Raw genomic sequence first — 113,328 nt, 5'->3', positions numbered from 1 at the left:
TGCTACTCTTTTCTACCCCACACAGACATAAACACTTGGGTGGTCGTCGGCCGCGACTTTTGTTTATACGCCCCGGGGGCCCGGGCCACACAGCCGGGGGCCCGGTTGGGGCCGGGGCCCCGCTTCTGCACAGGAGGCTACGAGCGGGGCGCTCCGAGTGAGCCGCCCGCGGCCAGCCTCATCAGATCGGAGCTCAGGTCGATCCCGAGCTCGTCGCCGCCCGCCGAGCCGAACTCGTGCTGGTAGTGGTCCCACGAGGAGTCCGTGATCTTGGCCTCCACCTCGCTCTCCATGAGCACGACCAGCTCGCGCGCGGCCCGGTCGATGCGCTTGCCGAGCGACTTGTCCTGCCAGTCCTCCGTCGAGGCGAACACCGATGTCGGGGTGGTCATCGTGCGCAGGAAGGCGAACATCGAGCGCATCTGCTCGTCGACCACGAGCGCGTGCCGGGCGGTGCCCGCCGTCGCGCCGAGCACGACCGGCTTGGCGATCAGGAGGTCGTTGTCGATCACCTGGAAGAACGAGCTGAACAGTCCGCTCGGGCCGGCCTTGTAGACGGGCGCCGTCGCGATGATGCCGTCCGCCGCCTTCAGCGCCTCGATCGCCTTCGTGAACTTCGGCCCGAGGTGACCGGAGGCGAGCGCGCCGGAGAGCTCCGGCAGCAGCTCGCGCAGGTCGAGGTGCATCGTCTCGACCGTGCGGCCGTCGCGCTGGGCGGCCGCCTCCACCCGCAGTGCCAGCCGGTCGGCCAGCATTTTGGTGGACGACGGGTCGCTGACGCCGGCGTTCACCACCACCACGCGGAACGGCCGCTGTTCGGTGTTCGTCATCGTGTCCTTCTCTCGATCTCGATCTCAGGCCGGTCGCTCAGAGCGACGGGAACGTGGCCTGGAACTTCTCCTCGGTGTCCTGGTAGGGGGACGCGCCGGTCACGTTGTCCCCGCGGTTCGCGTTGGGACGCGGCTGCCGGGCCTCCCCGTCGCCGTACTTGGCGGCGACGAGCGAGGCGTGCGTCGGGGCGTCGGGCGTCTGCGGGTCCTTGCGGGCCTCGGTCTCCTTGCGGAGCACGGGGACGACCTCCTCGCCGAGCAGGTCGAGCTGCTTGAGCACGGTGCTCAGCGGCAGGCCCGCGTGGTCCATCAAGAACAGCTGGCGCTGGTAGTCGCCGGCCCACTCGCGGAAGGTCAGCGTCTTGTCGATGACCTCCTGCGGGCTGCCCACGGTGAGCGGGGTCGCCTCGGTGAACTCCTCCATCGTCGGGCCGTTGCCGTACACCGGCGCCTCGTTGAAGTAGGGGCGGAACTCGTTCTTGGCGTCCTGCGAGTTCTTGGCGATGTAGGCCTGGCCGCCGAGGCCGACGATCGCCTCCTTCGCGGTGCCGTGGCCGTAGTGCTCGAAGCGCTCGCGGTAGAAGGCGATCAGTCGCTGGTAGTGCTCCTTGGGCCAGAAGATGTTGTTCGCGAAGAACCCGTCGCCGTAGAAGGCGGCCTGCTCGGCGATCTCCGGGGTGCGGATGCTGCCGTGCCACACGAAGGGCGGCACGTCGTCCAGAGGGCGCGGCGTCGACGTGAAGCCCTGCAGCGGGGTGCGGAAGCGCCCTTCCCAGTCCACGACGTCCTCACGCCAGAGGCGGTTCAGGAGGTTGTAGTTCTCGAGCGCGAGCGGCAGGCTCTGGCGGATGTCCTTGCCGAACCACGGGTACACCGGGCCGGTGTTGCCGCGGCCGAGCATCAGGTCCATCCGGCCCTTGGAGAGGTGCTGGAGCATCGCGTACTCCTCGGCGATGCGCACGGGGTCGTTCGTGGTGATCAGGGTCGTGGACGTGGTGACCGTGAGGGTCTTCGTGAGGGCTGCGATGTGCGAGAGCAGCGTCGTCGGCGAGGAGGAGAAGAACGGCGGGTTGTGGTGCTCGCCGATGGCGAAGACGTCGAGCCCGACCTCCTCCGCGTGCTTCGCGATCGTGACGATGCCGTCGATGCGCTCGGCCTCGCTGGGCGTGTGGCCCGAGACCGGGTCGCGGGTGATGTCGCTGACGGAGAAGATTCCGTACTGCATGGCTGGCTCCTTGTGGTTTTCGTCTCGCCGTTTCTATGCAAACGCATATAACGCAGAGTGCGTCGGAGTATTCCCGGGCTCCAGTCTGGCCTCCGGAAGGGAGATCCGGCCAGCGATCGCAAAGGTCCGGACAGAGTGCTGCGCCGGGTCCGATTCCCGCCAGCCGGCGTCGGTGGCAGCCACTAGCCTCGCAGAGTGAAGGTCGCACTGCAGTTCGTCGCCATGGGGCTCATCTGGGGAGCCAGCTTCCTGTTCATGAAGATCGCCCTCGACGGGGTGTCCTTCGGCCAGGTCGCGTGGGCGCGTCTCGTGTTCGGTGCCGTCACGCTCGGCGTCATCGTCCTGATCATGCGCAGCAGGCTGCCGCGCGAGCCGATCGTGTGGCTGCACTTCACCGTCGTCGCGATCTCCTACTGCGTGGTGCCGTTCCTGCTGTTCGCGTGGGCGGAGCAGTACGTGTCGTCGAGTCTGGCCAGCATCTACAACGCGGTCACCCCGATCACCACGGCGATCCTGGTGACGGTCGCCTTCCGCGTCGAGAAGCTCAACCGCGACCAGGTGCTCGGCGTGCTGATCGGCGTCGTCGGCGTGATCGTCGTCGTCGGCCCGTGGAGCATCGCCGCCCTGAGCGGCAGCGTCTGGGGCCAGCTCGCCTGCCTCGGCGCCGTGACCTGCTACGGCTTCAGCTTCGGCTACATCCGCAAGTTCATCAGCCACCGCGCCATCCCGGCGACCACCACGGCCTTCCTCAACATCGGGATCGCCGCCGTCATCATGATCGTGCTGACCCCGGTCGTCGCCCTGGGTCCGATCACCTTCAGCTGGCCGGTGCTGCTCAGCCTGCTCGCGCTCGGGATGCTCGGGACGGGCGTGGTCTACATCTGGAACATGAACGTGCTGCGCGCGTGGGGGCCGACGGCCACCTCCGGGGTCACCTACGTGACGCCGGTCGTCGGTGTCGCGCTGGGCATCCTGGTGCTCGGTGAGCACCTCAGCTGGAACGAGCCCGTGGGCGCGCTCATCGTGATCGTGGGCATCCTGCTCACCCAGCAGCGTGTGCGCGTCCTGACCCGCAGACCCGTCATCGCATCGAGTTGACGCGAAACGCCGTGCCCGGCGATGCGGACACGGCGTTTCGTGACGGATGGTTAGCGGTCAGCCGACGACCGGGCCGAAGCGCTCCGGGAGGGTGGAGCGGTGCGTCGCGCGCAGCTCCTCCAGGCCGACGGTGAACTGGTCCTGCACCTCGAGCACCGGCTGCGCGCCGAGCTCGGCGTCGGTGACGCCGATGCGCAGGAGGGGGACGCCGCGGCCCTCGCAGAGCCCGCGGAACTTCACGTCGTCCTCGCGCGGCACCGAGACGATGACGCGGGCGGTGGACTCGCTGAACAGGGCGGTCGCCGCGTCCACGCCGTCGCGCTCGACGATCTCGCCCAGCCAGACGCGCGCACCGACGCCGAAGCGCATCACGCTCTCGGCGAGGGCCTGAGCGAGGCCGCCGTCGGCGAGGTCGTGCGCGGAGGAGACCAGTCCCTCCACCGACGCCGCGTGCAGGGTCTCCGCGAGCGTGCGCTCGGCGGCCAGGTCGACCGCGGGCGGCCGACCGCCGAGGTGACCGTGGATGGTGCCGGCCCAGGCGGAGCCGTCGAGCTCCTCGCGGGTGACGCCGAGCAGGTAGATGTTCTCGCCCTCGTCCTGCCAGCCGGCGGGGATGCGGCGCGCGACGTCGTCGATCACGCCGAGCACGCCGACGACCGGGGTCGGGAAGATGGGCACGTCGCCGGTCTGGTTGTAGAAGGAGACGTTGCCGCCGGTGACCGGGATCTCGAGCTCGAGGCAGGCGTCCGACAGGCCCTCGACGGCCTGCGAGAACTGCCACATGACCTCGGGGTTCTCCGGGCTGCCGAAGTTGAGGCAGTCGGTGACCGCGGCGGGCACCGCGCCAGACGCGGCGACGTTGCGGTAGGCCTCGGCGAGGGCGAGCTTCGCGCCCTCCCTCGGGTCGAGCTGGCAGTAGCGGCCGTTCGCGTCGGTCGCGATCGCGAAGCCGAGCCCGCTCTCCTCGTCGACGCGGACCATGCCGGCGTCGTCGGGGAAGGCGAGGGCCGTGTTGCCGCCGACGAAGTAGTCGTACTGGTCGGTGATCCAGCCCTTGTCGGCCAGGTTCGCGGAGCCGAGGAGCGCCAGCACCTGCTCGCGCAGCGCGTCGCCGTCCTGCGGGCGGGCGAGACGCGAGGCCGAGTCGGCCTGCAGGGCGTCGATCCAGGTCGGGTAGGCGACCGGGCGCTCGTACACCGGGCCGTCGACCGCGACCGTTCGCGGGTCGACGTTGACGATCTCCTCGCCCTTCCAGTCGATGACGAGGCGGCCGGTCTCGGTGACCTCGCCCAGCACGCTGGTCTCGACGTCCCACTTGGCGGTGACGGCGAGGAAGGCGTCGAGCAGCTCGGGCTTGACGACCGCCATCATGCGCTCCTGGCTCTCCGACATGAGGATCTCCTCGGCGGTGAGCGACGGGTCGCGCAGCAGCACCTTGTCGAGCTCGACGTACATGCCGCCGTCGCCGTTGGAGGCGAGCTCGCTGGTTGCGCACGAGATCCCGGCAGCGCCCAGGTCCTGGATGCCCTCGACGAGCTTGTCGCGGAACAGCTCCAGGCAGCACTCGATGAGCACCTTCTCGGCGAACGGGTCGCCGACCTGAACGGCAGGACGCTTGGTCGGGCCGCCCGCGGAGAACGTGTCGGAGGCGAGGATGCTCGCGCCCCCGATGCCGTCGCCGCCGGTGCGGGCGCCGAACAGCACGACCTTGTTGCCGGCGCCGGAGGCGTTGGCGAGGTGGAGGTCCTCGTGACGCAGCACGCCGACCGACAGGGCGTTGACCAGCGGGTTGCCCTGGTAGATCGGGTCGAAGTAGGTCTCGCCGCCGATGTTCGGCAGGCCGAGGCAGTTGCCGTAGAACGAGATGCCCGAGACGACGCCGTGGACGACGCGGGCGGTGTCGGGGTCGTCGATGGCGCCGAAGCGCAGCTGGTCCATCACGGCGACCGGGCGCGCGCCCATCGAGATGATGTCGCGCACGATGCCGCCGACGCCGGTCGCGGCGCCCTGGAACGGCTCGATGTAGGAGGGGTGGTTGTGCGACTCCACCTTGAAGGTGACCGCCCAGCCCTCGCCGACGTCGACGACGCCCGCGTTCTCGCCCATGCCGACCATGAGGTTCTTCTTCATGGCGGGGGAGACCTTCTGGCCGAACTGGCGCAGGTAGATCTTCGACGACTTGTAGGAGCAGTGCTCCGACCACATCACCGAGTACATCGCCAGCTCGCCGCTGGTGGGGCGGCGGCCGAGGATCTCGCGGATCTGCGCGTACTCGTCCTCCTTGAGTCCGAGCGCCGCGAACGGCTGCTCCTTCTCGGGAGTCTCGATCGCGTTCGCGACGGTGTCGACGACGTGCTGGGCGGTGGTGTCGGTCACGCGGGCACTCCAGGCTGCAGGCGGAAGCGGGGGATGCAGGCCAGTCTACCGGGGGTTACGCGGGGCAGTACTCCGACGGGATCGTCTGGGAGGGACCGACCAGGATGCGGTCGACCACGCCGTGCAGCACCTCGAAGGTGATCCAGGTGGCACCGGCACCGCTGAGCCCGTAGAAACGTGGGTGCGTTCCGTCGATGTTCGAGTAGGTGCCCGTGACGGCCAGGTCGTCATAGGCCGCGGTCAGCTCCTCCAGGGTCGACCCGACTCCGATGCCTTCGGCCGTGTGCGGACGCGTGGACGCGCTGGCGCCGACGCGTCCGCCGCTCACGATGATCGTCACGAGGTCGTCGTCGGAGGCCGCCCTGCCGAACAAGACTAGCGAGGACGTCCCAGCGCGGTCGCCGAAGTTGCGTTGGCCGGGGGCACACAGCGGATCGGTGGCATCGTCGAAGGTGGGAAGGGCGGCTGCCGCGTCCGTCAGCGACATCCCGAGCTTCGCCGGCCCCACCCCGTCGAAACCGATGGTCCAGGTCGACGGGTCGGCCGCGTCGATCGTCGGGGTCGGTGTGTGCGTCGAAGTGGCGGTCGGCGGTGCCGTCGGTGTGGGTGTCTCGGCAGGCGTGGGGATCGGCGTCGGCGTCGGGCTCGCCACCGGCGCTGTTTCGAGCAGCCCGGTTCCGAGGGCATACGCCACGCCTCCGCCCGAGATGCCGACGGCGAGGAGTACCAGCGTCACCACGAACGCGGTGCGTTTGCGACCTAGAACGCGGCCATGGGTCGCCGCGTTCTGCACGATCAGCTCGCGGATGGCGGCCTTGCGGCGCGGGTCGAAGGTGGGCTCGGTCATCGCTCTCCTCCGTTCTTCCGGTCGTCGATATCGGTGACGCCGTCCTCGCCGAGCAGCTCGGCGAGGCGCGCCTTGGCGCGGGACAATCGGGATTTCACGGTGCCAGCGGCGACGCCGAGAGCCTCGGCGGCATCCGTCGTGCTCAGCTCCTCGAACACGCAGAGCGTGATGATGTCCTGGTCGCGCTTCGGGAGGCGGGCGAGCGCGGCACGCACGGCGGTGCGGCGCGCGTCCGTGTCGAGCCGGTCATCCACCGCCCCGGAGTGGTCGGGGGTGTTCTCGGGTGGTGGGAGGGTGCCGAGCGCCACCCGGTAGCGCCGTGACGAGCGCAGATGGTTGCGGTGCACATTGTTCGCGGTCACGAGGAGCCAGCCGATGACCGACCCGTTGACGACGCGCATCGCGTCACGGCGCCGCCAGGCCTCCATGAAGACGACGGCGGTGACGTCTTCGGCGTCGTGCACCGACGACGTCAGCCGCAGGGCCTGCCGGAACACGCGGTCGTGGTGCAGATCGAAGAGCGCGCCGAACGCGTCGGCGTCTCCGTCATGGATGCGATCGAGCACAGCGGGCTCGTCGAGCAGGAATCCCCTCACATCTCTATAGTGTCCGAACCCCCGAGGGTGGTTCCCGAACGGACGCCTGCCGCATTACCCTGGCGCTCGAGGAGGCCCGCTATGCATGTGCCACGGCCGTCGCAGGAGACGCAGGAGCTGTTCCGCTCCGTGGTTCCCGACGCGCCTGGGGTCGTCGTCAAGCCGATGTTCGCGAACGTCGCGGCGTTCGTGAACGGCCACATGTTCGCCGGGACGTTCGGTGACGTGCTCGGGGTGCGGCTGCCGGACGAGGCGGCGCGCGACGAACTCCTCGCCATCGAGGGCGCGGGACCGTACGGGCCGGCCGACCGGCCGCTGGGGGGCTACGTCGCGTTCCCGGACGCGTGGCGGGACGATCCCGATCGGCTGCACGAGTGGATCGGGCGCGCGCTCGAACTCGTCGCGGCCATGCCGCCGAAGCCGCCGAAACCCCGGAACCGCACGGACTAGCGGGCGCCACGCGCCCGCGCGACGCCCTCCGTCAGGTGTCGAGCTCCACGACCTCCGCGGTCGGGGCGTTCTTCTGCACCGACGCGATGCCGTTCTGCGCGCCGGACTTGCTGGCGTAGCCCTCCGAGGTCGCGATGACCTCGCCGTTGGCGGCCTTCAGCCGGAAGCGGTACTCGCCCGCCTTGTCCTTGTAGAGCTCGAACTTGCCTGCCATGGTGCCCTCCGTCGTCGATGATCGGTGCGAACACGCGACACGCTAGCGGGTGCGGGCGGGCACGGGGAGTCCCGGCTCAGGAGAGCTTCGGCGGTCCGATCGCCAGCAGGGCCGCCATGATCACGACGGCGAGGATGGCCAGCGAGGTCGCGAGGACGGCGACGTGGGTCAGCATCCAGCGGAACAGCCTCCCGAACCAGGTGTGGTCGCGCGGGTCCTCCGTCGGCGCCGTGCGCCAGCCGCCGTCGAGCCGTCCGGTCCGGTCGGCCCAGAGGTCGAACGGGATGGTCGTGTAGGGGACGACGGCCGTCGCGACCGCGAGCACGATGAGCGGGATCCGCCAGCGCTGGTTGACCCCCACGAGTGCGGCGGCGATCGCATAGGTGATGAACACGAAGCCGTGGATCGGCCCGGCCACGACCACCGGCCAGTCGCCCACCCCGACCACGTACTTCAGCAGCATCCCGACGATGAGGAGCGTCCAGGTGACGGCTTCGGCGACGGCGAGGATCCGGTAGAGCAGGCGGGGAGTCATGCCTCCAGCCTGACGGATCCCCGCCGTCGGCGAATCACCCGAAAGTACGAACGCGCGCTTCCAGCTGGTCGACGTCCCGCGCGGCGCCCTTGTCGGCCGAGAGCGCCATCGCGGCGTACGCGCGCAGCGCCGCTGACACCGGGCGGTCGCGATCGAGCGGACGGTAGCCGCGCCCGGCCTCCAGCGCCTCGCGGCGGGCGTCGAGCACGGCGTCCGGCACGTCCAGGCGCAGCGCGCGGGTGCGCACGTCGATGCTGATCGTGTCGCCGTCCTCGACGAGCGCGATCAGGCCGCCGGCCGCCGCCTCGGGCGAGACGTGCCCGATGGAGAGGCCGGAGGTGCCGCCCGAGAAGCGTCCGTCGGTGATGAGCGCGCACTTGGCGCCGAGACCACGGCCCTTCAGGAAGGAGGTGGGGTACAGCATCTCCTGCATCCCGGGGCCTCCGCGCGGGCCCTCGTAGCGGATCACGACGACGTCGCCCTCGTTGACCCGCTTGCCGAGGATCGCCTCGACCGCGGCCTCCTGCGAGTCCACCACGACGGCGGGCCCGGAGAAGGTGAGGATGCTCTCGTCGACGCCCGCGGTCTTCACCACGGCGCCGTCGGGGGCGAGGTTGCCGCGGAGGATGGCGAGGCCGCCGTCCTTCGAGTACGCGTGGGCGACATCCCGGATCACGCCGGTCGTCGCGTCGAGGTCGAGCTCGTGCCAGCGTTCGGACTGCGAGAAGGCGGACGACGAGCGCACGCCGCCGGGGGCCGCGTGGAACAGCTCGATCGCCTCGGGCGTCGCCGAGCCGCCGCGGATGTCCCAGTCGGCCAGCCAGGTCTCGAGCGTCGCGGCGTGCACGCTGTGGACGCCGCGGTCGAGCAGGCCGGCGCGGTCGAGCTCGCCCAGCAGGGCGGGGACGCCGCCCGCGCGGTGCACGTCCTCCACGAGCGCGGCGCCGTTGGGGGCGACCTTCGACAGGCACGGCACGCGGCGCGACAGGGCGTCGATGTCGGTCAGGTCGTAGTCGATGCCGCCTTCGCGGGCGGCCGCGAGCAGGTGGAGGATCGTGTTGGTCGACCCGCCCATCGCGATGTCGAGCGCCATGGCGTTGCCGAAGGCGGCGCTGGTCGCGATCGAACGGGGGAGGACCGACTCGTCGTCCTGGTCGTAGTAGCGGTGCGCGAGCTCGACGGCGGTCGCGCCGGCCTTCTCGTAGAGCGCGCGGCGCGCGGTGTGGGTCGCGAGGGTCGAGCCGTTGCCCGGCAGGGCGAGGCCGAGCGCCTCGGTCAGGAAGTTCATCGAGTTGGCGGTGAACATCCCGGAGCACGAACCGCAGGTCGGGCAGGCGTTCTCCTCGATGCGGAACAGGTCGGTGTCGCTCACGCTGTCGTTCGCGGAGTCGGCGATCGCCGAGATGAGGTCGAGCTTGCGCACGGTGCCGTCGACGAGCGTGGTGCGGCCGCCCTCCATCGGGCCGCCGGAGACGAACACGACCGGAATGTTGAGGCGCAGGGCCGCGAGCAGCATGCCCGGCGTGATCTTGTCGCAGTTCGAGACGCAGACGATCGCGTCGGCGCAGTGCGCGTTGACCATGTACTCGACCGAGTCGGCGATCAGCTCGCGCGACGGCAGCGAGTACAGCATCCCGCCGTGGCCCATCGCGATGCCGTCGTCGACGGCGATCGTGTTGAACTCGCGGGCGATGCCGCCGGCGTCGTGGATGGCCTGCGAGACGATGCGGCCGACCGGCTGCAGGTGCGTGTGGCCGGGGACGAACTCGGTGAAGCTGTTCGCGACCGCGATGATCGGCTTGCCGAAGTCTTCGCGGGCGACGCCGGCGGCGCGCAGCAGTGCGCGGGCGCCGGCCATGTTGCGACCGTGCGTGACGGTCCGTGAACGGAGTGGAGGCATGCTCCCATCCTTCGGCCGCCGGCTCAGCAACGGAAGTCAGCGTTGATACTAGTAGTGAGAGCACTAGTATCGACGTCGTGCCAGACATCGAGGACCGCCGCCGGGAGCTCGGGCGGTTCCTGCGCTCCCGGCGCGAGCAGGCCCCGCGGGCCGACTACGGCCTCCCGCCAGTCGGGCGCACGCGCGACGTGGGCTTGCGCCGCGAGGAGGTCGCCTACCTCTCCGGCGTCAGCGTCACCTGGTACACGTGGCTGGAGCAGGGGCGCCCCATCAACCCGTCGCGGTCCGTGCTCGACGCAGTCGCACGCACGCTGCGCCTCCCGCTGCCGGAGCAGGAGTTCGTCCTCTCCCTGGCCGGCTTCGGTCTGGCGCCGACGGTCGCCGCCCGGGCGGTGGAGGATGCACCTCCCCACCTGCAGCGGCTGCTCGACGCGATCGACCCCAACCCGGCGTTCGCGCTCGCGCCGGACTGGGGGATCGCGGGATGGAATGAGGCGTACACGCGGCTCTACCCGCGCGTCGGGGACGTGCCTCCCGAAGACCGCAACCTGCTCTGGCTTGTCTACACCGACGACGCCGTGCGCGAACTGCTGACCGATTGGGACGTGACGAGCGCGCGCTTCCTCGCCGAGTTCCGGGCCGAGACGGGTGCGCGGGCAGGCGACCCGGGCGTGCGGACGCTCGTGGAGCGGTTGCGCGCGGCGAGCCCGGAGTTCCGCGCGGCCTGGGAGCACTACGACATCAGCGGGTTCGCCTCCCGGGAACGGCTCTTCCGCCTCCCGGGCGGCGTCACCGCGCGCTTCGAGCACCACCAGCTGACGCCGACCGACCACCCCGAGCTCCGGCTGGTCGTGTATACGCCGCTCGCGTAATCACCCCCGAGCGCGCGCGTCGAGAGGGCGAAAGGTCCGCCGCCTCGGTGCGAGACGGCGGAGTGTTCGCCGCCTCGCGCGCCTGCTAGGCCTCCACGAGCGCCGAGCGGATGACGGACGTGAAGAAGGTGAGGCCGTCGACGCCGGAACGCATCGCGTCGCGGGTGTCGGGTCCGAAGCCGGGCTCCACCGCGTGCTCGGGGTGCGGCATGAGGCCGACCACGTTGCCGCGCTCGTTGCGGACGCCGGCGATGTCGTTGAGCGACCCGTTGGGGTTGACGCCCTGGTAGCGGAACGTCACCAGGCCCTCGCCCTCGAGGCGCTTCAGCTCCTCGGCCGAGGCGATGAAGCCGCCCTCGCCGTTCTTGAGCGGGATGACGATCTCCTGGCCCTGCTCGAAGCCGCTCGTCCACGGGGTGTCCGTGCTCTCGACGGTCAGCGACTGGTCGCGCCGGATGAAGTTGCCGTGGTCGTTGCGGATCAGGCCGCCGGAGACGAGGTGCGCCTCGGCGAGCATCTGGAAGCCGTTGCAGATTCCGAGGACGGGCATGCCCTTGGCGGCCGCGTCCACGACCTCGGTCATGATCGGCGAGAGGCTGGCGATGGCGCCGCAGCGCAGGTAGTCGCCATAGCTGAAGCCACCGGGGAGGACGAGCGCGTCGACGCCCTGGAGGTCGTGCTCGCCGTGCCAGAGGGCGACCGGCTCCGCCTCGGCGAGACGCACGGCGCGCAGTGCGTCGCGGTCGTCGAGCGATCCGGGGAAGGTGATGACGCCGATGCGCATCAGGCGTCGGCCTCGTCCGGGTAGTGGATGCCCACGACGTCCTCGATCACGGAGTTCGAGAGGATCTCGTCGGCGATCTCACGGACCGCTGCGCGCGTGGCGTCGTCGATCGGGCCGTCGACGGTCAGCTCGAAGCGCTTGCCCACGCGCACGCCGCTGAACTGTCCCTTGCCGATGCGCGAGAGGGCGCCGGCCACGGCCTTGCCCTGAGGGTCGAGCAGTTCCGCCTTGGGCATGACTTCCACAACGATCGTCGACAAAGGTGCGCTCCTGCTCGCTCGCGGTCGGGGGGTTCGCCTGCGATTCTACCGTGCGGCGGCGGCCACGCGATCCGGCCCCGCGACGCGGGAGGCGTGGGCGACGGCCCGCTGCTCGAGCGCGCTCCGCAGGCGAGCGAACAGGGCGGCGGAGGCATCCCCCGGCCAATCGGCGGGCAGGGCGGCGGGCGGAAGCCCCGGGTCGCGGTACGGGACGATGCGCCACTCGTCGAGCGCGCGCACCCACAGGGCGAAGGCCTCCTCGTCGCCGATCGAGGGCCCGGTGGCGGCCGATCCGAACCGGTCCAGGAACGCCTCGTGCACGCGGCGGATCGCGGGGAGGTCGTACCAGGCGGCGAGTCCGCCCGCGAGATCGCTCCGGAGCGAGGCGTCGGTGAACAGCACGGCGTCGAACTCGTCGACGACCTCCGCGAGCTCCGCCTCCAGCGCCGCCGGGCCGATCCAGAGTCCGTCCGCGACCGTGCCGCAGCCGATGGCCGCGAGCCGACGGCGCACCTGATGACGCAGTGACCGCTGGCGCTCCGGGAAGGAGTACGACACGAGGCACCACGCCGTCGCGGGGCGGCGCTCGCCGAAGATGCGGGCGTCGCCGCGCTCCAGCATCGGCACGGCGGCCGGGTCGAGGGCGTAGCCGGGCGCACCGCCATCGCCGGGCGCACGCCGAAGCACACCGCGGGCCACGAGCCGCGCGATGCTCGATCGAGCCGTCGCGGGAGGGACGCCGAGGGAGCCGAGCAGTCGCACCATGCCGGCGGCGGACATCCATCCGCCGAGCGGGCGCAGCATGCTGCCCACCAGGGTGCGCAGCAGAGCGGTCGCACTCCCGGACGTCGCCTCGAGATCCTCGCGGAGGGCCGGCTCAGTCATGCGTGAGCTCGCCGAGCGCGTCGCGCACGGCCGCCATCCCGTGGAACGTCTCCTCGAAGCTCGTGCTCAACGGCGACAGGCCGATGCGCAGGCCACCGGGATCGCGGTAGTCCGGGATGACATCCCGCTCCCAGAGTGCCGCCGTCACCTGGCGCATGGCCGGGTGGCTCAGCGTGATGTGGCCGCCACGACGGTCCGGATCGCGGGGGCTCGCCAGCGTGGCACCGAGCGGCAGGAGCCATTCGTCGGCCAGCGCGACGGCGAACTCCGTGAGGGCGACGGACTTGGTGCGCACGGCACCGATGCCGACCTCGTCGATCATCGCGATCGTGTCCTGCATGGCCAGCATCCCGACGACCGGCGGGGTGCCGCTGATGAATCGGCGGATGCCGCGGGCCGGACGGTACTCGGGGCCCATCGCGAAGACGTCCTCGGTGCCCATCCAGCCCTGGATCGGCTGCGTCAGATCGTCCTGCAGCCCCGCGGCGACGTAGCCGAACGCCGGGGAACCCGGGCCGCCGTTGAGGTACTTGTATGTGCAGCCGGCGGCGAGGTCGACACCCCACGCGTCCAGTTCGACCGGGACGGATCCGGCGGAATGGCACAGGTCCCAGAGCACGAGCGCGCCGGCTGCGTGCGCGATGCGGGTGATCGACGGCACGTCGGCGAGGAAGCCGGAGCGGTAGGCGACGTGGCTGAGCACCACGAGCGCGGTCTGCGGGCCGACTGCGGCGGCGACCTGCTCCGGCGTGACGCCGGCCTCCGTGTCCGCCTCGATCCAGACCAGGTCGAGACCGCGCTCGCGGGCGATGCCGTCGAGCAGGTAGCGGTCGGTGGGGAAGTTGTCGGTGTCGAGGACGATCTGGGTGCGGCCCGGGCGGGCATCGACAGCGGCGCGGGCCAGCTTGTAGAGGACGACCGTGGTCGAGTCTCCGACGAACGTCTGGCCGGCCGCAGCACCGAGGGCGGCCGCGCCGAGGGCGTCGCCGATCACGAACGGCAGCTCCATCCACTCCTCGTCCCAGCCGCGGATGAGGCGGCCGCCCCACCCCTCGACCAGGAAGCGCTGGACGCGCTCGATGCTCGCGAGCGTCGGGCGGCCGAGCGAGTTGCCGTCGAAGTAGGCGGTCACGCCTGTGCCGTCGGGAACGCCGACGAATCGCGGGCGGTACGTGGCCAGCTGGTCGACGCCGTCGAGAGCGCGCGCGACGGCGAGCGGGTCGGGCGAGAGGAGGTCGGACGTGGCGGAGTCGTCGGTCATGGGAGCGGTCCTTCGGTGCTCGGCGTGGGCGTGGGCGTGGGCATGGTCGGAGAGGAGCGCGCGCGGAGGTCGGCGACCCGGAGCCCGCGGGCGGTGGCGAGCCAGGCGGGGAGGTCAGCGTAGTCGGGGGGAGGAACGGAGGGCGTCCAGGCGATGCGCGGTCCGATGGGCGCCTCGGCGGCGAGGTCGTCGTCCTCGGGGCCGCCGGCGATCGCGCGCAGCACTGCTGTCGCATCGAGGTCGGCGGAGAGCAGCCCCGCGAGTTCGCGGGCGTTCACACCGAGGGGGAGCGGGCCGTTGCCGAGGTCGGTGCCGTAGAGCACGCGTCCGCCGGCGGCGTGGAACCGGCGCAGGTTGTCGACGGCGGTGTCGTGGTCTGGCGTCGGAGCGCCCCAACCGTGGATGTCGAGGGTGGAGATCCAGCCCATCCCGCGCTGCGCGGCCTCGAGGACGACGTGATCGGGGACGCGCTCGCTGAACGGGGCATGCGCGAGCTGTGCGACTCCCGCCCGCACGGCGCGCTCGACCTGCCCGGCACCCTGGGCGTGGACGACGACGGGGAGCCCTGCGTGCACCGCCTCATCCACGATCGCGCGGAGCGTGGCGTCATCCACCGTTTCCCCGGCGTCGCTGTTGAGCGCGACCTTGATGCGGGAGGCTCCTGCCATGACCTGCTCACGCACCGCCTGCCGCCCGTCGCGCGGGCCTCCGATCTCGCGGGCTGCGGCCGGCGGGGCCCAGCGGGAGCGGACGGGGTAGCCGCCGGGCGCGGTGAGCAGGGCGCCGGCGATCGCGGTGCGCGGGCGTCGTGGGTGCTCGGCGAGCCACATGCGTGCGATCGCCGGGTCCCAGCCGAGGTCGACGGCGTGCGTGATGCCGCCCGCGAAGAGGGCGACCGGGTCGACGAGGCCGAGGTGCACGTGGTGGTCGGTGAGCCGGGGGAAGAGGGTGCCGCCGAGATGGAGGGGCTCCGGCTCGGCGTGCTGCTCCGGCTCGGTGCGCTGCTCCCGATCGGCGTCGGCCGGCGTCAGCCGGTCGCCGTCGACGCGATAGGCCGGCGTCGGGCGGACGCCGTCGCCGGTCCAGACCGCGTCGAACGAGACCCGGGTCACCGGGGTGTGCCGATCTCGGTCCGCACCGCATACAGCTCGGGGAAGAAGGTCAGCTCGAGCGCCTTCTGCAGGAAGCCGACACCGGAGGAGCCGCCCGTGCCGATCTTCATGCCGATCGTGCGCTGGACGGTCTTGAGGTGCCGGAACCGCCAGAGCTGGAAGTTGTCCTCGAGGTCGACGAACTCCTCGCAGGCCTCGTACTCGGACCAGTGGGCGTCCGCGTCCTCGTAGATGTCGCGGAAGACGGGTACGAGCTCCGGGGTGAACACGTGCGCCTGGGTGACGTCGCGCTCCAGCACCGATCGCGGCACCGCGTGGCCGGCACGTGCGAGGTAGCGCAGGAACTCGTCGTAGACGCTCGGCGCGTCCAGCAGCTCCTGGAGGAGGGACTGCGCGGCCGGGTCGCTCGCGAACACGCTGAGCATGCGGCGGTTCTTGTTGCCCAGCACGAACTCGACGGCACGGTATTGGTACGACTGGAAGCCGGACGAGTTGCCGAGGAACCCGCGGAACTGGGCGTATTCGGTCGGGGTGAGCGTGGCCAGCACGGACCATTGCTCGGTGAGCGTCTTCTGGATGTGCTTGACCCGGGCGATCCGCTTGAGCGCCGGCGCGAGTTCGTCCGCACGCAAGAGGTCACGCGCCGATTCGAGCTCATGCAAGACCAGCTTCAGCCAGAGCTCGGTGGTCTGATGCTGAACGATGAACAGCAGCTCGTCGTGGTGCTCCGGCCGGCTGACGGGATGCTGGGCGCCCAGGAGGGTGTCGAGGTCCAGATAGGAGCCGTACGACATCCGCTCGCGGAAGTCGGTGACGATGTCGGGCTCGAAATCGCGGGTGTTCCCGTCCACACTCATGCTGCGATTCTGCGCCGTTCGTCACGGAACTGCAACAGGCGATTCTCCGGAAGACGCGTCATGAAGCAGAGAACTCCGCGTCTCTTCGGTGCGGCCACCCGAATCGACCGCTTTCTCCGCTTCAACCCGAATGAGCGTTCGATGACCCCTCGCGACCCGCAGCACCGGCGGCTCCCCCTGCTCCGGCGCGCCGTGCGACCGGTCGAGGTCGACGGGCTCTCCGACGACGAGCTCGTCGAGCGCTCCCGGTCGGGGGACGAGTCGGCGTACGCGGAACTGTGGCGCAGGCACGCGCGGGCGGGACTCGCGGTCGCACGGTCGGCGAGCTCGAGCATCGACCCGGACGATCTGGTCGCCGAGGCGTTCACCAAGATCTTCCAGGCGGTCCTCGACGGCAAAGGGCCGCGCATCGGCTTCCGTCCGTATCTCTTCACCACGATCCGGAACCTCGCCACCTCGTGGGGGCGGGATCGCAGGGAGAACCCGCTCGAGGATGCCGAATCGATCCCGGACGCCGAGACCACCGAGTCGACCACTCTCCGAGCACTCGACCGGACGCTGACGGCGCAGGCGTTCCGCGCGCTTCCCGACCGGTGGCAGGAGGTGCTCTGGTACTGCGACGTGGAGCAGCTCAGCCCCGCCGCCGTCGCGCCCCTGCTCGGCCTGACGGCCAACGGCGTCTCGGCGCTCGCGTACCGCGCGCGGGAGGGGCTCCGGCAGTCGTGGATCCAGGTCCACCTGCAGTCCATCGACGAGGGCTCCGAGTGCCGCTGGGTCACGGACCGGATGGGGGCGTATGCGCGCGGCAGACTCGCGGCGCGCGAGACGGCCCGGTTCGAGAAGCATCTCTTCACCTGCGCGCGCTGCACCGTCGTCCTCGGCGAGGCTCGCGAGGTCGGATCGCGGCTCGCCCTGATCGTGCTGCCACTGACCGTGGGCACCGGAGCGGCGGCGGCGTACGCGGCGTGGATCCAGGCCGGGCACAACGCGATCGTGGCGGTGGCGGGAGCAGGGGTGGCAGGAGCGGCCGGAGCGGGAGCGGGAGCGGGTGCCGGGATGCCGTCGTCCGTGTCGAGCGTCGTGGCCTCCGCAGGTTCGTCCGGCAGCGCTGCAGCAGGCGGCGCGGCGGCCGGTGGCATCGCAGTGGCCGCGTGGACCACCGGCGGCGCTCTGCTGGCGGCCGCGGCCGTGGCCGGGACCTTCGTGCTCGGACCGCAGCTGTTCCCGGCAGGCGGGCCGGCCCCGGTGGCCGCTCCTCCGGCGGCGATGGCGCCGCCGTCGGGTGTGCCGCAGCCGCCCGCGGCAGACGTGCCGGCGCCGCCCGCGGAGTCGCCCGCGCCGAGGGAGCCGTCGGTTCCTCCCGAGAAGGCCGCGCCTCCTGTCGATGCGCCTGCACCGGCGAGTCCGGCACCGACCGAACCGAACTCCCCCGCCACTCCGACGACCGCCGCCACCCCGAGCCCGACCGACCCCGCGACCCCCACGGATCCGCAGCCACCGGCCGCGCCCGTCGTCACATCGCCATGGGAGGCATCCCGTGCCACCAGGGCGACCTCGGTGGAGCTGGCCGGCGCCGGTGAGCCGGGGGCCGTCGTGCGGGTCGTCGCGAACGCGGACGGTCGGCGCTCGGCGACGAATGCGGCCGGCAGCCTCGCGACGGCGGCGACGTCCCCCCTCGCGACCGCGACCGTCGACGCGGCGGGTGGGTGGACACTCACCGCCGACCTCTCCGCCCTGACCGACGGTGCCTGGGTGCTCGACATCGTGCAGACGACATCCGCGGGAGCGTCCTCCCCCACGACGCTCGGCCTGATCGTGGACCGGACGGCCCTCCCTCCGGCGATCACCGGCCTCGACAGCGGTAGCGACACCGGTGCCGGCGAGCTCGCCGGGCGCATGGCGCCGATCGTGTCCGGCACGGCGGAGCCCGGCGCGACGGTGGTGGTCTCCGACGGCGACCGCTCGCTCGCGACGGTCACGGCCGACGGCTCGGGCGACTGGACGACCGGCGAGCTGATCCTCGCCTCCGCGTCCTACACGCTCACGGCGGTCCAGACGGACGCCGCCGGGAACGTCTCGACCGCCTCCACCGCCGTGTCCGGCACCGCGGTCGCACCCGGCGTCCTCGCCGTCGGCGCACCCCTCTCGGCGCTCCTCGTGGTCCACGGCGATCCCGGCGCCACCGTCGAGGTGTGGCTCGATGGGGCGTCGACCGGTGCCCGGTTCGCGCTCGACGACAACGGGTACGGGGTCACCGCGCTGGTGGTCGCACCCGGCGAGCACCGGCTGGGAGCCGTCGTCGTCGTCGGCAACCGGCACGGCGTGCTCGCCGACGCGTTCGTACGCGTCCGGGGTTCGTGACCACGCAGGGTCTGTGACCACGCAGGGTTCGTGACCACCCGGGGTTCGTGACCACCCGGCCCTCCTGACCCTCCGCCCGTCCGTCGTTCACCTCCCGGTTACCCGGCCGTCGCGCCACCGTCGTCCCCGCCGCCTAGTGTCTGCGCTACAGGAGGGGCGCAATGGGCAGGCACTACGATCTGGCGATCGTCGGCAGCGGCATCGTCGGCCTCGGTCACGCGGTGGCGGCGCTGCGCCGTGGGCTGACCGTCGCCGTCGTCGACCGCGCCTCCGGGCCGTACGGGGCGTCCGTGCGCAACTTCGGTCACCTCTGCGTGACCGGGCAGGACGGCGAGGCCCGGGCGTACGCCGAGCTCGCCCGGGAACTGTGGCTCACCCTCGCCCCGGAGGCGGGGTTCTGGCTGCGGGAGTCCGGCAGCGTCGTGGTCGCCCAGGCGTCCGACGAGCTCGCCGTGCTCGAGGAGTTCCGCGAGCAGCGGGGCGGCCGCCAGGTGCGCATGCTCACGCCGGCCGAGGTGCGCGAGCGCATGCCCGTGGCCGACGGCGTCGCCGTGGGCGGTGCGTTCCTGCCCGCCGATCTCCAAGTGGATCCGCGGGAGGCGGCGCCGGCGATCGTCCGCTGGCTGGAGGCGCACGGCGTCGACTTCTACTGGCAGACCGCCGTCGGAGGGGTGCAGACCGGCACGGTGCACACCTCCCGCGGACGGCTCGCCGCCGACGCGGTCGTCGTCGCCGTCAACCACGATGTCGAGCAGCTGTTCCCCGGCGTCGCCGAGGCGCACGGGATGGTGCGCTGCACGCTCGACATGCTCCTCGTGGAGGCGGACCTCGACCAGCCGCTCGCCTCGCCGCTGCTCACCGGGTGGTCGCTCGTGCGCTACCCGGGCTTCGCCCGCACTCCCAGCGCGGGTGCGGTCCGCGAGCGTCTCGCGGCGGAGCATCCCGCGCTCTCCGCTCTCGACGTCAATCAGATGTTCACGCAGCGCCCGGACGGATCGCTACTGGTCGGCGACACCCACCGCCTGGGCACCGACGTGCTCCCCTTCCAGCCGGAGGAGGCCTTCGAGCTGCTGCTCGACGGCGCCCGCGCCCTCTTCGGCACCGATCGGATCCGCGTGCGCGAGCGCTGGCAGGGCGTGTACGCCTCCGCCCCCGACGAGTTCCTCGTGGCCGCTCCCCAGCCCGACGTCCGGGTCGTCTCGGTGACGACCGGCATCGGGATGACGACCGGGCTCGGCCTCGCCGACCGCGTCGTCGACGAACTGTTCGCGTCCGCCCCCGGCGTGCTGGCGACCGCCGGCGCTCGCGCCCACTGACGTCTCCACGATCCACGAGAAAGGCACCACCGTGACCCCTGACGGCCGCATCACCAGCGAGTTCGACGACACCGCCATCATCGAGCCCGAGGAGGACGACGAGCTCGCCGACCTCGAGCTCGTCGTGCTCGACCTGGCCGGCACCACCGTCATCGACGACGGTCTCGTGGAGCGCGCCTTCGCGCGTGCCGCCGACGCGGCGGGCCTCACCGCCACCGAGGAGGACCGCGCGGGTGTCGTCGACTACGTCCGTCGGACCATGGGCCAGTCGAAGGCGTCGGTCTTCCGCGGACTCACGGGCGACGACGACCAGGCGCAGCACGCCAACGCAGTCTTCGAGTCCGCGTACGCCGAGCTGGTCGCGTCCGACGGCGTCCGTGCCGTCCCGGGGACCGAGGACCTCATCCGGCTGCTCCGCGACGCCGGTGTCGCCGTGGCGCTCACCACCGGATTCTCCCGGGCGACCCTCGACCTCGTGATCGACGCCCTCGGCTGGGCCGACCTCGCCGACGTGACGCTGAGCGCGGAGGAGGCCGGGCGCGGGCGCCCCTATCCCGACCTTCCGCTCACGGCTCTGCTGCGCACGGGCACCACCGCGGTCGACGGCGTGGTCGTCGTCGGCGACACGGCGAGCGACATCGCATCCGGCATCGCCGCCGGCGCCGGTCTCGTGGTGGGCGTGCTGACCGGAGCGCACGACGAGCGCACCCTCCTCGACGCCGGGGCGGATGCCGTGGTCGACAGCGTCGCCGACCTGGCGGAGCTCCTCGGATTCCACGACGAGGACGACGACTTCGCCGACGACGAGGACGGCGACGACGACTTCGACGAGTTCGATGACGAGGACTCCCTCGACGACGATGTCGACTCCGAGGACGACAGCGCGCTCGCCTCCGTCGAGGGGCCGGGCGGCCGGTGACGATCAAAGCAGTCACCCCGCGCGTCGTCGCCCCGCCGGCGAGCCTGGGGATGGGGGTCAGCGTCTATCCGTCCGCGACGGCGATGGTGTGGCCGGGGGAGGGGCACCGGCACGAGGCCGTCGCCGTCCCCGGTGTGCGGCTGGCTCCGGGTGACGTGCTGGTGGAGATCGAGCTCGCGACCGTCTGCGGCTCCGACGTGCACACGGTGCTCGGCCATCGCTCCGCGCCGACCCCGCTCGTGCTGGGGCACGAGCAGGTGGGCCGCGTGGTCGCGCTGGGGCGGGGCGGGGCGAAGACGACCGATGGGCACCGGGTGGCGCTCGGGGAACGCGTCGTGTGGTCGGTCGCCGTGCCGTGCGGGCGCTGCGCGCGCTGCCGCCGCGGCCTCCCGCAGAAGTGCCTGACCCTGCAGAAGTACGGTCACGAGCGGATGCGCCGCGGCTGGGAGCTCTCGGGCGGCTTCGCGACGCACACGCACATCCTCGACGGCACCCCGATCGTCGCGGTACCGGACGACCTCGCCGCCGCCGTCCTCGCCCCGGCGTCCTGCTCGACGGCCACGGTCGCCGCCGCCCTCGAAGCGGCCTCCGAGATCGTGCCGCTGGACGGAGCCCTCGTGCTCATCGCCGGCGCCGGGATGCTCGGCCTGACCGCCGCCGCGATGGCCGCCGAGGCGGGAGCCCGGGTCGTCGTGAGCGACCCGGTCGCCGAGCGCCGCGACAAGGCGCTCCTGTTCGGGGCGGCCGCCGTCGTCGACCCGCGCGCCGCCGCAGACGCTCCGACCGGTCTCGCCACGGCGCTCGCCAAGGCAGGCGGCCGCGCGGCGGCCCCGACGATCGCGCTGGAGCTGTCCGGCACCGCCGCCGCCGTGCGCTCGCTGCTCGCCACCGTCGATGTCGGCGGAGTGCTGGTCCTGGTGGGGTCCGTCTTCCCGGGCCCCGATCTCGCGGTCTCGCCGGAGCAGCTCGTGCGCCGCCTGCTCACGATCCGCGGCGTGCACAACTACGCCCCGCGCCACCTGGACCAGGCGGTCCGGTTCCTCGCCGACGGCGGGAGGAAGTACCCGTTCGCCGAGCAGGTGGGAGTCGTGTTCCCGCTGGCCGAGGTGGATGCGGCGCTCGTTCCGACCGGCCATCCGCGGGTGGGGGTGCGGCCGTAGTGGCCGACGGGCTTTCCTGAGCGTTCTCACATGTTCGGTTCTTTAGGATCGAGCTCCCGAACCCCGTGAGGAACCCCGTGATCGAGACCGTCGACCCGACCACCCGTCCCCGCACCACCGACTCCGAGGCCCAGCCGCCCGCGCCGCCTGGTCCGCCCGCGCCCTCGAACCAGCATCGGAGGCCCGGGCCGGCGAGCCGCGCCATCGGATCGCTGATCTTCTTCAGCCGCTGGCTGCAGGCCCCGCTGTACCTGGGGCTGATCGTCGCCCAGGCGATCTACGTCTGGGTCTTCATCGTCGAGCTGTGGCACCTCGGCGAGAAGGTGGTCATCGAGGGGAAGATCAATGAGGCCGAGGTCATGCTGGCCGTCCTGGGCCTCATCGACGTCGTGATGATCGCGAACCTGCTCATCATGGTGATCATCGGCGGCTACGAGACCTTCGTGTCGCGTGTGAACACCGACGGGCACCCCGACCAGCCCGAGTGGTTGTCGCACGTCAACGCCAACGTGCTCAAGGTCAAGCTGGCGATGGCGATCATCGGCATCTCGTCCATCCATCTGCTGAAGACCTTCATCGAGGTCGGCGACCTGGGAGCTCCCGGCGCGAAGAACCTGACCGGTGCGGTCTACACGCCCCAGGGCGTGCTCTGGCAGGTCGTCATCCACTGCGTCTTCATCCTCTCCGCCGTCGCGCTCGCCGCGATCGACCGGATGTCGAAGAAGTCCGACGCCGGCCACTGACGCCGTCGGTGCCGGGTGGCATCGTGGAGGCATGAGCGCCGACCTCTTCGCCACCTTCTTCCGCCTCCTGGCGGAGGTGCCCGTGCCGCCGGACGCCGAGGCGCTCTACGGCGACGATCCGGAGGGCCGGCGACGGGAGCGCAACCTGCGTCGCTACCTGGCGATGCCGCACGCCCCGGTGCTGCTGCTCGGCGAAGCGCCGGGCTGGCGCGGGATGACCGTCACCGGCGTGCCCTTCACCTCGGTGCGCGAGGTGGAGGCCGCGGTCGCGCCCGACATCTCCGCGCTCGAGCTGCCCGCCGACCCGCGGGCGCCGTGGGAGGCCTCCAGCCGTGACGTGTGGGCGGCGTTCCGCTCGTGGACGGGTCCTCTGCCGCTCTCGTGGCCCGTCTATCCGCACCATCCGTTCGTGCCCGGCGACCCGCGCACGAATCGCACGCCCCGGCCCGCCGAGGTGCGCGCCGGTGCTCCCGTCGCGCTCGAGCTGATCCGCGCCCTCGGCATCGAGACCGTCGTCGCGGTGGGGCGCAAGGCGCAGGGCGCGCTCGCCGTCGCGGGAGTCGACGCCCCGGCGATCCGGCACCCCGCGCAGGGCGGCGCGCGCCTGTTCACCGAGCAGCTGCTCGAGCTGAATGCGGCGCTGCACGGCTGATCGCTTGTTCTGCTAAGTTTCTCGACGTGCTTCACATCGTGATGTTCATCTGACGGTCCTGCGTCCCACCTGCGCAGGTCTCGGTCCGTCGAGGGTCCTCTGAGCGACCCCGCGGACGTCCGCATCCACCGTCAGAATCCTTCGGAGCATCCCCGTGTTCGCATCGTTACGCATCCCCGGCGCCGCGCGCGCCTTCATCCCCGCCCTGATCGGCCGCTCGGCCCTCGCAATGGCGGGACTCGCCGTCCTGCTGGCCGTCCAATCCCGGACAGGCTCGTTCGCCCTCGCCGGCCTCGCCTCAGCGGCGTTCGGCGTCGCCAACGTCATCGCGGCACCGTGGCGCGCCCGCGCGGTCGATCGCTGGGGCCAGGCGCGGGCCCTCGGGCTCCTCGCCCTCGTGCAGGCCGCCGGCTTCCTCGCCCTCGGCATCGTCGCCACCGTTCCAGCTGAAGGCCCGGGATGGTTCCTCGCCCTCGCCGCCGCGGTGGGTCTCTCCGCTCCGCCCCTCGGCGCCGCCATGCGCGTCGTCTGGAGCTCGCTCACCGAGCCCGGCGCGCAGCGCGAGAAGGCGTTCAGCCTCGACGCTGTCGCCGAGGAGCTCCTCTTCGTCGGCGGCCCGGTCGCGATCACGGCGATCATCGTCGCGTCGTCGCCGGGCGTCGGCCTCGCCGTCGTCGGGGTGGTCGGGCTGGCCGGCACGGTCGGGCTGATCACGAGCGCGGCTTCGAGAGCGCAGGGTGCCCGAGGGGCGATCGCGCGGGAGCACAGGGCCCGTCCACTCGCGGTTCCCGGCTTCACGAGGGTGCTCGTCGTGCTGGTCGGGGTCGGGGCCGTGCTCGGTGTCGTCGAGATCGCTGCGCCTGCACTCGCCGCCGAGCAGGACGCCGTTCCGGTGGCGGGCTGGCTGCTCGCCGCCTTCGCGAGCGGGAGTGCGATCGGTGGGCTGCTCTACGGGCACATCCGCTGGTCGGTCCCGCTCGGCGCCCGGCTCCTGGTGCTCTGCCTCGGGATGGGCGCGACGGCGGTCGCCGTCTCGCTCCTCGGGTCGGTCGTCGGCTCTCTGGCGGTTTTCGCCGTCGGACTCGTCGCCCTCGGGGCCTTCCTGGCGCCGTCGCTGATCACCGGCTATCTGGTTGCCGATTCCGTGGTCCCGGTCGACGGTCGGACGGAGGCCTCGGCCTGGATCAACACGGCTGTCAACCTCGGCGCGTCGGTCGCCTCGGCCGTCGCCGGCGCTGCGATCGACGAGGCAGGGGCGGGTATCGCGCTCCTGGTCGTCGGTCTGGTCGCGGCGGCGGGCGCCGTCGTGGTGCCGAGGAGACGCCTGCGGGCCGCCGTCGAATCTTGACATCCCGATTGTTCCGCGCGTACTATTCCACACGGAATAATCACCACGGAACAATCGATCCCGGAAACATCCACATGACACCCACCCCCTCCCTCACCCCGCTCGCGGTGGCGGCGCTCGCGCTGCTCGCCGAGGGGCCGACGCATCCGTACGAGATGTACCAGACCCTCGTGCTGCGCTCGGAGGACCGGCTGGTCAAGGTGCGCCCCGGGTCGCTGTACCACACGGTGGACCGCCTGGCCCGGCAGGGCTACGTGCGGGCGACCGGCACCGAGCGCGAGGGCAACCGGCCCGAGCGCACCACCTACGAGATCACCGTCACGGGCACGGAGGCCCTCCGCGAGCGGATCGCCGACATCATCGGCACACCGATCAACGAGTACCCCGAGTTCCCCGTCGGACTGGGGGAGTCGAACAACCTCCCGGCCGAGACGGTCGTCGCGCTGCTGCGGCAGCGCATCTCGCTCATCCAGGACGACATCTCGGCCCTGGACGAGGCGATCCGCAAGGTCACGGCCAAAGGCCTGCCCGCCCGGTACTGGATGGATGTGCGCTACCTGCGCGCGATGGCGCAGGCCGACGCGGCCACCCTCCAGGCCCTCATCGACGACCTCGTCTCAGGAGAGATCTCCTGGGACGAGGTGAAGCAGCACTGACAAGAGAAAGACTCCCATGGAAAAAGAACTGAAGCCGTGGCCCGCTCTGTGGGCACTGGTGATCGGGTTCTTCATGATCCTCATCGACACGACCATCGTGTCGGTCGCCAACCCGGCGATCATGAAGGGCCTCGACCTCGGCACCGACTACAACTCGGTCATCTGGGTCACCAGCGCCTACCTCCTCGCCTACGCCGTCCCGCTCCTCATCACCGGCCGCCTCGGCGACCGGTTCGGCCCGAAGAACCTCTACCTCGTCGGCCTCGTGATCTTCACCCTCGCCTCGGCCTGGTGCGGCTTCTCGGGCGTCATGCCCGGTGGCGGCATCGGGATGCTCATCACGGCCCGTGTCGTGCAGGGTCTCGGCGCCGCGCTGATGACGCCGCAGACGATGGCCGTCATCACCCGCATCTTCCCGCCCGACCGCCGCGGTGCGGCGATGGGGCTGTGGGGCGCCGTCGCCGGTGTCGCCACCCTGATCGGCCCGCTCCTCGGCGGCGTGCTCGTCGACGGCCTCGGCTGGGAGTGGATCTTCTTCATCAACGTCCCGGTCGGCGTCGTCGCGTTCGTCCTCGCGGCGCGGCTCGTCCCCAAGCTGCCGACGCACAGCCACAGCTTCGACATCCTCGGCGTGGTCCTCAGCGCCGTCGGCATGTTCCTGCTGGTCTTCGGCATCCAGGAGGGCGGCACCTACGACTGGGGCACCATCACCGGCCCGATCACCGTCTGGGGCCTGATCATCTCGGGCATCGTCGTCCTGATCGCCTTCGTGGTCTGGCAGGCCTTCAACAAGAAGGAGCCGCTGCTGCCGCTGAAGCTGTTCCGCGACCGCAACTTCTCGCTGTCGAACGCCGCCATCACCACGGTCGGCTTCGCCGTCACCTGCATGGCGCTGCCGCTCGTGTTCTACTACCAGACCGTGCGCGGGCTCACCCCGACCGAGTCCGCTCTGATGCTCGCCCCGATGGCGATCTTCTCGGGCGTGCTGGCTCCGTTCGTCGGCAAGCTGATCGACCGGATCAACCCGCGCTACTTCGCCACGATCGGCCTGCTGCTGTTCGCGACGTCGCTGTTCTGGTACTCGCGCCTGCTCACGCCCGACGTGTCGATCTGGTGGCTGCTGGCGCCGAGCGCGCTGCTCGGCATCGCGATGTCCGGTGTGTGGGGCCCGATCTCCACCACCGCGACCCGCAACCTCCCGATGAACCAGGCGGGCGCCGGCTCCGGCGTGTTCAACACGACCCGCCAGGTCGGCGCCGTGCTGGGCAGCGCCTCCATCGCCGCCCTCATCTCGAGCCGTCTCGCCGTGGACCTGCCGAAGGCTCCCGGTGGCGCGACGCCGAGCGAGGCCGCGGCGGGCACCGAGCTCCCGACCTTCCTGCACGCCGGCTTCACGCAGGCGATGTCGGAGGCGCTGCTGCTGCCCGCGGCCGTCGCCCTCCTCGGCGCGCTGATCGTGGTGTGGTGGGAGAAGCCGAAGCCGCCGGCGTGGGGTCCCCGGGCCGACGCCGCTGCGGCGGGCGCCACCGCTGCCGGAGCCTCCGCTGCCGGAGCCGTGACGCACGGTTCCCACGCCGCGCCGGTCCCCGTCGATGCGGTGGTGCACGGCTCGCACGCCGCTGACGCCCCTCCGCTCACGGACCTGTCCGAGGGCGAGGAGCCGCCGCACGGCATCCACGCCGCGCCCGTCGCCGACTGACGCCCGACGCCGAACAGCACGAAGCCCTCCCGCAGAACCGCGGGAGGGCTTCGTCGTGCTCCGGAGAGGCGGCGGGCCTCAGTCGCCGGTCAGACGCTCCAGCAGTTCGCGGTAGCGCGCCGTGGTGCGCTCGACGATGGCGGCGGGCAGCTCGGGAGGCGTCCCCGTCTTGTCCCAGTTCGCGGCGAGCCAGTCGCGGACGATCTGCTTGTCGAAGCTCGCCATCCGCGCCTCGGGCGTCGCGGCCGTCGCGTAGACGTCGGCGTCCCAGTAGCGACTGGAGTCGCTGGTGAGCACCTCGTCGGCGAGGGTGATCTCGCCCGTCGCACGATCGGCGCCGAACTCGAACTTGGTGTCGGCGATGATCACGCCCCGCTTCTCGGCGATGGCCGCCGCCCGCGAGTAGACCTCGAGCGACAGGCGGCGCAGCTTCTCGGCGATGTCCGCGCCGACGAGCTCGACGGTGCGCTCGAAGCTGATGTTCTCGTCGTGTTCGCCGAGCGGCGCCTTCCACGCGGGCGTGTAGAGCGGCTCGGGCAGGCGGTCGCCGTTGCTCAGGCCGTCGGGCAGTGGAATTCCGCAGACGCTCCGGCTCTCCTGATACTCAGCCCAGCCGCTGCCGGTGAGGTAGCCGCGCACGACGCACTCGATCGGGAACATGTCGAGCGGCTTCACCAGCATCGCGCGGCCGGAGACCGCGGCGGGGATGCGCTCCACGACCCGGTCGTCCGCGCCCTCGTGGCGCAGCTCGTGATCGGGCACCAGGTGGTTGGGGACGTCGTGCAGCCGGTCGAACCACCACAGGCTCAGCGCCGTGAGCAGCTCGCCCTTGCCCGGGATGCCAGGGGAGAGCACGTGGTCGAAGGCGCTCACGCGGTCGCTGGCGACCACGAGCACGGCGTCGGCGTCGTCGAGACCTGTCGCGCCCTCCGGCACGTAGAGGTCTCGGACCTTGCCCGAATAGCTGTGGACCCATCCCGCCAGTTCGCTCACCCGTCCATCGTAGAGGCTGGCGTCAGGCCGACTTGCCTCCGTCGATGGCGAGCACGACGCCGGTCACGTACGACGCAGCGGGGGAGGCGAGCCAGCCGACCGCGGCCGCGACCTCCTCGGCGCGACCCATCCGTCCGAGCGGCGTCATGCTCCCGACGCGGTCGCGCGTCTCGGCGCTCTGCGCGAGGATCGGGCCCGACTCGATCGGACCGGGGGCGACGGCGTTGACGCGGATTCCGGTGCGCGCCTCGTCGATCGCGGCGGTGCGCGTCAGGCCGACGACCGCGTGTTTGGCGGCGACGTACGCCGACATCCCGGGCGCCGCCGCCGTGCCCGCGCTCGAGGCGACGTTCACGATCGTGCGGGGGCCGTCGACGGAGCGCAGGGCGCGGATCTCGGCCCGCATGGCGACGGCGACGCTGCGGAAGGTGACGGCGACGACCGCGTCGAACTCGTCGGCATCCAGGTCGGCGAGCGGGGCCGGCCGGTGCCCGCGGCCGATGTTGTTCACGCACACGGCCAGTGGATGCCCGGCGGCCGACCACTCGGCGGCCGACCGCTCGATCGCCGCGGTGAGGGCGTCGTCGTCGGTCGCGTCGGCGACGATCGGGTCGGCGCTGTCGAGCCCCGCAGCGCGCAGGTCGGCGACGAGCGCCGTCAGGGCCGCCGCGTCGCGCGCGAGTGGAAGGATGGTGTGGCCGTCCGTTCCCAGCCTCAGGCAGATCTCCCGGCCGATCCGGCCGTTCGCGCCGACCACCAGTGCCGCGGTCATGCCCGCGCCCGATCGCGGTCGCCGCGACGGAGGCGGTCGTGTTCGCGCACCTCGCGCCGGTCCGTCGGGATCAGGAATCCGGCGGCGATGAGCCACACGATGCCGCCGAAGCGCCCGATCGGAAGCAGGAACTGGAGCGGTTCGATCGCCAGGGAGAGGAAGCTCAGCTCAGCCAGCGCCGCGATCACGAGGCCCGCCCAGGCCAGCCAGCGCGGGACGAGGCCGAGGATGAGTGCGGGGACCGCCATCCCGGCGACGAGCAGTCCGAGCCCGGTGGCGTATCCGACGCCGCCGGTCACGAAAGCGGCGAACGAGAACGAGAGCGCGAGTCGCGGGTCGGCCGAGAGCTCGGGGCGCGAGAGCAGGAAGGTCGAGAACGCCGAGACCATGAGCAGGATGGATGCCGTCAGGCCGCCGGCGAAGGCGATGGACGGGCCGGGGACGCGGACGCCGAGGCGCTGCAGGCGGGCGAACGCGGTGGCGGCGAGGATGCCCAGCGGCACGGCGGAGCCGAACTGGAGGAGTGCCACGACCCGCAGGGCGACGGCATCGTGCTGCGCGTGCTCGGCGACCGCCGCGGCGCCGGCATAGGGCGAGACGAACGCGTGCGGCCCCATCGTGGCGAAGCCGACGATGAGGGCGAGGGCGACGAGGGCGCCGTGCACGACGGCGAGGCCGCCGAGGGGAGGGCCGCCCGTGCGGGTGGAAGGCAAATCGTTCATAAAAGTAATCGTTACATAGTGTAATCGTTACGCGCAACAGGTATTCTGATCGCGTGACCATGCCCTCCGACGCCGTGCCCCCGCGCACCGCCTTCCTGCTGGCGCAGGTGGGCGCCTCCGCCGCCGACCGGTTCCAGGCGCGGGTCGCAGCGCTCGGGCTGACCGCGCGTGAAGCCGGAGCGATCCGCATCATCGGCCAGCGGCCCGGGATCAGCCAGCGGGAGGTCGCGCACGCGCTCGGCGCCCCGCCGAGCCGCATCGTCGCCCTGCTCGACGAGCTCTCGTCGAGCGGCCTGGTCGATCGCGAGCGCAACGAGGCCGACCGCCGCAACAACGCGCTTTCGCTCACCGACGAGGGGCGAACCATGCTCAGCCGGCTGCGCGCCGTCGCCGAAGCGCACCAGGCCGAGGTGCTGGATGTGCTCGAACCGGACGAGCGCGTCGCACTGGCCGCGCTCCTCCAGAAGCTGTCGGCGGGCACCGGTCTGACCCGCGACGGCCATCCCGGCTACCGCGGCTGACGGCCGGTCTCAGCCCAGGAGCTTCGCTTTCGCGGCCGCGAACTCCTCGTCGGAGAGCAGGCCCTGGGTGTGCATGGTCGCGAGCTGCTGCAGCTGCGCCATCAGGTCGTCGGCGGGCGATGCCGGTGCAGTCACCGCCTGCTGCGGCTGCTGCTGGGCGACCGCCTGCTGCGCCGCAGCCTGCATCTGCGCCTGCTGCTGCTGCGCCTCGTACTGCTGCTGCTCGTACTGGTCCTGCGCCCGCTGCTGCTGGCGGCGGTTCATGCCGCCGGAGACGGCGGTGGCCGTCCCGGCGACCACGGCGGTGCGTGCAGCGAGCCCGAGCAGTCCGGGTCGTCCGACCCGTCCGATGAACGGCATGGTGGCCTCCTAGCCTTCCGCGCCCGCGGGCGCCTCGTCGTCGAACTCGCCCGCGACGATCGCGTTGACCACCGGCGCGGGGATGCGCTCGGTGTGCACGACACTGCCGCCCGCAGCGAAGAAGCGGCTGGCGAGCTCCTTGGCCCAGCGGTGCTCGATCACCAGAACGGCTCCGGCGCGACCGGGTTCGATCAGATCGGCGATCTCCGTCACGTCGTCGTCGCCGGCGAGACCGCTCGCCTCGAGCTGCACGTCGGCCATGCCGATCTGGTCGCCGACCTCCTCCAGCTCGATGAGCTCCACGCTCCCGTCGACGCCCCGCCGCACGATCAGCAGGTCGAGGAGCCGCACGGTCCCGCTGGCGACCAGGTCGAGGATGGCCTCCACGACGGCCGGCGAGGGCAGGTCGGTGTCGAACTGCGCGACGATGAACTCCGCGGGTCCGTACTCGAATTCGGCCACCGTGGTCCTCCTCCTGCGGCGGACGCCGCTCCTGGTGGCGACGCTACTCGGGCGAGGGGCGGCGGGGCAATGACCAACGTGGCCGAGGAGGCGCCGGCGCCGGGGCGCCGCCCGATGCGCACGTTCACATCCCTAGACTGGGTGCGGTCGAGGCGGCGCGGGCGCCCGCGCCCGGTGCGAAGGAGGACCACGTGGACGAGTGGAACTGGGCAGGCAACCACCGCTACGCCGCGAGCCGGATCGCGACGCCGGGGAGCGTGGACGAGCTGCGCGACCTGATCGCGGGCGCCCGCTCGGTCCGCGCGCTCGGTAGCCGCCACTCGTTCAACGACCTCGCCGACACCGACGACCTCCTCATCAGCACGTCCGCTCTGCCGGGCGGCGTCCGCATCGATGCGGACACCCGCACCGCGACCGTCGGCGGAGGGGTGCGCTACGGCGACCTCGCCCGTGAGCTGGAGGCCGCCGGCTGGGCGCTGCACAACCTCGCGTCGCTCCCCCACATCTCGGTGGCGGGTGCGATCGCGACCTCCACGCACGGCTCCGGCGACCGCAACGGGACGCTCGCCACGGCCGTGGCCGGCCTCCGCATCCTGCGCGCCGACGGCGAGGAGGTCGAGCTGCGCCGCGGCGACGACGGCTTCGACGGCGCGGTCGTCTCCCTCGGCGCCCTCGGGGTCGTGACCGAGGTCGCACTGGACATCCGCCCGACCTTCACCGTGCGCCAGCGCCTCTTCGGCGGTGTGCCGTGGGACGCGGTGACCAGCCGCTTCGACGAGGTCACCTCGGCCGCATACAGCGTCTCCCTCTTCACCACCTGGGACGAGGAGGCGGTGAGCCTGGCCTGGATCAAGGAGCTCGCGGACGTCCCCTCCGCTGTCGGCGACGACTTCTTCGGCGCGCCCGCGCTCACCGAGGCACGACACATGATCGCGACGATGGATGTCCGCAACACGACCGAGCAGCTCGGCGTCCCCGGCCCGTGGAGCGAGCGCCTCGCGCACTTCCGATTCGAGTTCACGCCCTCCAACGGCGCGGAGATCCAGTCCGAGTACCTCGTCCCGCGTGCGAATGCGGTCGCGGCGATCGAGGCGGTCCGCGCGCTCGGGCCGCTCATCGCGCCCCTGCTGCAGATCAGCGAGATCCGCACGGCGGCGGCCGACGACCTGTGGTTGTCGAGCGCCTACGGCACCGATGTCGTCGGGCTCCACTTCACCTGGTTGCGCGATCAGGCCGGCGTGGAGGCGGTGCTGCCCGCGCTCGAGGACGCCCTGCTCCCGCTCGGCGCCCGCCCGCACTGGGGCAAGCTCTACGTCGACCCCGCCGGCGTGGTCCCGTCGCTGTATCCGCGCCTCGGCGACTTCCGCGCCCTCGCGGACCGCTTCGACCCCGCCGGCCGCTTCCGCAACCCGTTCCTCACGCGCCTCCTGGGCTGAGCGCCGGGAGCGGCATCTCGGTAGGCTCGGCGGCAGGATCAGGCGAGGGGGACCATGGGGCTGCAGCGGGCATTCGGAACGGACGCTCGGCACGTGCCGAGCAGCAGCCGCAGGGGGATCGTGTCATGACCGCGTACCGCTTCGTGACGGGCGCGGTACGTCTCGTGGTCGCCGTCGCGATCGTGGCGGCCACGGTCGTGACGCTCTCGTCGTCGATCTCGTCGTGGGCCGATGCGGGATACCGCGACCTCGCGACCCTCTACGTCAACTTCTTCAGCTACTTCACGATCGAGTCGAATCTCGCGGCGGCCGTGGTGCTGGCCGTCGGGGCCGTGCTCGTCGTGACACGGCGGACCGCCGACCCGGCCTCCTACACCGTGATCCGTGCCGCCGTCGTGGTCTACATGGGCGTGACCGGCATCGTCTACAACCTGCTGCTGCGCGGGCTGGCCGTCACCGGCGGCGGGGACACCCCCAGCTGGACGAACGAGGTCATGCACGTCATCGCCCCCGCCTACCTGCTGCTCGACTGGGTGTTCGCTCCGGGGCGCACGCCGGTCCGGTGGCGTCACGTGGGCACCATCCTCGCGTTCCCGCTGCTGTGGGTCGCGTACACGCTGATCCGCGGGCCGCTCGTGTTCGACCAGATCAAGAACATGGCGACGTGGTACCCCTACCCGTTCCTCAACCCGGCGCGCTCGGAGCACGGCTACGCCTCGGTCGCGATCTGGGTCGTGATCATCGCTGCGGTCTTCGCGGCCCTGGCGGTCGTAGTCGTCGCGGTGTCGCATTGGCGCTCACGCTCACGCTCCCGCCCCCGTCCGCGCCCCGAAGAGGTGGCCGCTCCACACGGCGAGAAATACGCCGAAAACCCGCGAGACGGCGGATAGTCCGCCGCATCGGCGCTCAGGAGACGCGGGCCGCGATGTCGGTGCGGTGCTGCGAGCCCTCGAGGTGGATGCGGCCGACGGCCTCGTAGGCGCGCTCGCGGGCCTCGGCGAAGGTCGTGCCGCGGGCGACGACCGAGAGCACGCGGCCGCCCGTCGCCAGAAGCACGCCGGACTCGTCGAGCGCGGTCGCCGCGTGCGCGACGGTGACCTCGGGCACCTGGGCCGCAGCCTCCAGCCCGGTGATCGGGCGGCCGGTGAGCGGCGCCTCCGGATAGCCTTCGCTCGCGACGACGACGGTGACCGCGGTGTCGAGCGCGAACTCCGGGCGCGGCATCCCCGCCAGTGCACCGGTCGCCGCCGCGAAGAGCAGCGACGACAGAGGGGTGACGAGTCGCGGGAGCACGACCTGGGTCTCCGGGTCGCCGAAGCGGGCGTTGAACTCGATGACGCGGATGCCGCGCTCGGTCACGATCAGACCGCAGTAGAGGAGGCCGATGAACGGCGTCTGCTCGATGGCGAGCTGCCGCACGGTGGGCAGCGCCACGGTGTCGATGACCTCGTCGACGAACGTCTCGGGCAGCCAGGGCAGCGGCGAGTAGGCGCCCATGCCGCCGGTGTTGGGCCCGGCGTCCCCGTCGAGGAGGCGCTTGTAGTCCTGAGCCGGGCTGAGGGGGAGGACCGTGTGACCGTCGCTGACGAGGAAGAGCGAGACCTCCTGGCCGTCGAGGAACTCCTCGATCAGCACGCCGCCCTGGCTCAGGTAGTGCTCGGCGTGCGCGAGGGCGGCGTCGCGGTCCTCGGTCACGAGCACGCCCTTGCCGGCGGCCAGTCCGTCGGCCTTGATGACGTACGGTGCGCCGAGGTCGTCGAGGGCCTTCTCGACCTCCGCGAGCGTGCCCGCGCGGACGGCCCTGCCGGTGGGAACGCCGGCGGCCTCCATGATCCGCTTGGCGAAGGTCTTGGACCCCTCGAGCTGCGCGGCGGCCTTGCCCGGACCGAAGACCGGGATGCCGCGCGTGCGCACGGGGTCGGCCACTCCGGCCACCAGCGGCGCCTCCGGGCCGATGACGACGAGCTCGATGCCGTTCTCGATCGCGTACTCGGCGACGGCCGCGCCGTCGAACGGGTCGAGCCCGGTCTCGACCGCGACTTCGGCGGCGATCCCCGCGTTGCCGGGGGCCACGACGATCTCATGCCCGGCCCCCTCCGCGAGGAGAGCGGTGGTGATGGCGTGCTCACGGGCACCGGAACCGAGGACGAGAATCTTCACGCGACCATGCTAGAGGGCCGCGGTGAGTGACGGCCGCCGCGGTGGGAGGATGGGCGCATGGCCCGTGCGAAGATCCCCGACTCCGAGGGCGGTCCCGCGGTCCGCGCGGCTCTCGCCGAGGGCGCCGACCGGAACACCACCGCGACCGCCGTGCGCTACCTCCTGCAACTGCTCGCCGAGCGTGCGCCGGGCAACACCGTGGAGGTGCGGGTGCCTCCCTTCGGCGCGACCCAGTGCATCCCGGGACCCCGCCACACCCGCGGCACCCCGCCCAACGTCATCGAGACGGATCCACGCACGTGGCTGGCCCTCGCCTCCGGCGCTCTGACCTGGGACGACGGCATCGCCTCGGGTTCCGTGCACGCCTCCGGGCAGCGCGCGTCCCTGGAGGGCCTCCTGCCGCTCCGTTACTGACCCCAGGGCGGCGTCGCCGGGGTGGGCGTCCACCCAGGCGGGGTAAGGGAGAATGGACGCATGACCGATAATCCGGAGGAGCAGGCGTCCGTCACCGAGGCGGAGGTGCGCGTGCACCGCTCGCCGCGCTACTTCCGGTTCATGCTCACCGGCGCCATCCTGTTCGCGATCGTCGCTCTGGTGCTGACCTTCGCCTTCCCGGAGAACCCCACGTACGACCGCGGCACCGTCTTCGGGTTCCTGCTCGCGATCTGCGTCACCGTGGGCGTCGCCCTGGGCTCGGTCGTCGCGCTGATCATCGACCGCGCCACCTCGCGGCGCGCGCGCAGTGTGCAGGCGGATAGAATCGACGTGCACATCCCCGCGGAGGAGCCCGGCGACGAGCCGCAGAGCGACGGGCCCGCGTCCCCCGAGAGCTGAACATCACGACACACCTCGAGAAAGGGGTCCGCTGTGGCCGGAGGCGACGGTCTTCTCACCCACGATCTTCTGCCCGGTGAGAAGGGACCTCAGGACGCATGCGGCGTCTTCGGGGTCTGGGCTCCCGGTGAAGAGGTCGCCAAGCTCAGCTACTTCGGCCTCTACGCGCTGCAGCACCGCGGCCAGGAGTCGGCGGGCATCGCGACGAGCGACGGCGACAAGATCCTCATCTACAAGGACATGGGCCTCGTCTCGCAGGTCTTCAACGAGAACGCGCTCAACTCGCTGACCGGGCACATCGCCGTCGGCCACACGCGCTACTCGACCACCGGAGCCTCCAGCTGGCAGAACGCGCAGCCGACGCTCGGCCGCACGTCCAGCGGAACGGTCGCTCTCGGCCACAACGGCAACCTGACCAACACCGCGCAACTCATGCAGCTCGTGCACGAGCGGTACCCGGAGCTCGACGGCGAGCTCACGCGCGGCAACACGACCGACACCGCGGTCGTCACCGCCCTGCTCACCGGCGACCTCGACCACACGCTCGAGGCGACCGCGCTGGAGGTGCTCCCGCGTCTGCGCGGCGCCTACTGCCTCGTCTTCATGGACGAGCACACGCTCTACGCCGCCCGCGACCCGCAGGGCGTGCGCCCGCTCGTGCTCGGCCGTCTGGAGCGCGGCTGGGTCGTCGCGTCCGAGACCGCGGCGCTCGACATCGTCGGGGCCAGCTTCGTGCGCGAGGTGGAGCCCGGCGAGCTCATCGCCGTCGACGAGAACGGCCTGCGCACCACGCGCTTCGCCCCCGAGAAGCGCGCCGGCTGCGTCTTCGAGTACGTCTATCTCGCGCGTCCCGACACCACGATCGCGGGCCGCGGCGTGCACGAGGCCCGCGTCGAGATGGGCCGCCAGCTCGCCCGCGAGCACGCCGTCGAGGCCGACCTCGTCATCCCGACCCCGGAGTCCGGCACCCCCGCGGCCATCGGCTACGCGCAGGCCTCCGGCATCCCGTTCGGGCAGGGGCTCGTCAAGAACTCCTACGTGGGCCGCACGTTCATCCAGCCCTCGCAGACCATCCGCCAGCGCGGCATCAAGCTCAAGCTGAACCCGCTCAAAGAGGTCATCAAGGGCAAGCGCCTCGTGGTGGTCGACGACTCGATCGTGCGCGGCAACACCCAGCGCGCGCTCGTGTCGATGCTGCGGGAGGCCGGAGCGGCCGAGGTGCACGTGCGCATCTCCAGCCCGCCCATCACCTGGCCGTGCTTCTACGGCATCGACTTCGCCTCGCGCGCCGAGCTGATCGCGACCGGCCTGGGCGTCGAGGAGGTGCGCCAGTCCATCGGCGCCGACAGCCTCGGCTACCTGTCGGAGGACGGCATGATCGAGGCGACCGAGCAGCCGCGCGAGCGCCTCTGCACGGCCTGCTTCACGGGCAAGTACCCGATCGAGCTGCCGGACGCGCACCACCTGGGCAAGAACCTCCTGGAGCGTCCGCAGGCGGTCATCGCCGAGTCGGACACCGGGGCGGATGCCGCGTCGGACGGCTGCGAGCCCGGACCCGACTCCGAGTACGAGCGCCTGCTGTCGTTCGGGGACCCCGGCCGCCAGGAGTAGGCAGGAAGAGGGCGGCGCGCCCGCCCGGTACGATTGGTGGGTGACCGAACCCACCGCATCCTCGTCCTCCTCCTACGCCGCCGCCGGCGTCGACACGGCCGCCGGGGACCGCGCGGTCGAGCTCATGAAGGCCGCCGTCGCCCGCACCCAGGGCCCCGAGGTCTTCGGCGGAGTGGGCGGTTTCGCCGGGCTCTTCGACGTCTCGTTCCTGAAGGACTTCCGCCGCCCGCTGCTGGCGACCTCCACCGACGGCGTCGGCACCAAGGTCGCGATCGCGCAGGCGATCGACAAGCACGACACCATCGGCCAGGACCTGGTCGGGATGGTGGTCGACGACATCGTCGTCGTGGGCGCGCGCCCGCTCTTCATGACCGACTACATCGCGTGCGGCAAGGTCGTGCCCGAGCGCATCGCCGCGATCGTCGCCGGCATCGCCGGCGCGTGCGAGGCGACCGGCACCGCCCTGGTCGGCGGCGAGACCGCGGAGCACCCGGGCCTGCTCGAGCCGGACGACTACGACGTGGCCGGTGCCGCCGTGGGCGCGGTCGAGGCCGACGACCTGCTGGGCGCCGAGCGCGTGCGCGACGGCGACGTGGTGCTCGCGATGGCCTCCTCCGGTCTGCACTCCAACGGCTACTCCCTGGTGCGGCACATCCTCGCGCAGCGCGGCATCGGCTTCACCGACCACTCCGACGACTTCGGCGGGCAGGTGGGGGAGTCGCTGCTCGAGCCGACGCGCCTCTACACGTCGCCGCTGCTGCGGGTGCTGCACGAGCCGTCGCTGCGCGGTGCCGTGCACTCGCTGAGCCACGTGACCGGCGGTGGCATCGCGGCGAACCTCGCCCGCGTGCTGCCGATCGGGTCCTGGGTCGAGGTGGACCGTTCGACGTGGTCGCCGAGCCCGGTGTTCCGCATCCTGAGCGACCTCGCCGGCAGCACGCTCGAATCGTCCGAGGGCACCTGGAACCTCGGCATCGGGATGTTCGCCGTCGTCGCCGCGGAGGCGGCCGCCGCAGTCGCCGCGGCCCTCACCGCCGATGGCATCGCGACCTGGCCGGTCGGCACGATCTCGACCTCCGCGCGCGACCTGGCCGGCTTCGAGCAGGGCGCCAAGGGCGTCGACGGCGGAGCGGTGCGGCTGGTGGGCTCCTACGCGGTTTGACCGTGGCCCAGCGGGATCCCCGGCGGGCGAATGCGTTAGTGTAGCGCTTTAGCAATCACCGTTGTCAACTCGGTTTTCCACACGCGTGAACCTTTTCTGAACGGTTCCGGAACTAGCTGAACGTCTTCTCAGACGGTCCATAGGCTGGCGATCGCTGCGCTCGCAGCATGTGGCCGCGCCCTCGCGCGCCACCTACCCGACCGCCCGAAGGACCTCCCCAGGATGAGATCTCCCGCGCTCTCACGCGCCCTCACGAAGTCGAAGACCCGAACGGTCCTGGCCGCAGCGGGGGTGGCCGCCGTCGTGGGTGCGGCCACCTTCGCGGGCGGCCTGGCCTTCGCCGCCGGCGGGCTCAACCCGCCCGCCGAGAACCCCGCGATCGTGTACGCGCCCAGCGCGATCCCCGACCGCGTGATCCTCACCCCCAGCTCGACGCCCGCCGCCACGCAGAACGTCTCGTGGCGCACGGCGAAGGGCGTGGCCGCGAAGGTGCAGATCTCGCCGCTGACGAAGGGCCCGGTCACCGCGACCGGCACGTTCGACGCGACGACGACGGTGCAGTTCTCGACCGACCTCGGCTATGACATCGCCTACCACACGGCCACGATGACCGGCCTGGCGCCCGCCACCGGCTACCTCTACCGCGTGGGCGACGGCGACACCTGGAGCGAGTGGTTCGAGTTCCAGACCGCCGCAGACGGCGCGCAGGACTTCTCCTTCCTGATCCAGGGCGACGCGCAGAACGACATCAAGGCGTACGCGTCCCGCACCTTCCGTGCCGCCTTCGAGGCGCGCCCCTACGCCAAGGCGGTCGTCCACCTCGGCGACCTGATCGACACCGATGTCGCGGACGCCGAGTGGGGCGGCTGGAACGAGGCCGCCGGCTTCCAGAACGGCTACCTCAACGTGCTCGCCGCCCCCGGCAACCACGAGTACTACCCGGGCCCGCAGCTGACCAAGTACTGGGGCGCCCAGTTCGAGTACCCGCGCAACGGGCCGACGGGTTCGCCGGAGGTCTCCAGCTACTTCGACGAGAACACCTACTACGTCGACTACCAGGGAGTGCGGTTCGTCTCCCTCAACGCGAACGCGGCGCCGGGTGCGCTGCTCGACGCCGAGACCGCCTGGCTCGACACGGTGCTCGCGAACAACCCGAACAGCTGGACCGTCGCCTACATGCACCAGCCGCTGTTCTCGGTGACGTCGGGGCGCGACAACAAGCTCGAGCGCGACGCCTGGCTGCCGCTGTTCGAGAAGTACGACACCGATCTCGTGCTCGCCGGCCACGACCACGCGTACGGGCGCGGCAACCTGATCGCGAACGAGAAGAACCTGCCCGCGGGCGCCGATGCCAAGACCAGCCAGACCGGACCGGTCTACATGGTGACGGTCGCCGGGCCGAAGGCCTACATCCCGGACCCGCTCGAGTCGAACAACTGGATCACGAACGGCGCGAACCTGCGCAGCATGAACCACGACGCGCAGATGTACCAGACGGTCGACGTCACCGACGGCGAGATGCACGTCGAGAGCCACCTGGTCACGGGCGAGCTCTACGACGGGTTCACCATCACCAAGAAGGCCGGCACCAAGCTGGTCACGGACGATACGACCGAGCGCGTGACGGGTCCCGGATCCGACCGCGCCGCGTACTCCGCGCCGCAGCTGCCCATCCCGGCCACCCCGGGTGCGACCCCGCAGCCGACCTCCACGCCGGAGCCGACCTCCACGCCGGAGCCGACCTCCACGCCCGAGCCGACCTCCACCCCGGAGCCGACGTCGACTCCGACGCCGACCTCGACGCCGACCGGCCAGCCCACGCCGGAGCCGACCCCGTCGGCCAGCCCCTCCACGCCCGAGCTCTCCGCGACCGGTGTCGCCGCGGGCGGGACCGTGCAGATCAAGGGCGGCGGATTCGCGGCGAACGAAGACCTCGAGGTCACCCTCCACAGCGACCCCGTGACCCTGGGCAACTTCGCGGCGGAGGCCGACGGCAGCTACTTCGCCACCCTCCGCATCCCGGCCGACACGACCCCCGGCCAGCACCGCATCGAGGTGCGCGGCCTCGAGTCGGGCGCGGTCGTGAGCGTCCCGCTCACGGTCCTCGCCGCCGGCTCCCCGAGCACGGGCGTCCGCGACCTCGCGGCGACCGGCTCGGACGCCCTCGCGATCGGCATCCCGCTCGCCCTCGGCGGGGCAGCGCTCCTCGCCGGCGGACTGATCGTGGTGCTCCGCACGCGGCGCAAGCAGGACGGAGCAGAGGCCTGATGACCGGCACCGCCAACCACCCGAGAACACCTGACCCGAAAGGCCGTCACACGATGACGAACTCGTCGCGGCACCGCCGCACGAAGCCGAGACTGCTCGGCGCCCTCGCCGCGGTCGCGGTGGCCTGCGGAATGCTCGCCCCCGTCGCCGGGGTCGCGCAGACCGCATCCGCCGCCACCGTCCCGGCCGCACAGCAGTACGTCCCCAGCCGGGTGCCCGACCGTGTCGTGCTCACCCCGGCCGCCGACGCGTCCACCGCGCAGTCGGTGACGTGGCGCACCTCCACCGCCGTCACCTCCGGTCAGGCGAAGGCCGAGATCCGCGTCGCCATCTCGGAGGCCTACCGCACGGATGTCACGACCGTGCCGGCCGCCGAGAACACGACGATCGACTCGGGCTTCGGCTACCAGACGACGTACCACACGGTCCGCTTCACCGGGCTGTCGCCGCAGACGAAGTACCAGTACCGCGTCGGCGACGGCACGACGTGGAGTGAGTGGCAGCACTTCTCCACGGCGGCCAAGACGGCTGAGCCGTTCTCGTTCATCTACCTCGGCGATGTGCAGAACGGCATCAAGTCCGACGCCTCCCGCGTCATCCGCAATGCGTTCCGCGACCGGCCCGACGCCAAGATGGTGCTGCAGGCCGGCGACCTGATCGACTCGGCGAACGACGACTCCCAGTGGGGCGAGGTGTTCAAAGCGGCCGGGTACCAGTTCGGCGAGCAGAACTTCCTCGCCGCTGCGGGCAACCACGAGTACGAGGGCGACACGCTCTCGCGGCAGTGGCAGGCGCAGTTCGACTACCCGGCCAACGGCCCGAAGGACGCCGCCGCGGCCTCCGTGCTCGACGGCACCGTGCACTACAACGACTACCAGGGCGTGCGCTTCGTCTCGCTGAACAGCAACATCACGGAGTCGAAGGCGCTCGCGGTGCAGACCGCGTGGCTCGAGTCGGTGCTGAAGGACAACCCCAACAAGTGGACCGTGGTGTACTTCCACCACCCCGTCTTCTCGCTCGACGAGGGCCGCAACAACACGGCCATCCGTCAGGCCTGGGTGCCGCTGTTCGAGAAGTACAACGTCGACCTCGTGCTGCAGGGTCACGATCACAACTACGGTCGAGGCAACAGCAACGCCTCCGAGAAGGACCTCCCGGCCGGATGGAACAGTGAGCTGAACTACGACGGGCCGGTCTACGCGGTCTCCGTCGTCGGCAGCAAGATGTACTCCAACGCAGGCCCGCGCCTGTGGACGTCGAACGACGCCCACCTGCGCAAGCTGAAGGGCGACACGGAGCTCTACCAGCTCGTCGACGTCTCGGGCGACGAGCTCCGGTACGAGGCTCGCACGGCCGACGGCCAGTACTACGACGGCCTCACCATCGTGAAGAACTCCGCGGGCAAGGCCGTGACGGACGACAGCAAGCCGGACAAGATCGACGGCAACACGTCGCCCTGCCTCGGCTGCACGCCGAACCCGGATCCGGGCGGCGAGAACCCGGGCACCGAGAACCCGGATCAGACCGTCGACTACCGCGTCGTGAAGCAGCTCTCGAGCGTCAACAAGTCGAACGCGCAGCTGCCGGCGGGCTCCGCCTACTCGCAGTCGAAGAAGCGCCTCTACCTGGGCGATCAGAACAGCCGGAGCATCTTCGAGCTCGACCCCGACACCGATGCGGTGACCCGGTCGATGACGCTGCCGGAGAACATCCGCGACCTGGGGATCGACGACGCCAACCAGCTGCTCTACGTCGGCCAGCAGAACCGCAACTGGGTCGTCGTCTCGATCGCGGACGCGAACTTCGGTCAGGTCGTCCGCGGCCCGTACACGTTCATCGAGTCGAACCGCTCGATCGACGTGGACCCCGCCGCGGGTCTCGTCTACGGCGCCATCCCGTCGCGCGGCGTCGAGGTGCTCGACGCGGCCACCGGAAAGTCCCTCGGCGTCATCAACGGGACGGCGGACGCCTACTACGTCGCCGCCGACCCGAAGACCGGCATCGTCACGACCGCGTATTTCCGCGACGCGGACGGCGCGGTGAACATCGCCGCATTCGACCCGAAGAAGGACTACGCGCAGGTCTGGGAGAAGGTCACACGACCGAACGCCCGCCAGCTCGACATCGACTCGGCCCACGGCCTCGTCTACGTCGGCTACACGGGCACCGCGGCCGGCAGCGGCGGCTTCTCGGTGCACGACATCGCCACCGGCAAGCAGCTCGGCGACTTCGCCGACCCGAAGTACGGCAAGGACGGCTACGGCATCTCGGTCGACGAGGAGCGCCAGCGCGTCTTCGTCTCCAACCGCGACTTCCGCCTCAACCCGCCCGGATCGGAGAGCACCGCGGTCGCCGTCACGATGAGCGAACGCGTGCTCGACGACACGTTCGAGTACACGCCGTCGGCCACCGTCACCTCGGTGAACAAGTCGAACGCCCAGCTGCCCGCCGGGTCGGCGTACTCGCAGTCGAAGAAGCGCCTCTACCTGGGCGACCAGAACAGCCGCGCGATCTTCGAGGTCGACCCCGACACCGATGCGGTGACCCGGTCGATGACCCTGCCGGAGAACATCCGCGACCTGGGGATCGACGACGCCAACCAGCTGCTCTACGTCGGCCAGCAGAACCGCAACTGGGTGGTCGTGTCCATCGCCGATGCCAACTTCGGCGCGGTGGTGCGCGGTCCGTACACGTTCATCGAGTCGAACCGCTCGATCGACGTGGACCCGGCCAACGACCTGGTCTACGGGGCCATCCCGTCGCGCGGTGTCGAGGTGTTCCAGGCCAGCACGGGCGTATCGCTCGGCGTGATCAACGGGACGGCGGATTCGTACTACGTCGCGGCCGACCCGAAGACCGGAATCATCACCACGGCGTACTTCCGCGACGCGGACGGCGCGATCAACATCGCCGCGTTCGACCCCAAGAAGGACTACGCCGAGGTCTGGGAGAAGGTCACCCGTCCCAACGCCCGCCAGCTCGACATCGACTCGGCCCACGGCCTCGTCTACGTCGGCTACACGGGCACGGCGGCCGGAACCGGCGGGTTCTCGGTGCACCGCATCGCCACCGGCGAGAAGGTCGCCGACCTGACCGGTCCGGCCTACGGCAAGGACGGCTACGGCATCTCGGTCGACGAGGAGCGCCAGCGCGTCTTCGTCTCCAACCGGGACTTCCGCCTCAACCCGCCCGGGTCGGAGAGCGCCGCCGTGGCGGTCACGATCAGCCAGCGCAACGGCGTCGCCCCGACCAACCCGGGGACGGACCCCGGCACGGATCCCGGGTCGCCGTCCACCCCGCCGACCGGTGTCGCCTACGCGCCCACCGCGCTGAAAGCGATCCCGTCGGCGACGGACAACGCCGACCTCGATGTGAAGCCGGTCGGCTCGGCGGTCGACCCGGTCACGGGCCACCTGTTCGTCGGCAATGAGATGCGCCCGGCGCGGGTGCTCGAGATCGACCCCGCCACGGACACGCTCGTCGCCACCCACGCCGTCCCCGGCGGCGAAGCGGAGGGCGTGCGCGATGTCGCGATCGACAGCGCGAAGGGCGAGCTCTACGTCGCGTACGGCGCGGCGTGGGCCGTGCTCGACACCAAGACGGACACGGTCAAGCGCGGGCCTTTCGCCTTCGCGGCGAACGTGCGCGGCCTGGACGTCGACCTCGCCACCGGCCGCGTGTTCGGCGCCACCCGTCAGACCGGCTTCCAGGTGATGGACGCGAACACGGGAGCGGCGATCACGACCGTCGATACCGCGGGCGCCGCCAACTGGACGTCGCACGGCATCGCCGTCGACACCGTGGCGAACCGCCTCTACGTGACGAACGACAACGCGGCGGGCACGGAGGGTGTGCGCGCCTACGACGCCACGACCTACGCCCTGCTGCAGACGCTCGACGCGTCGAAGCCGGACTACCGCTCCATCGCGGTGGATCCGGCCGCCGGTCGCCTCTACATCGGTCACTCGACCGACACGTTCGAGGCCAGCGGTGTGCGCGTGCTGAAGGCCGCCGATCTCACGGAGATCGCGAACTTCTCGGCGCACGCCTACGGCAACAAGGTCTACGGCGTCTCGGTCGACTCGGCGAAGGGCGTCGTGTACGTCTCGGCCCGCGACCGGTACCCCACGGCCGTCATCGCCCTCCAGCGGGCGGCGAAGTAGTAGCAGGCACCATCACCGGACGCCCGCCTCCCCGGCCCTCGTGGCCGCGGGAGGCGGGCGTTCCGTCGTGTGCGGCGTGCCCTGTTCTGGTCGGAGCGGTCGGCGGCCGCCAGTGGATAGGCTGACGGGGTGACCCGCCTGTCTGCCCACCTTCGTGTGGCGTGCGCGGTGGGTGGCGCGGCCCTGGCCGCTCTGCTCGGAGCTGCTCCGGCGGCCCTCGCGCAGCCCGTCCCGGCCGTTCCCGTCATCCCGGTCGTCACTCCGCTGGTCGACTGCGTTCAGGATGCGCCCCTCGGTGCGGTCACCGCCCGCACCGTCGTGCTCGGCTACCGCTCGACCGCCGAAGCGCCCGTCACGATCCCGGCGGGCGCCGGCGACAACGATCTCACCTCCGGCGCCGCCGACCGCGGTCAGCCGAGCACTTTCCTGCCCGGCGAGCACCACGGAGTGGCGTTGCTGACCATCGACGCGCAGGTGGAGCCCGCACTCGGCTGGCGGATTCGGGATGCGGTCGCGGCGATCGACGCGTCGGCGCCCGCCTGCACCGACGCCACGGTGGTGACGCTCAGCGCGCCGGCGAGCACGGAGGCCGGGCGCTCCTTCGTCGCGACCGCCGCCGTCTCCCGGCTCCTGATGGGCGTCGCCGACAGCGGGTCCGTGGGCTTCGCCGTCGACGGGGGAGCCGAGACGATCGTCGCGGTCGCCGGAGGCGTCGCCCGCGCCGACCTGACCGCCCCGGCCGCCGGCGCTCACACCCTGGTCGCGCGGTACATCCCGGCCGACGGTTCGGGGCTGAGGCCGTCGTCCACCTCGGCGGCGCTCACGACCGTTGTCGCGAGCGGTCCGCTCTCGGTCGCGGCGAACAGCGTTGTCGCCGGCAGCACATCCGCGATCGTCGTCGTGTCCCGTGCCACGACGACCGGTGAGGCAAGCGTCGACTACGTGACCGCGGACGGGACCGCGCGGGCCGGCAGCGACTACTCCGCCGCCTCCGGGACGGTCGTGCTCGCGGACGGGGTGCGCGAGGCGAAGGTCCGCATCTCGCTTCCCCCGCGCGCGGCCGGCTCGCCCGCCGCGTCGTTCTTCGTCCTGCTGCAGCGCGCGTCGACCTCGGTGGGCTCGGCGTCCGCGACCGTGTGGCTCCCGGCCGGCACCGCCCCCGCGGCTGCATCGGCCGATGGGCCGGCCGGCACCGGTGCCGTCGCCACCGTCGCGGGGTCGAGCGCGCCCGACGGGCCCGCGTCGGCGCTCCCCGTGGCGGACCCGACGGCGAAGGCTGATGGCGCCGCCGGGCAGGACCTCCTGCTCCTGATCGTCGGGGCCGTCCTCAGCGTGGGCGGCATCGCGGGCGTCGTGAGCATCATCCGCGGGGTGACGCTGAAGAACGAGGGCGGCTGACCCGGGCGGCGCTGTAGAAAATATAGTTACAGCTATAATCCAAGCATGTCCGATCTTATTCGCAGCACGCGCGCGTCGCTCGGGATCACCGGGGCCCAGCTGGCCGATCGTCTCGGTGTCAGCGTCGGCGCAGTGTCTCAGATGGAGCGCTCCGAGCGGGACGGGCGCATCCGGCTGGATACATTGAGACGAGCGCTGGGCGCGCTCGATCGGCAGCTGGTGCTCGGCGAGGCACCCGAATCCGCGTACTCGCGTTTCGCCCCTGAGCGCGTTACCGAGGGGATGCAGGCGGCACTGGACGACGGCGACGAGACCCTCGCCCTCCGGCTGCTCACGCAGGCTGCTCAGGTGGTGCGCGAGCAGGGTGCGAGTCTCACGGAGAGCGAGTTGCAGACACGACCGTCGCAGTTGGCGGACCGTCGATGGGAGACCCTCTTCCGTGCGGTGTACGGAGGCACGTTCACCGACGATCACCGTCCCCGATGGGCTGTCCCGCAACGCCTGCCGCGTCGCTGGTATGTCTCGCAGTTCGAGTCCCTCCGGCGACGCGCAGAGCAGTCCACCCCCGACTATCTGCGTGACCTCAACATCTTCCTGGACGAACGAAGCCTGAGCAGAGCATGAAGCGCGGGTTCTCGGAGGCCGCACGCATTGAGGAGGCGGATCCTCGCCACCCATGACATTCATCACCCCGACCTCCTGACACCCGCACTGCGCACCCCGCACTCCGCAGCGGGAGGCTGAGAGCGTGAATCAGACACCTGCCATCCGCCTCGCCGGCCTGCGCAAGTCCTTCGGCTCGCTCACCGCCGTCGACGGCGTCGACCTCACCATCCGTCCCGGCGAAGTCGTCGCCCTGCTCGGCCCCAACGGCGCCGGCAAGTCGACGACCATCGACCTCGCCCTCGGTCTCGCGCGGCCCTCCGCCGGCACCGCCGAGCTGTTCGGAGCCGAGCCGATCCGCGCCATCCGGGAGGGACGGGTCGGCGCCATGCTGCAGGGCGGCGCCCTGCTCCCCACACTCACCGTCGGGGAGTGCGTCGCCCTCGTCGCCGCCGCCCACCGGCACCCGCTCAGCGTCGCAGAGGCGCTCGAACGGGCACGGTGCACCGAGATCGCGAAGCAGCGCGTCGCCAAGCTGTCCGGCGGCCAGATGCAGCGCGCCCGGTTCGCCGTCGCCGTCGTCTCCGACCCGGACCTGCTCTTCCTCGACGAGCCGACGGCGGCCATGGACGTGGAGGCGCGGCGCACGTTCTGGCAGTCGATGCGGGAGTTCACCGAGGAGGGCCGGACGGTCGTCTTCGCCACCCACTACCTCGACGAGGCCGACACGTACGCCGACCGCATCGTGATGCTCGCCCGCGGCCGCGTCGTGGCCGACGGCACCCCGGCCGAGGTCAAGGCGGTCGTCTCCGGCCGCCGCATCCGGGCGACTGCCGGCTTCGCCTGGAGCCCGGCCGTCGAGGCCGCACTCGCCGGTCTGCCCGGTGTGCGCAGCGTCGAGCACCGTTCCGGCCAGCTCACCCTCGTCAGCGACGACTCCGACAGCACGTTGCGAGCGCTGCTGACCGCGCACGACGACATCCACGACATCGAAGTGACCGCGCACACGATGGACGAGGCGTTCCTCGCCCTGACCGAGGTGCACGAGACGGAAGGAGCGACGCGATGAGCATCGCCTACCTGGGGCGCGAGTCGCTCCGTCAGCTGAAGAACATGCGCTCGATGGTGTTCACCCTCGCCGTCCCCCTCGTGATGCTGGTCGCGTTCGGCGGGACGTTCGGCGGTCGCGGGCAGGTGGATGCGGTGACGCACCTGCCGTGGATCGTCGTCACCACGATCCAGGTCGCCGCGTACGGCGGCATGATGGCCGCTCTCTCGCAGGCCTTCGGGATCGTCACCGAGCGGTCGATCGGCTGGAACCGGCAGCTGCGGGTCACCCCGCTCTCCGGCACCGGCTATCTCGTGTCCAAGCTGGTCGCCGCGCTGGCACTCGCGCTCGTGAGCATCGTGGTCATCATCGGGGTGTCGCTCGCCCTGTATCACCCCGCGCTGTCCGCAGGCAGCTGGATGCTGGCGGCGCTCGGTATCTGGTGCGGCGTCATCCCGTTCGCCCTGCTCGGCATCCTGATCGGGCAGTTCGCGAAGCCGGAGTTCGCCCAACCGCTCTTCATGGCCGTGTTCATGGGGATGGCCGTGCTCGGCGGACTGTGGATCCCCCTCCAGATCTTCCCCGTCTGGGTCGCGAACGTCGCACAGGCGGTCCCGTCCTACTGGCTCAACCGCGTCGGACAGCTGGGGGCGCTGCAGAGCGGGGACGCCCTGACGCCGGCGCTGGTGCTCGCCGCGTGGACGCTCGCTCTCGGCGCCCTGGTCGTCTGGCGCTACCGCCGCGACGCGGCGCGCGGCTGACCGGGCCCCTGATTAGGGTAGGGACGTGTTCAGCAACGAGGTCGAGCCGCGCAGGCCGGCCGGGATCCGCGCCCGGCTGACCCACACGGCGGCCCTGCGCTGGTACCCCGGTGCGGTGATCGGGCTCGTCTATCAGGTGTCCGTCCTGATCGGGCTCTGGACGTCGGACGGCACGCTCGCCGAGAAGACCGTCGCCACCCTTCTGCTCGTGCTCGTCTATGCGGGCTTCCTCGCCCTCCCGCCGCTGCTGTGGTGGGAGGGCGAGCGCACGCGGATGATCGTCATCGGCGCGTACTTCGCACTCACCCTGCTGCTCGTCCCCTTCCTCGGCGTGATCACCTGCTGGACCTGGGTGTACGTCGCCTGCGTGATCGGGATGGTGGTCGCCCGCCCGGTGCTGTCGACGGTGCTCATCGTCGCGCTCGGGGCGCTGCAGCTCGTGGTCTTCCTGCTCGCGGGCGGATTCGACGACTACTGGTATATCGCCCTCGTCACGGTCTCGATCGGCATCATGATGAGTGCCTTCGCCCGCCAGATCGACGCCCTCCGCAAGCTGCGCAGCGCCCAGGGCGAGATCGCCCGGCTCGCGGTCATCGAGGAGCGGTCGCGGTTCTCCCGCGACATGCACGACGTGCTCGGGCACTCGCTCACCGTCGTCACCGTGAAGTCCGAGCTCGCCCGCCGGCTCGTGCCGGTGGATCCGGCGCGGGCGGAGGCCGAGCTCGCCGACATCGAGCGCCTCACCCGGTCCGCGCTCGCCGACCTGCGGGCCGCCGTCGCCGGCTACCGCGAGATGAGCATCTCGACCGAGCTGGCGGCGGTGCAGGCGAGCCTCGCGGCCGCCGACATCACCGCGCACCTGCCGCGCAGCGGGGAGGAGGTCGAGCCCGACCTCCGCGAACTCTTCGGCTGGGTGCTGCGGGAGGGGGTCACCAACGTCATCCGCCACTCCGGTTCCCGCAACTGCTGGGTGACCGTCGGCGCGGACACCCTCGCCATCGAGGACGACGGCCTCGGGCCGGCGCCGGTCGGCTCGGTGCCGACCGCCGCGGCCGTGCGCGGCTCCGGGCTCGCGGGGCTCGCCGAGCGCGCGCGCACCGCGGGCGCCACGGTCGAGGTCGCGGCGGGGACGCACGGCGGAACGCTGCTGACCGTCCGGAGGACCGCATGACCGTCCGCCTGCTGCTCGCCGACGACCAGGCTCTCGTCCGTGGCGCGCTCGCCGCCCTGCTCGACCTCGAACCGGACCTCGAGGTCGTCGCCCAGGTGGGGCGCGGCGACCAGGTGGTGGAGGCCGCTCGAGCGTCCGCCGCCGATGTGGCGCTGCTCGACGTCGAGATGCCCGGCCTCGACGGCATCCAGGCCGCCTCCGCGCTCCGGGACTCCCTCCCCGCCTGCCGCTCGCTGATCGTGACGACGTTCGGCCGACCCGGCTACCTGCGGCGCGCGATGGAGGCCGGAGCCTCGGGGTTCATCGTCAAGGACACCCCGTCGGGGCAGCTCGCCGACGCCGTGCGGCGCGTGGCCGCGGGTCTGCGTGTCGTCGACCCGACGCTCGCCGCCGAATCCCTGGCTTCCGGGGTCTCGCCGTTGACGTCACGGGAGGCGGAGGTGCTGGCCCTGGCCGGCGACGGCGGCACGATCGCCGATATCGCGCGACGTCTGCACCTCAGCGAGGGGACGGTGCGCAATCACCTGTCGAGTGCGATCGGTAAGACCGCCGCGCGCAACCGCTCGGACGCCGTGCTGATCGCCACCCGGCAAGGGTGGCTGTAGAGACGGGACCCGTCAGGCGCGCTTGGGCGTCTCGGTCTCTTCGTCCTCGTAGCCGTCGCCGGATTCCTCCGGCTCGTAGTCCGCCCACGCGTCGTACTGGTGGTCCTCGTGGTGTGAATGTCCGGTCAGCTCGCGCTCGAGCGCGTCGTAGTTGACAGTCGGGCTGAACGACTTCAACTCACGTGCGATCTTGGTGTGCTTCGCCTTTTGACGGCCGCGCCCCATGCGTGACCCCCTTTTGGTCCCAGCCCGGGGGCAGGGCTCCCGGGGATCCGAACAGAAACAATAAAAACTAGCATCGAGTTTAGCATGCAGGCCCGCATGGACCCGGAGTATGCGCACAGCCGAAGATGATGGGATGGCAGCGTGACCACGAGCAGGACCGAGACCCAGGTGGTCGTCATCGGTGCGGGCCAGGCCGGGCTCGCTGTGGCCTACTATCTGCGGCGGTTCGAGCTGGTCCCCGGCGAGGATTTCGTGCTCTTCGATCGCGGTCCGTACACGGGCGGCGCCTGGCAGCATCGGTGGGATGCCCTCAAGCTCGGCAGCGCCCACCACGTCAACGATCTGCCCGGGATGGCCGAGGTCGGGTTGAGCTTCGACACCGCCGACCGGTTGCTCCCCGCCAAGGACATCGTCGCCGGCTACTACCGCCGCTACGAGGAGCACTTCGGCCTCCGGGTGCAGCGGCCCGTCGCCGTCTCCAGCGTCTTCAACCGGGGCGCCGACCTCGTCGTCGGGCATTCGCAGGGCGAGACCGTCACCCGGGTCGTCGTGAACGCCACGGGGACGTGGGGTGCTCCGTTCATCCCCTGGTACCCCGGGATGAACACATTCTCCGGTCGGCATGTGCACACGTCCTCCTACGTGTCGGCGGAGGAGTTCGCCGGCCAATCGGTCGTCGTGGTCGGCGGCGGGACCAGCGCGATCGGGTTCCTGCTCGAGCTCGAGGGCATCGCGGCCGAGACGGCCTGGGCCACCCGTCGCCCGGTCGACTTCCGCGACGAGTCCGAGCTCACGATCGAGGGCGGGGTCGCCGCGGTGCAGCAGCAGGATGCGGCGGCCCGCTCGGGCGCCGCGCTGCCGTCCATCGTGAGCGGCACCGGCGTCCCGCGCACCCGCCGCATCGCGGCCGGGATCGAACGCGGGGTGCTGGTCGAGCGCCCGATGTTCACCGCGGTCGAGCCGGACGGCGTCCGGTGGAGCGACGGTTCGTTCACGAAGGCGGATGCGATCATCTGGGCGACCGGGTTCCGCCCCGAGCTGCGGCATCTTGCACCGCTCAAGCTGCGCGAGAAGGCCGGTGGGCTGACCGTCGCCTCCGGCGCCTCGTGGCAGGACAGCCGCATCTTCCTGGCCGGTTACGGCCCGCAGGCCAGCACCATCGGCGCCAACCGCGCCGGCCGGGTGATCGCCCGCCAGATCATGGCGCAGCTGTAGGCCGACCTTTCCTCCAGTTCCGCCCCGCCTCTCGCGGAAGCGCCCGCTCCATATGCAGCGAAAGCCGGACGCGGGGAGCGTCCGGCCTTCGCTGCGCGTCAGATACCGATCAGGGCACGTCGACGTCGCGCGTCTCGCCCGCGAAGCGCAGGCCGCGCACGTGGGTGTTGGCCGCAGCGGCGACCGGGGCGGTCTCGAAGCGGCCGGTGGTGGCGTCGGCGTTGAGTCCCAGGCGCGCGCTCAGCACGGAGACGGCCGCCGCCGCCGACCACGCCTGCGGGCGGCAGGCCGCCGGGTACGGGATCGGCGCGGCCGTCTGCTCGGCGCTGTCGCCGGCGTGCAGCTCGGGCATCCGGTAGCCGAATCCGGCTGCGGCGGCGAGCAGGCCGTCCGAGAGCTGCTCCGCCTCGGCGGCGAAGCCCTCACGGGCCAGGCCGGTGATGACGATCGCCGTGTCGTGGGCCCAGACGCTGCCCCCGTGGTAGCTGAGCGGCCAGTAGCCGCCGGCCGCGCTGGACATCGTGCGCAGCCCGTACCCCGAGGAGAGCTCGGGCGATGCCAGGCGGCGGGCGATGAGCTCGGCCTGACCGGGTTCGAGGATGCCCGTCCCGAGCAGGTGGCCGATGTTGCTGGTGACGGAGTCGACCGCGCGCTTCGAGGCGTCGAGCGCGATCGCCGGGTAGGCGCCGGCCGGGTCGTCGATCCAGAAGGAGGCGGCGAAGCGCGCCTTGAGGGCAGCAGCCCACTCGCGCCACTCGTCGGCGCCGTCGCGGCCGAACGCCTCGAGCAGTGCAGCGCCGCCGATCGCGGCCTCGTAGGCGTAGCCCTGAACCTCGCAGAGCGCGATCGGGCCATCGGCCAGCGTGCCGTCGTTCCACTGGATGGAGTCGCCGGAGTCCTTCCAGCCCTGGTTGGCGAGGCCGTGGCCGGTGGTGTCCGCGTACTCGAGGAATCCGTCGCCGTCGCTGTCGCCGTGGTCGCGCATCCAGAGCAGAGCGGCCTCGAGCGAGGGGAGGAGCGCCTCGACCTCGTCGGCCGGCATGCCCCAGCGCCAGGCGTCGTGGAGCAGGGTGATCCAGAGCGCGGTGGCGTCCACCGTGCCGTAGTAGAGCGGGGGCAGCACGACGCCCTCGCCCGGGATCGTGAGCGCCGACGGGCGCAGCTCGTGCATGATCTTGCCCGGCTGCTCGGCCGTCTCGCCAACGGTCTCGGTGCCCTGGAGGGCTCCGAGCACGCGGAGGGTGGAGGCGGCCAGCTCGGTGCCGAGCGGGAGGAGCATGCGCGCGGCCCAGATCGAGTCGCGGCCGAAGAGCGTGAAGAACCAGGGGGCGCCGGCGGCGAGGAAGACGTCGTCCGGCCGGGCGGTGGTGGTCATGCGCAGCGACTGCAGGTCGGCGAGCGCGCGCTCCAGCCAGGAGGCCAGACGCGAGTCGCCGGTGGAGGCGCTGAACGAGGCCCAGTCGGCGGAGGGGCCGGCACCGGCGACGACGGCGGTCGGGTCGTCGACGGCGATCTCCCACGAGACGGTCGCCGCACCGCCGCCGGCGATCTCGACATCCCAGTGCAGGGCGGCGTCGGCCGCGTCGCACTCGATGCGGGCGCCCTCGGCGCGCAGCACAGCCGTGACCGGTCCGGAGGTGAAGGTCACCGTCGAGCCGTCGACCCGGGCCTCGACGGGGTGCTCCGCCCCGCTGAGGCCGGCCTTGACCACCTGCATCGGGCTGAAGTCGCCGCGGACGGCGACGGACACGGTCGTCGTGACGGCCTCGCGCAGCGCGTTGCGCACGACGACGGTCTCGCGCAGGACGCCGGCGCGCACCTCGCGGGTGCGTTCGACGCGGACCCGGGGGTCGGCGGTGGAATCGTCGAGACCGCGTGCGAGCGAGGTGAAGACGGCGGTGGCCGCGTCGGGCCCGGCGGTGGCGATGTGCTCGAGGGTCGAGCCGGCGACCGAGAGGCCGACGCGGTCGAGGACGCGCAGATCGGAGTGGAAGAACCCGTGGATGCCGACGCCGTCCACGTCGCCGTCGGCGGTGGACCAAGCCTGGCTGGGCGCGGTCAGGACCACGACGCTGTCGTGCAGCAGGGGTTGGAGCGGGTGGGTCATCGCGGCTGTCGCGCCTCCTCGTTAGGGGGTGTGAGTGTGGATCGGTCGGTGGGGTCGGTGGGGTCGGCGGGGGTGTCGCGGAGGACCCGGGGCGTCACGCGGGTCTCGGTGACGGAGTCGGCAGAGCGCTCGAGCAGCCACGCGGCGGCGCCGTCGCGCTCGGCGACGACGTCGACGAGGTCGCTGCCCCGGTAGACGAGGCCTACGCCCTCCTCGAGCGCGTAGCCGCCCGCGAGGGTCCCGTCTGCGATGGCGGCCAGGTGGGCCGGCCGGCGCTGCGGATCGGAGTCCCAGTGCACGCCGAGGGAGCCGGCGAGCAGGCCGAGGCCGTCGGCCACCGCACTGATGCCGGGCCCGAAGGAGGCGGTGGTGCCGCCCTCGTGCCAGCACAGCGCGCCCGCCGAGCCTCCGGCGAGGACGACTCCGGCCTGCCACGCCTCGGTGAGGAGCGTGTCGAGGCCGTGGGCACGCCAGACCGCCAGCAGGTTGACGAGGCTGCCGCCGCTCACCCAGATCACGTCCTGCCGCAGGAGGTGCTCGCGGAGGTCCGGGATGTTCGGGTGCGGGAAGAAGCGCACGTGGCTGGCCTCGACGCCTGCGATCCGCGCCGCCTCGAGCTCGGCGCCTTCGATGTGGCGCTGGTCGCCGCCGGCGGTGTTGATGTGCGTGACGCGGGGCGCGCGCCCCGTCACCTCTGCGAGCTCGATCGCGTGCAGCAGCAGCGGGCCGTACACGGAGTCCGACCACCCCCCGCCGTTGAGGCCGCCGCAGGTGGCGACGATCGTGGGTGAGGCGGCGGTCACTCCTTCACCGCGCCCTCGCTCGAGTTCATGATGCGGCGCTGGAAGATGAAGAACATCACGGCCACCGGGATGGTCATGAGGGCGGCGGCCGCGAGCTTGAGCGGGAACTGGTTGCCCTGGCTGAGCTGGCCGCTGGCGAGGCCCGCGACACCCTTGGTCAGGGTGGTGAGAGCGGGATCCTGCGTCGAGACGATGAAGTGCGCGAGCTCGTTCCACGACCCCTGGAACGACAGGATGATGATGGTGATGAGGGCGGGCCGTGCCATCGGCAGCACGATCGACCAGAACACCCGGAAGGTGCTGGCGCCGTCGATGCGGGCCTGCTCCTCCACGCTGGCGGGGATCGACTCGAAGAAGTTCTTCATGATGAAGACGCCGGCCGCGTCGGTCAGCAGCGGGAGGATCATCCCCGCGTAGGAGTCGTAGATGCCGAGCTGGTTGATCACCAGGAACTTCGGGATGAGCAGCACCACCATCGGCACCGACATCACGGCGACGAGGGCGGCGAAGATCACGCCGCGCCCGCGGAAGTGCAGGCGAGCGAGCGCGTAGCCGGCCAGGGAGTTGAAGAACACGCGGCCGAGGGTCACGAAGATCGTCACGATCGCCGAGTTGGCGAACCACGTCGGGAAGTCGGAGTTGAGGAACAGCTTCGTGTACGCCGCGGTCGTCCACACCTGGGGGATGAGGGAGACGGGGTGGGCCGTCGCGTCGGCATCGGTCTTGAACGACGTGGCCAGCTGGATGAGGAACGGCAGGATGTACACGATCGCCAGCACGACGAGGATCGCGTAGCTGACCGAGGTCGCGGCGATCGTGCCGTTGGAGCGACGGCGGGGCGGCCGTGCGGGCGGGGTCGCAGTCGTCTTCTCGGCGCCGGACGGCGCAGCGGGCAGGGTCGCGGTCATCGCTTCGGCTCCTTCTCTGCGGCGGCGGTGACGCCGTCGGGCACCGCGGTGCTGGCCGTGACGGCGGGCTGGTAGAGGCGCATGCGGCGCTTGGAGACCGCGCGCTCACGGAGGACCCAGCGCTGGAAGATGGTGAACAGCACGATGATGACGAACAGGATGAACGCGATCGCCGCGCCCTGTCCCCAGTTCTGGTCGACGAACGAGGTCTTGTACGACTGGTAGGCCGGGGTCAGTGTCGTCTTGCCGGGCGCGCCCTTGGTGCCGGTGTAGATCTGGTCGAAGACCTGCCAGCAGCCGATCAGACCGAGGGTCAGCACGGTGAAGAGGGTCGGGCGCAGCTGGGGGAGGGTGATGCGCCAGAAGCGCTGCCATCCGTTGGCGCCGTCCATCATCGCGGCCTCGGTGATGTCGCCGCCGAGGTTCTGGAGGGCGGCGATGAAGAGCAGCATGAAGGTACCGCTCGTGGTGAAGACGGCCATGATGATGTAGGCCGTCATGGCGACCGAGGGGCCGCCCAGCCAGTCCCACCAGGAGACGCCGAGCACGGTGTTCTGCGTGAGCGCGCTCGGGCCCTGCGTGACGCCGAAGATCCGCAGGAAGTTGTGGACGAGGCCGTCGGGGTCGTTGAACCAGTTCGGGCCGTTGATCCCGATCCAGGACAGCATCTGGTTGACGGCGCCGGTGGTGCTGAAGAGGAAGAGCCACAGCACGGTGATCGCCACCGAGCTCGTGACCGACGGGAAGTAGAACGCGGTGCGGAAGAATCCGCGGCCGCGCAGCACAGCCCGGTTGACGAGGACCGCGAGGCCAAGGGCGACGGCGGTCTGGATCGGCACGACGAGGACGACGTACCAGGCGTTGTTCTTGAGCGAGATGCCGAAGTCCTGCTCGGCCAGCCCTCCGCCCCCGAGGATCGCGGTGTAGTTCTTGAGCCCGATGAAGCTGACGTCGGAGGAGAAGGGGCTGCCCCGGCCTCCCCAGTCGGAGAAGCTCACCCAGAGCGCCATGAGCACCGGGACGACGAGGAACACGCCGAGGAGGATGATGACCGGGGCGGTGAACAACCACCCCGAGGCGGCCTCGCCGCGCCGGATTCCGGAACGGCGAGACCGACTCGTGGTTTGCGACATGGGAGGTTTCGCTCCTACTTCAGCAGTGCTTCGAGGTTCTTCTGGGTCGCGTCCAGGATGGCCTTCGGGTCACCCGTGGCCAGCGACTCCAGCTTGCTGTTGAGGTCGGTGACGACGTCGGCCGAGCCCTTCGCGGTCGGCACGCCCTTGGCGTAGTCCGCGGCGGAGAGGAACGGGACGAGGTCGGGGTTGGCCGACTTCCAGGAGTCGGCGGCCGACTTGATCGACGGCATGGGGCCGAAGGCCTTCGAGAAGGCGAGCTGGTCGTCCTTGCTGGTCAGCTGCTCGACGAGCTTGAGGGCCGCGGCCTGGTTGGGGCTGTCGGCGGCGATGCCCCAGCAGTTGGTGAACTGCAGGGTGCCCTGGCCGGCGGGGCCGGCGGGGAGCTCGGCGACCGTGTACTTGATGTTCGGGTAGTCGGACTTCATGGCGCCGGTGATCCAGTTGCCTTCGATGGTCATCGCTGCCAGGCCCTTGCCGAACGCCTCGCCGCCCCAGCCCGCGCCGAGGTCCTTGGCGTACTTGAGCTCGCCGCCGTTCAGCAGGGTCTTGACGTAGTCGAGCGCCTTCACGTTGGCGTCGCTGTTCGCGGTGGCCTTGGTGGAGTCGTCGTTCATGAGGTTGCCGCCGGCCTGGACCATGAAGGAGCCGATGCGGGCGTACTCACCGGAGATGCCGAGGCCGACGTGGTCGGCGGTGGTCAGCTTCTTGCTGACGGACTCGAGCTGGTCCCAGGTCTTCGGGATGTCGGAGTCGGTCAGGCCGGCCGCGCTCCACATGTCCTTGTTGATGATGAGCTGGAGGGTCGAGAAGTCCTTCGGCGCACAGTAGAACTTGCCGTCGTAGGTGAACGACTTGACCAGGCTCGGGTAGAAGTCGTCCTTGTTGCTGAGCTGGTCGCCGTACGCGAGGAGCGAGCCGTTGGACGCGTAGCCGGCGAGGGCGTCGGTCGAGAGGTAGAACACGTCGGCCGGCTTCTTCGCCGCGAAGCCCTGCGAGAGCTGCTGGTTGAGGTCGGTGGCCGCGACGACCGACGCCTTGGTGCCCGAGCTCTTCGCCCAGTCGGAGACGGCCGACTTGACCGCCGTGGTCTCGGCGTCGCCCGACGAGCCGATCATGACCGTGAGGGCCTTGTCGGAGGACGTCAGCTTGCCCGAGTCGCTGCTGCTGCTGCCGCTGAAGCCGGACCCGCAGGCCGTCAACGCCAGGGCGGCCGCGACGGCGACGGCGCCGCTCGCGATCCACCTGTTGGTGTTCTTGCGCATGTGTTTCTCTCCTTGGTGTGAGCGTGCCCGACAGGGCGGGCACGCAGAGGGTGGGGTCGGGAAAGTGTGGATGGGTCAGGTCGGCGAGGAGGCTGTGTTGCGCGCCGTGCGCGGGGACTCCGCGCCGCCGACAGTAGACCAGCGAACCTGCGAAGAGACCGCCGGGAGCGGGCGGTCCATGGGAGGGACACTGCGCCTCGGTGCGTGCATCCGACCTCCTCTGGTCCGTCGTGCCGTGAACTCCGTCGCTCGGATACTTCGATCGTCCGGTGTGGCTTGAACGATCAAATCGCGACGTGCTAGCGTCCCATTTGAACGATCAAATGGGATTGCAGTCACCATAACCATGCCCCTCCCGGCCTGTCAAGCGGGCGGACGATAGGGTCTAGGTCAGCCGGCAACGGGTCGAGAGGAGGTCGTCATGGGTGCACAGCCCACCGTCAGCGACGTCGCCGACGCCGCCGGCGTCTCGCGGCAGACCGTCTCGAATGTGCTCAACGCCCCCGAGCTGGTGCGGCCGGCGACCCGTGAGCGGGTGCAGGACGCGATCGTGCGGCTCGGCTACCGCCCGCACGCCTCCGCCCGCCGTCTCCGCACGCAGAAGAGCTCGACGATCGGCATCCGGCTCGACCCGATCACCCAGGACGGCATCTCGGGCAGCATCCTCGACCGCTTCCTCCACGCCCTCACCGAGCAGGCCGACCGCAAGGGTCTTCGGGTCCTGCTCTTCACGGCCGACGGCCCGGACGACGAGATCGCGCAGTTCCAGCGGCTCTCGGATGCCGCCGACGTCGACGGCTTCGTCCTGACCTCCACCTTCCACGGCGACCCCCGCACGGAGTGGCTGATCGAGCACGGTCAGCCGTTCGTGACCTTCGGGCGGCCGTGGGGCATCGACGACATGACCGACCCCCAGCACCTCTGGGTCGATGTGGACGGCCGCTCCGGCCTGCGGGACGCGACCGCGCACCTTCTCGCCGACGGTGCGCGCCGCATCGGGTTCCTCGGCTGGCCCAGCGGGTCGGGCACCGGCGACGATCGGCGCGAGGGATGGCTGGAGGCCATGCGTGCGGCCGGCGCCGTTCCCGAGGAGGACCTCCGGGCCTTGCAGGCGGTCGCCGAAGACGGTGTCACCTTCGGTGCGGAAGGGATGCGGCGCCTGGAGGCCGCGGCCGGGGCGCAGGGCGTGGACGCGGTCGTGTGCACGTCGGACTCCCTGGCGCTCGGCGCCCTGACCGTCGTCGGCAGCCGCATCCCGGTGATCGGCTACGACAACACCCCCGTCGCGGCGTCGCTCGGATACTCGAGCGTCGAGCAGCCGCTCGAGGCGGTCGCGGCCGGTGTGCTCGAACTCCTCACCGGGGCGCATGGAGGCCGGGTGCGCGCCGACGCGGATCTCGCGGACCCGAGGCACCGGCTCGTGGCGCCCCGACTCGTCGTGCGCGACGGCCCGGCGCTCATCGCCACCCGCTGAGCCGACCGCGAAACACCGGTGTAACGCGCGGCGGCGACAATGGAGGCATGCCTCCACAAGAGTCTTTGCGTGACGCGCCACAAGCGCACCGCCTCCCGATCACCGTGTCCATCACCCGTCGTGTCGACGGCAGCCGACTGCCCGAGGTCACCCGCTGGGTCCAATCCGGCGTGAACCTCGCCAACACCTACGAGGGCTTCCTCGGCTCGGGCTGGGTGCGCGCCCGCGCCGACTCCGACGAGTGGCACATGCTCTACCGCTTCGCGGACGCCGAGACGCTCGAGGCCTGGGAGGGGTCGGACGACCGCACGACCTGGCTGTACGACGGGCGCGAACTCGTCGAGGTCTCGAGGGTGGAGCGCCGTACCGGCATCGAGGGCTGGTTCGACGCCCCGCAGCCCGGAGTCCCGTCCGCGCCGCCGAGGTGGAAACAGGCCGTCACCATCTGGCTCGGCTTCTTCCCGCTGTCCCTGCTGTTCACCTGGGCGACCGTCTCGTTCGTGCCCGGCTGGCATTCGCTCTGGCCTCTGGCGACCGTGCTGATCAGCACACTCTGCCTCACGCCCACGATGACCTACCTGCTCCTCCCCTTCGTCACGCGGATGCTGCAGCCCTGGCTGCGCGGCTGACCGGATCCTTGCGCCCTTTGGCGAGGAATCTCGCATATCGAACTTCTACAGACCGTAGAATTCGAGTGTGCGGCAGCGGGCCGCACGCGAGGATGCGGCGGGACGACCGCTGCCGGAAGGACTCATCGTGACCGTTGCAACCGAAGCGCGACCGGCGACCACCACCTGGGCGAACCGGTTGGTCCGTCCCATCGGCCTCCTGGCGATCGTGGCCGGGCTGGTCATGATCGTCGCCGGAGGGGTCGTGTGGGGCGTGGTGAGCAGCCAGCTCCAGGCCCAGAAGATCACCGTGAGCGAGGATGCGGCCGCCTTCGGCGGGCAGACCGTCGCCGGTCCCTTCACTGCCCTCGCCCAGGCCGACATCATCAACACCCACGCGGAGAAGCTGTCGGGCGGCAAGACCTATGCCGAGCTCGAGCAGGACGACCCGCTGCGTCCGACGGTGATGAACGCGTCGTTCCTGCGCGCCTCGCTGTTCACGTCGGTGGTGTCGTTCGGTGTGGCGGCGTTCGCCATGGGCACCGGGCTGATCGTCGCTCTGCTGGGCTGGGTGGTCTGGGTCATCGCTCCGGCGCGTCGGGGCGCTCGCCCCGTCGCGGAGTAGCCGCGGGCGGGATCGGTTCAGCGTCGATCCGGAGACGGCGTCGCGTGACCCGCGAGCGCTGGGCCGCCCTCAAGAGGGCGACCCGGCTACGGCTCGCCGCCCGCGCGACGGGCTAGACCAGGGGCGGTGCGTCGACACGCGCACCGCCCCTTCTGCGCGCCCTGGCCGGCCGCCCCGCACCGGCGAGCAGACCCTGACCGGACCCTGAGCCGACCCTGATTCTCTGTCGAGAGGGTTGCGATCCGTCCAACTCGCGATATATCGTGACCTTGTCAACATCGCGATATATCGCGAGTCACCGAGGGTCCGGGCGATCCGGCCCGGACCCTCCTCGGATTCACCACCGCTCGGCAGCGGTGCAACAGGAGAGGTTCAGGACGATGGCACAGGAGAAGTGGCTGATCCAGCCGGGCGAGACCCGCACGATCGACGTGGAGCTGGTCCGCACGCTCAAGGTGGGATTCATCGGCGGTCAGATCGACATCATCGGCCACGACGAGCCGGGCGCTCGCATCGAGGTCCACACGGTCCAGGGACGCGATCTGAAGATCACCGTCGACGGCGACCGGCTGGAGATCGACCACCCACAGCTGCGCTGGGACAACTTCATCGAGGTGTTCAAGTCGATGCGGTCCAACGCCAAGGCCGACGTCAGCGTGCTCGTTCCGCGCGACGTCGTGCTCAAGTTCGGCGTCGTCTCGGCGACGGCCCTGATCGCGGGACTGCGCAGCGACGCACGCCTCAGCACGGTCTCCGGCGACGTCGTCGCCGACGGCCTGGTGGGGGACATCGAGCTGAACTCCGTCAGCGGGGAGCTGTCCGTGCGCGACCACCACGGTCGCATCAACGCGCACACGGTCTCGGGCGACGTGACGGTCAGCGGCACGATCCCGAAGCTCGCGGTCGACGGCGTCTCGGGCGACGTGATGGCCGACATCTCGGGCACTCCCGACGAGGTCGCCATCAACACCGTCTCGGGCGACTCGACGATCCGCATCCCGGAGGCGATCGGGGCCCGCTACCGGGCGAACACGGTCTCCGGCCGGGTGCAGCTCGACAACGTCGTGGTCGTCGGCTCGGTCGGCAAGGGGTACAGCGGCACCACCGGCTCGCTCGACGGATCCTGGGTCGACATCAACGTGAACACGGTCTCGGGAGCCGTCTCGGTGCTGCGCAGCTCGCGACCCGCCCAGGACGGCGCGCGCCAGAGCGGCGAGGAGGCGTCGGCGTGACCCCCGTGTTCGCCCACGGCAGTCTCCGCCTCTACCTGCTCAGCCTGCTCGACGAGTCCCCACGCCACGGGTACGAGCTGATCCAGGCGCTGTCGGACCGCTTCGGCGGCACCTACACGCCGAGCGCGGGCACGATCTATCCCCGACTCGCCAAGCTCGAAGAGGAGGGCCTGGTCACGAAGCAGGCCGACGGCCGCAAGACGGTCTACGCGATCACCGACGCCGGCCGGCGCGAACTCGCCGAGCGCGAGCACGAGCTCGACGCGATCGAGGACGAGGTCACCGACTCGGTGCGCCGCCTCGCCGACGAGGTGCGGGCGGGCGTCGACGACGCCATGCGCACGTTGCGTGCCGAGCTCGCCTCCGCCGCACGGGAGAACCGGCGCGACGCGACCCGGGTCGATCCGCGACGGGAGGCACGCGACGCCGCCCGTGAGGCCTCCCGCGACGCGCGCGCCTCCGCGTCCGCCGCGATCCGCGAGGCCGACCTCGCGATCAACGACTTCCGGCAGCAGCTGCGCACCGAGCTGCGGCTCCAGGCCTCCCGAGGGACCCTCCCCGACGGGGTGGTGACGCTGCTGAAGGACGAACTGGTGCGCGTGCGCCGCTCCGTCCTGGAGGCGCTCGCACGCCGCTGACGGGAGGAGCGATGTCGTCGTTGCGCTTCTACCTGCGCTCCGCGCCTCCGGCGGAAGGGGCGCCTCGCGCGGGATGCACAGCAACTCCCGGCGAACGTTCTGAGAGATCTCAGAGAGAGGGTCGGACCCCCGTTCTGCCGCGTCGTTCCGCGGATTCCGAGGGCGTGGGGATGCGAAGCCCGAGCCTTGCCGAAACCTCACAGCCCGCCGCCCCGACGCGCCGACTTGACAGGGTATTGGCAGCGAGTAGTCTCATCCCTCGTGACAAATGAGGGGAGATCCCCGAAGCGCTGGTTGATCGGCGACCCGCTTCCGAGCGAAAAGCTCGAAGGACAGCTGCTCCCGAAGCACCTCGCCCTACCCATCTTCGCCTCCGACGCGCTGTCGAGCGTGGCGTACGCCCCGCAGGAACTCCTGATGATCCTGCTGCTGGGCGGGCTCTCGTTCCTGACGTTCGCCCCCTGGGTCGCCGCAGCCGTCGTGGTGCTGCTCGTCACGGTCGTGCTCAGCTACCGGCAGCTCGTCAAGGCCTATCCGTCGGGAGGCGGCGACTACGAGGTCGCCCACAAGAACCTCGGCGAGAAGGCCGGGCTGATCGTCGCGTCGGCGCTCCTGGTGGACTACGTGCTCACCGTCGCCGTATCGGTCGCGTCGGGCGTCGACAACGTGATCTCGGCCCTCCCGTTCCTGGCGCCCTGGCGGGTGGAGCTGGCGGTGGTGTGCGTCATCCTCATCGCCGCCGTCAACCTCCGCGGCGTCCGCGAGTCGAGCAAGGCCTTCGCCCTGCCGACCTACATCTTCATCGGCAGCGTCTTCCTGATGATCGTGACCGCGCTGATCCGCACCGTCTTCGGCAGCGCGCCGGTCGCGGAGTCGGCCGGCTACCAGGTGCACGCCAGCAGCCTCACCCAGGCGGCGATGGTCCTGCTCCTCCTCCGCGCCTTCTCCTCCGGCTGCTCGGCCCTGACCGGAGTGGAGGCCGTGGCCAACGGCGTCCCCGCGTTCCGGACGCCGAAGATCCGCAACGCGCGCGTCACCCTCGGGCTGATGGGCGGCATCGCGATCGTCCTGTTCGCCGGCCTCACCGCCACCGCCCTGATCAGCGGTGTGCACTACGCCGAGAACCCGTGCGACCTGCAGGGCTGGGCGCAGTGCGCCACCTCGCCGCAGCGCAGCCTGATCGCCCAGATCGCCGCCGCGACCTTCGGCAACAACACGTTCTTCTTCTTCCTGATCCAGGCCGCCACCGCGATCGTGCTGCTGCTGGCGGCGAACACCGCCTTCAACGGTTTCCCGCTGCTCGGCTCGGTGCTCGCCCGCGACTCCTACGCCCCCAAGGCGCTGAACACCCGCGGCGACCGCCTCGTCTACTCGAACGGCATGATCGTCCTGGCGCTCGCCGCGACCGCCCTGCTGCTCGTCTACCAGGCGAACCTGACCCAGCTCATCCAGCTCTACATCATCGGTGTGTTCGTCTCGTTCACCCTCGGCCAGTCCGGGATGGTGAAGCACTGGATCACGCTGCTCCGCGAGGGCGGCCAGACGGGCCGCGAACGCAGCAGCATCATCCGGTCCCTCTGCATCAACGCCTTCGGCGCCTGCCTGACCGCCATCGTGCTCATCGTCGTCACGATCACGAAGTTCACCCACGGCGCGTATCTCGTCTTCATCTTCATGCCGATCCTCTGGTTCCTCATGCTGGGCGTGAACCGGTACTACCGCGACGTCGAGAAGGAGATCGAGGTCGACCCGATCACGACCTTCGGATCGGTCGGCGACCACGCGATCGTGCTGGTCGGCAAGATGCAGAAGCCCGCACTCAAGGCTCTCGACTACGCCATCGCCGCACGGCACGACTCGATCGAGGCGATCCACGTCTCCATCGAGGAGGACGCGACCGAAGAGCTGCAGAAGCAGTGGATCGAGCAGAACATCCACGTGCCCCTCACGATCATCGAGTCGCCGTACCGGGAGTTCGGCGTGCCGCTGGTCAAGTACCTCAAGCACCGGCGCGAGGAGCACGGCTCCGAGGTGACGACCGTCTACCTGCCGCAGTACATCGTCGGCCACTGGTGGGAGGGCATCCTGCACAACCACCGTGCGCGCCGGCTCGCGAAGATGCTGATGCTCTGCCACGGCGTCACCGTCGCGCTCGTCCCCTGGCTGCTCGACTCCTCCTCGCTCATCTACGGCCGTCGCTCGCGACCGCTGCCCGGCCAGGACCGTCGCGGCGAGCCGGTGCGCGCGATCGCGCGCCGCCCGCTGGTGCCGGCGTCGAAGCCCCACGCCCGCATCCACATCCACTCCACGCCGCTGGCCGTCGGGCAGCCGGACAACTCGGTGCCGGAGGCGCCTGCCGCGCCGCCCGCGCCGGATGCGCCCGCCGGACCGCTCGGAGGGGCGCCGGTCGCCCCGAAGGAGCCGGCGCCCACCAAGCGTTGAGCCGCCTGCGCTCTGTACACTGTGTCGGTCCCGGTCTGAGAACTCGGACGTCGTGTCGAGGCGATCCACGCGGATGACGCGTAGGGTCGCAAGAGGGCCTGACGCCATTCATCGCAGAAGAGGAGTGCCATGAGCTACGCCGTGACCAATCCCGCCACCGGCGAGACCGTGAAGACCTTCGAGCCCATCGGCGACGCCGAGCTCGAGGCCGCGATCACCGCCGCCAGCGACGCCTACCGCGGCTGGTCGAAGTCGTCCACCGTCGAGGAGCGCGCCGCCCTCGTCCGCCGCGTCGGCGAGCTGCACGTGGAGCGCCGCCAGGAGCTGGCCGACATCATCGTCCGCGAGATGGGCAAGCCCGTCGAGCAGGCGCTCGGCGAGGTCGACTTCGCCGGCGCCATCTACGAGTACTACGCCGACCACGCCTCCGAGTTCCTGCAGGACGAGCCCATCGCGCTGCTCGACGGCGAGGGCTCGGCGGTCGTGCGCCGCTCGGCGCTCGGCGTGCTGCTGGGCATCATGCCGTGGAACTTCCCGTACTACCAGGTGGCCCGCTTCGCTGGACCGAACCTGGTGATCGGCAACACCATCCTGCTCAAGCACGCGGAGCAGTGCCCGGAGTCGGCCGCGGCGATCGAGAAGATCTTCCTCGACGCGGGCTTCCCGGTCGGTGCCTACGTGAACATCTACGCGGGACACGACCAGATCGAGAAGGTCATCGCGGACCGCCGCGTGCAGGGTGTCTCCCTCACCGGCTCGGAGCGCGCGGGCGCCGCGGTCGCCGAGATCGCCGGCCGCAACCTCAAGAAGGTCGTGCTGGAGCTCGGCGGGTCCGACCCGTTCATCCTGCTCTCGACCGATGACCTCGACGCCACCGTGCAGAACGCGGTCGACGCCCGCCTCGACAACAGCGGCCAGTCCTGCAACGCCGCCAAGCGCTTCGTCGTCGCGGACGACCTCTACGAGTCGTTCCTGGAGAAGTTCACCGCCAAGCTCGCCGAGGTGGAGGCCTCCGACCCGACCAGCGAGGAGTCGGCCCTCGGCCCGCTCTCGTCGCTGCGCGCGGCCGAGAACCTGGAGGACCAGGTGAAGCGCGCCGTCGAGAACGGCGCCACGTTGGTGCGCGGAGGAGGCCGCAACGGCGCCTTCTTCGAGACCACCGTGCTCACCGACGTCACCCCGGAGAACCCGGCCTCGCAGGAGGAGTTCTTCGGCCCGGTCGCACAGGTGTTCCGCGCGAAGGACGAAGCGGACGCGGTCCGCATCGCCAACGACACCCCGTTCGGCCTCGGCTCGTACCTCTTCACCACGGACGAGGCGCAGGCGCACCGCGTGGCCGACCAGATCGAGGCCGGCATGGTCTTCGTCAACCTCGTGCTCGCCGACGGCGCGGAGCTGCCCTTCGGCGGCGTGAAGCGCTCCGGCTCGGGCCGTGAGCTCGGCCGCTTCGGCGCCGACGAGTTCGTCAACAAGAAGCTCATCCGCGTCGGCTGAACCCCGACCGCACGACGGCCGTCCCGGATCCCGGGGCGGCCGTTGCGCGTTCACGGACCCGGCGCGTCTCCCCTTTCTGTCGGACACCGATATCGGGCAGTATGAGATCGCTGTAGTCACCGGGGGAGGGGCGGCACATGATCGGGAGCACCACGCGTCGGCGCGGACGGCGGTCCGGGTTGATCGGCACCGGGGTGAGGATCGGCGCCGTGGCGATGGCGATGGCGGCCGGCATGCTCGCCGCGGGAGCCGCACTGCCGGCCGCGGCCGTGGAGGTCTCGGCCGACTCCGGCGACGAGATGACGCCCGAACTGCAGTCGAGGATCCAGGAGAGGATCGCGGCGTTCCAGGCGAAGTACGGCATCGTCGGGGTCTCGGTGGCGGTGGTGACGCCGTCCGCCGGCCGGACCGAACCGGTGGTCACCCGTTTCGCCGTCGGCGCTCCGGCGCAGGGCTCCTCGACTCCCGTGGATTCGTCGACGCAGTTCGAGATCGGGTCCGAGACCAAGATCTTCACCACCGACCTCCTGACGTCCTTGATCGCGGAGGGCCGCGTGTCGCTGGACGACCCGGTGCAGAAGTACGCGCCGGCCGGGATCACGGTGCCGGTGTGGACCGACCAGCAGACCGGCGCCACGACGGAGATCACCCTCCGCGATCTGGCCACCCATCAAGCGGGTCTGCCGGACTCCCCGTTGAACTACTGGGAGCCCTGCGGCACACTCACGGACTGCAACCCGCAGCCGGACTACACGCAGAAGATGCTGTGGCACGGACTCGCGGACCATCCGCTGCTGTGGAAGCCGGGGACCAACTGGCTCTACTCGAACTTCGGGTTCGGCCTGCTCGGCACGATCCTCGCGAATGTGATCGCCCCGACGCCGGAGACCGAGCCTCCGGCCTACCTGTCCGCCCTGCAGGGCGCCTTCCTCGACGACCTGGGGATGTCGTCCACCCTGCTCGGGACGGGGCCGCGGATCGCCACGCCCTACGCATCCGACAACTCCGTCAGCTACTACTGGGACGACACCAACGCCCTCGCAGGCGAAGGCGGCCTCGTCTCCGACGCCGACGACATGGCGACCTGGGTCGAAGCGCACCTCGGCTACGGTTCCGCCGGCGCACCGCTCGGGGTCCGGACGATGGCGGACACCCTCCACCCGGTCAGCACCATCACCACGATGTGTTCGGAGCCGGACGTCTCGTCCTGCACCCCGGTGACGGACTTCCAGATGGGTCTCGGCTGGCAGCTGTATCCCGGCACCTCGAACGGCATGGGTGCGGACTGGGCGTTCAAGAACGGCGGCACAGCCGGGTTCAGCACCGACACCACGCTCGCCCCGAGCAGGGGGGTCGGCGTCACCACGATGTGGAACCAGCAGAGGGCGGCAGGCACCGACCCGGAGCTCGGCACCGAGCTGCTCTCGCTCATCCTGAACTTCCGCCCCGCACCCGCCCACGGGGGCGACGAGCACCACGACCGCGGCCGTGACCGCCGCGAACTCGCCGAGAGCGGATCCGATGCGTCGGCACCGCTCCTCGCCGGGTTCGCCGCTGCCGCCCTCATTGCGGCGGGGGCGATCCTGTCGGTGCGCCGCAGAGGCGCCGCCGGCCCCCGCTGACGGCGGCAGGCGTTCGCCACGCCGTCTATCATTCGCGCTCGGAATCGACACCGCGTCGACCGCATCGGCTCTGCCGGATACGTACGGTGGGCCTCACACAAGTGCTTGAGGAGGAGCCGTGGCCCTGACGTTGGATCTGACGGAAGCGAACCCGCTCGAGGAGGCGATCGCGCAGTTGGACGGCGCCATCGCGACTCTGGGCTACGACCCGGGGGTGCGCGACATGCTCGCCACTCCGCGTCGGGAGATGACCGTGGCCGTGCCGCTGCGGGCCGACGACGGGACGGTGACGGTGTTCACGGGCCACCGCGTCCAGCACAACTTCTCGCGCGGACCCGCCAAGGGCGGCCTGCGCTACAGCCCGAACGTCACGCTCGAAGAGGTGCGGGCCCTGGCGATGTGGATGACGTGGAAGTGCGCGCTCGTCGACATCCCGTACGGCGGTGCCAAGGGCGGGGTGCGGATCGACCCGCGGCTCCACTCCGAGGCCGAGCTGGAGCGCGTCACCCGGCGCTACACCAGCGAGATCCTGCCCATCCTCGGCCCGGAGCGCGACATCCCGGCGCCCGACATCGGCACCTCCGAGAAGACCATGGCCTGGATCATGGACACCTACTCGGTGGTCTCCGGCTACACGGTCCCCGGCGTCGTCACGGGCAAGCCGCTCAGCCTGGGTGGTTCGCTCGGCCGCGCGAGCGCCACCTCCCGCGGCGTCGTGCACATCGCCCTGGCGGCGCTGCGCCACCGCGGCATCACACAGGAAGGCGCGACCGCCGTCGTTCAGGGCTTCGGAAAGGTCGGCCGCGACGCGGTCGTCTTCCTGCACGAGGCCGGCGTGCGCGTGGTGGGGATCGCCGACCAGTACGGCGCGGTGCACAACCCTGCGGGCATCGACCCGGAGCGGCTCGCCGCCCACGTCGACGCCACCGGTTCAGTCGTCGGCTACATCGGCGCCGACGCCGCCGACAGCGCCCAGGTGCTGGAGCTCGACGTCGACCTGCTCATCCCCGCCGCGGTCGAAGGCGTGCTCACCGAGGAGAACGCTCCGCGCGTGACCGCCCGCGTCATCGTCGAAGGCGCCAACGGCCCGACCACCGCAGCCGCGGACGCGGTCTTCGCCGCCAACGGCCAGCTCGTCGTACCCGACATCCTCGCCAACTCCGGCGGTGTGATCGTCTCGTATTTCGAATGGGTGCAGGCCAACCAGGCCTACTGGTGGCGCGTCGACGAGGTGGAGGCGAGGCTCGAGGAGCGGATGCTCGCCACCTGGCGCGACGTGCTCCAGTCCGCGCGCTCGCGCGACCTCACCCTGCGGGCCGCCGCGACGGCGCTCGCCGTGGAGCGGGTGGCCGAGGCGCACCGGCTGCGCGGGCTCTACCCGTAAGCCGGGCTCAGACCTCGCGCGTGAACAGGTGGACGGTGATCGCCTGGCCGTCGTCGTGGATGTGGATGTCGCGCTCGGGATCGGCGACGAAGCCCAGGCTCGTGTACAGCGCGTGGGCGCCGGTCATGTGCTCGCCGCTGTTGAGCGCCACGACCCGGTAGCCGCGACGGCGGGCCTCGTCGAGCGTGAACGCGGTGAGGCGGGCGCCGATGCCGCGGCGGCGGGCGTCGGGGCTCACCGCGAGAAGGCGGAAGTACAGCTCGCCCGCGCGGAGCGCGCCACCCAGGTCGTAGCCGTCGCGCAGGATGGAGACGGTGCCTACGAGTGTGCCGTCGGCATCCGCCGCGACCCAGATCTCGTACTCGTCCGTGCGGGCAGCCGTGTCGAGCAACTGGGCGCGGTAGCCGTCACTGATCGTGTAGTCGTTCCGGTAGGCCGCGTAGCTGAGCTCGCCGATCGCCGCGTACTCGGCCGGGTCGGCCAGGCGGATGACGAGGCCGTCATCCCGTGGTGTCGTCGGTGCCGTCTCGGTGGCGCTCATCGCTCTCCTCGTGTCGTTCGCAAGTGGTCGCGTGAAGCCCAACGCCGGCCCGCCCCTGCCTCTTCCCGGACACGCGAAAGGTGAGTCGTTGCGGGTCTGCAGTGGTGCTGACCCGCAACGACTCACCTCTCGGCGGTGCCGGCGGCGCTAGCGGTAGAGCGGGGTGCCGTCCGGGGCGGCGGGGACGGGGGTGCCGTCCACGTGCAGCGGCCAGCCGAGCTGCTTGCCGGCGGGGACGGAGGCGAAGTCGGGGCGTCCGTCCGGGCCGGCGGCCAGCGGCGTGCCGTCGGTGAAGTGCGGCCAGGCGAGCGGGCGGGGCGGGACCGTCGGAACCGGCGCGGGAGCGGCCGGAGCGGCGGGTGCCGGGGCGGCGGGAGCGGGAGCGGCGGGTGCCGGAGCGGCGGGAGCCGCCGGCGCAGCGGGAACGGGTGCAGGCGCAGTGGCGGGGGCAGCCGCCGGCGGCGCGAAAGCGGGCGCGGGCGGGACGGGCTGGCCGTATCCGCTGGCCGGGTATGCGGCAGCCGGGTAGCCGGCCGTCCCGTAGGCCGCCGGGGCGTAGCCGGCTGGTGCCTGCCCCGCGGTCCGCTGCTCCCGCGACCCGAGCAGTCCCCACAGGGGGACCAGCACGAAGCAGACGCCCGCCACGATGCTGATCGCGCCGATGACGCGACCGTAGAACTCGTAGTCCCAGAGCGTGTTGAACGAGTGCGGAGCCGGAAGGGTCACGAGCACGGCGATCAGCGCCAGCGCGACGAGGGCGACGACCGCGAAGATGTCGGTCGGGCGGCTGCGCCACCGGTTCCAGATCAAGCGCAGCAGGTCGCCGAGGCCGAGCATCGCGCGCACCCACAGCAGTGTCCCGATCCCGAGGAAGAAGGCGCCGAACTGGTCGCCGACGGTGAACGGGCTGAGCCAGATGATCCCGATCCACAGCAGCAGCAGATACGCGTCGGCCGCGAGCGACGAGAGCTCGAACCAGGAGGGGCGGAACCGGCCGATGAGGGAGTCGACCCACACCAGCAGGGCGAAGACCACGAGCGTGATGTTGGTGGCGATCACGCGGCCGAGCGTCTCGCCGCTCACGCCGAAGAGCACGAAGCCGATCGAGAGCAGAGCGGCGAGGATCACCGCCCCGATGAGCACGCGCGGGGCCCACCCGCCGATCGCACTGTTCCGGATGCCGGGTGTCGTCACGTCGCACGCCTTTCAACGGTGGGCGGAGGCGCTGCGCCCCCGTCCGATCACGCTAACAGAACGAGGTGGCGCCGCATCCGGGCCTGCACCGACAAACTGCTCCGGACCTGCCCGGCCGGCTTGACCTTGACGTAACGTCAAGATCTAGCGTGAACTCCGCACGCCCGAGAGAGGAGCCGCTCATGGACTGGTCGATCCAGGACATCGCCCGCATCGCCGGCACGACCAGCCGGACGCTGCGGCACTACGACGGCATCGGCCTGCTGCGGCCGACGCGCATCGGGAGCAACGGCTACCGGTTCTACGACCGGGACTCGCTCGTGCGACTGCAGCGCATCCTGCTGCTGCGCGACCTCGGGCTGGGCCTTCCGGCCATCGCCCGGGTGCTCGCGGACCGCGAGGATGCGGCGCCCGCGCTGCGCGACCACCTCGGTTGGCTGCGCGGCGAGCAAGAGCGGCTGGCGCGGCAGATCGCGTCGGTCGAGACGACCATCCACGCAGTGGAGTCAGGAGCGGAGATCATGGCAGAGGAGATGTTCGACGGGTTCGACCACACCCGGTACAAGGAGGAGGTCGAGCAGCGCTGGGGTCGGGAGGCGTACGCGGCCTCCGACCGGTGGTGGCGCGGGATGACGCCGCAGGAGCGCCAGGAATGGAAGGAGCGGCAGGAGCGCCTCGCCTCCGACTGGACAGCGGCGGCGGCCCGCGGAGCCGCACCCGACTCCGATGAGGCGCAGGAGCTCGCCCGTCGGCACGCCGACTGGCTGGCTGGCATCCCGGGGACGCCGGGCTACGGTGCGGGCGCCCCGCCGGCCGCCTACCTCACGGGACTCGGCGACATGTACGTCGCCGACCCGCGGTTCGGTGCGAACTACGGCGGAGTGGAGGGGGCGACCTTCGTCCGCGACGCGCTCCGCATCTACGCCGCCGCGCATCCCGCGTAGGCCCCGGCCACCCCTCGCACGCCCCGCGGGCGCCGAGGAGGCGAACAATCCGCCGCCTCGGCACTTTTCGTGCGACTTATCGCCGCCTCGGTGCGGAGCCGTCAGGCGCGGCGGGTGCGGCCGCTCAGCCGGTCGTCGAGCCAGTGGGCGGCGATGACGCGGGAGGGGCGCGGCGCCGGGTCGGCCTCCCGCCCGGCGCGCTCCGCCGGCCCGCGGTCGGGCTGGGCCCGCCGCACCAACGGCCCCTGCGCGTGGTCGGCGAACCGGCTCCGCGCCGCCGCGTCGGACTCGAGCAGGATGCCGTCGCGCACGTCGACACGCGGGGCATCCTGCTCGTCCCGAAGGCCGGCCGACTGCTCGGCCGTTCCCTCGAGCTCGCCCTCCAGTTCCGCAGCCCTTGCAACGTGCGGGAGCCGGATGGCGAAGAAGGGGATGGTGATGGCGCACAGCGGCCCGATCAAGAGCGCCTCGGCCAGAGTGCCGACTCCGACGTTGCCGCCGAGGAACCAGCCGATCACGAGCACCACGATCTCGATACCGGTGCGCACCGCCCAGATCGGCCAGCCCGTGCGGGCGTGGAGCCCCGTCATCAGGCCGTCGCGCGGGCCCGGCCCGAGCTGCGCGCCGATGTAGAGGCCGGTGGCGACGGCCAGCAGCGCGAGGCCGGCGACGAAGACCAGCACCTGCGCCCAGAGCTGCGTCTGCTGCGGGATGACCCACAGCCCGAACTGCGCGCTCGGCCCGACCAGGAGCACGTTGAGCACGGTGCCGAGCCCCGGGCGCTGCCGCAGGGGGATCCAGAGCAGCAGCACGGCGAGGCCGACCACGTTGGTGATCAGCCCGAACGCCCATCCCGAGTGGATCGACAGGCCCTGCGCGAGCACGTCCCACGGCGACACCCCGATGGCGGCGCGGATCATCAGCGCGATGGCCATCCCGTAGAGGAAGAGGCCGATCAGCAGCTGGATGAGGCGCCGGGTCAGGAGGAGTCGAGTGGTCACGATGACAATCCAATCGTCCGATTGGCCTTCCATCAAGATGCCAATTCGGTTAAAGTGGCATGCATGTCGGACCCGCATCTCACCGCCCGCGCCCTCGAGACCCTGCTCGGGCAGTGGCGTGGCACCGGATCCCAGTACCAGGAGCTCGCGGACCGCATCCGGCTGCTGGTGCTCGACGGGCGCATCCCGATGGGGACACGGCTGCCCGCCGAGCGCGACCTCGCCGGACGGCTGGAACTCAGCCGCACCACGGTCGCGGCGGCCTACCGGCAGCTGCGCGAGGGCGGCTTCGTCGACAGCGTGCGCGGCTCGGGCAGCATCGCCCGCCTCCCGGGCCCGGTCCTCGCCCTGCCGGTCGGCGGCGGTGACGGGATGCTCGACTTCACCAAGGCGGCGCTGCCGGCGGCCACCGCGCTCCCGGCCGCCGCGCGTGCCGCCGCCGAGGAGCTGCCCCACTTCCTCCCCGACTCCGGCTACGACCCGGTCGGGCTGCCGCATCTGCGCGCCGCGATCGCCGCGCGGTACGCGGCCCGGGGCCTGCCGACCGACCCGGACCAGGTGCTGGTGACCGTCGGGGCGCAGCAGGCCATCGCGTTGATCGCCCGCACGTTCCTCGGCCGCGGCGACCGCGCGCTGGTGGAGATGCCCACTTACCCTCACGCCACGGAGGCCCTCCGGCTCGCGGGGGCGCGGCTCGTGCCGATCACGGTCACGCCGCCGGCGGAGGGTCCGCATCCGCTCGGCACGGAGCCGGACGGCTGGGACGCCGAGGCCGTCGAACAGACCATCCGCCGCGCCAACCCGGCGCTGGCCTACCTCATCCCCGACTTCCACAACCCGACCGGCGCCTCGATGTCGCCCGCGACCCGCGAGCGCGTGCTCGCGGCCGCAGCCGCGCAGGGCACCATCGTGGTCGGCGACGAGACCACCGGCGAGCTCGACATTGACCGCACGGGTGAGCACCTGCCGCTCCCGCTCTACGCGGAGCGGGCAGCAGGCGGTGCGCCGGTGATCCTGATCGGGTCGGCGAGCAAGAGCTTGTGGGGCGGTCTCCGGATCGGCTGGATCCGCGCGGACCGGCCCCTCGTGCAGCGCATGATCGCCGCGAAGCCCGCGACCGACCTGGGCACACCGATGATCGAGCAGCTCGTCGTCGCCCGGATGCTGCCGCAGATCCCGCAGATCGTGGAGGAGCGCCGGGTGCAGCTGCGGGAGGGGCGCGACACCGTGCGGCGGCTCATCGCCTCCACCTTCCCCGACTGGACGATTCCGCCCCTGCACGGCGGACTCGCCGCGTGGGTGGGGATCGGCGCCCCGGTCAGCTCCGCGCTGACCCTTGCCGCCCGCAACCACGGCCTGCTGATCGCCGCGGGCCCGCGATTCGGCCTCGACGGCGCGTTCGAGCGCTTCCTGCGCATCCCGATCACGTACTCGGTCGACGAGACCGAGCGCGCGTTCGCCGCGCTCGAGCGTGCCTGGGCCGTCGCGGCGAACGAACCGGCGCCCTACTTCGACGCCGCGGCGCTGCCCAACGTGGTCTGAGCGTCGACGCCGACGGCGCTGGCGGCGACCGCCCAGAGCGACGCCGCCAGGTCGCGCCCGCGGGCGCTGCGCGGGAGCGCCGCGCGGTGGGTCGGGCCGACGAGCGCCCACCGGTCGGGTCCGTAGTACGCGCCCTGCTCGGCGGCGGGGTCGGCGGCCGCGAACAGCAGCGGCTCGGCACCCTGCTCCACCCCCTGCGACGGCAGGAGCGTGCGGCGGGAGGGCTGGAGCGCCTTGTCCGCGTCCCGGCCCAGGTTGCGGCCGGCGGTCTGCAGATTCGTGCGGGTGTATCCGGGATGCGCCGCCGTGCTGAGCAGTCCCCAGCCGCGCTCGCCCGCGAGGGAGGCGAGGTGCAGGGCCATCAGCAGGTCGGCGAGCTTGGACTGCGCGTAGGCGCGCCCGGCGCGGTAGCGGTGCTCGGAGTCGAGGTCGGCGAAGTGGATGCCGCCGACGTTCGCAGTACCGCTCGACATCGTCGCGATGCGGGGCGACGGCGACTCCAGGATGCGCGGCAGCAGCAGGTTCGTCAGCAGGAACGGCCCGAGGAAGTTGCTCTGCCACTGCAGTTCGTGCCCGTCGACCGTGAGCGCGCGCTTCGGCGGGACCATGACACCCGCGTTGTTGACGAGGGTGTCGATGCGCTCGCCGTCGCGGAGGATGCCGTCGGCGAAGGCGCGCACGCTCGCGAAGTCGGCGAGGTCGACACGGCGCAGTTCGAGTTGCGCGCCGGGCACGATGCGCAGGATGTCGCGACGGGCGGCCTCGCCCTTCTCCAGGGAGCGGACGGCCATCGTGACGCGGGCTCCGGCGGCGGCGAGTCGGGTCGTCGCCTCCTTGCCGGTGCCGCTGTTGGCTCCGGTGACGACGATCGAGCGGCCGGTCTGGTCGGGGACGGTGTACATGGGTTCCTCCATCGCGCAGCGGATGTCCGGCTTGATCGTGAAACAATGAACCGGTGGTCTGTTACGGACAGTAATAGACCGATGGTCTGTTAGCAAGGGGGTTCCCGATGTCCCAGGCGACGTTCAGCCGGGCCCGCAGCGTCGAACAGCGTGCCCAGCGCCGCGAGGACATCCTGACGGCCGCGCGCGCGATGCTGGCAGACACCCGGGTCGCCGACCTGAGTCTCAACGAGCTGGCGCGACGGGTCGGACTCGCCAAGTCGAACGTCCTCCGCTACTTCGAGTCCCGCGAGGCCGTGCTGCTCGACCTCTACGACCGCGAGTTCCGCAGCTGGCTGGATGCGCTGGAGGCCCGCCTCGCCGCCACCGCCGACCGCACCGCCGACTCCCTCGCCGCCGCCGTCGCGGAGACGGCCGCCGCGCGCCCGGTCTTCGCCGAGCTCTGCGCGAGCGCCCCCGGCATCCTGGAGCACAACATCTCGGGGGAGGTCGCCCGCGCCTACAAGCGCGGCATGCTCGACTCGGCCGCCCGGCTGGCCGCACTGGCGGCACCATGGATCGGCACCGACGAGCCGGACGCGCTCGTGTTCGTCGGGGCGGTCACGCTCGGCATCGGCGGCGTCTGGTCGAGCTGCCGGGTCTCGCCCGGGATGGCCGACGCCTACGCCCTCGACCCAGAGCTCGCCCGGTACCGTCTCGACTTCGCGTCCAGCCTGCGGGCGGGGATCGCGGTCGTGATCCGAGGGGTGCGCGCCGGCCGGGAGTGATGCCCGGAGGCGATGCCCGGGTGGAGGCCTCCACCCGAAGTGGTACCACGGCATGAGGAAGTTGCACACGCTGCAATGAGATACTCTGCGTGCGTCATCGATGCCGCACGTCCTGCATCCACACCCGCTGAGGGGAACATCCGTGCACTTTCTCGCTGTGCTCAGCATGAAGAACCGCGCCTTGATCGCGCTCGTCACCATCGTGGCGGCCGTGTTCGGCGGTCTCGCGCTCACCAACCTGAAGCAGGAGCTGATCCCGTCGATCTCGTTCCCGCAGCTCGCGGTCGTGTCGACCTACCCCGGCGCGTCGCCGGAGGTCGTGAACAACGACGTGAGCACCCCGGTCGAGGCGGCCATCCAGGGCGTGCCCGACCTCGAGAGCACCTCCGCGGTCAGCAGCACCAACCAGTCGATCATCACGGCGAAGTTCACCTACGGAACCGACCTGGCGACCGCCGAGCAGAAGATCGACCGCGCGATCAACCAGATCAAGTCGAACCTTCCGTCGGGCGTCGAGCCGCAGGTCGTCTCCGGCAGCATCGACGACCTGCCGGTGATCCAGCTGGCGGTCAGCAGCAGCGGCGACCAGCGCACGCTCGCCGACGACATCACCAAGCTCGCCCTCCCCGACATCAAGGACGTCACCGGCGTCAACGGCGCCCAGCTGGTCGGCGAGGTCGGCCGCCGCATCACCATCACGCCCGACGCGGCGAAGCTCGCGGCGGCCGGGGTGAGCAGCTCGGCGGTGAAGGACGCCCTGCAGCAGAACGGCGTGCTGCTTCCGGGCGGTTCCATCACCGAGGACGGCAAGACCCTCTCCATCCAGTCGGGCAAGCAGCTCGCCTCGGTCGACGACATCGCGGCGCTGCCGCTCGTGCGCACGGCCACGGCCGGTGCTTCGGGCGCGACCGGTGCCTCTGGTGCGACCGGCGCCACCGGTGCGACCGGTGCCTCGGGTGCGACCGGCGCGACCGGCGCATATGGTGCCGCCGCCGAAGCGGCAGCGGGCGCGGCCACCGCCGAGTCGGCCACTCCGCCCACCATCGGCGACGTCGCCACCGTGGCCGAGACCGACGACCCGATCACCTCCATCTCGCGCGTCGACGGCAAGCCCGCCCTCACCATCGCGGTCACCAAGCTCCCCTCCGCCAACACCGTCGAGGTCTCGCACGGCGTGACGGAGCTCATCCCCGACCTCCAGAAGAAGCTGGGCTCCGACGCGAAGATCACCGTCGTGTTCGACCAGGCCCCGTTCATCACCCAGTCGATCAACTCGCTCACCGAGGAGGGCCTGCTCGGCCTCGTGATGGCGGTCATCGTCATCCTGGTGTTCCTGCTGTCGGTGCGCTCCACCCTGGTGACGGCGATCTCCATCCCGACCAGCGTGCTCATCACCTTCGTCGTGATGTGGGCGACCGGCTACACCCTCAACATCATCACGCTCGGCGCGCTCACGATCGCGATCGGGCGCGTGGTCGACGACTCCATCGTCGTCATCGAGAACATCAAGAGACAGCTGGTGCCCGGCGCCGATCGCGCGGTCACGATCGTGCGCGCTGTGCGGGAGGTCGCGGGCGCGATCACCGCCTCCACCATCACGACCGTCGCGGTGTTCCTGCCGTTGGCCTTCGTCGGCGACGTGACGGGCGAGCTGTTCCGGCCGTTCGCGCTCACGGTCACGATCGCTCTGCTCTCGTCGCTGCTCGTCGCGCTGACGATCGTCCCGGTGCTCGCCTACTGGTTCCTGCGAGCCCCGAAGGCGCGCAAGCACGAGGGCGGCGCCGAGCATGACGACGACGCGGCCCACCTGACCGTCGAGGAGGCCGCGGCCTCCGGCCACGACGAGCTCGAGCACCCGTCGCGCCTGCAGAAGGGCTACCTGCCGATCATCCGGTGGACCCTCAAGCACTCGGCGATCACGGTGATCCTCTCGATCCTCGTGCTCGTCGGAACGGTCGCGCTCGCTCCACTGATGAAGACGAACTTCCTGGGCGCGAGCGGCCAGAACTCGCTCACGATCACGCAGACGCTGGAGCCCGGTGCGAGCCTCCAGTCGAAGGACGACGCCGCGAAGTCGGTCGAGCAGAAGCTGCTCGACACCAAGGGCGTCGAGACCGTGCAGGTGTCGATCGGCTCCAGTGGCTCCTCGCTCCGCGACGCGTTCGCCGGCGGCGGGGGAGGCAGCACGACGTTCTCGATCACGACCGACCCCGACGTCGACCAGGAGAAGCTGCAGAACACCATCGAGAGCGAGCTCGGCTCCCTGAACGGGCAGGGCACCATCCAGGTGTCGTCGCAGAGCGGATTCGGCGCCTCCAGCGACATCGAGGTCGACATCTCGGCCAGCTCGAGCGCCGACCTGCAGAAGGCGACCGACTCGGTCGTCGCCGAGCTCAAGAAGCACGACTCGCTCAAGCAGGTCACCGACAACCTCAGCGCCTCGCTGCCGTACATCGCGGTGACCGTCGACCGCACGAAGGCTGCGGAAGCGGGCCTCAGCGAGGTCGCCGTCGGCACCATCGTGTCGCAGGCGATGCAGCCGACCCAGGCCGGGTCGGTCGCCATCGACGACACGACGCTGACGATCTACATCCAGAACGCCGACGCGCCGACCACGGTCGCCGGCCTCGCGGACCTCCAGATCCCGACGACGACCGGTCTCGTGCCGCTCAGCTCTCTGGCCACCGTCGAAGAGTCCAAGGGCCCGGCGACGGTGACCACGGAGCGCGGGCTGCGCACCTCCACCGTCACCGCCTCCCCGGCCACGGACAACCTGTCCGTCGCCAGCGCCGACGTGACGAAGGCGCTGACCAAGGCCGACCTGCCCGAGGGAGCCACGGCGAAGATCGGCGGCGTCTCGTCGAGCCAGACGGACGCGTTCGCGCAGCTCGGCCTCGCGCTGCTGGCCGCGATCCTGATCGTCTACATCGTGATGGTGGCGACGTTCCGCTCGCTGCGCCAGCCGCTGCTGCTGCTCGTCTCCGTGCCGTTCGCGGCGACTGGCGCGATCCTGCTGCAGCTCGTCTCGGGCATCCCGCTCGGCGTCGCGTCGCTCATCGGCGTGCTGATGCTGATCGGCATCGTGGTGACCAACGCGATCGTGCTGATCGACCTGGTGAACCAGTACCGCAGGCGCGGCCTCTCGGTCTCGGAGGCGGTCGTGCACGGCGCCTCCCGGCGTCTGCGCCCCATCCTGATGACCGCCCTGGCGACCATCGCGGCGCTCACCCCCATGGCGATCGGCCTGACCGGCCACGGCGGGTTCATCTCGCAGCCGCTCGCGATCGTCGTGATCGGCGGCCTGGTGTCGTCGACCGTCCTGACACTGGTCGTACTGCCGACGCTGTACAACCTCGTCGAGGGGGCGCGGGAGCGGCGGCAGGCGAAGAAGGCGGCGAAGAGCGGCGGCGACGACGGCTCGGCCACGAGCGGCCCGTCCGCCGGTGGTCCGTCGGCCGGTGGGCCGTCCGCGAGCGGCCCGTCCGCCGGTGGCGACCGGCCGGACGCCAACCCCGAGCCGCCCGTGTTCACCTCGCCCGCCGGGGGACAGCAGCTCTGACGACGTCCCGGGCGATCGACACGTCGTCCGGGATCCCAGACGGGGGATGCGCGACCGAACAGGCTCGCGCATCCCCCGCTCGGTATCGTCGCGCTATGAGCACGCCATCGCTGTCCGTCGACCCGCTCTGGCCCCGGGCCGGGGACTGGCCCTCCGTCGACGAGCTCGCCGGGGGTGAACGCGCCGATCTGGCGCTGATCGGCATCCCGACCTGGCGCACCTCGCTCTCGGCGACCGGCGCGCACGCGACGCCCGCCGCCGTGCGTGCCGCGCTGCGACGGTACTCCCCGCATGCTGAGGGCGTGGAGGTGGAAAGCCTCCGCCTCGTCGACGCGGGCGATGTCGCCGAGCCCGACGGCTCCGAGGGGGAAGCGCGGGCGACCGCGGCGATGCGGTCCGCCGTCGCGCGAGCGACGGTCACGGTCGCGGTCGGGGGCGACAACGCGCTGACCGTTCCGGCCGCCCTGGGCGCCTACGGCGACGAGCTGCCGTCGGCCGGCCTGATCACCCTCGACGCCCACCACGACCTCCGCGACGGCGTCTCGAACGGCTCGCCGGTGCGACGGCTGGTCGAGGCCGGCCTCGCAGGAACGCGGGTGGTGCAGATCGGCATCGCAGACTTCGCCAACTCGGCCGCCTACACGCGCAGGGCCGCCGACCTCGGGATCACCGTCATCACCCGCGACGCTCTGCACCGCCGGCCCCTGGACGACGTGCTCGCCGAGGCGCTGGAGATCGCAGGAGCCGCGGGAGGGCCTGTGCACGTCGACCTGGATGTGGACGTCTGCGACCGCTCGGTCGCTCCGGGATGCCCGGCGTCGGTCCCGGGCGGGCTGGCCGCCTGGGAGCTGCGTCGCGTCGCACGACTGGCGGCGGCCTCCCCGCTCGTGCGGTCGCTCGACATCGCCGAGGTGGACGCGACGGCCGACGCCGCGGACGAGCGCACCGTGCGGCTCGCCGCGCTCCTGGTGCTCGAGGCGGCAGCCGGAGTGGCGTCGCGCACGTCCTGAGGGGCGGAGCGCGCTGCGATCGGCGGGCCGCTGCGCGTCGCGTCAGGCGCCGCCGATGACGGTGCGCGCCACCAGCGGCACGCCGGGGCGGTACGCGAGGTGGACGAACGACGGCGCGTCCAGCACGACGTAGTCGGCACGGGCGCCCGGACGGAGATGGCCCACGTCGTCGCGGCGCAGCGACTCCGCCCCGCCGAGCGTTGCGGCTCGGAGGGCCTCCGCCACCGTCATGCCCATGTCACGCACGGCGACCGCGATGCAGAACGCCAGCGACGAGGTGAACGACGAGCCGGGATTGCAGTCGCTCGCGAGCGCGACGCGCACGCCCGCGTCGAGCAGGCGGCGCGCGTCGGGGTAGGGATGCCGGGTCGCGAACTCGACTCCGGGGAGAAGCCCCGCGACGGTGTCCGAGCCGGCCAGCGCGTCCACGTCGCGGTCGGTGAGGTAGGTGCAGTGGTCCACGGCGGCGGCGCCGAGCTCGACGGCGAGGGCGACTCCGTCGCCGGGGCCGAGCTGACTGGCGTGCAGTCGCAGGCCGAGACCGCGCTCCGCACCGGCGGTCAGGATGCGCCGGGTCTGCTCGGGGTCGAACGCCCCGGTCTCGCAGAAGACGTCGATCCAGCGGGCGTGCGGTGCGCAGGCGTCGAGCATCGGGCCGATGACGAGGTCGACGTAGTCGTCCGGGGCGTCCGCGTACTCCGGAGGCACGACATGCGCGCCGAGGAATGTGGTCTCGGCGGTGACCTCCTGAGCGAGGCGCAGGGAGCGCTGCTCGTCGGCGACCGTGAGTCCGTAACCGCTCTTGACCTCGAAGGTGGTGGTGCCCTGAGCTCGGAGCTCGGCGCTGAACCGGCTGAGATGGTTACGCAGCTCGTCGTCGGAAGCCGCTCGCGTCGCGGCGACGGTGCTCCGTATGCCGCCCGCGGAATACGGGCGACCGGCCATCCTCGCCTCGAACTCGGCCGAGCGGTCCCCGGCGAAGACGAGATGCGTGTGACTGTCGACGAAACCCGGGATGACGGCGGCGCCATCGGCGTCCGCGACCTCATCCGCGTCGGCGAGCGGTGCGTCCGCCGCGGGACCGCTCCACTCGACCCGGCCGTCGACCGTGAGGAGCGCGGCGTCGCGGACCACGCCGAGGGCACCCTCGTGCGCCGCGTCGAACGTGACGAGCTCGCCGATGCCGGTGAGGAGCGTCGCCCGCGTCATCAGTGCGCCTCGTGCTCCGCTGCGGGTGCTGCCGGTGCTGCCGGTGCTGCGGTCGCCGCCGTCGCTCGAGCCTCGTGCTCGCGCATCGGGACGCGCAGGCCGCGCTCATCGGCGACCTCCACCGCACGCTCGTAGCCCGCATCCACATGGCGCATCACGCCGGTGCCCGGGTCGTTGACCAGCACGCGCGCGATCTTCTGCGCGGCGAGCTCCGTCCCGTCGGCGACGACGACCTGCCCGGCGTGGATGCTGCGGCCGATCCCGACGCCGCCGCCGTGGTGCAGGGACACCCAGGTCGCGCCCGAGGCCGTGTTCAGCAGGGCGTTGAGCAGCGGCCAGTCGGCGATGGCGTCCGATCCGTCGGCCATCGACTCGGTCTCGCGGTACGGCGAGGCGACGGACCCCGAGTCGAGGTGGTCGCGGCCGATCACGATCGGCGCACTCAGCTCGCCCGAGGCGACCATCTCGTTGAACTTGAGGCCCGCGAGATGGCGCTCCTGGTAGCCGAGCCAGCAGATCCGCGCCGGGAGGCCCTCGAACGGCACCTTCTCGCCGGCCTGCGTGATCCAGCGGCGCAGGTGCTCGTCCTCCGGGAAGAGCTCGAGCACGGCACGGTCGGTCGCGGCGATGTCCGCCGGGTCGCCCGAGAGCGCCGCCCAGCGGAACGGGCCCTTGCCCTCGGCGAAGAGCGGGCGGATGTAGGCTGGCACGAACCCGGGGAAGTCGAAGGCGCGGTCGTAGCCGCCGAGCTGCGCCTCGATGCGGATGGAGTTGCCGTAGTCGAAGACCTCGGCGCCGGCGTCCAGGAACCCGACCATCGCCTCCACCTGGGCGGCCATCGACGCGCGGGCGGCGTCGGTGAACGCCTCCGGGTCGGCCGCGGCCCGCTCGTGCCACTCGTCGACGCCGATACCGATCGGCAGGTAGCTGAGGGGGTCGTGGGCGCTGGTCTGGTCGGTGACGATGTCGATGGGGACGCCTCGGCGCAGCAGCTCGGGGAACACCTCGGCCGCGTTGCCGACGAGGCCGACCGAGAGCGCGCGGCCCTCCTCCTTCGCAGCGACGGCGCGCGCGACGGCGTCGTCGAGGCCCTCCGCCACCTCGTCCAGATACCCGTGATCGACGCGGCGCTGGAGGCGCGTGCGGTCCACGTCGACGATCAGCACGGCACCGCCGTTGAGCGTGACGGCCAGCGGCTGCGCGCCGCCCATCCCGCCGCATCCCCCGGTGAGAGTGAGGGTGCCTGCCAGCGAGCCTCCACCCTGATCGTCGGCCCCGCCCCGCCGCGCCGCGAGCTTGCGGGCGACCGCGCCGAACGTCTCGTACGTGCCCTGCAGGATGCCCTGCGAGCCGATGTAGATCCACGAGCCGGCGGTCATCTGGCCGTACATGGTGAGGCCGAGCGCCTCCAGGCGGCGGAACTCGGGCCACGTGGCCCAGTCGCCGACCAGGTTGGAGTTCGCGATGAGCACCCGCGGGGCCCACTCGTGGGTGCGGAACACCCCGACCGGCTTGCCCGACTGCACGAGGAGGGTCTCGTCGGGCTCGAGGTCGCGGAGGGTCTCCACGATGGCGTCGAAGGCCTCCCAGCTGCGAGCCGCACGGCCCGTGCCGCCGTAGACGACGAGGTCGTCGGGGCGCTCGGCGACCTCGGGGTCCAGGTTGTTCATCAGCATCCGGAGGGGTGCCTCGGTCTGCCAGCTCTTCGCGCTCAGCCGGGTGCCGCGCGCTGCGCGCACCGCTCGTGCTCCGTCCATGAGTCGTGACTCCTTCGGTCCCGCCGAGAGGGCGAACAATTCGCCCTCTCGGCTGATTTCTGTGCAGTTCGTGCCCGCTCGGCGAGCGGGTTGTGGATGGTGGGGCGGGTCAGGTCAGGGGGGTGGGGAGGGCGGCGTCGGCGGCGTCGAGCAGGGCGCCGGAGGCGACGAGCGCGACGGCGGCCTCGATCTCGGGGGACAGGTAGCGGTCGGGGCCGGGGCCGGCGACCGACTCACGCAGGGCAGCGGTCACGGCACCTGTCGCCGGGCCCTGCGCGAGCGGAGCCCGCAGGTCGGCGCCGCGCGAGGCCGTGAGCACCTCGATCGCGAGCACCCGGGTCAGCCCGTCGACCGCGCGGCGGAGCTTGCGGCCCGCGGCCCAACCCATCGACACGTGATCCTCCTGCATGGCGGACGACGGGATGGAGTCGGCCGAAGCCGGGGCCGCGAGCCGTTTGAGCTCCGAGACGATGCCCGCCGCGGTGTACTGCGTGATCATCAGCCCGGAATCGACCCCCACCTCGTGGGCGAGGAACGGCGGAAGGCCCTGGTTGCGGGCCGGATCGAGAAAGCGGTCGGTGCGGCGCTCCGACATGCTTGCCACATCCGCCACCACGATCGCCAGGAAGTCGAGCACGTACGCGACGGGCGCCCCGTGGAAGTTGCCGTTCGACTCCACCCGGCCGTCGAGCGTCAGCACCGGGTTGTCGATGGCGGAGGCCAGCTCGCGCTCGGCCACCGAGGTCGCGTGGGCGACGGTGTCGCGGGCGCCGCCGTGGACCTGAGGTGCGCAGCGGAGCGAGTACGCATCCTGCACGCGCGTGCACTCGGGGCCCTTGTGGCTGGCGACGAGCGGCGAGCCGGCGAGCAGGGCGCGGAGGTTGCCCGCCGCGACGGCCTGGCCGGCCTGCGGTCGCAGCCGCTGCAGATCCGCCGCGAAGACCGCGTCGGTGCCGAGCAGGGCCTCGACACTCAGCGCGGCGGCGATGTCGGCGGTGATCAGCAGGCGCTGGAGGTCGTGCAGGGCGAGGGACAGCATCCCGAGCATCCCGTCGGTGCCGTTGATGAGGGCGAGGCCCTCCTTCTCGGCGAGCACCAGCGGCTCGATGCCCGCTGCGGCGAGGGCGTCCGACGCGTCGAGGAGCTCGCCGTCGACGCGCACCTGCCCTTCGCCCATGGCCGCGAGGGCGCAGTGCGCGAGCGGGGCGAGGTCGCCGGAGCAGCCGAGCGAGCCGTACTCGCGGACGATCGGGGTGATCCCGGCGTTGAGCAGGGCCGCGTAGGTCTCCACCGTGCGCGGCGTCGCGCCGGTGCGGCCGGTCGTGAGCGTGGCGAGGCGCAGCAGCATGAGGGCGCGGACGACCTCCCTCTCGACCTCCGGTCCGCTGCCCGCGGCGTGCGACCGCACGAGGCTGGCCTGCAGCTGCGCGCGGCGCTCGGCGGGGATGAAGGTGGTGGCCAGGGCGCCGAAGCCGGTCGAGATGCCGTAGTGCGGCTCCACGTCGCCGGCGAGGCCCTCCACGATGGCGCGGGAGGCGCGGACGGCGTCGAGCGCGTTCCGGTCGAGCTCGATGCGGGCGTCGTGACGGGCGACCGCGACGACGTCCGCGACGGTGAGCGGGGCGGCGCCGACGGTGACGGGGGCGGTGGTGAGGAGCATGCTCCGATCCTCGCCGTGGCGCCCCGGTGGCGGGCCGGTTGTACACTCATCGGTGTCCGGGATACCAGACAGAAGCGCGGCGTCGTGGCCCCGGCGAAGACGTCGTGGCCCCGCCGGAGAGGAGGTTCGCGTGAGCAAGGTCCCCGCCGCGGAGAACACCCTCCGCATCCTCGGTCATCTGGCAGCCCAGCGCGGACCGGTGCCGGCGGCGAGCATCGCGACCGCACTCGACCTGCCGCGCTCCACCGTCTACCACCTGCTCGCCGTGCTGGGCGATCACGGGTTCGTCCTGCACTTCCCGGAGGCCCGACGCTACGGGCTGGGCGTCGCCGCCTACGAGCTCTCCAGCGCCTTCTCGCGGCAGCAACCGCTCAGCAGGCTCGGCCGGCCGATCGTCGCCGGGCTCGTGGATGCCATCGGCGAGTCCGGGCATGTCGCCGTGCTGCACGGCCGCGACGTCGTCTACATCGTCGAGGAGCGGGCGCCCCGGCGCCCGCGACTGGTCACGGACGTCGGCGTGCGCCTCCCGGCACACCTCACGGCGAGCGGGCGCGCACTGCTGGCGACACTCCCCGCGGGACAGCTGCGCGCGCTCTACCCCGACCGCGACGCCTTCGAGGAGCGCACGGGCGCGGGACCGCACTCCTACGGCGAGCTGCGCCGGGTGCTCGCCGAGGTGCGGGACCGCGGCTACGCGACGGAGGACGGCGAGGTCACCCCCGGATTCGCCTCCGTCGCGGTGTCCGTGCGCGACCACGCCGGCTGGCCGGCGGCCGGGATCGCGGTGACCTTCCCGCGCGAGAATGTCCCTCCCGCGGAGTGGGAGGCGCTCGCCGGCCGGGTGCGCGATGCCGCGGCCGAGCTCTCGCGTCGCATCCGGGGAAGCTGAGCGGCGGGGTCGGGGGCGGGGCCGCGTGTTGCGTCCCCGGGGACGTTCGGCGGCCATCCGTTTGTCACGACATGCCGTGCGGTGGTGGGCGTGCGCGGCGTGTTGCGTCCACTGGTTGTGCGGCGGCCATCCATTTGTCACGACATGCCGTGGTGTGCCGCGCACGCGCGGCGTGTTGTGACGGATGGATGGTGGCGTGGCGTGGCGGGGCCGGGGTCAGCCGGAGGCCCTGACCGGGGTCAGCCGGCGGCGAGGGTGAGCTTCGCCTCGCGCTCGTGGCCGGCGCGGACGAAGCCCACGTCGACCGTGTCGCCGGGGGCTGAGGTGATCTGCAGTGCCGTCAGCACGTCGACGCTGCTCGCGGGCGTGCCGTTCAGGCTCGTCACGACGTCGCCGGGGCGGATCCCGGCGCCGGCGGCAGGGCCTCCGGCATCCACCGCCGTGACGAACAGGCCGTCGGTGATCCCGTAGGCCGCGGCGACTCCGGGAGGGATGGGCAGGACGTCCATGCCCGCCGTCGGATACGAGACCTCGCCGTGGTCGATGATCTCGTGCGCGATGCGCATCGCCGAGGACTCGGGTACGGCGAATCCGATGCCGACGCTGCCGGTGCTGCTCTGGCCCGCGCTGCCGGGCACGGTCGCGATCGCCGTGTTCACGCCCACCAGGCGGCCGCGGCAGTCGACCAGTGCACCTCCGGAGTTGCCGGGGTTGATGGAGGCGTCGGTCTGGATGGCGCCGACGAGCACCGCGTTGCGGTCGTCGTCGCTCGGGACGGGGACGGTGCGGCCGAGGGCGCTCACGATACCCGCGGTGACGGTGCTCGAGAGGCCGAGCGGCGCGCCGAGCGCGACCACGGGCTGGCCGACGGACAGGCTGCCGGAGTCGCCGATGGAGATCACCGGCAACGGCTCGTCGTCCTCGACCTTGACGACGGCCAGGTCGGTCTTCGGGTCGCGGCCGACCAGCTTCGCGGCCAGGTCGTGGCCGTCGCTGAACCGCACCGAGAGGGACCCGCCCGACGCGGCCGGCGAGATGACGTGGTTGTTCGTGAGGATGTAGCCGTCGTCGGTGATGATCTGCCCGCTGCCGTTGCTCCGCCCGCCGGACGACGACGTGACCGAGATCGTGACGATGGTGGGCAGCACGCCGTTCGCGACCGAGGAGGCGTTGCAGGAGCCGCTGTTCCCGGCACTCACCGCGGCCGTGGTGATCGTGCCGGCGATGAAGCCGCCCGCGATCAGGGTGAGCGCGACGCCGGTGACGAGCAGGGCGGTGGCCCAGGTGGCGCGGGAGGGGCGGGTCTCTTCGGGAGCCGCGGCCACGGACGGAGCGGCGATGTCGTCGCCAGGGACGACGCCGTCGGCGCCCGATCCGGTGGGCGAGGAGGGGGACGGGTCGTGGTCGGTCATGGCGCGCCTCCTGGTGACTGTGGCGTCAGGCTAGCGGTCGGGATGCGCGAAACGCTACTGTCCACACATGGTCAGGTTCCTCATCCGGGTGGCGATCTTCGTCGTGACCGCTGCGCTGGGCCTGCTGGTGGCGGCCTGGCTGCTCCCGGGGTTCCACCTCGACTGGGAGGGCGGGATCATCGCGGTCGTGGTGTTCGCCATCGCGCAGAGCGTGCTGTCGCCGTTCATCTTCAACCTGGCGCGCAAGCACGCGTCCGCGGTCCTCGGCGGGATCGGCCTTGTGTCGACACTCGTGGCCCTCATCGTGGCCGCCCTGTTCCCCGGCGGGATCCGGGTCGACGACTTCGTGACGTGGGCGCTCGCCGCCTTGATCGTCTGGTTCGTGACGGCGCTCGGCGGCTGGCTCCTGCCGCTGCTCTTCCTGAAGAAGAAGGTCACCGCCGCCCGAGCGTGACCGCCCTCGCGGAACCCCGCCGGGTGACGCGCGGGGAGGATGCCGACATTCGTGTCGAATGACGGGATACGGGCCCCGAAAGTCCACATTCGTGCCGAATGTGCGCGGCTCGCGAGGCCGCACACGACCGCACACGGCCGCGGGCCGCTGGGCCAGCGGCTGGCGAGGGGCGCGGCGGAGTTCACCTGCTGGACACTTCCACGCTGCCCGCCGGACACTGCTGGGGCCCATTCCGTTCCATCCAGGATCGATAGCCTCCCTATCGGTTCTCGCGAGGCGCTTGACGAAAGCGGCGCCGGCAGGGTTGACTCTCTGCCATGACAGCGCTGTCACATGCGGGGTCACTCGGTCACACCTTCACCAGAACCAGGAGCTGATTCATGCCCGGCAACACCCGCGCGCCTTGGGCGCCATCCCGCAGACGGGATCTCACCGGACGGCTCGCGGCCGTCGCCGTCGCCACGGCCCTCGTCGCATCTGGGACCGGTCTCACCGCCGTGTCCGCGATCGCCGCCCCCACCGCGACCCCGGCGGCGACCGACTACACATCGTTCGTCGATCCCTTCGTCAGCACCGCGGGCGACGACGGCAACGACCTCCCGGGAGCGCAGGCGCCGAACGGCCTCGCGAAGGTGAACCCCCTCACCACCCCGAACCGCAACCACACCGGCTACGACTACAACGAGAAGAAGATCGCAGGCTTCACCCAGACCAACCTCGACGGCGTGGGCGGCTCGGGCGGCGGTGGCGACATCCTCGTCGTCCCGACCGAGGTGAACTACTCGGCCCGCCCCTCCACCGCCTCCTACGCGCACCCCTACTCGCACAGCGACGAGGAGGCGACACCGGGCTACTACCGCGTGGGCCTCGGCGAGATCGCCGGGACCGACGGCGCCGTGACCGCGCCGGGCGGGACGATCGATGCGGAGGTCGCCGCCGCAACGCGCACGGCGATGCACCGCTACACGTTCCCCGCGGGCAAGACCCCCTCGCTGGTCTTCGACCTCAACAACAACTTCACCAGCCGCACGGGGTCGTCCATCACGACGACGACGCTCGCCGACGGCCGTCTCGCGCTCTCGGGCACCTTCGCCGGCAACTTCAACGGCGCCTCCTACGCGATGTCGTACTACGCCGAGACCGCGCAGAAGGTCGCCTCGGTGCGCACGTGGGCCGACGGCTCGGCGCTGGATGCGACCACGACCCGCACGGGCACCGACACCGGCGCCGTGATCGGCTTCGACCCGGCCGCCGGCCAGCAGGTCGAGCTGCGCATCACGCTCTCGCCGATCAGCGCCGCGCAGGCGCAGATCGACCAGGCCAACGAGGTCGGCGGCAAGACCTTCGACCAGGTGCGCTCCGAGACGGCGGCGGCCTGGAACGCCCGCCTGGGCGCGGTCGACGTGACCGCCTCCACGCAGAGCGACCCGGACGGCACGCTGAAGAAGCTCTTCTATACGCACCTGTACCGGATGTTCGCGGTGCCGACCAACGCCACCAGCACCTCCGGCACCTACCGCGGTGTCGACGGCGCCGTGCACCAGGTGGACGACTACACGTACTACGACGGCTGGTCCTCGTGGGACGACTTCCGCAAGTACTCGGTGATCGCCTACGTCGACCCGACCCTCTACCGCGACATGATCCAATCGCTGATCACGCTGTTCGCCGACCAGAACGCATCGGGCGCGGCGAACCTCGCGAGCCTGGTCCAGGGCGTGCCGACGGTCCGCTGGGAGCGCTCCGCCGTCATCGTCGCCGACGCGCTCTCGAAGGGCTACACCGGCTTCACCCGCCTCGACGAGGCCTACCCGACCCTGCACAACCTCGTCGGCTACTACTCCGGCCAGGAGCTGCGCCAGGGCTACATCGCCGACCGCCCGGGCTCCTCGCTCGAGCGCGGCTACGACCAGTGGGCCCTCGCGATCATCGCGGACGCGCTCGGCAAGACCGATGAGGCGAAAGACCTGCGGTCGCAGGCCGCGCTGCCCTTCCAGAGCGTCTTCAAGGCCGGCGCGTGGACGGCCGCCGACGGCACCAAGGTCGGCCTCCTGACCCCGCGCAACGCAGCGGGCGACTGGACGAACGTCGACTACGAGCGCTTCGAGGCCGCCAACCTCTACCAGGGCACGCCGTGGCAGTACAACTGGTACGGCGCCTACGACATGGCCGGCACCATCCAGGCGATGGGCGGCACGAAGGCGGCGAAGCTCGCCGTCGAGCACATGTTCGGCGAGGATGCGGCGACCGACGACGGCAAGGGGATGCTGCACTCCAACGCCAACGAGATCGACCTGCAGGCGCCCTACCTGTTCAACTACGTCGGCGAGCCGAGCCTGACCTAGAAGTGGGCGCGCGCGATCTACACGAAGCCGACCTGGAACCGGTACATCGCGACCGGCAGCACGAACGAGGCCCCGAGCGGCAACGGCGAGTTCACCCCACCGATCAAGACCAACGTCTACAAGCTCGACCCGGCCGGCTTCCTGCCCACCATGGACAACGACGCCGGCACCATGTCGACGATGTTCGTCGCCGCGGCGATCGGGCTCTTCCCGGTGACGGCAGGCTCGTCGCAGTACCAGATCGGCTCGCCGTTCTTCGACTCCACGAAGATCACCTACGACACCGGCCGCACCTTCACGGTGTCGGCGGGCAACGTGTCGTCGGACAACTTCTACATCCAGTCGGCGAAGCTCGGCGGCGCGGACTACGGCAACACCTGGGTGGACTACTCCTCCATCGTCGGCGGCGACACGCTGGCCTTCGACATGGGCGCGAAGGCCACCTCGTGGGGCGCCGACACCAAGCCGGCCTACTCGATGAGCACCGGTTCGACCGGGACCCCGGGCAACCCGGGCGGCGGCGACGGCGGAACGGCGAAGACCTACCCGGTCAGGGCCTCGGCCACCTCGGTCGCGGCCGCTGCCGACGGCACGGTCTCCGGCTCCGTCGTCCTGACCCTGGGCGGCGGCGCGACCTTCACCGGTGCGGTGGGATCCAGCATCACCGGCACCGGGGGAGCCACCGTCAGCGGTCTCCCCTCCTCGGTCACGGCCGACCTGAAGGTCGCCTCCGCCACCACCGCGACGCTCAAGCTCTCGGGCACGATCACGAAGAACGCCCGCTTCCACGTGAACTTCGCGGATGCGGCGCTCGGCGGCGGCGCGACCGCTGCGTCGCTGACCGGCCAGGGCGTCTCCGACCTGTCCGCCCTCGAGCTCACGGTCTCCAACGCCGACCGCGTCGCCCTGCAGAAGCTGGTCGACCAGGCGGCGCTCGTGCAGCCGGGCAACTACTCGTTCGCCTCGTACAGCGCCCTCACCAAGGCGCTGACCGCAGCGCAGAAGGTCCTCGGCGACGCGTCGGCCAGCAGCTCCAAGCTGCGCAGCGCGACCAGCGTGCTGCAGGCGGCGATCGACGGCCTCGGTCTCGACCAGGGCGCCTACCGCGTCCTGCAGGCGGAGCAGTCGGACGAATGGTCGGGGGGCTCGCTCAAGAACGAGGCCTACCAGTCCACCGGCGACCTCGGAGGCGTGACCACCGGGTCGTGGGTGCGGTACAACAACCTCGACTTCGCCGGCTCCACGCCGAAGCGGATCGCGGTCCGGTACGCGAACTCGCAGGCCACCAGCGCGGCGCCCTCCAGCGCCGCGGTCCACGCCGGGGACGAGAACGGGCCGGTCGTCGGCACGGTCAGCCTCCCGGGTACCGGCAGCTGGGGCAACTACGTCACCGTCTCGGCGGCCATCACCGACCCGGCGGCTCTCGCCGCGGCCAAGAAGGTGACGTTCACCTTCACGGCTCCGGACGGCCAGGCCTGGGTGTCGAACTTCGACTGGTTCCAGTTCTCGGCGACCGCCACGGACGGTGCGGCTCCGGTCGTCGTCGAGGCCGAGGCCTGGAAGACGAACAGCGGCAACGGCCTCAAGTCGGAGCAGTCCACCTGGAGCGACGGGGCCGTGACGGACCTCGGCGCGACCTATGACAAGGCGTGGCTGGACTACGGCACCATCGACTTCGGCACCACGCCGATCGCCGAGGTGTCCATCCACTACGTGAACAACTCGTCCCGCTGCGGTGCGAACTCCAGCGTCGACGTCTACCTCGACGGCTATGACCCGGCCAACCCGGGCACCCCGTACGCCAACGTGCCGCTCGCGGTCACCGGCTCCGACTGGGTGAAGGCGGGCAACACCTCCATCACCCTGCCGAAGACCATCACGGGCAGCCACCGCCTCTACCTGGTGCTCCACACCACGCCGGATGCGAGCCACCCGTACGTCGCCAACATCGACAACGTCACCTTCGTCCCGACCAAGAACACCACCACGGTGGTCGAGGCCGAGTCGTGGAAGTCGAACAGCGGCGGCACGCTGAAGAGCGAGACCTCCACCTGGAGCGATGGCACCGTCGTCGACCTGGGCGGCACGTACGACGGCGCCTGGCTCGACTACGGCACCGTCGACTTCGGCGCCACCGCGGTCACCCAGGTCGCGACGCACTACGTGAACAACTCGTCCCGCTGCGGCACGAATTCGCGCATCGACCTGTACCTGGACGCCGTCGATCCGGCCAACCCGGGTACGCCGTTCGCGACCCTGCCGCTGGCACCGACCGGCTCCGACTGGGTGAAGTCGGGCACCGCCCAGCTCGCCCTGCCGAAGTCGATCACGGGCAGCCACCGGCTCTCCGTGGTGCTGCACACGACCGCCGACGCGAACCACCCGTACGTCGCCAACATCGACAAGCTGACGTTCACGACGGGCGTCGACAAGACGGCGCTGCGGGATGCGATCGACACGACCGCTCCGCTCGCTGACAAGACCGGCGTCTACGGCTCGATCGACTTCGCGGTGTTCCTCCGCGAGCTCGCCGCGGCCAAGAAGCTGCTCGCCTCCGACGCTGCGACGCAGAGCGCGGTCGACGCCCAGGCGCGCAGCCTGAGCCTGGCGGCCAGCCAGTTGACCCCGGTCTCGCGGCTCACGCTCGCGCACCTGGTGAGCGTGGCGTCCGCCGTGACGGACCAGCGGTACACCGACGAGTCGTGGGCGGCCTTCACGGGAGCGCTCGACGCGGCCAAGGCCGTGCTGGCGGACACCGGGGCGACGGACGACGCGCTGAACGGTGCAGCCTCCGCGCTCACCTCCGCTCAGGACGGCCTCGCCGCCAAGCCGGTCGTGGCGCCCGCCACGCCTCTCTCGGTCACCGCCACCGTCAGTGGATCGAGCGTCGCCGTCCGCTGGAACGCGCCCACCGAGGACGGCGGATCCGAGATCGCCGGATACGTCGTCACCCTCGACGACGGCCACCGGATCACGATCGGCGATCCGTCGCAGCTCTCGGCGGTCTTCACCTGGCTGAAGGCGGGGCAGGCGTACGTCGCGCGGGTCAGCGCCCTCAACGCGACGGGAGCCTCCGCACCGTCGGAGGCGGCCCCGGCCGTCCCCGAGGCGGCACCCGCCGTCGCGGAGGCGTTCGCGGCCCTCGCGTCCGACCCGTTCCCGTCCGGGACGATCGGCGCCGCGTACCCGTCCGATTCCTGGCCGGCCACGCCGATCGGCGTCGACTACAACGTGTACATCCTGCGCGGCTTCTCGGCGCTCGGAGCCTCCACCCTCGGGGCGAACGAGAAGGTCGCCGACCTGTCGACGATCACCGCCGAGAACGACCAGAAGGTGCTCGCGATCAACCACGCCGCCACCAGCGCGCAGGTCGATCGCGCGCAGCGGGATGCGGACAACTCGCCCGCCACCACGATGACCGACGCCCTGGGCTCGCGACTCGGTACGCTCTACGCCGCCGCCATCGGCGCGGGCAAGCTGCCGAAGACCCAGGCCATCCTCGACCGGGTGGCATCGGGGCTCGGCGGTGCGGACGCGGCCAAGCCGTACTTCCAGTACCTGCGCCCGTACGTGCGCATGGGGCTGGCCAGCCAGGGCGGCCTGATCTACGACAACAAGACCGGCGGCTATGACGGTCTCGCGGGCAGCGGCTCCTACCCGAGCGGTCACACGTTCGGCGGGTACACCTTCGGCACGACCATGGCCACGCTGCTGCCGGAGCTCGCTCCCCAGCTGCTCGCCCGGGCCTCCGAGTACGGCAACAACCGCATCATCCTGGGCTTCCACTATCCGCTCGACGTCATGGGCGGCCGGATGGATGCGCAGGCGACGGTCGCGCACCGCTGGGCCGACCCGGCGTTCGCCGATCTGATGCTTCAGGCGCACGACGAGCTGGAGCAGGTGCTGGTGCAGGAGTGCCAGGCGAACGGGTTCGGCGACACCATCGCCGCCTGCTCGGGCACGCCCTACGCGGGGCTGGACGACGCGGCCGCCACCGACCTCTACACCCAGCGCCTCGACTACGGGTTCACCCCGGTCGCGGCGAAGGGCCAGAAGGTCACGGTTCCGGCCGAGGCGGCCAGCCTGCTCACCACCGCCTTCCCGGACCTGACGGACGCGCAGCGCACGCAGATCCTGGAGCAGACGGCGCTCGACTCGGGCGACCCGCTCGACCTGACCGCCCAGGGCGACGCCAGCTGGGAGCGCATCAACCTCGCCAAGGCGCTGACCGCGCAGGTGACGGTGAACGCCGACGGCACGGTGACGGTGACGAACTACGCCGACGCCACCCAGCGCGGCGTCTCGACCGCCTCGGCGATCAGCGTCGCGGGCACCGCGATCGACGGCTTCGATCCGGCCACGCGCACCTACGTGGTGGACTGGCCGGCGGGGCGCGCCCTCCCGGCGGTCACGGCCACGGCTGCAGCCGACGGAGCGACGGTGACGGTCGCCGAGCCCCTCGCAGCGCGGTTCCGGAGCCTCGCGGCGATCGACGATGCATCCGCCCGGTCGCGGACCGTCACGGTCACCTCGGCCGACGGCGCCTCCAGTCGCACCTACACGGTCGCGTTCTGGATCACCGCCGACGCCCACCTGCCCGGCGGGGTGACCGACCCGGGCACCGGCGGCGGCACGGATCCCGGCAACGGCGGCACCGACCCGGGCGACCCGGGAGCGGGGGGCGGCACGGGAGGCTCCGGTACCGGTCCGGCCGGCACCGCCACCGGCTCGACCGGTGACGGGGACCTCGCCGACACCGGCGCGGGCGACCTGAGCCTCGCGGCACTCGGTGCGCTGCTGGCGCTGGGGCTCGGAGCGGCACTGGCGGTCCGCCGCCGACGCCGGCACCTGACCCGCTAGCCGCAGCACCTACGACGGCCCGGACACCGAAGGGTGTCCGGGCCGTCGTGCGTGCATCGAGTGGTCACGACATGCCGTGCGAAAGCATCACGCACGGCAAGTCGTGACCACCGGATCCCGGGTCAGGCGCCGACGTAGCGCGCCAGGTGCTCTCCGGTGAGGGTCGAGTGCTCGGCGATCAGGTCGGCCGGCGTGCCCTCGAAGACCAGGCGACCGCCGTCGTGGCCGGCGCCCGGGCCGAGGTCGATGATCCAGTCGGCGTGCGCCATCACGGCCTGGTGATGCTCGATCACGATGACCGACTTGCCCGAGTCGACGAGCCGGTCCAGGAGGCCGAGGAGCTGCTCCACATCGGCCAGGTGCAGGCCGGTGGTCGGCTCGTCGAGTACGTACACACCGCCCTTCTCGCCGAGGTGGGTGGCGAGTTTCAGGCGCTGGCGCTCGCCTCCCGACAGCGTGGTCAGCGGCTGGCCGAGGCTGAGGTAGCCGAGGCCGACGTCCTCCAGCCGGTCCAGGATGGCGCTCGCGGCCGGGGTGCGCGCCTCGCCCTCGCGGAAGTACTCGCGCGCCTCGGTGACGGGCATCGCGAGCACCTCGCTGATGTTCCGGCCGCCGAGCGTGTACTCGAGCACGGATGCCTGGAACCGCTTGCCGCCGCACTCCTCGCACACGGTCGCGACGCTCGCCATCACCCCGAGGTCGGTGTAGATCATGCCGTTGCCGTTGCAGGTGGGGCATGCGCCTTCGGAGTTGGCGCTGAACAGGGCGGGCTTCACGCCGTTGGCCTTCGCGAACGCCTTGCGGATGGGGTCGAGCAGGCCGGTGTAGGTCGCCGGGTTGCTGCGCCGCGACCCGCGGATCGCACCCTGGTCGATCGACACCACGTCGGCCTGCGACGAGACCGAGCCGTGGATGAGCGAGCTCTTGCCCGACCCGGCCACCCCGGTCACGACGACCAGGACGCCGAGGGGGATGTCGACATCCACGTCCTGCAGGTTGTTCGCGGTCGCGCCGCGCACCGGGAGGGCCCCCGACGGCGATCGCAGCGTCTCCTTGAGAGCGGCCCGGTCGTCGAGATGGCGCCCGGTGAGCGTGCCGCTCGCGCGGAGCCCCTCGACCGTGCCCTCGAAGCAGATCGTGCCGCCGGCCGTCCCGGCGCGCGGCCCGAGGTCGACGACGTGGTCGGCGATCGCGATGGCCTCCGGCTTGTGCTCGACCACGAGCACCGTGTTGCCTTTGTCGCGCAGGCGCAGCAGCAGCTCGTTCATCTTCTGGATGTCGTGCGGGTGCAGCCCGATCGTCGGCTCGTCGAAGACGTAGGTGACGTCGGTGAGCGACGAGCCGAGGTGCCGGATCATCTTGGTGCGCTGGGCCTCGCCGCCCGAGAGGGTTCCGGAGGGCCGGTCGAGCGAGAGGTAGCCGAGCCCGATCTCGACGAACGAGTCCAGGGTGTGCCGCAGGTTCGCCAGGAGCGGCGCCACCGACGGCTCCTGGATGCCGCGCACCCACCCGGCCAGATCGCTGATCTGCATCGCGCACGCCTCCGCGATGTTCACGCCGTCGATGCGGGAGGCGCGCGCCCCTTCGTTGAGCCGTGTGCCGCCGCAGTCCGGGCACACGGCGAACGCCACCGCGCGGTCGACGAAGGCGCGGATGTGCGGCTGCAGCGCATCGCGGTCCTTCGACAGGAACGACTTCTGGATCTTCGGCACCAGACCTTCGAAGGTCATGTTGATGCCCGAGATCTTGACCTTGGTCGGCTCCTTGTAGAGGAAGTCGTTCCGCTCGGTCTCGGTGTAGTCGCGGATCGGCTTCGTCGCGTCGACGAAGCCCGACTCGGCGTACTGGCGGACCGCCCAGCCGTCCGCGGTGTAGCCGGGGATGGTGATCGCGCCCTCCGCGAGCGACTTGGAGTCGTCGAAGAGCTCGGCGAGGTCGATCTCGTTGACCGTGCCCATCCCCTCGCACCGCGGGCACATGCCGCCGGTGATCGCGAAGCTGCCCGCCTCGGCCTTGCCCGACCCGCGCTCGATCGTGACCGCCCGGTCGCCGTGCACCGAGGCGAGGTTGAACGAGAACGCCTGCGGGGATCCGACGTGCGGCTGCCCGAGCCGGCTGAACAGGATGCGCAGCATCGCGTTGACGTCCGTCACCGTTCCGACTGTGGAGCGCGCATTGGCGCCCAACCGTTCCTGGTCGACGATGATCGCCGTGGTCAGGCCTTCGAGCACGTCCACGTCGGGGCGGGCGAGCGACGGCATGAACCCCTGCACGAAGGCGCTGTACGTCTCGTTGATCATCCGCTGCGACTCCGCCGCGATCGTCCCGAACACGAGCGAGCTCTTGCCCGAGCCGGAGACGCCCGTGAACACGGTCAGCCGCCGCTTCGGCAGGTCGACGCTGATGTCCTTCAGGTTGTTCTCGCGAGCGCCCTGCACCCGCAGGAGGTCGTGCGAGTCGGCGACGTGGCTGTCCGGCGTGCTCATCGATGTCTCCCTCGCTCAGGCGCAACCCACGCTAGCTGGTGCCGCCGACGGCGTGGGCTCACATCCGGCCGCGCGCGGCCCACTCGAGCCGGCGCAGCGACTCCCGGTTGCGGATGAGCAGCACGATGTCGGCCAGCGGCCGGGGGATCAGCCGGGCCGGGCCGGCGACGGCGTACTCCTCCATGCGCACGAGGCACCCGTCGCCGTGCGGTCGCACGTCGATCGCCACCCGCTCTTCGCCGAAGGGACGCGTCTTCGCCAGCAGGACCATCCGCCGCGGCGGGTCCCACACGTCCACGCGCGTCTCGTCGTTCAGGACGAACGGCCAGACCCCGATGGAGTGGTGCAGCTTGGAGCCGGTGACGGGATAGGCGGGATCGGCCGCCCGCATCCGCGAGGCGCCCACCACCCAGCTCGGGTACACCCACGGGTCGGCAAGCACCCCGAACACCTGCGCAGGGGTGCAGCGGAGGAGGCGCACGGTCACCGACACGCGCTCACGCTCCCGGGGCGAGCGACGGCATGCGGGTCACGCCGAATTCGTGTCGCAGGGCGCTCCGCGCGGCGTAGTAGCCGCCGAGCCCGTGCACGCCCGGGCCGGGTGCGGCGGAGGCGGACGCGAGGAACAGCCCGCGGCCGGGCATCCGCCACGGATCGGCGGAGAGCACGGGCCGCGCGATCAGCTGGCGGAAGTCGGGCATCCCTGTCGAGATGTCGCCGCCGCGGTAGTTGGGGTTGTACTGCTCCATCTGCACGGCGGTCCGGGAGGTGCTGGCGAGGATCAGGTCGCGGAAGCCGGGTGCGAATCGCTCGATCTGCCGGATCACGGCCTCGGTGCGGTCGTCGGCGGAACCCCGCGGGACGTGCGTGTACGCCCAGAGGACGTGCTTGCCCGCGGGTGCGCGGGAGGCGTCGAACAGGGAGGGCTGCGAGGCCAGCACGTACGGATCGTCGCCCACCCGGCCGTGGGCCACCTCGCGCTCGGAGCGGGCGACGGCCGCTCGCGTCCCGCCCAGGTGGACGGTGGCGGTCTCGTTGAGCTCCGGGTTCGTCCACGGCACCGGGCCCGAGAGCGCGAAGTCGACCTTGCACACCCCGTTGCCGTCGCGGAAGCGGGAGACCCGGCGCAGGTAGCCCGCCGCCAGGCGATCCTCGCCGAGGCGGGCCGCGTCGCGCACATGCGTGTCGAACACGACGATGCGCGACGCAGGGAGGTCGCCCAGGCTGGTCACCTCGGCGCCCGTGACGACCTCGCCGCCGTGGGCCTCCAGGTCGGCGACCAGGGCGTCCGCGATGCTCTGGGAACCGCCGACGGGCACCGGCCAGCCCCGGGCGTGCCCGTAGGCCGCGAGGGTCAGCCCGGCTGCCGCGCCGGCGACGCTCGGGAGGGAGAGCGTCGTGTGCGCGAACGCGCCGGTCAGCAGGGCGCCCGGCTCCTCGGTGCGGAAGGGCAGATCCCACCACGGGCCGCCCTGGAGCAGCGCGGTCGCACCCAGTCGCGCGGCGACGAGGGGGTGGCGGGGGAGGCCGACGACGTTCGAGCCGGTGAACTGTGCGACCTCGTCCGCGTGCCGGGCGAGCGGCCCGATCAGCGCGCGCCAGGCGGGACCGTCCACGCCGAGCGCGTCCGCGGTGCGCTCGATGTCGCGGTAGGCGACCGCGGCGCGACCGCCGTCCAGCGGCTGCGCGTACGAGGCAGTCGGCGTGACGAACCCGACGCGCTCCGAGAGCCCGAACCGGCGGAAGAAGCCGGAGGCGAACGCCAGCGGGTGCACGGCCGAGCAGAGGTCGTGCCGGAAGCCGGGGAGGGTGACCTCCTCCGTCCGCATCCCTCCGCCAACCGTGGCGTTGCGCTCGTACACCCGTACCGAGAGGCCGGCGCGGGCCAGCGTGACGGCGGCGGCCAGCCCGTTGGGACCGGAGCCGATCACGACGGCGTCGAGCGAGGAGGCGGAAGGCATGACTCCTGTATACCCCGGCCGTGCAGAACCGATCGCGGGATCGGCAGCCGCTTCACAGCCTCCATCCTGTATCGTTGACCAGTCGGCTCTTGACACCGCGCATGTCGCGCGGATGGGTTTGTAAGTCAAGCGGGCCGGTTCTGCACCCGATCAGCGGTGTGGACAATCACGATGTGAACGGCCCCGGACGATGTTCGACGGGGATTCCCCGGTGCGTTTCTGCGCGCCGCCGCGCACCTGAGATAACCCAGGAAGAATCACGCATGCCCCCGTACAAGAAGAACGACCGACCCAAGCAGGTCGGCAGCAAGAGCCCCAAGCACCGCGGCTACCGCGCCGAGGAGCAGACCGCAGGCAAGAAGGCCCGCTGGTCGGCCGACGACCGCGCCAAGCGCGGTGCGAGCGCCGAGCGCGGCCGTGCCGTCTACGGCAGCCGCGACGGCGGCACCCGCGACACCGGCGCCGGCGACCGCAACCGCGGCGAGCGACCCAACTGGGAGCCCCGCGGCAAGGACGCCCGTCGCACCGAGCGCGAGTGGGACAACCGCGGCCGCGCCGGCCGCGACGAGCGCCCGCGCCGCGACACGGACGACCGCCCGCGCCGCTCCTTCGACGACCGTGCCGACCGTCCGCGCCGGGACGACGACCGACCCCGTCGTTCGTTCGACGACCGTAGCGACCGCGCCCCCCGTGGCGACCGCGCCCCGCGTCGTGAGTACGACGACCGTCCGCGCCGCTCGGACGACCGCGACGACCGCATGCGCCGCTCGTTCGACGACCGCGGCGACCGTGGCGACCGCGCCCCACGTCGTGACAGCGACGACCGCCCGCGCCGCTCGTTCGACGATCGTGCCGACCGTCCGCGCCGCTCGTTCGACGACCGTGGCGACCGCGCCCCGCGTCGTGACAGCGACGACCGTCCGCGCCGCTCGTTCGACGACCGTGGCGACCGTGCCCCGCGCCGCGACAGCGACGACCGTCCGCGCCGCGACTTCTCCGACCGTCCGCGTCGCTCGTTCGACGACCGGGGCGACCGTGCGCCGCGCCGCGACTTCGACGACCGCCCCCGCCGGTCCTTCGACGACCGCGGCGACCGCCCCCGTCGCGACTCCTCCTTCTACCCGTCGCGCGACGACAAGCCGGCCTTCAAGGCGCAGGACGACGTCGTGCTCGAACGTCTCGAGGCGGAGGCTATCCAGGCCGAGGACGTCGACGGCGTGACGTTCGCCGATCTCGGGTTCGGCGGCAACGTCGTGCGCGCACTCGCCGAGCTCGGTGCCGAGAAGCCGTTCCCGATCCAGGCGGCGACCGCCCCCGACGTGCTCTCCGGCAAGGACGTGCTCGGCCGCGGCCGCACCGGCTCCGGCAAGACCATCGCGTTCGGCGCCCCCATGGTCGAGCGCCTCATGCAGCTCTGGGCCGAGTCCGGCAAGGCCGGCGGCAAGCGTCAGATCGGCCGCGCCCCCCGCGCGCTCATCCTCGCCCCGACCCGCGAGCTGGCTCTGCAGATCGACCGCACCGTGCAGCCCATCGCGCGCAGCGTCGGCCTCTTCACCACGCAGATCTACGGCGGCGTGCCCCAGGCCCGCCAGGTCGGCGCGCTGCAGCGCGGCGTCGACATCGTGATCGGCACCCCGGGCCGCATCGAGGACCTCCTCGAGCAGGGCCGCCTCGACCTCAGCGAGGTCGTCATCACCGTGCTCGACGAGGCCGACCACATGTGCGACCTCGGATTCCTCGAGCCGGTGCAGCGCATCCTGCGCGAGACGTCGGACGGCGGCCAGAAGCTGCTCTTCTCGGCGACCCTCGACAAGGGCGTCGCGCAGCTGGTCGACGAGTTCCTCGTCGAGCCGGCCGTGCACGAGGTCGCCGGCGAGGACCAGGCGTCCTCGACGATCGACCACCGCGTGCTCGTCATCGAGCACCGCGACAAGCCCGCCATCATCGAGCAGCTCGCCGACCGCGAGGGCAAGACGCTGATCTTCGCCCGCACCCGCGCCTTCGCCGAGATGCTCGCCGACCAGCTGGACGACGCCGGCATCCCCGCCGTCAGCCTGCACGGCGACCTCAACCAGTCCCGACGCACCCGCAACCTCGCGCAGCTCACCAGCGGCCGCGTGAATGTGCTGGTCGCGACCGATGTCGCCGCCCGCGGCATCCACGTCGACGACATCGACCTGGTCATCCAGGCCGACGCGCCGGACGAGTACAAGACCTACCTGCACCGCTCGGGCCGCACCGGCCGCGCCGGCAAGCAGGGCACGGTCGTGACGCTCATCCCGCGTCAGCGTCAGCGCCGCATGAACGAGCTGCTCGACCGTGCCGAGATCGAGGCGGACTTCGTCCCCGCGATCCCGGGCGACCAGCTGATCACCGACCTCGCTCAGGCCGGTGCGCTCGTCGAGGCCGACGCGTAAGCGATCGTTCGAACGTCGAAGCCCCCGTCCGCTGATTCTGCGGGCGGGGGCTTCTGCGTGAGCGGCGAGCGCGCGAGTGGGCGCGTCAGCCGGTGAGCTGTGCCAGCGCGTGCCGTCCGAGCGCCGCCATGCGCGCGTTGTCGTCGGAGTGCGCGGCGAGCGCGGAGCCCATCGTCACGGCCCAGCCGCGCGCCCGGCGCCAGGTCGCGTCGTCGGCCGACGGACCGAGCGCGGCGCGGAACGCCTCCCGGGCCGGCGGCTCGAAGGTGAGCCACGCCGTCGCCAGATCGGTCGCGGGGTCGCCGGCGGTCACATCACCGAAGTCGATCACGGCGGCGAGGCCGTCCACGCCTCCGCCCGGCCGCGAGTGCAGCAGCAGGTTGCCGGGATGGAGGTCGCCGTGCAGCCAGAGCGCCGGTCCGTCCCAGACCAGGGCGTCCATGGCGTCCTCCCACGCCGCGACCAGCCCGCCGGTGTCCATGCGCGCCGACAGCAGCGCGAGGCGTTCGCGCACGGCCCTGTCACGCGTCGCGAGGGGGACGCCGCGCACCGGGTTGACCGGGGCGTCGGCGGGCGCGGGGATGTGCAGTGCGCGCACGAAGGCGGCGAGCGGGGCGGCGATCGCAGCACGCGCGGAACCGTCGACCGCGGCTCCGTCGATGCCGTCCAGCCAGCGGACGATGCTCCACGGCCAGGGGAAGGTCGTGCTCGGCACGCCGACGCGGACGGGCGCGGGCACCGGCACGTCCACGCGCTCGGCGATCGCGCCGAGCGCCTGCTGCTCGTGCTCGATCAGGTGCGCCGCGACCTCCCGGCGCGGCACCCGGACCGCGAGCCCGTCGCCGAGGCGGAAGATGCGGTTGTCCCAGCCGTCGGACACGAGGCGCAGTGGCGCCGCGAGGTCGGGATGCTGCTCGGCGATCATCCGCGCCACGAGATCCGCGTCCGCGGTGATGTCTGCTGCGGGAGTCGAACCGTGGATCACCCGCCCGACGCTAACAGAACCGCCCGCGAGAGGTGAGTGGGTGCGTCTCGCGGGCGGTCCGGTGGTCTCGCGGACTAGCCCGCCAGCAGGGTGAGGGTGTCCACGACGCGGTTGGAGAAGCCCCACTCGTTGTCGTACCAGGCGACGACCTTGACGTGCTTGCCGTCCACGCGGGTGAGGGCGGAGTCGAAGATCGACGACGCGGGCTGCCCCGTGATGTCGCTCGACACCAGCGGGTCCTCGGAGTACTCGAGCACGCCGGCGAGAGCGCCGTCGGCGGCGGCGCGGTAGGCGGCGAGGACCTCGTCGCGGGTGACCTCCCGCGCGACCGTCGTGTTGAGCTCGACGATCGATCCGACCGGGACGGGCACGCGGATGGAGTCGCCCGAGAGCTTGCCGTCGAGGCCCGGGAGCACGAGGCCGATCGCCTTGGCGGCGCCGGTCGTGGTTGGGACGATGTTCACGCCGGCGGCGCGGGCACGGCGTGGGTCGCGGTGCGGGCCGTCCTGCAGGTTCTGCTCCTGCGTGTAGGCATGCACGGTGGTCATGAAGCCGTGCTCGATGCCGGCCAGATCGTCGAGCACCTTCGCCAGCGGCGCGAGGGCGTTCGTGGTGCAGGAGGCGTTGGACACGATGGTGTGCGACTCCGGGTCGTACTCGGCGGTGTTCACGCCGTAGGCGAGGGTGACGTCGGCGCCGTCGGAGGGGGCGCTCACGAGCACGCGCTTCGCGCCGGCGCGCAGGTGCGCCCGGGCCGCGTCGGCGGAGGTGAATCGGCCGGTGGCCTCCAGCACGATCTCGACGCCGAGCTCCGCCCAGGGCAGGTTCTCGGGGTCGCGCTCGGCGAGCACCTCGATGCGCTGTCCGTCGACGATCAGCGTGCTGCCGTCGACCTCCACCGGGCGGCCGAGACGGCCGAGGGAGCTGTCGAAGCGGAGCAGCTGGGCGAGGGCGTCGGGCGCGGTCAGGTCGTTGACGGCGACGACCTCGAGGTCGGTGTCGCGCTCCAGGAGGGCGCGGAGGGTGTTGCGGCCGATCCGGCCGAAGCCGTTGATGGCGATGCGGGTCATGGGTGGTTCCTTTCGTTCCCGGTCCGCCTTCCATCGTCGTTCGCGCCGTCCGGCCTCGAAAGTGGCTCCCAGGACAGCGTGCGCAAGCATCACGCCAGGGTGGTCGCCAGGGCGCACGAGGATCCCGCCAGGGCGGGAACGCGGGTCAGGCGGAGAACGTGTGCCGGTACTCCGTCGGGGAGGTGCCCAGGATGCGGTGGAAGTGCAGGCGCAGGTTCGACCCCGTCCCGAGCCCGACCCGGTGGGCGATCTGCTCGACGCCGAGGTCCGTGCGCTCCAGCAGCTCGCGGGCGAGGTCGACGCGGGCGCGCAGCACCCACTGCATCGGCGTGTAGCCGGTGTCTTCGACGAATCGGCGCGAGAAGGTGCGTTCCGAGACGTTCGCGTTGCGCGCGAGCTCGGCGAGGGTGAGCGGGCCGGCCAGGCGCCCGAGCGCCCATTCGCGCGTCTCCGCGAAGAGGTCGCCGAGCGGCTCCGGGACGCTGCGCGGCACGTACTGCGCCTGCCCGCCGCTGCGGTAGGGGGCGGCGACGAGGCGCCGCGCGACGTGGTTCGACAGTCCGACGCCGTGGTCGCGTCGCACCAGGTGCAGGCAGAGATCGATGCCGGAGGCCGCCCCCGCCGAGGTCAGCACGTCGCCCTCGTCGACGAAGAGCACGTTCTCGTCCACCCGGATCAGGGGATGCCGTTCCGCGAGCGCGCGCGTGTAGTGCCAGTGGGTGGTCGCCCGGCGGCGGTCGAGCAGGCCGGTGGCGGCGAGGGCGAAGGCGCCGGTCGAGATGGCCGCCAGGCGGGCGCCGCGGTCGTGAGCGACTCGCAGGGCGTCGACCACGGCCGCCGGGGGCTCCGTGCTCGCGGGCTCGCGGTATCCCGGCACGAACACGGTGTCCGCTCGCTCGAGAGCGTCGAGCCCCTCCGCCACGTGGTACGACAGGCCGTCGCCGCCGGTGACGAGCCCGGGCTCGGCGCCGCAGACGCGCACCTCGTACGGCATGCTCGGGCGGTGCGCGAACACCTGCGAGGGGATGCCGACGTCGAGGGGTTTCGCGCCCTCGAGCACGAGGACGGCGACGCGGTGGTCGCGGGCGGTCATCCGGGCTCCTTCCGCGGGCCGGAGGAGACGCCCGCGGCCCGGAGTCTAGCCGAGGGACGCAGTTCGCTGACGATCACGCCGGCGACGATGAGCGCCGCTCCCGCGATCGCGACGGGCGGCAGCCGGTCGCCGGCGATGCGCCCGATGACGCCCGCCCAGACCGGCTCGCCCGCGTAGATGATGGTCGCACGGGTGGGGGAGACCGAGCGTTGGGCCCAGTTCATCGTGAGCTGGATGATGCAGCTCGCGACGCCGAGTCCGACGCCGGGCAGCAGCCACGCCCAGGAGAACGCAGGAGCCGCTTCCCCGGCGATGGGCATCGCGAGGAACCCCACGCCGCCGGCCACCAGCAGCTGCACGATCGTCACCCGGCCCACGTCCACGGACTTCGCGAACAGCCCGATGAGCAGGATCTCCGCCGCGATCGGCAGGGTGCTGATCAGCGTGGCGATCTCACCGGGGCCGAGCCCGATGCGCAGGGCGTCCGGCCCGGCGAGCAGCAGGAGCCCGACGAAGGCGAGCGCGACGCCGACGAGGGTGAGCGGCCGCGGCGCCCGGCGGAACACGGCCCACTGGATCAGCGGCACGAGGGGAACGTAGAGGGCGGTGATGAAGGCGGACGTGCTGCTGCTGATCGTCTGGAGTCCCATCGTCTGCAGGCCGTAGCCGAGGGCGATGGCGACGCCGATCGCCGCACCGGCCCCGACGTCGCGCCAGCGCATCCCGCGCAGTGAGCGGTGGAAGACCACGAGGCCCAGCAGGCCGGCGACCGCGAAGCGCAGTCCGACGAAGAACCATGGGCCGCTGTGCTCCATCGCGAGGTGCACGATGAGGAAGGTCGAGCCCCAGAGCGCGGTGATCGCCAGGAGTGCGCCCTCCTGCCGGCTGACGCGGAAGCGCCGCCGCGCAGGCTCGCGGGTCCGATCGGGTGTGTGCAGCATCCTGCACATTCTATGGTGCAGAATGGTGCACATGCCAGAGCACGGCTCGGACGTCCTCGCCCACGTCGCGGGGAACCTCCGCCGCCTGCGCCAGGAGCGTGGTCTCAGCCAGGCCGCGCTGGCGGAACGGTCGGGGATCAGCAGGCGCACGATCATCAACCTGGAGGCGGGGGAGGCCAACATCGGCCTCTCGGGGCTGGATCGGGTGGCCGAGGCCCTCGACACGGACTTCGTCACCCTCGTGGCCGAGCCCTCCGCCCCGCCGACGGCGGTGAACGCCGTCGCCTGGCGCGGCGCGTCCGCGGAGAGCGTCGGTGCTCTGGTCGGGGCCGTGCCGGCCCGCGCGGACGCCCAGCTCTGGACCTGGGTGCTCGCCGCCGGGGATCGCTACGATGCCGATCCCGACCCGGCCGGCTGGCACGAGATCGTCTTCGTCACCGCGGGCCGCGTGCGCATCGAGCGCGAGGACGGTGCGTCCGAGCTCGCGGTCGGCGACCACGCGATCTATTCGAGCGCGCAGCGGTACTCCTACGTGGCCGTGGGGGCCGAGACGGCGCGGTTCGTCCGACTCGTCGTCTCGTGACGATCTGGCGGGGCGAACGGCACGTCGACGCTCGCCAAAGTGCACGATAGGTGCGATTTCAGCACAAAGAGCGCACGAATTCTGCGCCCATCGCCGAACTCCTGCTCATTCCGTGTGAAAGCATGGACCGCGGAGGTCCCATGAACACCCAGTCCACGCCGTCCGCCGACCGGATGCACGCCGTCACGCCCGAGACGCGCGAGCTCGTCGACCTCGTGCTCGACTACTCGCGCCGCCGCATCCTGAGCACCGACACCCCGCTCGACAAGCCGCTGCCCGAGCACGAGCTGCGCCGCCTCGCCGGTCAGACCGTCTCGGAGGGCGGGATGGGCGCCGAGCGCGCGCTCGCCGTGTTCGAGCACGTGCTCGCCCCGGCCTGCATCACCACCGACCACCCGCAGTACCTCTCGTTCATCCCGACGGCCCCGACGAAGGCCGCCACCGCGTTCGACCTCGTCGTCTCGGCCAGCGCCGTGTACGGCGGATCGTGGCTGGAGGGGTCGGGCGCCGTGTACGCCGAGAACCAGGTGCTCGCCTGGCTGGCCTCCGAGTTCGGCCTGCCCGCCTCCGCCGGCGGCGTCTTCGTGCAGGGCGGGACGCTCGGCAACCTCTCCGCGCTGGTTGCGGCGCGCGACCACGCCCGGGCGGAAGGCCGCGCCCCCTCGGGCCGCTGGGTGATCGTCTGCAGCGCCGAAGCACACTCCTCGGTCGCGTCCGCGGCGCGGGTGATGGACGTGGAAGTCGTCCCGGTCGCGCCGGGCGAGTCCGGCGTCCTCACCGGCGAGGCCGTGCGCCCGGCGCTCGAAGAGTACGGCGACGCCGTCTTCGCGGTCGTCGCGACCGGCGGCTCCACCAACTTCGGCATCGTCGACGACATCGCCTCGATCGCGGCGCTGAAGAAGGAGTTCCCGTTCTGGCTGCACATCGACGGCGCCTACGGGCTGGCCGGGATGCTCTCGCCGCTCGCGCGGCCGAGGTTCGCCGGGGTCGAGCACGCCGACTCGGTGATCGTGGACCCGCACAAGTGGCTGTTCGCGCCCTTCGATGCCTGCGCCCTGATCTACCGGGATCCCGAGGCGGGGCGGCGTGCGCACACGCAGCACGCCGAGTACCTGGACACCCTGACCGACGCGGCCGAGTGGAGCCCCTCCGACTACGCAGTGCACCTCACCCGGCGTGCGCGCGGCCTGCCGTTCTGGTTCTCGCTCGCGAGCCACGGCGCGGCGGCGTACCGGGACGCCGTCACCGCCTCCCTGCGTCTGGCCGAGCGCATCGCGGACGAGATCGAGAGCCGGGACGGGTTCCGCCTCGTGCGCAAACCGCAGCTCTCCGTGGTCGTCTTCGAGCGCGACGGCTGGAGCCGCGAGGACTACGCACGCTGGTCGGCCCGCCTGCTGGAGGAGCAGCGCGCCTTCGTGACGCCCAGCTCGCATGCCGGGCGCCCGAACACGCGCTTCGCCATCCTGAACCCGCTGACCACCTTCGAAGACCTGGTGGCGATCCTCGACACGATGTGATCGCGAAACCCCCCGCGCGCGAAGGAGCCCCGCACCTCGATGGTGCGGGGCTCCTGTCGTGCGGGGTGCGTCAGAGCACGTGTGTCAGAGCACGTCGTCCGACTCGCCCGTACGGCGGGTCACACGCTCGCCGGTCGCGGGGTCCACGGCCGTGCGCGTGGTGGCCACGCTCCGGCGCCGGCGCGACATCAGCACGATCCCGAGGATGATGCCGACGGCGCCGGCGATCATCAGGATGTAGCCCACGAGGTGCAGGTCGATCCAGTCCACCTGGACGTTCAGGGCGAACGCCAGGATCGCGCCGATGACGACGAGGACGATGCCTGTGCCGAGGCTCATGCTGCGCCTCCGGTCAGACCCGGCGGCTGCCGGTCAGCATGCGCACGAGCCAGACGATCACCGCCAGCACGAGCAGGATGATTCCGACCCACAGCAGGAAGTTCAGCGACTGGACGAAGCCTCCGGTGAGCAGCAGGACGATCGCGATGATCGCGATGATGATGAGCAGGATGTTCATGGAGAGTGTCCTTTCCTTGACCCGACCACTGAACAACTGTTTCGGTTGCCTAGTAATCCCCTTGACTGCGACGTCTTTCGGGTCTAGCCCGCGCGCGATCGGCGGAGATGCGATCGACGGTCTCCCGCATCCGCGTCAGGAAGCGCGTGACCGTCTCCGCTTCGTCGGGACTGAGCTCGGCGGAGGCGGCCGCCAGCTGGGCGTTGGCCTCGGCCAGCAGCGGACCGGTCTCGCCGAGAGAGGCCCGCGTCGGCAGGAGGGTGATCGAGCGGCCGTCCGTCACGCTGCGGCGTCGCTCGACGAAGCCGCCGCCCTCCAGCCGGTCGATCAGAGCGGTGGTGGATGCGCTGGAGATCCCGAGGTACCGGCTCAGATCCTTCGCGGCGGTCGGGCGCCCCGCGGCAGTGTTGTCGAGGATGAGCCGCAGCGCCAGGAGGTCGTTGTCGCCCATGCCCATCGCGGCACCCGTACGGCGCCGCATGGCGGCCTCCGCCGCCCGGTACACCTGGAGCGCCTCGAGCACGCCCGTGTCGGGCCGGGGCGCTTCATCCCCGACGTCCGCCACGTGCTGCTCCCGATCCACGCTGTCCAGACAGGCCCTCATCCGCCGCCGGTTCAAGGGCCGGTGACACGATTCTGAGCGTATTCACGGCGGGGAATGGGATCGTACTGTGCCGTCACCGGCGCGTATGCTCGCACGGTGGATCCGCTACTCGACCGGTACGAGCTGCGCGACCGGCTCGGTCGCGGCGGCATGGCGACCGTCCATCGCGCCTACGACCGGCAGCTCGGCCGGTTCGTCGCGATCAAGCTCTTCCCTCCGGGAACGGCCGCCGACGACACGCGGCGACGCGGGGAGGCGAGGGCGCTCGCACGGATGGCGCACCCCCACCTCGTCACGCTGTTCGACGCCCACCTCGCGGGCGACGGGGAGACGACCCCGAGCTTCCTCGTGATGGAGCTCGTCGACGGTCCCGACCTCCGGTCGCGGCTCGACGACGGACCGCTCCCGCCTGACCAGGTCGCGGCCATGACCGCCGACCTGGCCGAGGCGCTCTCGGTCGTGCACGCTGCCGGGATGGTGCACCGCGACCTCAAGCCGGCCAACATCCTCCTGGCACCCGCGAGCGTGCCGGGACGCGCGCCGATCGCGAAGCTGGCCGATTTCGGCATCGCGCATCTGCTGGGGGCCGATCGGGTGACGACCGCCGGGACCGTCATCGGCACCGCCGGGTATCTGAGCCCCGAGCAGTTGCACGGAGCCGATCCCGGAGCCGCTGCCGACGTGTACTCCCTCGGACTCGTGGTGCTGGAGGCGCTGACCGGCGTACGGGAGTATCCCGGGACCCCGGTCGAAGCGGTCGCCGCCCGCGCGGCGCACGACCCCCGTGTACCCGCCGACCTCCCGGACGGCTGGCGCGGGATGCTGCTGGCGATGACGAGCACGGACCCGGCTCTGCGGCCGACCGCTGCGGAGGTGGCCACGATGGCCGAGGTGATGGCGCCGGAACTGACGGAATGGGTCCCCGTGGGTGCGGATGCCGACGCGCCGACGGTCGCGATGCCCGCCGAGACGATCGCGATGCCCGCCGAGCAGCGCGCGACCGAGCCGACACGTCTGCTCGCCCCTCCCGCACGCAGGCGCCGCCGCCTCGTCGCCGCTCTGATCGGGGCCGGCGCGGTCGTCGTGGTGGCGGCCGCCCTCACCCTGGGGGCGATCCTGGGGTCGGGGGACGGGACGGCCGACACCGGTCCGACCCCGCGGCCCACGCCCAGCGTTCAGACGCCGCCGCAGACCGTCGCTCCTGCCGTGGTCCCGACGCCGGCCGCGCCGGAACAGGGCACGACCGGCACGGACGACGGCGGCAACGGCGGCAAGGGCAACGGGAACGGCAAGGGGAACGGGAACGGCAACAACGGCAACGGGAACGGCAACGGGAACGGCAACAAGGGCAAAGGGAAGGGCTGACTCCGCTGCCCGTCCCCGGCTCCGCGTTTCCGGCGTGTGACGTTTCGGGCCCCCATGTTACGAGTTGCCGCCTTTCGGCGCCGGGCCGCTCCCGCTCCGGTAAGAAGAGAACGTGATGGTTCTGACTCTTCTCGCCTGGGCGATCGTGGCCGTGTGCCTCGTCGTGCTGGTCGAGGTCGTGCTGCGGGATGTCGCCGACCGCTAGACCGCACCCGGTACGGTCGAGGGGACGAGAGGACCCGAATTGAGCATCGCCGCGATCGTCGTCAACCCCGTGAAGGTCGACGAACCCGCCCTCCGCGCCGCCCTGGCCGCCGCCGAGGAGCGCTGGGGCTGGGAGCCGACCCTGTGGCTCGAGACGACACCGGACGACCCGGGCACCGGGCAGACGCGCCAGGCGGTGGAGCGCGCCGTCGACGTGGTGATCGCGGCCGGGGGCGACGGGACGGTGCGCACGGTCGCCGAGGCGCTCCGCGGCACCGGCACCCCGCTGGCGCTGCTCCCCTCCGGCACCGGCAACCTCCTGGCCCGCAACCTCGGACTCACACTCGACGATGTCGGGCACTCGCTCGACAGCGCGTTCGGGGGCGACGACCGCCCGATCGACGTCGGAGTCGCCGAGCTGCGCGACTCCGACGGAACGACGACGGAGCACGCCTACCTCGTGATGGCCGGGTTCGGGATCGACGCGCAGATGATCGCGGCGACCGACGACGACCTGAAGGCGAAGGCCGGCTGGCTTGCCTACGTGAAGGCGATCGGGACGGTGCTGCGCGACAAGAACGAGCTGCGGCTGCGGTACCGCCTCGACGGCGGCACGGTGCACTCCGTGCGCGCGCACACGGTGATCGTGGGCAACTGCGGTTCGCTCCCCGCCAACATCCTGCTGCTCCCGGACGCCGCGGTCGACGACGGGCAGTTCGACATCGTGGTGCTGCGGCCGGAGGGGTTCTTCGGCTGGGTGCAGATCGTCGCCAAGGTCTTCTGGGAGAACGGCGTGCTCCGCCGGACCAGTGTCGGACGGCGGATGATGGGCTCCGGCCGGGAGATCCGCGCGATGAACTACCTGAAGGGGCGCGAGCTCGTCGTCCGGCTGAGCCGGCCAGAGTCGGTCGACCTCGACGGCGACCTGTTCGGCGAGGTGATCGCGATGCGCACCCGCGTCGACCCGTTGAGCCTGGTCGTCAAGGTGCCGGGTGACCCGGGCGCGGCGACGCGCTGACGATCTGGACGAGGGCCGAGCGCAGCGCTGCGGGGTCGTCGACCGTAGGGAACACCTCGTCTTCGAGCCCCCGCACCGCTTCGAAGGCGGTGCGCCCGGCGGGGGTGATCGCGAGCACGTGACGGCGGCGGTCCGAGGCGTCCGGCTCGCGGGTGAGGAGCCCCTCCCGCTCCAGCCGGTCGACGGTGCGCGACATCGTCTGCGCCTCCACCTGCGCGATGCGGGCGAGATCGGCCTGGGAGACGACGCCGAGCTCCAGCATGTGCAGGACGATCAGGCCGGCGTGCGTCAGCCCGCGGGCGTCGAGGGCCTCGGCCCACGCGCGCTCGACGGCGCGGGAGGCGGCGCCGAGCAGGCGGCCCAGCGGCCAGTTCTCGGGTCGCTGCTGATCCTCCTCGGCGCGTGCATCCATCGGCTCAGAGTACCGATGCGAGTGCCGCCGTGATGGCGTCGCGCGCCTCGTCGTCGCTGATGGTCGAGGTGCCGTCGCCGGGCTGCAGGCCGTAGTCGCCGAACTGCGCGTGCGTCATCCCCGGCACCTCCACGAAGGTGGCGTCGGACGGGAGCAGGTGCGCGGCGCCGGCGATCTTCGCCGGGGTGCTGAGCCCGTCGCGCTCGCCGCCGATGGAGAGCACCGCGAGATCCGTCGTCGAGAGGTCGTTCGCGCAGTAGCTGCCGAACAGGATGAGCCGGCTGACGGACTTGTCGTCGGCGAGCTGACAGGCCCGCACGCCGCCGAGGGAATGGCCGCCGACGGCCCAGTCGGTCACCGCGGGGGCCAGGCTGGTGAAGGTGCTCAGCGGGCGTGTGTCGAAGAAGGCGAGGTTGAGCGTCGGCTTGGTGATGACGACCGTGAGACCCGTCTCGGCGACAGCACCCGAGAGCTTGTAGAGGTAGGCGTACGGGTCGACGCGCGCGCCCGGGATGAACACCAGGCCCTCGCCGGAGGCCTCGCCCGTCGGCGCCATGACGACCGCGTCACCCGCATCGTGGATCTGCACGGCGGGATCGGTCCACGCAGCGATCGCGGCGGGTCGTTCGCCCATCATCGGCGTGTTCGCCCAACCGAGGAATCCGACCACCACGAGCACGAGCACGGCCGCGACCCAGCCGACGACGATCCTGATCCGCTTACCCATAGCCTCACCCTACGCCGAATACTCAGCCGGCTGACTATCCTGAGCCCGCACGCACGTGAGAGGTGAGTCGTGGGGGGGGGGGGGGGGGGCGCCCCCCCCCCCCCCCCCCGGGGGGGTGGGGGGGGGCCCCCCCCGCGCGGGCGACCCGGGGGGCGGGGGGCGCGGCCCCGCCGGGCGGGGGGGGGGGGGGGGCGGACGGGG

96 protein-coding genes and 1 pseudogene are annotated in these 113,328 nt (G+C 71.5%); 51 read left to right on the top strand and 46 right to left on the bottom strand.

The annotated features are described in order from the left end of the window. Window positions 1–137: 137 nt before the first annotated feature. Window positions 138–830 (bottom strand): CE1759 family FMN reductase, encoded by a 693-nt coding sequence (locus ACFVU2_RS18825; protein ID WP_387877579.1) that lies wholly within the window; start codon window positions 828–830, stop codon window positions 138–140. A 37-nt stretch (window positions 831–867) separates the two neighbouring features. Then, a complete protein-coding gene (locus ACFVU2_RS18820) occupies window positions 868–2,055 on the bottom strand; it encodes an LLM class flavin-dependent oxidoreductase (protein ID WP_387877576.1) in 1,188 nt (395 codons plus the stop codon). 195 nt (window positions 2,056–2,250) lie between these two features. On the opposite strand from ACFVU2_RS18820, the gene ACFVU2_RS18815 reads away from it, so the two are divergent. Beyond that, on the top strand, window positions 2,251–3,153 hold the full coding sequence (locus ACFVU2_RS18815; protein ID WP_387877574.1) for a DMT family transporter: 903 nt from the start codon (window positions 2,251–2,253) through the stop codon (window positions 3,151–3,153). A gap of 57 nt (window positions 3,154–3,210) precedes the next feature. Here the strand turns inward: ACFVU2_RS18815 and purL are convergent, their stop codons facing one another. The 3 genes from purL to ACFVU2_RS18800 are packed head-to-tail and all read right to left on the bottom strand — an operon-like array spanning window position 3,211 to window position 6,972. Then, window positions 3,211–5,529, bottom strand: a complete 2,319-nt coding sequence (gene purL / locus ACFVU2_RS18810; RefSeq protein WP_387877571.1) for a phosphoribosylformylglycinamidine synthase subunit PurL — start codon at window positions 5,527–5,529, stop codon at window positions 3,211–3,213. A gap of 55 nt (window positions 5,530–5,584) precedes the next feature. Next, window positions 5,585–6,376 carry a hypothetical protein gene (locus ACFVU2_RS18805; RefSeq protein WP_387877569.1) on the bottom strand — a complete coding sequence of 264 codons (792 nt, stop codon included), beginning with the start codon at window positions 6,374–6,376 and terminating at the stop codon, window positions 5,585–5,587. Then, the gene (locus tag ACFVU2_RS18800; RefSeq protein ID WP_387877566.1) at window positions 6,373–6,972 is read right to left on the bottom strand and encodes an RNA polymerase sigma factor; all 600 of its coding nucleotides are present in this window, start codon (window positions 6,970–6,972) and stop codon (window positions 6,373–6,375) included. The genes ACFVU2_RS18805 and ACFVU2_RS18800 overlap by 4 nt, the downstream gene beginning before the upstream one ends. An 81-nt stretch (window positions 6,973–7,053) precedes the next feature. Here ACFVU2_RS18800 and ACFVU2_RS18795 point away from each other — a divergent pair, with 81 nt between their 5' ends. Beyond that, window positions 7,054–7,422 (top strand): TfoX/Sxy family protein, encoded by a 369-nt coding sequence (locus ACFVU2_RS18795; RefSeq protein WP_387877564.1) that lies wholly within the window; start codon window positions 7,054–7,056, stop codon window positions 7,420–7,422. 31 nt (window positions 7,423–7,453) lie between these two features. Here the strand turns inward: ACFVU2_RS18795 and ACFVU2_RS18790 are convergent, their stop codons facing one another. The 3 genes from ACFVU2_RS18790 to ilvD all read right to left on the bottom strand — a co-directional run bounded on the left by ACFVU2_RS18790 (window position 7,454) and on the right by ilvD (window position 10,071). After that, window positions 7,454–7,636 (bottom strand): YegP family protein, encoded by a 183-nt coding sequence (locus ACFVU2_RS18790; protein WP_387877561.1) that lies wholly within the window; start codon window positions 7,634–7,636, stop codon window positions 7,454–7,456. 76 nt (window positions 7,637–7,712) lie between these two features. Beyond that, window positions 7,713–8,171, bottom strand: coding sequence for a DUF3817 domain-containing protein (locus tag ACFVU2_RS18785; protein WP_387877558.1), 459 nt, complete (start codon window positions 8,169–8,171; stop codon window positions 7,713–7,715). Between the two features lie 34 nt (window positions 8,172–8,205). Continuing rightward, window positions 8,206–10,071 carry a dihydroxy-acid dehydratase gene (gene ilvD, locus ACFVU2_RS18780; protein WP_387877556.1) on the bottom strand — a complete coding sequence of 622 codons (1,866 nt, stop codon included), beginning with the start codon at window positions 10,069–10,071 and terminating at the stop codon, window positions 8,206–8,208. A 77-nt stretch (window positions 10,072–10,148) separates the two neighbouring features. On the opposite strand from ilvD, the gene ACFVU2_RS18775 reads away from it, so the two are divergent. Further along, window positions 10,149–10,943, top strand: a complete 795-nt coding sequence (locus tag ACFVU2_RS18775; protein WP_387877554.1) for a helix-turn-helix transcriptional regulator — start codon at window positions 10,149–10,151, stop codon at window positions 10,941–10,943. 85 nt (window positions 10,944–11,028) lie between these two features. Here the strand turns inward: ACFVU2_RS18775 and purQ are convergent, their stop codons facing one another. From purQ to kynA, 6 genes are read right to left on the bottom strand one after another with little or no spacing between them, the layout of a single operon-like run. Next, window positions 11,029–11,727 (bottom strand): phosphoribosylformylglycinamidine synthase subunit PurQ, encoded by a 699-nt coding sequence (purQ, locus tag ACFVU2_RS18770; RefSeq protein WP_387877551.1) that lies wholly within the window; start codon window positions 11,725–11,727, stop codon window positions 11,029–11,031. Next, window positions 11,727–11,987 (bottom strand): phosphoribosylformylglycinamidine synthase subunit PurS, encoded by a 261-nt coding sequence (gene purS, locus ACFVU2_RS18765; protein WP_025158223.1) that lies wholly within the window; start codon window positions 11,985–11,987, stop codon window positions 11,727–11,729. The genes purQ and purS overlap by 1 nt, the downstream gene beginning before the upstream one ends. Before the next feature lie 45 nt (window positions 11,988–12,032). Further along, entirely contained in the window at window positions 12,033–12,872 is an 840-nt protein-coding gene (locus tag ACFVU2_RS18760; protein WP_387877548.1) for a PaaX family transcriptional regulator C-terminal domain-containing protein, read from the bottom strand. Beyond that, entirely contained in the window at window positions 12,865–14,133 is a 1,269-nt protein-coding gene (locus tag ACFVU2_RS18755) for a kynureninase (protein WP_387877546.1), read from the bottom strand. The genes ACFVU2_RS18760 and ACFVU2_RS18755 overlap by 8 nt, the downstream gene beginning before the upstream one ends. Continuing rightward, entirely contained in the window at window positions 14,130–15,245 is a 1,116-nt protein-coding gene (locus ACFVU2_RS18750; protein WP_387877543.1) for a hypothetical protein, read from the bottom strand. Before ACFVU2_RS18750 ends, ACFVU2_RS18755 begins: the two co-directional genes overlap by 4 nt. Continuing rightward, window positions 15,242–16,102, bottom strand: a complete 861-nt coding sequence (gene kynA / locus ACFVU2_RS18745; RefSeq protein ID WP_387877540.1) for a tryptophan 2,3-dioxygenase — start codon at window positions 16,100–16,102, stop codon at window positions 15,242–15,244. Before kynA ends, ACFVU2_RS18750 begins: the two co-directional genes overlap by 4 nt. A 141-nt stretch (window positions 16,103–16,243) precedes the next feature. Here kynA and ACFVU2_RS18740 point away from each other — a divergent pair, with 141 nt between their 5' ends. The 9 genes from ACFVU2_RS18740 (at window position 16,244) to ACFVU2_RS18700 (ending at window position 26,956) form a co-directional block, all read left to right on the top strand. After that, window positions 16,244–18,463, top strand: coding sequence for a sigma-70 family RNA polymerase sigma factor (locus ACFVU2_RS18740; protein WP_387877539.1), 2,220 nt, complete (start codon window positions 16,244–16,246; stop codon window positions 18,461–18,463). 161 nt (window positions 18,464–18,624) lie between these two features. Beyond that, window positions 18,625–19,779 (top strand): TIGR03364 family FAD-dependent oxidoreductase, encoded by a 1,155-nt coding sequence (locus tag ACFVU2_RS18735; RefSeq protein ID WP_387877536.1) that lies wholly within the window; start codon window positions 18,625–18,627, stop codon window positions 19,777–19,779. Window positions 19,780–19,810: 31 nt separating this feature from the next. Continuing rightward, complete coding sequence (locus ACFVU2_RS18730; protein WP_387877534.1) at window positions 19,811–20,698, top strand: phosphonatase-like hydrolase; 888 nt, start codon at window positions 19,811–19,813, stop codon at window positions 20,696–20,698. Then, window positions 20,695–21,858: an alcohol dehydrogenase catalytic domain-containing protein gene (locus ACFVU2_RS18725; protein WP_387877532.1), complete on the top strand. Its 1,164-nt coding sequence runs from the start codon at window positions 20,695–20,697 to the stop codon at window positions 21,856–21,858. The genes ACFVU2_RS18730 and ACFVU2_RS18725 overlap by 4 nt, the downstream gene beginning before the upstream one ends. A gap of 77 nt (window positions 21,859–21,935) precedes the next feature. After that, window positions 21,936–22,601, top strand: coding sequence for a TIGR00645 family protein (locus ACFVU2_RS18720; protein WP_387877529.1), 666 nt, complete (start codon window positions 21,936–21,938; stop codon window positions 22,599–22,601). 31 nt (window positions 22,602–22,632) lie between these two features. Then, window positions 22,633–23,253 (top strand): uracil-DNA glycosylase, encoded by a 621-nt coding sequence (locus ACFVU2_RS18715; protein ID WP_387877526.1) that lies wholly within the window; start codon window positions 22,633–22,635, stop codon window positions 23,251–23,253. 154 nt (window positions 23,254–23,407) lie between these two features. Further along, a complete protein-coding gene (locus ACFVU2_RS18710) occupies window positions 23,408–24,601 on the top strand; it encodes an MFS transporter (protein ID WP_387877524.1) in 1,194 nt (397 codons plus the stop codon). Window positions 24,602–24,675: 74 nt separating this feature from the next. Then, complete coding sequence (locus ACFVU2_RS18705) at window positions 24,676–25,257, top strand: PadR family transcriptional regulator (RefSeq protein ID WP_387877521.1); 582 nt, start codon at window positions 24,676–24,678, stop codon at window positions 25,255–25,257. A 16-nt stretch (window positions 25,258–25,273) separates the two neighbouring features. After that, on the top strand, window positions 25,274–26,956 hold the full coding sequence (locus ACFVU2_RS18700) for a DHA2 family efflux MFS transporter permease subunit (RefSeq protein ID WP_387877518.1): 1,683 nt from the start codon (window positions 25,274–25,276) through the stop codon (window positions 26,954–26,956). Between the two features lie 78 nt (window positions 26,957–27,034). On the opposite strand, the gene ACFVU2_RS18695 is transcribed toward ACFVU2_RS18700, so the two are convergent. The 3 genes from ACFVU2_RS18695 to ACFVU2_RS18685 are packed head-to-tail and all read right to left on the bottom strand — an operon-like array spanning window position 27,035 to window position 29,443. Continuing rightward, a complete protein-coding gene (locus ACFVU2_RS18695; RefSeq protein WP_387877515.1) occupies window positions 27,035–27,949 on the bottom strand; it encodes a phosphoribosylaminoimidazolesuccinocarboxamide synthase in 915 nt (304 codons plus the stop codon). Between the two features lie 22 nt (window positions 27,950–27,971). Continuing rightward, window positions 27,972–28,721 carry an SDR family NAD(P)-dependent oxidoreductase gene (locus tag ACFVU2_RS18690; protein ID WP_387877512.1) on the bottom strand — a complete coding sequence of 250 codons (750 nt, stop codon included), beginning with the start codon at window positions 28,719–28,721 and terminating at the stop codon, window positions 27,972–27,974. After that, window positions 28,718–29,443 (bottom strand): hypothetical protein, encoded by a 726-nt coding sequence (locus ACFVU2_RS18685; protein ID WP_387877509.1) that lies wholly within the window; start codon window positions 29,441–29,443, stop codon window positions 28,718–28,720. Before ACFVU2_RS18685 ends, ACFVU2_RS18690 begins: the two co-directional genes overlap by 4 nt. 59 nt (window positions 29,444–29,502) lie before the next feature. On the opposite strand from ACFVU2_RS18685, the gene ACFVU2_RS18680 reads away from it, so the two are divergent. Then, on the top strand, window positions 29,503–29,964 hold the full coding sequence (locus ACFVU2_RS18680) for a MarR family winged helix-turn-helix transcriptional regulator (protein WP_387877595.1): 462 nt from the start codon (window positions 29,503–29,505) through the stop codon (window positions 29,962–29,964). A 9-nt stretch (window positions 29,965–29,973) separates the two neighbouring features. Here ACFVU2_RS18680 and ACFVU2_RS18675 read toward each other — a convergent pair whose 3' ends face one another. Together ACFVU2_RS18675 and ACFVU2_RS18670 are read right to left on the bottom strand one after the other, a co-directional pair. Further along, window positions 29,974–30,324, bottom strand: coding sequence for an SHOCT domain-containing protein (locus tag ACFVU2_RS18675; RefSeq protein WP_387877506.1), 351 nt, complete (start codon window positions 30,322–30,324; stop codon window positions 29,974–29,976). A 9-nt stretch (window positions 30,325–30,333) separates the two neighbouring features. Continuing rightward, complete coding sequence (locus ACFVU2_RS18670; protein WP_387877504.1) at window positions 30,334–30,786, bottom strand: DUF6325 family protein; 453 nt, start codon at window positions 30,784–30,786, stop codon at window positions 30,334–30,336. Between the two features lie 191 nt (window positions 30,787–30,977). On the opposite strand from ACFVU2_RS18670, the gene ACFVU2_RS18665 reads away from it, so the two are divergent. Then, the gene (locus ACFVU2_RS18665) at window positions 30,978–32,222 is read left to right on the top strand and encodes an FAD-binding protein (protein WP_387877502.1); all 1,245 of its coding nucleotides are present in this window, start codon (window positions 30,978–30,980) and stop codon (window positions 32,220–32,222) included. 125 nt (window positions 32,223–32,347) lie between these two features. Next, the gene (locus ACFVU2_RS18660) at window positions 32,348–33,112 is read left to right on the top strand and encodes a Pr6Pr family membrane protein (protein WP_387877500.1); all 765 of its coding nucleotides are present in this window, start codon (window positions 32,348–32,350) and stop codon (window positions 33,110–33,112) included. Between the two features lie 16 nt (window positions 33,113–33,128). Here ACFVU2_RS18660 and purD read toward each other — a convergent pair whose 3' ends face one another. Continuing rightward, the gene (purD, locus tag ACFVU2_RS18655) at window positions 33,129–34,382 is read right to left on the bottom strand and encodes a phosphoribosylamine--glycine ligase (protein ID WP_387877497.1); all 1,254 of its coding nucleotides are present in this window, start codon (window positions 34,380–34,382) and stop codon (window positions 33,129–33,131) included. 57 nt (window positions 34,383–34,439) lie between these two features. Here purD and ACFVU2_RS18650 point away from each other — a divergent pair, with 57 nt between their 5' ends. The 12 genes from ACFVU2_RS18650 to ACFVU2_RS18595 all read left to right on the top strand — a co-directional run bounded on the left by ACFVU2_RS18650 (window position 34,440) and on the right by ACFVU2_RS18595 (window position 50,006). Beyond that, a complete protein-coding gene (locus tag ACFVU2_RS18650; protein WP_387877495.1) occupies window positions 34,440–34,796 on the top strand; it encodes a sterol carrier family protein in 357 nt (118 codons plus the stop codon). A 60-nt stretch (window positions 34,797–34,856) separates the two neighbouring features. After that, window positions 34,857–35,216 carry a hypothetical protein gene (locus ACFVU2_RS18645; RefSeq protein ID WP_387877493.1) on the top strand — a complete coding sequence of 120 codons (360 nt, stop codon included), beginning with the start codon at window positions 34,857–34,859 and terminating at the stop codon, window positions 35,214–35,216. A gap of 33 nt (window positions 35,217–35,249) precedes the next feature. Then, window positions 35,250–36,827 (top strand): amidophosphoribosyltransferase, encoded by a 1,578-nt coding sequence (gene purF / locus ACFVU2_RS18640; RefSeq protein WP_387877490.1) that lies wholly within the window; start codon window positions 35,250–35,252, stop codon window positions 36,825–36,827. 40 nt (window positions 36,828–36,867) lie between these two features. Next, window positions 36,868–37,989 carry a phosphoribosylformylglycinamidine cyclo-ligase gene (purM, locus tag ACFVU2_RS18635; protein WP_387877487.1) on the top strand — a complete coding sequence of 374 codons (1,122 nt, stop codon included), beginning with the start codon at window positions 36,868–36,870 and terminating at the stop codon, window positions 37,987–37,989. A gap of 222 nt (window positions 37,990–38,211) precedes the next feature. Next, window positions 38,212–40,257 (top strand): fibronectin type III domain-containing protein, encoded by a 2,046-nt coding sequence (locus tag ACFVU2_RS18630; protein WP_387877485.1) that lies wholly within the window; start codon window positions 38,212–38,214, stop codon window positions 40,255–40,257. Between the two features lie 53 nt (window positions 40,258–40,310). Continuing rightward, the gene (locus ACFVU2_RS18625; RefSeq protein WP_387877482.1) at window positions 40,311–44,420 is read left to right on the top strand and encodes a metallophosphoesterase; all 4,110 of its coding nucleotides are present in this window, start codon (window positions 40,311–40,313) and stop codon (window positions 44,418–44,420) included. Between the two features lie 129 nt (window positions 44,421–44,549). Beyond that, on the top strand, window positions 44,550–45,818 hold the full coding sequence (locus ACFVU2_RS18620) for a Calx-beta domain-containing protein (RefSeq protein ID WP_387877479.1): 1,269 nt from the start codon (window positions 44,550–44,552) through the stop codon (window positions 45,816–45,818). A gap of 45 nt (window positions 45,819–45,863) precedes the next feature. Beyond that, window positions 45,864–46,442 (top strand): helix-turn-helix domain-containing protein, encoded by a 579-nt coding sequence (locus ACFVU2_RS18615; RefSeq protein ID WP_387877477.1) that lies wholly within the window; start codon window positions 45,864–45,866, stop codon window positions 46,440–46,442. A 124-nt stretch (window positions 46,443–46,566) separates the two neighbouring features. Beyond that, entirely contained in the window at window positions 46,567–47,490 is a 924-nt protein-coding gene (locus tag ACFVU2_RS18610; RefSeq protein ID WP_387877475.1) for an ABC transporter ATP-binding protein, read from the top strand. Continuing rightward, complete coding sequence (locus tag ACFVU2_RS18605; RefSeq protein WP_387877472.1) at window positions 47,487–48,230, top strand: ABC transporter permease; 744 nt, start codon at window positions 47,487–47,489, stop codon at window positions 48,228–48,230. Before ACFVU2_RS18610 ends, ACFVU2_RS18605 begins: the two co-directional genes overlap by 4 nt. 25 nt (window positions 48,231–48,255) lie before the next feature. Continuing rightward, window positions 48,256–49,401 carry a sensor histidine kinase gene (locus ACFVU2_RS18600; RefSeq protein WP_387877470.1) on the top strand — a complete coding sequence of 382 codons (1,146 nt, stop codon included), beginning with the start codon at window positions 48,256–48,258 and terminating at the stop codon, window positions 49,399–49,401. Further along, the gene (locus ACFVU2_RS18595) at window positions 49,398–50,006 is read left to right on the top strand and encodes a response regulator (RefSeq protein WP_387877467.1); all 609 of its coding nucleotides are present in this window, start codon (window positions 49,398–49,400) and stop codon (window positions 50,004–50,006) included. The genes ACFVU2_RS18600 and ACFVU2_RS18595 overlap by 4 nt, the downstream gene beginning before the upstream one ends. Before the next feature lie 12 nt (window positions 50,007–50,018). Here ACFVU2_RS18595 and ACFVU2_RS18590 read toward each other — a convergent pair whose 3' ends face one another. Beyond that, window positions 50,019–50,231 (bottom strand): DUF3073 domain-containing protein, encoded by a 213-nt coding sequence (locus ACFVU2_RS18590; RefSeq protein WP_387877465.1) that lies wholly within the window; start codon window positions 50,229–50,231, stop codon window positions 50,019–50,021. A 141-nt stretch (window positions 50,232–50,372) separates the two neighbouring features. Between ACFVU2_RS18590 and ACFVU2_RS18585 the strand changes: the two genes are divergently transcribed. After that, window positions 50,373–51,446, top strand: coding sequence for an NAD(P)-binding domain-containing protein (locus ACFVU2_RS18585; protein WP_387877462.1), 1,074 nt, complete (start codon window positions 50,373–50,375; stop codon window positions 51,444–51,446). A gap of 109 nt (window positions 51,447–51,555) precedes the next feature. Here ACFVU2_RS18585 and ACFVU2_RS18580 read toward each other — a convergent pair whose 3' ends face one another. Genes ACFVU2_RS18580 through ACFVU2_RS18560 form a run of 5 tightly spaced genes read right to left on the bottom strand, consistent with a single transcriptional unit; the run spans window position 51,556 to window position 57,662 of the window. Beyond that, complete coding sequence (locus tag ACFVU2_RS18580; protein ID WP_387877459.1) at window positions 51,556–53,553, bottom strand: glycogen debranching N-terminal domain-containing protein; 1,998 nt, start codon at window positions 53,551–53,553, stop codon at window positions 51,556–51,558. Continuing rightward, window positions 53,550–54,356 (bottom strand): Type 1 glutamine amidotransferase-like domain-containing protein, encoded by an 807-nt coding sequence (locus ACFVU2_RS18575; RefSeq protein WP_387877457.1) that lies wholly within the window; start codon window positions 54,354–54,356, stop codon window positions 53,550–53,552. Before ACFVU2_RS18575 ends, ACFVU2_RS18580 begins: the two co-directional genes overlap by 4 nt. After that, the gene (locus ACFVU2_RS18570) at window positions 54,353–55,264 is read right to left on the bottom strand and encodes a carbohydrate ABC transporter permease (protein WP_387877454.1); all 912 of its coding nucleotides are present in this window, start codon (window positions 55,262–55,264) and stop codon (window positions 54,353–54,355) included. The genes ACFVU2_RS18575 and ACFVU2_RS18570 overlap by 4 nt, the downstream gene beginning before the upstream one ends. Continuing rightward, complete coding sequence (locus tag ACFVU2_RS18565; RefSeq protein WP_387877451.1) at window positions 55,261–56,397, bottom strand: carbohydrate ABC transporter permease; 1,137 nt, start codon at window positions 56,395–56,397, stop codon at window positions 55,261–55,263. The genes ACFVU2_RS18570 and ACFVU2_RS18565 overlap by 4 nt, the downstream gene beginning before the upstream one ends. Before the next feature lie 14 nt (window positions 56,398–56,411). Beyond that, window positions 56,412–57,662 (bottom strand): extracellular solute-binding protein, encoded by a 1,251-nt coding sequence (locus ACFVU2_RS18560; protein ID WP_387877448.1) that lies wholly within the window; start codon window positions 57,660–57,662, stop codon window positions 56,412–56,414. Between the two features lie 421 nt (window positions 57,663–58,083). Here ACFVU2_RS18560 and ACFVU2_RS18555 point away from each other — a divergent pair, with 421 nt between their 5' ends. The 9 genes from ACFVU2_RS18555 to ACFVU2_RS18515 all read left to right on the top strand — a co-directional run bounded on the left by ACFVU2_RS18555 (window position 58,084) and on the right by ACFVU2_RS18515 (window position 69,181). After that, window positions 58,084–59,136 carry a LacI family DNA-binding transcriptional regulator gene (locus ACFVU2_RS18555; RefSeq protein ID WP_387877445.1) on the top strand — a complete coding sequence of 351 codons (1,053 nt, stop codon included), beginning with the start codon at window positions 58,084–58,086 and terminating at the stop codon, window positions 59,134–59,136. A gap of 47 nt (window positions 59,137–59,183) precedes the next feature. Further along, entirely contained in the window at window positions 59,184–59,765 is a 582-nt protein-coding gene (locus tag ACFVU2_RS18550) for an antibiotic biosynthesis monooxygenase (RefSeq protein WP_387877443.1), read from the top strand. 127 nt (window positions 59,766–59,892) lie between these two features. Then, the gene (locus ACFVU2_RS18545; protein ID WP_387877441.1) at window positions 59,893–60,369 is read left to right on the top strand and encodes an aromatic ring-opening dioxygenase LigA; all 477 of its coding nucleotides are present in this window, start codon (window positions 59,893–59,895) and stop codon (window positions 60,367–60,369) included. Between the two features lie 380 nt (window positions 60,370–60,749). After that, the gene (locus ACFVU2_RS18540; RefSeq protein ID WP_387877439.1) at window positions 60,750–61,601 is read left to right on the top strand and encodes a DUF4097 domain-containing protein; all 852 of its coding nucleotides are present in this window, start codon (window positions 60,750–60,752) and stop codon (window positions 61,599–61,601) included. After that, window positions 61,598–62,239, top strand: a complete 642-nt coding sequence (locus ACFVU2_RS18535; RefSeq protein ID WP_387877437.1) for a PadR family transcriptional regulator — start codon at window positions 61,598–61,600, stop codon at window positions 62,237–62,239. Before ACFVU2_RS18540 ends, ACFVU2_RS18535 begins: the two co-directional genes overlap by 4 nt. Before the next feature lie 294 nt (window positions 62,240–62,533). Next, window positions 62,534–64,681 carry an APC family permease gene (locus tag ACFVU2_RS18530; RefSeq protein WP_387877593.1) on the top strand — a complete coding sequence of 716 codons (2,148 nt, stop codon included), beginning with the start codon at window positions 62,534–62,536 and terminating at the stop codon, window positions 64,679–64,681. 129 nt (window positions 64,682–64,810) lie between these two features. Further along, the gene (locus tag ACFVU2_RS18525) at window positions 64,811–66,175 is read left to right on the top strand and encodes an NAD-dependent succinate-semialdehyde dehydrogenase (protein ID WP_387877434.1); all 1,365 of its coding nucleotides are present in this window, start codon (window positions 64,811–64,813) and stop codon (window positions 66,173–66,175) included. Window positions 66,176–66,312: 137 nt separating this feature from the next. Continuing rightward, window positions 66,313–67,797: a serine hydrolase domain-containing protein gene (locus ACFVU2_RS18520; RefSeq protein WP_387877431.1), complete on the top strand. Its 1,485-nt coding sequence runs from the start codon at window positions 66,313–66,315 to the stop codon at window positions 67,795–67,797. 118 nt (window positions 67,798–67,915) lie between these two features. Beyond that, on the top strand, window positions 67,916–69,181 hold the full coding sequence (locus tag ACFVU2_RS18515; protein ID WP_387877428.1) for a Glu/Leu/Phe/Val dehydrogenase: 1,266 nt from the start codon (window positions 67,916–67,918) through the stop codon (window positions 69,179–69,181). A 7-nt stretch (window positions 69,182–69,188) separates the two neighbouring features. On the opposite strand, the gene ACFVU2_RS18510 is transcribed toward ACFVU2_RS18515, so the two are convergent. Next, complete coding sequence (locus tag ACFVU2_RS18510) at window positions 69,189–69,722, bottom strand: GNAT family N-acetyltransferase (protein WP_387877426.1); 534 nt, start codon at window positions 69,720–69,722, stop codon at window positions 69,189–69,191. A 147-nt stretch (window positions 69,723–69,869) separates the two neighbouring features. Beyond that, the gene (locus tag ACFVU2_RS18505) at window positions 69,870–70,916 is read right to left on the bottom strand and encodes a hypothetical protein (protein WP_387877423.1); all 1,047 of its coding nucleotides are present in this window, start codon (window positions 70,914–70,916) and stop codon (window positions 69,870–69,872) included. Window positions 70,917–71,098: 182 nt separating this feature from the next. On the opposite strand from ACFVU2_RS18505, the gene ACFVU2_RS18500 reads away from it, so the two are divergent. Continuing rightward, on the top strand, window positions 71,099–71,860 hold the full coding sequence (locus ACFVU2_RS18500; protein WP_387877420.1) for a MerR family transcriptional regulator: 762 nt from the start codon (window positions 71,099–71,101) through the stop codon (window positions 71,858–71,860). A gap of 101 nt (window positions 71,861–71,961) precedes the next feature. Here the strand turns inward: ACFVU2_RS18500 and ACFVU2_RS18495 are convergent, their stop codons facing one another. Further along, window positions 71,962–72,861, bottom strand: a complete 900-nt coding sequence (locus ACFVU2_RS18495; RefSeq protein ID WP_387877418.1) for a YitT family protein — start codon at window positions 72,859–72,861, stop codon at window positions 71,962–71,964. A gap of 63 nt (window positions 72,862–72,924) precedes the next feature. Between ACFVU2_RS18495 and ACFVU2_RS18490 the strand changes: the two genes are divergently transcribed. After that, a complete protein-coding gene (locus ACFVU2_RS18490) occupies window positions 72,925–74,403 on the top strand; it encodes a PLP-dependent aminotransferase family protein (RefSeq protein ID WP_387877415.1) in 1,479 nt (492 codons plus the stop codon). Here the strand turns inward: ACFVU2_RS18490 and ACFVU2_RS18485 are convergent. Next, entirely contained in the window at window positions 74,367–75,305 is a 939-nt protein-coding gene (locus ACFVU2_RS18485) for an SDR family NAD(P)-dependent oxidoreductase (protein WP_387877412.1), read from the bottom strand. The two genes, ACFVU2_RS18490 and ACFVU2_RS18485, sit on opposite strands and share 37 nt — an antisense overlap. A gap of 107 nt (window positions 75,306–75,412) precedes the next feature. On the opposite strand from ACFVU2_RS18485, the gene ACFVU2_RS18480 reads away from it, so the two are divergent. From ACFVU2_RS18480 to ACFVU2_RS18470, 3 genes are all read left to right on the top strand, one after another. Continuing rightward, window positions 75,413–76,072: a TetR family transcriptional regulator gene (locus ACFVU2_RS18480; RefSeq protein WP_387877410.1), complete on the top strand. Its 660-nt coding sequence runs from the start codon at window positions 75,413–75,415 to the stop codon at window positions 76,070–76,072. A gap of 142 nt (window positions 76,073–76,214) precedes the next feature. Continuing rightward, window positions 76,215–79,631 carry an efflux RND transporter permease subunit gene (locus ACFVU2_RS18475; protein WP_387877407.1) on the top strand — a complete coding sequence of 1,139 codons (3,417 nt, stop codon included), beginning with the start codon at window positions 76,215–76,217 and terminating at the stop codon, window positions 79,629–79,631. A 95-nt stretch (window positions 79,632–79,726) separates the two neighbouring features. Next, window positions 79,727–80,641 carry an arginase family protein gene (locus ACFVU2_RS18470; protein WP_387877405.1) on the top strand — a complete coding sequence of 305 codons (915 nt, stop codon included), beginning with the start codon at window positions 79,727–79,729 and terminating at the stop codon, window positions 80,639–80,641. Window positions 80,642–80,683: 42 nt separating this feature from the next. On the opposite strand, the gene hutI is transcribed toward ACFVU2_RS18470, so the two are convergent. The 3 genes from hutI to hutH form a co-directional block, all read right to left on the bottom strand. After that, the gene (hutI, locus tag ACFVU2_RS18465) at window positions 80,684–81,850 is read right to left on the bottom strand and encodes an imidazolonepropionase (protein WP_387877402.1); all 1,167 of its coding nucleotides are present in this window, start codon (window positions 81,848–81,850) and stop codon (window positions 80,684–80,686) included. Beyond that, window positions 81,850–83,607: a urocanate hydratase gene (hutU, locus tag ACFVU2_RS18460; RefSeq protein ID WP_387877400.1), complete on the bottom strand. Its 1,758-nt coding sequence runs from the start codon at window positions 83,605–83,607 to the stop codon at window positions 81,850–81,852. Before hutU ends, hutI begins: the two co-directional genes overlap by 1 nt. 109 nt (window positions 83,608–83,716) lie before the next feature. Further along, the gene (hutH, locus tag ACFVU2_RS18455; protein WP_387877397.1) at window positions 83,717–85,267 is read right to left on the bottom strand and encodes a histidine ammonia-lyase; all 1,551 of its coding nucleotides are present in this window, start codon (window positions 85,265–85,267) and stop codon (window positions 83,717–83,719) included. Window positions 85,268–85,397: 130 nt separating this feature from the next. On the opposite strand from hutH, the gene ACFVU2_RS18450 reads away from it, so the two are divergent. Beyond that, complete coding sequence (locus tag ACFVU2_RS18450) at window positions 85,398–86,156, top strand: IclR family transcriptional regulator (RefSeq protein ID WP_387877394.1); 759 nt, start codon at window positions 85,398–85,400, stop codon at window positions 86,154–86,156. 239 nt (window positions 86,157–86,395) lie between these two features. Here ACFVU2_RS18450 and ACFVU2_RS18445 read toward each other — a convergent pair whose 3' ends face one another. Beyond that, a complete protein-coding gene (locus ACFVU2_RS18445) occupies window positions 86,396–87,568 on the bottom strand; it encodes a S1C family serine protease (protein WP_387877392.1) in 1,173 nt (390 codons plus the stop codon). A gap of 67 nt (window positions 87,569–87,635) precedes the next feature. Between ACFVU2_RS18445 and ACFVU2_RS18440 the strand changes: the two genes are divergently transcribed. The 3 genes and pseudogenes from ACFVU2_RS18440 to ACFVU2_RS18430 all read left to right on the top strand — a co-directional run bounded on the left by ACFVU2_RS18440 (window position 87,636) and on the right by ACFVU2_RS18430 (window position 95,227). Next, on the top strand, window positions 87,636–88,022 hold the full coding sequence (locus ACFVU2_RS18440; protein WP_387877389.1) for a phage holin family protein: 387 nt from the start codon (window positions 87,636–87,638) through the stop codon (window positions 88,020–88,022). A 380-nt stretch (window positions 88,023–88,402) separates the two neighbouring features. Continuing rightward, a pseudogene (locus tag ACFVU2_RS18435) lies at window positions 88,403–90,739 on the top strand (glycoside hydrolase domain-containing protein); the annotation flags it as partial. Window positions 90,740–90,793: 54 nt separating this feature from the next. Further along, on the top strand, window positions 90,794–95,227 hold the full coding sequence (locus ACFVU2_RS18430) for a carbohydrate-binding protein (RefSeq protein WP_387877590.1): 4,434 nt from the start codon (window positions 90,794–90,796) through the stop codon (window positions 95,225–95,227). A gap of 122 nt (window positions 95,228–95,349) precedes the next feature. On the opposite strand, the gene ACFVU2_RS18425 is transcribed toward ACFVU2_RS18430, so the two are convergent. The 3 genes from ACFVU2_RS18425 to ACFVU2_RS18415 are packed head-to-tail and all read right to left on the bottom strand — an operon-like array spanning window position 95,350 to window position 99,674. Continuing rightward, window positions 95,350–97,713 carry an ATP-binding cassette domain-containing protein gene (locus ACFVU2_RS18425; protein WP_387877387.1) on the bottom strand — a complete coding sequence of 788 codons (2,364 nt, stop codon included), beginning with the start codon at window positions 97,711–97,713 and terminating at the stop codon, window positions 95,350–95,352. A 58-nt stretch (window positions 97,714–97,771) separates the two neighbouring features. Continuing rightward, entirely contained in the window at window positions 97,772–98,206 is a 435-nt protein-coding gene (locus tag ACFVU2_RS18420) for an SRPBCC family protein (RefSeq protein ID WP_387877384.1), read from the bottom strand. Window positions 98,207–98,210: 4 nt separating this feature from the next. Beyond that, complete coding sequence (locus ACFVU2_RS18415; protein WP_387877382.1) at window positions 98,211–99,674, bottom strand: phytoene desaturase family protein; 1,464 nt, start codon at window positions 99,672–99,674, stop codon at window positions 98,211–98,213. Window positions 99,675–99,937: 263 nt separating this feature from the next. On the opposite strand from ACFVU2_RS18415, the gene ACFVU2_RS18410 reads away from it, so the two are divergent. After that, the gene (locus ACFVU2_RS18410; protein ID WP_387877379.1) at window positions 99,938–102,091 is read left to right on the top strand and encodes a DEAD/DEAH box helicase; all 2,154 of its coding nucleotides are present in this window, start codon (window positions 99,938–99,940) and stop codon (window positions 102,089–102,091) included. Between the two features lie 85 nt (window positions 102,092–102,176). Here the strand turns inward: ACFVU2_RS18410 and ACFVU2_RS18405 are convergent, their stop codons facing one another. The 4 genes from ACFVU2_RS18405 to ACFVU2_RS18390 form a co-directional block, all read right to left on the bottom strand. Next, entirely contained in the window at window positions 102,177–103,016 is an 840-nt protein-coding gene (locus tag ACFVU2_RS18405; RefSeq protein ID WP_387877587.1) for an aminoglycoside phosphotransferase family protein, read from the bottom strand. A 134-nt stretch (window positions 103,017–103,150) separates the two neighbouring features. After that, window positions 103,151–104,146, bottom strand: coding sequence for a type I glyceraldehyde-3-phosphate dehydrogenase (gap, locus tag ACFVU2_RS18400; protein WP_387877378.1), 996 nt, complete (start codon window positions 104,144–104,146; stop codon window positions 103,151–103,153). Window positions 104,147–104,291: 145 nt separating this feature from the next. Continuing rightward, window positions 104,292–105,239, bottom strand: coding sequence for a GlxA family transcriptional regulator (locus ACFVU2_RS18395; RefSeq protein WP_387877376.1), 948 nt, complete (start codon window positions 105,237–105,239; stop codon window positions 104,292–104,294). Further along, a complete protein-coding gene (locus ACFVU2_RS18390) occupies window positions 105,236–106,180 on the bottom strand; it encodes a DMT family transporter (RefSeq protein ID WP_387877374.1) in 945 nt (314 codons plus the stop codon). The genes ACFVU2_RS18395 and ACFVU2_RS18390 overlap by 4 nt, the downstream gene beginning before the upstream one ends. A 31-nt stretch (window positions 106,181–106,211) precedes the next feature. On the opposite strand from ACFVU2_RS18390, the gene ACFVU2_RS18385 reads away from it, so the two are divergent. Beyond that, window positions 106,212–106,763, top strand: a complete 552-nt coding sequence (locus ACFVU2_RS18385) for a helix-turn-helix domain-containing protein (protein ID WP_387877371.1) — start codon at window positions 106,212–106,214, stop codon at window positions 106,761–106,763. Window positions 106,764–106,885: 122 nt separating this feature from the next. Then, window positions 106,886–108,280 carry a pyridoxal phosphate-dependent decarboxylase family protein gene (locus ACFVU2_RS18380; RefSeq protein WP_387877369.1) on the top strand — a complete coding sequence of 465 codons (1,395 nt, stop codon included), beginning with the start codon at window positions 106,886–106,888 and terminating at the stop codon, window positions 108,278–108,280. Between the two features lie 84 nt (window positions 108,281–108,364). Here ACFVU2_RS18380 and ACFVU2_RS18375 read toward each other — a convergent pair whose 3' ends face one another. The 3 genes from ACFVU2_RS18375 to ACFVU2_RS18365 are packed head-to-tail and all read right to left on the bottom strand — an operon-like array spanning window position 108,365 to window position 109,401. Beyond that, complete coding sequence (locus tag ACFVU2_RS18375) at window positions 108,365–108,619, bottom strand: DUF6458 family protein (RefSeq protein ID WP_387877366.1); 255 nt, start codon at window positions 108,617–108,619, stop codon at window positions 108,365–108,367. Window positions 108,620–108,632: 13 nt separating this feature from the next. Next, window positions 108,633–108,797, bottom strand: a complete 165-nt coding sequence (locus ACFVU2_RS18370) for a hypothetical protein (protein WP_169730356.1) — start codon at window positions 108,795–108,797, stop codon at window positions 108,633–108,635. 49 nt (window positions 108,798–108,846) lie between these two features. Then, on the bottom strand, window positions 108,847–109,401 hold the full coding sequence (locus ACFVU2_RS18365; protein WP_387877363.1) for a MarR family winged helix-turn-helix transcriptional regulator: 555 nt from the start codon (window positions 109,399–109,401) through the stop codon (window positions 108,847–108,849). Between the two features lie 96 nt (window positions 109,402–109,497). Between ACFVU2_RS18365 and ACFVU2_RS18360 the strand changes: the two genes are divergently transcribed. After that, entirely contained in the window at window positions 109,498–110,766 is a 1,269-nt protein-coding gene (locus tag ACFVU2_RS18360) for a serine/threonine-protein kinase (RefSeq protein WP_387877360.1), read from the top strand. Window positions 110,767–111,010: 244 nt separating this feature from the next. Next, window positions 111,011–111,988, top strand: coding sequence for a diacylglycerol/lipid kinase family protein (locus ACFVU2_RS18355; protein ID WP_387877357.1), 978 nt, complete (start codon window positions 111,011–111,013; stop codon window positions 111,986–111,988). On the opposite strand, the gene ACFVU2_RS18350 is transcribed toward ACFVU2_RS18355, so the two are convergent. Together ACFVU2_RS18350 and ACFVU2_RS18345 are read right to left on the bottom strand one after the other, a co-directional pair. Further along, window positions 111,951–112,400: a MarR family winged helix-turn-helix transcriptional regulator gene (locus ACFVU2_RS18350; protein WP_387877354.1), complete on the bottom strand. Its 450-nt coding sequence runs from the start codon at window positions 112,398–112,400 to the stop codon at window positions 111,951–111,953. The genes ACFVU2_RS18355 and ACFVU2_RS18350 overlap by 38 nt on opposite strands. 4 nt (window positions 112,401–112,404) lie before the next feature. Next, on the bottom strand, window positions 112,405–113,127 hold the full coding sequence (locus ACFVU2_RS18345; protein WP_387877352.1) for an alpha/beta hydrolase: 723 nt from the start codon (window positions 113,125–113,127) through the stop codon (window positions 112,405–112,407). Window positions 113,128–113,328: the final 201 nt, after the last annotated feature.

This window comes from Leifsonia sp. NPDC058194, from assembly GCF_042883605.1.
GTDB lineage: Bacteria > Actinomycetota > Actinomycetes > Actinomycetales > Microbacteriaceae > Leifsonia.
Note: the sequence above shows the minus strand (reverse complement) of the source record. Positions and strands in the feature narration are given on the sequence as shown.

What these genes read in the sequence shown, in the direction of transcription:
- ACFVU2_RS18825 (WP_387877579.1), bottom strand. Translation starts at nt 830, where the DNA reads ATGACGAACACCGAACAGCGGCCGTTCCGCGTGGTGGTGGTGAACGCC.
- ACFVU2_RS18820 (WP_387877576.1), bottom strand. Translation starts at nt 2,055, where the DNA reads ATGCAGTACGGAATCTTCTCCGTCAGCGACATCACCCGCGACCCGGTC.
- ACFVU2_RS18805 (WP_387877569.1), bottom strand. Translation starts at nt 6,376, where the DNA reads ATGACCGAGCCCACCTTCGACCCGCGCCGCAAGGCCGCCATCCGCGAG.
- ACFVU2_RS18795 (WP_387877564.1), top strand. Translation starts at nt 7,054, where the DNA reads ATGCATGTGCCACGGCCGTCGCAGGAGACGCAGGAGCTGTTCCGCTCC.
- ACFVU2_RS18790 (WP_387877561.1), bottom strand. Translation starts at nt 7,636, where the DNA reads ATGGCAGGCAAGTTCGAGCTCTACAAGGACAAGGCGGGCGAGTACCGC.
- ACFVU2_RS18785 (WP_387877558.1), bottom strand. Translation starts at nt 8,171, where the DNA reads ATGACTCCCCGCCTGCTCTACCGGATCCTCGCCGTCGCCGAAGCCGTC.
- ilvD (WP_387877556.1), bottom strand. Translation starts at nt 10,071, where the DNA reads ATGCCTCCACTCCGTTCACGGACCGTCACGCACGGTCGCAACATGGCC.
- purQ (WP_387877551.1), bottom strand. Translation starts at nt 11,727, where the DNA reads ATGCGCATCGGCGTCATCACCTTCCCCGGATCGCTCGACGACCGCGAC.
- ACFVU2_RS18760 (WP_387877548.1), bottom strand. Translation starts at nt 12,872, where the DNA reads ATGACTGAGCCGGCCCTCCGCGAGGATCTCGAGGCGACGTCCGGGAGT.
- ACFVU2_RS18755 (WP_387877546.1), bottom strand. Translation starts at nt 14,133, where the DNA reads ATGACCGACGACTCCGCCACGTCCGACCTCCTCTCGCCCGACCCGCTC.
- kynA (WP_387877540.1), bottom strand. Translation starts at nt 16,102, where the DNA reads ATGAGTGTGGACGGGAACACCCGCGATTTCGAGCCCGACATCGTCACC.
- ACFVU2_RS18740 (WP_387877539.1), top strand. Translation starts at nt 16,244, where the DNA reads ATGACCCCTCGCGACCCGCAGCACCGGCGGCTCCCCCTGCTCCGGCGC.
- ACFVU2_RS18735 (WP_387877536.1), top strand. Translation starts at nt 18,625, where the DNA reads ATGGGCAGGCACTACGATCTGGCGATCGTCGGCAGCGGCATCGTCGGC.
- ACFVU2_RS18715 (WP_387877526.1), top strand. Translation starts at nt 22,633, where the DNA reads ATGAGCGCCGACCTCTTCGCCACCTTCTTCCGCCTCCTGGCGGAGGTG.
- ACFVU2_RS18705 (WP_387877521.1), top strand. Translation starts at nt 24,676, where the DNA reads ATGACACCCACCCCCTCCCTCACCCCGCTCGCGGTGGCGGCGCTCGCG.
- ACFVU2_RS18700 (WP_387877518.1), top strand. Translation starts at nt 25,274, where the DNA reads ATGGAAAAAGAACTGAAGCCGTGGCCCGCTCTGTGGGCACTGGTGATC.
- ACFVU2_RS18690 (WP_387877512.1), bottom strand. Translation starts at nt 28,721, where the DNA reads ATGACCGCGGCACTGGTGGTCGGCGCGAACGGCCGGATCGGCCGGGAG.
- ACFVU2_RS18685 (WP_387877509.1), bottom strand. Translation starts at nt 29,443, where the DNA reads ATGAACGATTTGCCTTCCACCCGCACGGGCGGCCCTCCCCTCGGCGGC.
- ACFVU2_RS18680 (WP_387877595.1), top strand. Translation starts at nt 29,503, where the DNA reads ATGCCCTCCGACGCCGTGCCCCCGCGCACCGCCTTCCTGCTGGCGCAG.
- ACFVU2_RS18675 (WP_387877506.1), bottom strand. Translation starts at nt 30,324, where the DNA reads ATGCCGTTCATCGGACGGGTCGGACGACCCGGACTGCTCGGGCTCGCT.
- ACFVU2_RS18660 (WP_387877500.1), top strand. Translation starts at nt 32,348, where the DNA reads ATGACCGCGTACCGCTTCGTGACGGGCGCGGTACGTCTCGTGGTCGCC.
- ACFVU2_RS18650 (WP_387877495.1), top strand. Translation starts at nt 34,440, where the DNA reads ATGGCCCGTGCGAAGATCCCCGACTCCGAGGGCGGTCCCGCGGTCCGC.
- ACFVU2_RS18645 (WP_387877493.1), top strand. Translation starts at nt 34,857, where the DNA reads ATGACCGATAATCCGGAGGAGCAGGCGTCCGTCACCGAGGCGGAGGTG.
- ACFVU2_RS18630 (WP_387877485.1), top strand. Translation starts at nt 38,212, where the DNA reads ATGAGATCTCCCGCGCTCTCACGCGCCCTCACGAAGTCGAAGACCCGA.
- ACFVU2_RS18625 (WP_387877482.1), top strand. Translation starts at nt 40,311, where the DNA reads ATGACGAACTCGTCGCGGCACCGCCGCACGAAGCCGAGACTGCTCGGC.
- ACFVU2_RS18615 (WP_387877477.1), top strand. Translation starts at nt 45,864, where the DNA reads ATGTCCGATCTTATTCGCAGCACGCGCGCGTCGCTCGGGATCACCGGG.
- ACFVU2_RS18605 (WP_387877472.1), top strand. Translation starts at nt 47,487, where the DNA reads ATGAGCATCGCCTACCTGGGGCGCGAGTCGCTCCGTCAGCTGAAGAAC.
- ACFVU2_RS18595 (WP_387877467.1), top strand. Translation starts at nt 49,398, where the DNA reads ATGACCGTCCGCCTGCTGCTCGCCGACGACCAGGCTCTCGTCCGTGGC.
- ACFVU2_RS18590 (WP_387877465.1), bottom strand. Translation starts at nt 50,231, where the DNA reads ATGGGGCGCGGCCGTCAAAAGGCGAAGCACACCAAGATCGCACGTGAG.
- ACFVU2_RS18580 (WP_387877459.1), bottom strand. Translation starts at nt 53,553, where the DNA reads ATGACCCACCCGCTCCAACCCCTGCTGCACGACAGCGTCGTGGTCCTG.
- ACFVU2_RS18570 (WP_387877454.1), bottom strand. Translation starts at nt 55,264, where the DNA reads ATGACCGCGACCCTGCCCGCTGCGCCGTCCGGCGCCGAGAAGACGACT.
- ACFVU2_RS18565 (WP_387877451.1), bottom strand. Translation starts at nt 56,397, where the DNA reads ATGTCGCAAACCACGAGTCGGTCTCGCCGTTCCGGAATCCGGCGCGGC.
- ACFVU2_RS18560 (WP_387877448.1), bottom strand. Translation starts at nt 57,662, where the DNA reads ATGCGCAAGAACACCAACAGGTGGATCGCGAGCGGCGCCGTCGCCGTC.
- ACFVU2_RS18555 (WP_387877445.1), top strand. Translation starts at nt 58,084, where the DNA reads ATGGGTGCACAGCCCACCGTCAGCGACGTCGCCGACGCCGCCGGCGTC.
- ACFVU2_RS18550 (WP_387877443.1), top strand. Translation starts at nt 59,184, where the DNA reads ATGCCTCCACAAGAGTCTTTGCGTGACGCGCCACAAGCGCACCGCCTC.
- ACFVU2_RS18540 (WP_387877439.1), top strand. Translation starts at nt 60,750, where the DNA reads ATGGCACAGGAGAAGTGGCTGATCCAGCCGGGCGAGACCCGCACGATC.
- ACFVU2_RS18525 (WP_387877434.1), top strand. Translation starts at nt 64,811, where the DNA reads ATGAGCTACGCCGTGACCAATCCCGCCACCGGCGAGACCGTGAAGACC.
- ACFVU2_RS18520 (WP_387877431.1), top strand. Translation starts at nt 66,313, where the DNA reads ATGATCGGGAGCACCACGCGTCGGCGCGGACGGCGGTCCGGGTTGATC.
- ACFVU2_RS18510 (WP_387877426.1), bottom strand. Translation starts at nt 69,722, where the DNA reads ATGAGCGCCACCGAGACGGCACCGACGACACCACGGGATGACGGCCTC.
- ACFVU2_RS18500 (WP_387877420.1), top strand. Translation starts at nt 71,099, where the DNA reads ATGGACTGGTCGATCCAGGACATCGCCCGCATCGCCGGCACGACCAGC.
- ACFVU2_RS18490 (WP_387877415.1), top strand. Translation starts at nt 72,925, where the DNA reads ATGTCGGACCCGCATCTCACCGCCCGCGCCCTCGAGACCCTGCTCGGG.
- ACFVU2_RS18485 (WP_387877412.1), bottom strand. Translation starts at nt 75,305, where the DNA reads ATGTACACCGTCCCCGACCAGACCGGCCGCTCGATCGTCGTCACCGGA.
- ACFVU2_RS18480 (WP_387877410.1), top strand. Translation starts at nt 75,413, where the DNA reads ATGTCCCAGGCGACGTTCAGCCGGGCCCGCAGCGTCGAACAGCGTGCC.
- ACFVU2_RS18470 (WP_387877405.1), top strand. Translation starts at nt 79,727, where the DNA reads ATGAGCACGCCATCGCTGTCCGTCGACCCGCTCTGGCCCCGGGCCGGG.
- hutI (WP_387877402.1), bottom strand. Translation starts at nt 81,850, where the DNA reads ATGACGCGGGCGACGCTCCTCACCGGCATCGGCGAGCTCGTCACGTTC.
- hutU (WP_387877400.1), bottom strand. Translation starts at nt 83,607, where the DNA reads ATGGACGGAGCACGAGCGGTGCGCGCAGCGCGCGGCACCCGGCTGAGC.
- hutH (WP_387877397.1), bottom strand. Translation starts at nt 85,267, where the DNA reads ATGCTCCTCACCACCGCCCCCGTCACCGTCGGCGCCGCCCCGCTCACC.
- ACFVU2_RS18445 (WP_387877392.1), bottom strand. Translation starts at nt 87,568, where the DNA reads ATGACCGACCACGACCCGTCCCCCTCCTCGCCCACCGGATCGGGCGCC.
- ACFVU2_RS18440 (WP_387877389.1), top strand. Translation starts at nt 87,636, where the DNA reads ATGGTCAGGTTCCTCATCCGGGTGGCGATCTTCGTCGTGACCGCTGCG.
- ACFVU2_RS18430 (WP_387877590.1), top strand. Translation starts at nt 90,794, where the DNA reads ATGGGCGCGAAGGCCACCTCGTGGGGCGCCGACACCAAGCCGGCCTAC.
- ACFVU2_RS18425 (WP_387877387.1), bottom strand. Translation starts at nt 97,713, where the DNA reads ATGAGCACGCCGGACAGCCACGTCGCCGACTCGCACGACCTCCTGCGG.
- ACFVU2_RS18415 (WP_387877382.1), bottom strand. Translation starts at nt 99,674, where the DNA reads ATGCCTTCCGCCTCCTCGCTCGACGCCGTCGTGATCGGCTCCGGTCCC.
- ACFVU2_RS18410 (WP_387877379.1), top strand. Translation starts at nt 99,938, where the DNA reads ATGCCCCCGTACAAGAAGAACGACCGACCCAAGCAGGTCGGCAGCAAG.
- ACFVU2_RS18405 (WP_387877587.1), bottom strand. Translation starts at nt 103,016, where the DNA reads ATGATCGCCGAGCAGCATCCCGACCTCGCGGCGCCACTGCGCCTCGTG.
- gap (WP_387877378.1), bottom strand. Translation starts at nt 104,146, where the DNA reads ATGACCCGCATCGCCATCAACGGCTTCGGCCGGATCGGCCGCAACACC.
- ACFVU2_RS18395 (WP_387877376.1), bottom strand. Translation starts at nt 105,239, where the DNA reads ATGACCGCCCGCGACCACCGCGTCGCCGTCCTCGTGCTCGAGGGCGCG.
- ACFVU2_RS18390 (WP_387877374.1), bottom strand. Translation starts at nt 106,180, where the DNA reads ATGCTGCACACACCCGATCGGACCCGCGAGCCTGCGCGGCGGCGCTTC.
- ACFVU2_RS18385 (WP_387877371.1), top strand. Translation starts at nt 106,212, where the DNA reads ATGCCAGAGCACGGCTCGGACGTCCTCGCCCACGTCGCGGGGAACCTC.
- ACFVU2_RS18380 (WP_387877369.1), top strand. Translation starts at nt 106,886, where the DNA reads ATGGACCGCGGAGGTCCCATGAACACCCAGTCCACGCCGTCCGCCGAC.
- ACFVU2_RS18375 (WP_387877366.1), bottom strand. Translation starts at nt 108,619, where the DNA reads ATGAGCCTCGGCACAGGCATCGTCCTCGTCGTCATCGGCGCGATCCTG.
- ACFVU2_RS18370 (WP_169730356.1), bottom strand. Translation starts at nt 108,797, where the DNA reads ATGAACATCCTGCTCATCATCATCGCGATCATCGCGATCGTCCTGCTG.
- ACFVU2_RS18365 (WP_387877363.1), bottom strand. Translation starts at nt 109,401, where the DNA reads ATGAGGGCCTGTCTGGACAGCGTGGATCGGGAGCAGCACGTGGCGGAC.
- ACFVU2_RS18350 (WP_387877354.1), bottom strand. Translation starts at nt 112,400, where the DNA reads ATGGATGCACGCGCCGAGGAGGATCAGCAGCGACCCGAGAACTGGCCG.
- ACFVU2_RS18345 (WP_387877352.1), bottom strand. Translation starts at nt 113,127, where the DNA reads ATGGGTAAGCGGATCAGGATCGTCGTCGGCTGGGTCGCGGCCGTGCTC.